At 72.6% G+C, this 115,343-nt stretch carries 73 protein-coding genes and 1 pseudogene (1 of these 74 running past the window's edge); 54 read left to right on the forward strand and 20 right to left on the reverse strand.

The annotated features are described in order from the left end of the window. Positions 1 to 127 precede the first annotated feature (127 nt). Positions 128 to 1,291, reverse strand: coding sequence for a peptidoglycan DD-metalloendopeptidase family protein (locus ACFYON_RS05680; RefSeq protein WP_354868301.1), 1,164 nt, complete (start codon positions 1,289 to 1,291; stop codon positions 128 to 130). Between the two features lie 180 nt (positions 1,292 to 1,471). On the opposite strand from ACFYON_RS05680, the gene ACFYON_RS05685 reads away from it, so the two are divergent. The 8 genes from ACFYON_RS05685 (at position 1,472) to ACFYON_RS05720 (ending at position 16,371) form a co-directional block, all read left to right on the forward strand. Next, positions 1,472 to 1,948, forward strand: a complete 477-nt coding sequence (locus ACFYON_RS05685) for a TspO/MBR family protein (protein WP_354868304.1) — start codon at positions 1,472 to 1,474, stop codon at positions 1,946 to 1,948. Positions 1,949 to 2,334: 386 nt separating this feature from the next. Next, entirely contained in the window at positions 2,335 to 5,208 is a 2,874-nt protein-coding gene (locus ACFYON_RS05690; protein WP_354868307.1) for an AAA family ATPase, read from the forward strand. 151 nt (positions 5,209 to 5,359) lie between these two features. After that, entirely contained in the window at positions 5,360 to 6,379 is a 1,020-nt protein-coding gene (locus tag ACFYON_RS05695; RefSeq protein ID WP_354868309.1) for a hypothetical protein, read from the forward strand. Positions 6,380 to 6,516: 137 nt separating this feature from the next. Next, a complete protein-coding gene (locus ACFYON_RS05700; protein ID WP_354868312.1) occupies positions 6,517 to 8,793 on the forward strand; it encodes a TOMM precursor leader peptide-binding protein in 2,277 nt (758 codons plus the stop codon). A gap of 80 nt (positions 8,794 to 8,873) precedes the next feature. Beyond that, positions 8,874 to 10,328 (forward strand): SagB family peptide dehydrogenase, encoded by a 1,455-nt coding sequence (locus ACFYON_RS05705; RefSeq protein WP_354868315.1) that lies wholly within the window; start codon positions 8,874 to 8,876, stop codon positions 10,326 to 10,328. Continuing rightward, on the forward strand, positions 10,325 to 11,134 hold the full coding sequence (locus ACFYON_RS05710; protein WP_354868317.1) for an HlyD family efflux transporter periplasmic adaptor subunit: 810 nt from the start codon (positions 10,325 to 10,327) through the stop codon (positions 11,132 to 11,134). Before ACFYON_RS05705 ends, ACFYON_RS05710 begins: the two co-directional genes overlap by 4 nt. Then, positions 11,131 to 13,314 carry an NHLP family bacteriocin export ABC transporter peptidase/permease/ATPase subunit gene (locus tag ACFYON_RS05715; protein ID WP_354868319.1) on the forward strand — a complete coding sequence of 728 codons (2,184 nt, stop codon included), beginning with the start codon at positions 11,131 to 11,133 and terminating at the stop codon, positions 13,312 to 13,314. Before ACFYON_RS05710 ends, ACFYON_RS05715 begins: the two co-directional genes overlap by 4 nt. Before the next feature lie 24 nt (positions 13,315 to 13,338). Continuing rightward, the gene (locus tag ACFYON_RS05720; protein ID WP_387320612.1) at positions 13,339 to 16,371 is read left to right on the forward strand and encodes an ATP-binding cassette domain-containing protein; all 3,033 of its coding nucleotides are present in this window, start codon (positions 13,339 to 13,341) and stop codon (positions 16,369 to 16,371) included. An 8-nt stretch (positions 16,372 to 16,379) separates the two neighbouring features. Here ACFYON_RS05720 and ACFYON_RS05725 read toward each other — a convergent pair whose 3' ends face one another. Then, positions 16,380 to 17,156 carry a MerR family transcriptional regulator gene (locus ACFYON_RS05725; RefSeq protein WP_354868324.1) on the reverse strand — a complete coding sequence of 259 codons (777 nt, stop codon included), beginning with the start codon at positions 17,154 to 17,156 and terminating at the stop codon, positions 16,380 to 16,382. A gap of 336 nt (positions 17,157 to 17,492) precedes the next feature. Here ACFYON_RS05725 and ACFYON_RS05730 point away from each other — a divergent pair, with 336 nt between their 5' ends. The 7 genes from ACFYON_RS05730 to ACFYON_RS05760 all read left to right on the forward strand — a co-directional run bounded on the left by ACFYON_RS05730 (position 17,493) and on the right by ACFYON_RS05760 (position 24,573). Further along, the gene (locus ACFYON_RS05730; protein WP_354868327.1) at positions 17,493 to 17,855 is read left to right on the forward strand and encodes a hypothetical protein; all 363 of its coding nucleotides are present in this window, start codon (positions 17,493 to 17,495) and stop codon (positions 17,853 to 17,855) included. Positions 17,856 to 17,999: 144 nt separating this feature from the next. Next, positions 18,000 to 18,374, forward strand: a complete 375-nt coding sequence (locus tag ACFYON_RS05735; RefSeq protein ID WP_354868330.1) for a hypothetical protein — start codon at positions 18,000 to 18,002, stop codon at positions 18,372 to 18,374. A gap of 30 nt (positions 18,375 to 18,404) precedes the next feature. Continuing rightward, the gene (locus tag ACFYON_RS05740; protein ID WP_355047260.1) at positions 18,405 to 19,571 is read left to right on the forward strand and encodes a YcaO-like family protein; all 1,167 of its coding nucleotides are present in this window, start codon (positions 18,405 to 18,407) and stop codon (positions 19,569 to 19,571) included. Continuing rightward, a complete protein-coding gene (locus ACFYON_RS05745; protein WP_355047259.1) occupies positions 19,564 to 20,961 on the forward strand; it encodes a TfuA-like protein in 1,398 nt (465 codons plus the stop codon). Before ACFYON_RS05740 ends, ACFYON_RS05745 begins: the two co-directional genes overlap by 8 nt. 10 nt (positions 20,962 to 20,971) lie before the next feature. Beyond that, a complete protein-coding gene (locus ACFYON_RS05750) occupies positions 20,972 to 23,098 on the forward strand; it encodes a radical SAM protein (RefSeq protein WP_355047258.1) in 2,127 nt (708 codons plus the stop codon). Between the two features lie 72 nt (positions 23,099 to 23,170). After that, the gene (locus tag ACFYON_RS05755) at positions 23,171 to 24,238 is read left to right on the forward strand and encodes a DUF2855 family protein (RefSeq protein ID WP_355047257.1); all 1,068 of its coding nucleotides are present in this window, start codon (positions 23,171 to 23,173) and stop codon (positions 24,236 to 24,238) included. Between the two features lie 161 nt (positions 24,239 to 24,399). Continuing rightward, positions 24,400 to 24,573 carry a hypothetical protein gene (locus tag ACFYON_RS05760; protein ID WP_354868342.1) on the forward strand — a complete coding sequence of 58 codons (174 nt, stop codon included), beginning with the start codon at positions 24,400 to 24,402 and terminating at the stop codon, positions 24,571 to 24,573. A gap of 29 nt (positions 24,574 to 24,602) precedes the next feature. On the opposite strand, the gene ACFYON_RS05765 is transcribed toward ACFYON_RS05760, so the two are convergent. Then, entirely contained in the window at positions 24,603 to 25,895 is a 1,293-nt protein-coding gene (locus ACFYON_RS05765) for a GAF domain-containing protein (protein WP_387188805.1), read from the reverse strand. A gap of 252 nt (positions 25,896 to 26,147) precedes the next feature. On the opposite strand from ACFYON_RS05765, the gene ACFYON_RS05770 reads away from it, so the two are divergent. From ACFYON_RS05770 to ACFYON_RS05835, 14 genes are all read left to right on the forward strand, one after another. Then, entirely contained in the window at positions 26,148 to 27,539 is a 1,392-nt protein-coding gene (locus ACFYON_RS05770; protein ID WP_355047255.1) for a glycoside hydrolase family 6 protein, read from the forward strand. 197 nt (positions 27,540 to 27,736) lie between these two features. Then, positions 27,737 to 31,348 (forward strand): beta-ketoacyl synthase N-terminal-like domain-containing protein, encoded by a 3,612-nt coding sequence (locus ACFYON_RS05775; protein ID WP_355047254.1) that lies wholly within the window; start codon positions 27,737 to 27,739, stop codon positions 31,346 to 31,348. A gap of 21 nt (positions 31,349 to 31,369) precedes the next feature. Next, positions 31,370 to 34,759, forward strand: coding sequence for an amino acid adenylation domain-containing protein (locus ACFYON_RS05780; RefSeq protein ID WP_357707182.1), 3,390 nt, complete (start codon positions 31,370 to 31,372; stop codon positions 34,757 to 34,759). A 371-nt stretch (positions 34,760 to 35,130) separates the two neighbouring features. Next, positions 35,131 to 35,985, forward strand: a complete 855-nt coding sequence (locus ACFYON_RS05785; RefSeq protein ID WP_387187638.1) for a hypothetical protein — start codon at positions 35,131 to 35,133, stop codon at positions 35,983 to 35,985. A 195-nt stretch (positions 35,986 to 36,180) separates the two neighbouring features. Continuing rightward, positions 36,181 to 37,059: a hypothetical protein gene (locus ACFYON_RS05790; RefSeq protein ID WP_354868354.1), complete on the forward strand. Its 879-nt coding sequence runs from the start codon at positions 36,181 to 36,183 to the stop codon at positions 37,057 to 37,059. A 2-nt stretch (positions 37,060 to 37,061) separates the two neighbouring features. Continuing rightward, entirely contained in the window at positions 37,062 to 37,943 is an 882-nt protein-coding gene (locus tag ACFYON_RS05795) for a diiron oxygenase (RefSeq protein WP_354868357.1), read from the forward strand. Next, positions 37,940 to 38,182, forward strand: coding sequence for a hypothetical protein (locus tag ACFYON_RS05800; protein WP_354868360.1), 243 nt, complete (start codon positions 37,940 to 37,942; stop codon positions 38,180 to 38,182). The genes ACFYON_RS05795 and ACFYON_RS05800 overlap by 4 nt, the downstream gene beginning before the upstream one ends. Beyond that, positions 38,182 to 39,009, forward strand: a complete 828-nt coding sequence (locus tag ACFYON_RS05805) for a hypothetical protein (RefSeq protein WP_354868362.1) — start codon at positions 38,182 to 38,184, stop codon at positions 39,007 to 39,009. Before ACFYON_RS05800 ends, ACFYON_RS05805 begins: the two co-directional genes overlap by 1 nt. Further along, entirely contained in the window at positions 39,009 to 39,992 is a 984-nt protein-coding gene (locus ACFYON_RS05810; RefSeq protein WP_354868364.1) for a nitronate monooxygenase, read from the forward strand. Before ACFYON_RS05805 ends, ACFYON_RS05810 begins: the two co-directional genes overlap by 1 nt. A gap of 4 nt (positions 39,993 to 39,996) precedes the next feature. Next, positions 39,997 to 40,863, forward strand: coding sequence for an alpha/beta fold hydrolase (locus tag ACFYON_RS05815; RefSeq protein WP_387188804.1), 867 nt, complete (start codon positions 39,997 to 39,999; stop codon positions 40,861 to 40,863). After that, positions 40,856 to 41,110 (forward strand): hypothetical protein, encoded by a 255-nt coding sequence (locus ACFYON_RS05820; protein ID WP_354868368.1) that lies wholly within the window; start codon positions 40,856 to 40,858, stop codon positions 41,108 to 41,110. Before ACFYON_RS05815 ends, ACFYON_RS05820 begins: the two co-directional genes overlap by 8 nt. A 69-nt stretch (positions 41,111 to 41,179) precedes the next feature. Then, the gene (locus tag ACFYON_RS05825) at positions 41,180 to 41,701 is read left to right on the forward strand and encodes a 4'-phosphopantetheinyl transferase superfamily protein (RefSeq protein ID WP_354868370.1); all 522 of its coding nucleotides are present in this window, start codon (positions 41,180 to 41,182) and stop codon (positions 41,699 to 41,701) included. Positions 41,702 to 41,814: 113 nt separating this feature from the next. Continuing rightward, complete coding sequence (locus ACFYON_RS05830) at positions 41,815 to 48,078, forward strand: SDR family NAD(P)-dependent oxidoreductase (protein ID WP_387188803.1); 6,264 nt, start codon at positions 41,815 to 41,817, stop codon at positions 48,076 to 48,078. An 8-nt stretch (positions 48,079 to 48,086) separates the two neighbouring features. Beyond that, positions 48,087 to 49,196: an SDR family oxidoreductase gene (locus ACFYON_RS05835; protein ID WP_354868376.1), complete on the forward strand. Its 1,110-nt coding sequence runs from the start codon at positions 48,087 to 48,089 to the stop codon at positions 49,194 to 49,196. 70 nt (positions 49,197 to 49,266) lie between these two features. Here ACFYON_RS05835 and ACFYON_RS05840 read toward each other — a convergent pair whose 3' ends face one another. Continuing rightward, positions 49,267 to 51,972 carry an amino acid adenylation domain-containing protein gene (locus tag ACFYON_RS05840; RefSeq protein WP_354868378.1) on the reverse strand — a complete coding sequence of 902 codons (2,706 nt, stop codon included), beginning with the start codon at positions 51,970 to 51,972 and terminating at the stop codon, positions 49,267 to 49,269. Beyond that, positions 51,962 to 52,291 (reverse strand): phosphopantetheine-binding protein, encoded by a 330-nt coding sequence (locus ACFYON_RS05845; protein WP_354868380.1) that lies wholly within the window; start codon positions 52,289 to 52,291, stop codon positions 51,962 to 51,964. The genes ACFYON_RS05840 and ACFYON_RS05845 overlap by 11 nt, the downstream gene beginning before the upstream one ends. A 166-nt stretch (positions 52,292 to 52,457) precedes the next feature. Between ACFYON_RS05845 and ACFYON_RS05850 the strand changes: the two genes are divergently transcribed. From ACFYON_RS05850 to ACFYON_RS05870, 5 genes are all read left to right on the forward strand, one after another. Then, positions 52,458 to 53,465: an alpha/beta hydrolase gene (locus ACFYON_RS05850; protein WP_354868383.1), complete on the forward strand. Its 1,008-nt coding sequence runs from the start codon at positions 52,458 to 52,460 to the stop codon at positions 53,463 to 53,465. 6 nt (positions 53,466 to 53,471) lie between these two features. Next, on the forward strand, positions 53,472 to 54,233 hold the full coding sequence (locus tag ACFYON_RS05855; RefSeq protein ID WP_354868386.1) for a methyltransferase domain-containing protein: 762 nt from the start codon (positions 53,472 to 53,474) through the stop codon (positions 54,231 to 54,233). Beyond that, positions 54,230 to 55,390, forward strand: a complete 1,161-nt coding sequence (locus ACFYON_RS05860; protein WP_354868388.1) for a sensor histidine kinase — start codon at positions 54,230 to 54,232, stop codon at positions 55,388 to 55,390. Before ACFYON_RS05855 ends, ACFYON_RS05860 begins: the two co-directional genes overlap by 4 nt. A gap of 19 nt (positions 55,391 to 55,409) precedes the next feature. Continuing rightward, the gene (locus tag ACFYON_RS05865) at positions 55,410 to 56,129 is read left to right on the forward strand and encodes a response regulator transcription factor (RefSeq protein ID WP_354868390.1); all 720 of its coding nucleotides are present in this window, start codon (positions 55,410 to 55,412) and stop codon (positions 56,127 to 56,129) included. Positions 56,130 to 56,273: 144 nt separating this feature from the next. Continuing rightward, on the forward strand, positions 56,274 to 58,463 hold the full coding sequence (locus ACFYON_RS05870; RefSeq protein WP_354868393.1) for an MMPL family transporter: 2,190 nt from the start codon (positions 56,274 to 56,276) through the stop codon (positions 58,461 to 58,463). A gap of 79 nt (positions 58,464 to 58,542) precedes the next feature. Here the strand turns inward: ACFYON_RS05870 and ACFYON_RS05875 are convergent, their stop codons facing one another. Next, positions 58,543 to 60,648: an acyl-CoA dehydrogenase gene (locus ACFYON_RS05875; RefSeq protein ID WP_355095139.1), complete on the reverse strand. Its 2,106-nt coding sequence runs from the start codon at positions 60,646 to 60,648 to the stop codon at positions 58,543 to 58,545. 190 nt (positions 60,649 to 60,838) lie between these two features. Here ACFYON_RS05875 and ACFYON_RS05880 point away from each other — a divergent pair, with 190 nt between their 5' ends. From ACFYON_RS05880 to ACFYON_RS05900, 5 genes are all read left to right on the forward strand, one after another. Continuing rightward, on the forward strand, positions 60,839 to 61,615 hold the full coding sequence (locus tag ACFYON_RS05880) for an alpha/beta fold hydrolase (protein WP_354868398.1): 777 nt from the start codon (positions 60,839 to 60,841) through the stop codon (positions 61,613 to 61,615). A 230-nt stretch (positions 61,616 to 61,845) separates the two neighbouring features. Beyond that, positions 61,846 to 62,925, forward strand: coding sequence for an acyl-CoA dehydrogenase family protein (locus ACFYON_RS05885; protein WP_387187630.1), 1,080 nt, complete (start codon positions 61,846 to 61,848; stop codon positions 62,923 to 62,925). Beyond that, positions 62,922 to 64,403: an amino acid adenylation domain-containing protein gene (locus ACFYON_RS05890; RefSeq protein ID WP_357707202.1), complete on the forward strand. Its 1,482-nt coding sequence runs from the start codon at positions 62,922 to 62,924 to the stop codon at positions 64,401 to 64,403. Before ACFYON_RS05885 ends, ACFYON_RS05890 begins: the two co-directional genes overlap by 4 nt. Before the next feature lie 42 nt (positions 64,404 to 64,445). Then, the gene (locus ACFYON_RS05895) at positions 64,446 to 64,724 is read left to right on the forward strand and encodes a hypothetical protein (protein ID WP_354868405.1); all 279 of its coding nucleotides are present in this window, start codon (positions 64,446 to 64,448) and stop codon (positions 64,722 to 64,724) included. Then, a complete protein-coding gene (locus ACFYON_RS05900) occupies positions 64,721 to 66,070 on the forward strand; it encodes an NAD(P)/FAD-dependent oxidoreductase (RefSeq protein ID WP_354868407.1) in 1,350 nt (449 codons plus the stop codon). The genes ACFYON_RS05895 and ACFYON_RS05900 overlap by 4 nt, the downstream gene beginning before the upstream one ends. A gap of 22 nt (positions 66,071 to 66,092) precedes the next feature. Here the strand turns inward: ACFYON_RS05900 and ACFYON_RS05905 are convergent, their stop codons facing one another. Then, positions 66,093 to 66,767 (reverse strand): 4'-phosphopantetheinyl transferase superfamily protein, encoded by a 675-nt coding sequence (locus tag ACFYON_RS05905; RefSeq protein ID WP_357707205.1) that lies wholly within the window; start codon positions 66,765 to 66,767, stop codon positions 66,093 to 66,095. Positions 66,768 to 66,842: 75 nt separating this feature from the next. On the opposite strand from ACFYON_RS05905, the gene ACFYON_RS05910 reads away from it, so the two are divergent. Both ACFYON_RS05910 and ACFYON_RS05915 read left to right on the forward strand, forming a co-directional pair. Continuing rightward, a complete protein-coding gene (locus ACFYON_RS05910; protein ID WP_387188798.1) occupies positions 66,843 to 81,692 on the forward strand; it encodes an SDR family NAD(P)-dependent oxidoreductase in 14,850 nt (4,949 codons plus the stop codon). 29 nt (positions 81,693 to 81,721) lie between these two features. Beyond that, positions 81,722 to 88,255, forward strand: a complete 6,534-nt coding sequence (locus tag ACFYON_RS05915) for an SDR family NAD(P)-dependent oxidoreductase (protein WP_387320658.1) — start codon at positions 81,722 to 81,724, stop codon at positions 88,253 to 88,255. Positions 88,256 to 88,361: 106 nt separating this feature from the next. Here ACFYON_RS05915 and ACFYON_RS05920 read toward each other — a convergent pair whose 3' ends face one another. After that, complete coding sequence (locus ACFYON_RS05920; protein ID WP_354874914.1) at positions 88,362 to 88,583, reverse strand: DUF5988 family protein; 222 nt, start codon at positions 88,581 to 88,583, stop codon at positions 88,362 to 88,364. 272 nt (positions 88,584 to 88,855) lie between these two features. Between ACFYON_RS05920 and ACFYON_RS05925 the strand changes: the two genes are divergently transcribed. Together ACFYON_RS05925 and ACFYON_RS05930 are read left to right on the forward strand one after the other, a co-directional pair. Next, positions 88,856 to 89,890: an ATP-binding cassette domain-containing protein gene (locus ACFYON_RS05925; RefSeq protein ID WP_387187623.1), complete on the forward strand. Its 1,035-nt coding sequence runs from the start codon at positions 88,856 to 88,858 to the stop codon at positions 89,888 to 89,890. A 58-nt stretch (positions 89,891 to 89,948) separates the two neighbouring features. Further along, positions 89,949 to 90,785 carry an ABC transporter permease gene (locus ACFYON_RS05930; RefSeq protein ID WP_354874910.1) on the forward strand — a complete coding sequence of 279 codons (837 nt, stop codon included), beginning with the start codon at positions 89,949 to 89,951 and terminating at the stop codon, positions 90,783 to 90,785. Between the two features lie 32 nt (positions 90,786 to 90,817). On the opposite strand, the gene ACFYON_RS05935 is transcribed toward ACFYON_RS05930, so the two are convergent. The 4 genes from ACFYON_RS05935 to ACFYON_RS05950 all read right to left on the reverse strand — a co-directional run bounded on the left by ACFYON_RS05935 (position 90,818) and on the right by ACFYON_RS05950 (position 97,601). Next, positions 90,818 to 93,559 (reverse strand): AAA family ATPase, encoded by a 2,742-nt coding sequence (locus ACFYON_RS05935; RefSeq protein ID WP_354874908.1) that lies wholly within the window; start codon positions 93,557 to 93,559, stop codon positions 90,818 to 90,820. A gap of 79 nt (positions 93,560 to 93,638) precedes the next feature. Further along, positions 93,639 to 94,916: a cation:proton antiporter gene (locus ACFYON_RS05940; protein ID WP_354874906.1), complete on the reverse strand. Its 1,278-nt coding sequence runs from the start codon at positions 94,914 to 94,916 to the stop codon at positions 93,639 to 93,641. Between the two features lie 42 nt (positions 94,917 to 94,958). Then, positions 94,959 to 95,549 (reverse strand): response regulator transcription factor, encoded by a 591-nt coding sequence (locus ACFYON_RS05945; RefSeq protein WP_354874904.1) that lies wholly within the window; start codon positions 95,547 to 95,549, stop codon positions 94,959 to 94,961. Positions 95,550 to 96,914: 1,365 nt separating this feature from the next. Then, positions 96,915 to 97,601 carry a TetR/AcrR family transcriptional regulator C-terminal domain-containing protein gene (locus tag ACFYON_RS05950; protein ID WP_354874902.1) on the reverse strand — a complete coding sequence of 229 codons (687 nt, stop codon included), beginning with the start codon at positions 97,599 to 97,601 and terminating at the stop codon, positions 96,915 to 96,917. A gap of 208 nt (positions 97,602 to 97,809) precedes the next feature. Here ACFYON_RS05950 and ACFYON_RS05955 point away from each other — a divergent pair, with 208 nt between their 5' ends. Both ACFYON_RS05955 and ACFYON_RS05960 read left to right on the forward strand, forming a co-directional pair. Beyond that, positions 97,810 to 99,279 carry an MFS transporter gene (locus tag ACFYON_RS05955; protein WP_355014787.1) on the forward strand — a complete coding sequence of 490 codons (1,470 nt, stop codon included), beginning with the start codon at positions 97,810 to 97,812 and terminating at the stop codon, positions 99,277 to 99,279. A gap of 307 nt (positions 99,280 to 99,586) precedes the next feature. Next, positions 99,587 to 100,528, forward strand: a complete 942-nt coding sequence (locus ACFYON_RS05960) for a cation diffusion facilitator family transporter (RefSeq protein WP_354874898.1) — start codon at positions 99,587 to 99,589, stop codon at positions 100,526 to 100,528. A 202-nt stretch (positions 100,529 to 100,730) separates the two neighbouring features. Here ACFYON_RS05960 and ACFYON_RS05965 read toward each other — a convergent pair. Both ACFYON_RS05965 and ACFYON_RS05970 read right to left on the reverse strand, forming a co-directional pair. After that, positions 100,731 to 100,982 (reverse strand): annotated as a pseudogene (locus ACFYON_RS05965) (hypothetical protein); the annotation flags it as partial. Positions 100,983 to 101,020: 38 nt separating this feature from the next. Beyond that, complete coding sequence (locus tag ACFYON_RS05970) at positions 101,021 to 102,658, reverse strand: ABC-F family ATP-binding cassette domain-containing protein (protein ID WP_355014788.1); 1,638 nt, start codon at positions 102,656 to 102,658, stop codon at positions 101,021 to 101,023. 85 nt (positions 102,659 to 102,743) lie between these two features. Between ACFYON_RS05970 and ACFYON_RS05975 the strand changes: the two genes are divergently transcribed. The 3 genes from ACFYON_RS05975 to ACFYON_RS05985 all read left to right on the forward strand — a co-directional run bounded on the left by ACFYON_RS05975 (position 102,744) and on the right by ACFYON_RS05985 (position 104,299). After that, entirely contained in the window at positions 102,744 to 103,514 is a 771-nt protein-coding gene (locus ACFYON_RS05975) for an ROK family protein (RefSeq protein WP_354874824.1), read from the forward strand. Between the two features lie 88 nt (positions 103,515 to 103,602). Further along, positions 103,603 to 103,965: a tetratricopeptide repeat protein gene (locus ACFYON_RS05980; RefSeq protein ID WP_354874826.1), complete on the forward strand. Its 363-nt coding sequence runs from the start codon at positions 103,603 to 103,605 to the stop codon at positions 103,963 to 103,965. Between the two features lie 79 nt (positions 103,966 to 104,044). Continuing rightward, positions 104,045 to 104,299: a Smr/MutS family protein gene (locus tag ACFYON_RS05985; protein ID WP_013288724.1), complete on the forward strand. Its 255-nt coding sequence runs from the start codon at positions 104,045 to 104,047 to the stop codon at positions 104,297 to 104,299. A gap of 133 nt (positions 104,300 to 104,432) precedes the next feature. On the opposite strand, the gene ACFYON_RS05990 is transcribed toward ACFYON_RS05985, so the two are convergent. From ACFYON_RS05990 to ACFYON_RS06015, 6 genes are all read right to left on the reverse strand, one after another. Continuing rightward, positions 104,433 to 105,002: a YciI family protein gene (locus tag ACFYON_RS05990; RefSeq protein ID WP_355014789.1), complete on the reverse strand. Its 570-nt coding sequence runs from the start codon at positions 105,000 to 105,002 to the stop codon at positions 104,433 to 104,435. A gap of 95 nt (positions 105,003 to 105,097) precedes the next feature. After that, entirely contained in the window at positions 105,098 to 105,808 is a 711-nt protein-coding gene (locus tag ACFYON_RS05995; RefSeq protein ID WP_354874835.1) for a hypothetical protein, read from the reverse strand. Positions 105,809 to 105,936: 128 nt separating this feature from the next. After that, positions 105,937 to 106,332 (reverse strand): CrcB family protein, encoded by a 396-nt coding sequence (locus tag ACFYON_RS06000; RefSeq protein WP_354874837.1) that lies wholly within the window; start codon positions 106,330 to 106,332, stop codon positions 105,937 to 105,939. Beyond that, entirely contained in the window at positions 106,332 to 106,529 is a 198-nt protein-coding gene (locus ACFYON_RS06005; RefSeq protein WP_354874863.1) for a CrcB family protein, read from the reverse strand. Before ACFYON_RS06005 ends, ACFYON_RS06000 begins: the two co-directional genes overlap by 1 nt. After that, entirely contained in the window at positions 106,514 to 106,729 is a 216-nt protein-coding gene (locus ACFYON_RS06010) for a CrcB family protein (protein WP_354874839.1), read from the reverse strand. Before ACFYON_RS06010 ends, ACFYON_RS06005 begins: the two co-directional genes overlap by 16 nt. Before the next feature lie 119 nt (positions 106,730 to 106,848). Further along, on the reverse strand, positions 106,849 to 109,227 hold the full coding sequence (locus tag ACFYON_RS06015) for a M28 family peptidase (protein WP_354874841.1): 2,379 nt from the start codon (positions 109,225 to 109,227) through the stop codon (positions 106,849 to 106,851). Positions 109,228 to 109,494: 267 nt separating this feature from the next. Here ACFYON_RS06015 and ACFYON_RS06020 point away from each other — a divergent pair, with 267 nt between their 5' ends. The 6 genes from ACFYON_RS06020 to ACFYON_RS06045 all read left to right on the forward strand — a co-directional run. Then, positions 109,495 to 110,733 carry a fused response regulator/phosphatase gene (locus ACFYON_RS06020; protein ID WP_354874843.1) on the forward strand — a complete coding sequence of 413 codons (1,239 nt, stop codon included), beginning with the start codon at positions 109,495 to 109,497 and terminating at the stop codon, positions 110,731 to 110,733. A 58-nt stretch (positions 110,734 to 110,791) separates the two neighbouring features. Beyond that, positions 110,792 to 112,537: an ATP-binding protein gene (locus ACFYON_RS06025; protein ID WP_355047200.1), complete on the forward strand. Its 1,746-nt coding sequence runs from the start codon at positions 110,792 to 110,794 to the stop codon at positions 112,535 to 112,537. Next, complete coding sequence (locus ACFYON_RS06030) at positions 112,534 to 112,986, forward strand: response regulator (RefSeq protein WP_354874845.1); 453 nt, start codon at positions 112,534 to 112,536, stop codon at positions 112,984 to 112,986. The genes ACFYON_RS06025 and ACFYON_RS06030 overlap by 4 nt, the downstream gene beginning before the upstream one ends. Further along, the gene (locus ACFYON_RS06035) at positions 112,979 to 113,788 is read left to right on the forward strand and encodes an inositol monophosphatase family protein (protein ID WP_354874847.1); all 810 of its coding nucleotides are present in this window, start codon (positions 112,979 to 112,981) and stop codon (positions 113,786 to 113,788) included. Before ACFYON_RS06030 ends, ACFYON_RS06035 begins: the two co-directional genes overlap by 8 nt. A 184-nt stretch (positions 113,789 to 113,972) precedes the next feature. Further along, positions 113,973 to 115,010, forward strand: coding sequence for a hypothetical protein (locus ACFYON_RS06040; RefSeq protein WP_354874849.1), 1,038 nt, complete (start codon positions 113,973 to 113,975; stop codon positions 115,008 to 115,010). A gap of 35 nt (positions 115,011 to 115,045) precedes the next feature. Further along, positions 115,046 to 115,343, forward strand: the start of a protein-coding gene (locus tag ACFYON_RS06045; protein WP_354874851.1) for a fused MFS/spermidine synthase. Its footprint extends 1,259 nt past the window's final position; the window shows 298 of its 1,557 coding nt (coding positions 1-298); it begins with the start codon at positions 115,046 to 115,048; its stop codon lies off the right edge, out of view.

Here is a 115,343-nt window from a genome sequence, read left to right on the forward strand (position 1 = left end):
CGCCCCCGCCCCCGCCCCCCCCGCGCCCCCCCCGGGGGGGGGCGGCCCCCCCCCCCCGCCCCGCCGCCCCCCCCCCCCCCCCCCCCCCCCCCCCCCCCCCCCCCCCCCCCCCGACGTGGGGCCGGGGTCAGCACCAGCCGTTTATCGGCCCGTTGACTCCGGTGGACAGGTAGGCGTCGGACACCCAGCTACCGTCGCTGAGCCGGTCCCACAGGGCCGTGGTGCCGTACCGGCCGGTGTGCGAGGTGCCGTTGGCGGAGCAGGAGACGGTGACTGTGGCCCCGTCCGCGATCGAGCCGACGGCGCCGTACCCCGTTCCGGGACCGGACCGCCGGGTCAGGGTGCCGCCGCCGTTGGCGTCGACGACTCCCTGGTTGAAGCCGAGCGCGCCGTAGTTGTAGACGCCGCCGCCCCCGCCGGCGAAGGCGGACCCGTGCCGGGCGCCGCCCTGGTACGCCGCCGCGCCGGCGACGAAGTCCCACTTGCCGACGCCGTGCCCGGCGATCGGGACGTAGGCCGAGTTCTGCCGCAGCCCGAAGTGCACGTGCCGACCGCTGGCGGAGCCGCCGCAGGTGACGTCGGTGCCGGTGTTACCCAGGTATGCGCCCTGGCCCACGGCGGCGCCGTTGACGGAGATGCTGTTCCACAGGTGGTAGTAGTCGGTCGAGTAGCCCCGGTCGTGGATGACCCGGATCCACCCGGTGCACATCGTGTACGCGGTACCGGCCCGGGCGGCGCGGACGACCTGGTCGCCACCGGCGAGGTCGACCGAACTCCACGGCGCGGCGGCGCCGCCCCAGCCGTGCGGCCCGGAGGTGAGCGTCCACGTCTGCCCGACCGCGAACGGCAGCGCCATCCCGGTCCGGAAGTCGCCCCCGGCGTACATCGGGGTGACGGGCGTGCGGAACACCGCCTTCTCGTCCTGGCTCACCAGCGGCGACGCGGCGGCCAGGTCGCCGAACGACGCCTCGCCGTCGAACGCGACGGTCCAGCCCTTCGCATCGGCCCGGGCGAGGAAGACCGACCCGGTGGGGTGTGCGTCCGCGGTCCGGTCCGCGAGCAGCACCGCGGTGCCGAACGCCCACCGGCCGTTCGCGCGGGTGACGGTGACCCGGGTCCGCTCCGCACCCGCCGCTCGGGCGGTGGCGGTGTCGGCCTGGCCGAGAAGCTTCGCGGTCACCGCGTCGGCGACGGGCGCCGGTGCCGGGCGGGGCGCGGCCGAGGCCGGCGTCGGCGCCACGGTCCAGGCGCCGATCGCCGCCAGAGTTAAGGAGAGCACGAGCCGTCGCATGGAGCCTCCTATCGACAAGCATCACTGAAAGGCGAGGTTATCGAAGGGTGTGAAAATTGTCTACGAGTCGCGCGTGCTCCGCTGAAAGATCTGTGCGCCGGGGGGCGTCCGGAAGTGGATCTTCCGACGAAGGTGGCGGGCCTGCGGGTTGATTCGCGGCTGGCCGGGTAGCTGAGCGGTATGCGAGTGCCGACCCTGGTCAAGACCGCGGCGGCGGTGACCGCGACCGCAGCCGCGGGTGCCACCGTCACCTCGTCCGCCACCTCCTCACGCTGGTACCGCGGCCTGCGCAAGCCCGCGTGGCAGCCGCCGCCCACCGCGTTCCCCCTCGTCTGGACCCCGTTGTACGGGCTGATCGCGGTCGCCGGCGCCCGGACGCTGGACCGCTCCGAAGGCCCCGAGCGGGCCTCCTTCGCCCGTGGCTACGCGCTCAACCTGGCGCTCAACGCCGGCTGGTCGGCCCTGTTCTTCGGTGCCCGGAAGCCGGCCGCCGCGCTGGCCGGGATCGCCGCGCTCAACCTGTCCAACCTGGCGCTGCTGCGCCGCGCGGCGCGCGCCGACGGGCCCTCCGGCGCCGCCCTGGCCCCGTACGTGGCGTGGACCCTCTTCGCCACCGCGCTCAACGGCACCATCGTGCGCCTCAATCGCGGCAGGTGAGGCCGGCGTTCCCGCCGGCGGAGCATCCGTTTCCGCTGACTGCGCTCCGCCCGTTTCCGCGGGGCGGGGCGGCCATCCGCGCATTTTCCATTTCGTCTCCCAGGTGCACCCCGGCTCGCCTGGCTGAAATTGGCGGAAGTCGGCGATATCGGGTTCGGGCCGGTTGGTATGGCCGCGCATAATCGTGGCGATATCGGTATCGTTCCGCCCTTGTGGTGACCAGTCCCTTCTGCGGGCTGTGGTGCGGTGTCGTAAAGAATCGGCGTTCCCGCACTTCGGTGAAATAAGGGCCGACCGCATCGGGGCCATGTGACATCGGGCGCCGCTCCGCCGCTATAGTTCGGACCATCCCCTATGAGTGTGCCGGAAAGCGTCTGATCTGCGTGATGACACCTGGGCTGGGAAATGCGTCATCGGGCCCGTGCTTCGCCGGGCGGGAATCGCAGTTGGCGCGTATCGGAAAAGCCCGGGACGCGGCGTTCGGCCAGGGCCGGCAGATGGTGTGTGAAGTGGTCGGCGAGCCGGGTGTCGGCAAGACCCGCCTGGTCCACGAGGCCCTGCGACGATCCGCCCCCGCCGTCGTGTGGGCCGTCGGGACGTGCGCACCGGATGAGCGGGGAGTTCCCTTCCACGTGTTCCGGCACGCCCTCACGAAGGGCCAGCCACCCCGGCGCGGGCTGCGGGCCGGGCGGCCCGCGGAGACCTGGGCGGAGTCCGCCGCGGCGCCACCGGCCCCGGAGCGGGCTTCGGACGTCCGGCGGTTCCGGACCTACCAGGCGGCCCGCCGGCTGATCGGCCTGGCGGCCCGGGACGGACTCGTGCTGGTCCTCGACGACCTGCACTGGGCGGACGCCTCCTCCGCCGGCCTGATCGCCCACCTCCTGCGGTATCCGGTGCCGGCGCCGCTGCTGCTCGTGCTCGTCTACCGCCCGAGGCAGATGGCGACCCCGATGCCGTTCGGCCCGCCGGAATCCGACGAGAACGCCGATCCGGAGCCGACATCCCACGACCGGATCGAACTCTTGCCGCTCAGTCTCGCCGAGGTCGCGCTCCTGCACCCCCACGCCGATCCGGCGGAGCTGCGCGCCCGGTACGACCTGACCGGCGGCAACCCCGCTTACCTGGCGGCGCTTCCGGGCGGACCCGCTCCGGCCGGCGCCGACCCGATCCGTGACGCGCAGGGCGCCCGGCTGCCCGACGCGGCGGTGGCCGCCCTGCGCCGCGAGTGGACCGACCTGCCGCCCGTCGAGCTGGCCTGCCTGCGGGCCGGGGCGATCGTCGACGCGCCCTTCGCCCCGGAGCTGCTGGCCGAGGTCGCGCAGGTGCCGACGGCACAGGCGGTCGAGGCCGGGTGGCGGCTGGCCCGGCTCGACCTGATCCGCCGCGTACCCGGCACCGGGCGGTTCGCGCTCCGGCACCCGGTGCTGCGGATGGCGGTCGCCCAGGACACCGACCCGGCGTGGCGGATGGAGGCCTGCGCGCGGGCGCTCACCGCGCTCGTCGATCTCGGCGCACCCCCCGTGGACCAGGCGCGTTACGCGGAACACCTGCTCGCCCTGCCGAACGGCCGCTGGGCCGAACGCTGCGCCGACGTGCTCTCCCGGGCCGCCCAGGAGATCCGGCGTGAGGCGCCCGACCTGGCCGTCCACTGGCTGCGGCAGGCGCTGCGGGCGCTGCGGCCGACGGCCGGCTCGGCCCAGCGCCGCCGCGACGTGTCACTCGCGCTGGCCCAGATCACCGGTGAGGCGGGCAACCTGGCCGAGAGCCGGGCCCTGCTCCAGGAGATCGTGCCGCTGTTCCCCGCCGACGAGGAGGGACGACGGGCCCGGGCGGTGGCGCTGTGGGCGCGGATGGAACGCCTGCTCGGCAACTACGCGGAGGCGGTGGCGATCAGCCGGCGCGAGCTGGCCGCCCTGCCGGCCGGCACCGGACCCACCGGCGGCTACCGGCTCGCCACCGAGATCGGTGCCGCCGGCATCCTGGCCGGCCGTCCCGTGACCGCGCTGCCCGACGCGCTCGCCGGGGACCCGGGCGGCGAGGGTGTCGACCGGGCCGGCCTCCTGGCCGTACGCAGCCTGGCCGCCGTGCACGACGGCGCGCTCGACGAGGCGCGTGGGCTGCTCGACGCCGGAAGCCGCATCGTCGACTCGCTACCCGACCGGGACCTGCGGGACCACCCCGACTGCCTCACCGCGCTCGGCCTGACCGAGTCGTACCTCGAACGGCCGGCCGACGCGGTGCGGCACCTCGACCGTGGGCTGACGCTCGTCCGCGCCTCGCACCGCGACGACGGTCTGTGCCAGCTCCTGCTCGCGCGCAGCCAGGTGGCCTACCATGCGGGCCTGCTGGGCACGGCCATCGGACTGGCCACCGAGGCGGGCATCGTCGCCCGGCGCATCGGCAGCCACCACCTGCTGAGCTTCGCCCTGGCGTCCGAGGCGGAGGCGACGGCCTGGCGTGGTGGTCCCCGGGACGACGACCGGGCGGTGGCGCTGGCCCGCAGCGCCGTCGGAATCGCCACCGACCCGGCCACCTGGTGCGGCCGTGCCGCGGCGACCGCGCTGGCGACGGCCGCGTTGCTGGCCGGTGACCCGGCGACCTGCGCCGAACTGGTGCGCTCGGCCGGCGGCGACAGCCGGCTGAGCCGCCTCCAGCCCGCCCTCCGGCCGATGTGGCACGAACTGCTCTGCTCCGCCGCGCTCGCCGCGGGCGAGGTGGCCGACGCCGAACGGCAGGCGCGGCTGGCGATGGCCGAGGCGGAGCAGGTGGGCCTGCCCGGGCAGCGGGGCTTCGCCGAGTCGGCATACGGCGAGGTGCTGCTCGCCCGCGGTGAGATCGCGGCGGCGCAGCTCCACCTGGAGACCGCTGCCGACCTGTTCCGTTCCGGCGGCATGGCCCTCCGCCGCAGCCTGGCGCTGGCCTCCCTGGCCCGGGCGGCCGAAGCCGCGGAACAGCCCGGCCCGGCAGCGCGGGCCCGCCGCCGCGCGCTGGAACTGGCCGGATGGTGCGGAACGGAACGGGTCGGCCTGCGACTGGCCCGGCCGGTCGGCCCGCGCGCGACCGCCGCCCTCACCGACCGGGAATGGCACATCGCGCGGCTGACGGCGACCGGAGTCACCAGCCGGCTGATCGGCCGGCAGCTCAACATCAGCCCGCGCACCGTGGAGGCGCACCTGACCCGGATCTACCGCAAGGCCGGCGTCACCTCCCGGTCAGGGCTGGTCGCCTGGGTCGCCCGGCTCGATGACACCGATCGGTGACCGCTGCCCGGACCGGATGACGTCGTTCCGTGCAACGCCCGCGGGCCGGGCAGCACGAGGCCGCGCCGCCACCGGCCGGGGCCGACCCCCGCTCACATACTCGACTGCATCGGGCGCGATTCCCGTGGACCGGTTGTGGATGGAGGACGAGATGCTGGGCAGAAGATCCGTCAGGGGCCCGCGTGTCCTCGCCGTGCCGGCGATGCCGTTCGCCGCCGCCACCGTGGCGCTGCTCGTACTGTCCGGCTGTGGTGGTGAGCCGGTGGACGCGGCGACCCCGGCCCCCGACGGCCCGGCCGCCTTCGGCCGGGACCGGGCCGCGCTGGTGCTCACCGCCTTCGACCAGGCCGACTCGGCCGCCTCGGTGGCCGGCGACGTCGAGACGCTGCGGACCCAGGAGGTCTCGCCCTCGCTCGACCTCAGCATCGCCGCGGTCCGCCGCGCCGCCTACAACCAGCAGACGCAACCGTCGTTCCAGCACATCAACCCGGCGTTCGCGGTGCCGCCCGGCGACCCGTCCTGCTTCCTCGTCACCGCCACCCTCAAGCTGGCCGGCTCGGAACTGGCGCCCACCGACGTCAGCCAGTTCGTGCTCGGCGCGGACGGCCAGTGGAAGCTCAGCCACAACGTCCAGGTCAGCCAGTCCTCGCTGGTGGCCGCCCGGAGCATCGACGGGCGGGCGGCGACGGCGGGCGGCACCGCCCTGGACGAGACCAGCCGGCGGGCTCTCGCCGCCGAGGTCTTCGCGCGCAGCATCGGGTCGACCACCGGCAACCGGTCCCTGGTCGCGTCGAGCCCGCTGCTCGACGGTCAGTTCGCCGGCGGCTGGGAGGTCTACGGGCAGCAACTCGCCGGCGCCGGCGCGGGGGTCCGGCGGACCCTGGACCGGGCCCAGTGGTCGGACTGTGCGGTCACCACGCCGGCCGGCACGCTGACCTTCCTGACGATCCACGCCGCCGACACGCTGCGCCCGGCGCCCGGCGGTCCGCCCACCGTCCAGATGGTGCCGCAGAGTCCGGACCTGATCGCCACCGGCCACCGCACGGCGGTGCGCGGGAAGTCGATCCGGGTCACCCGGGTGGAGACCTTCCTGCTGCTCGTACCGGCGCAGGCCACCGGCACCTCGGTGCTGGGACTCAACGACACCGCGCTGACCGTCACCGCCGGCTGACCGGGCGCCGTCGCGCCGACTGCTGAAACCGGTGGCATCACTCGGGATCGGCACCTCCGAACGCGACGATGGCAGCAACCGTGATCGCCGGCGGGGCCGGCGGGACCACGGTCCGGCCACCAGGCTCGGGAGGAACCATGTGGCGTCCGCGCTTCCGATCGGACTACCTGCCGGTGCGGCTGCCCGACGGCCCGCTCGTGGTGCTGGGGGAGACCCGTAGCCTACTGGTCGACGATCCGGTCGCCGCGGACCTGGCCGACCAGCTCGACGGCGTCGCGCCGCTGGCCGACGTGGTGGCCCGGCTCGCCACCCGGCACCCGGTCGCCGCCGTCGCCGCCGCCCTCGCCCGGCTGCGCGACCACGGCCTGCTGACGTCCGGCCCGGCGCTCACCTCGCCGGCCGAGGCCGCCGGCTGGGACGCCCGGGGTGTCCCGCCCGAGGCGGGGCGGCGGTGGATGGCCGGCGGCCGGGTCACCGTCGTGGACCTCGGGGCACCCCGGGTGGCCGAGACGGCCGACGCGCTGCGTGCCCTCGGGCTCGCCGTGACAGCGGTCGGGCCGGAGTCGGTCGACCCCGGCGCTGACGACGCCCAGGTGCTGGTGCTGCCGTCGTCGATGCTCGACCCCCGCCTCGCGCCGATCAACGACCGTCATCTGGCCGCCGGTCGTGCGTGGACCCTGGCCCGGCCACACGGCAACGTGATCTTCCTCGGCCCGAACCTGGTGCCGGGCCGTACCGGATGCTGGGCCTGCCTGCGGCAACGCTGGCAGGAGAACGAGCAGGTGAACGCCTTCCTCGGCGCCCAGGACCCGGCCGGCCCGCTGCCGCAACCAGGACGGGCGGTCCTGCCCGGACTCGCCACCACGGCCGCCGGCCTGCTCGCCGCCGAACTCGCCGTGCTCGCCGTGCTCGGAACGTCGCCCCGCCTCACCGGCCGGATGGTCGCCCTGGACACCCGGGACCTCAGCACGGAGAGCCACCGGCTGGTACGCCAACCGCAGTGCCCCGCGTGCGGCGACCCGGACCTCGTCCGCAAGGCCGAGCCGCGGATCGACCTGCCGCCGAGCGGCGCCCAGCCCAGCCGGTCCGGGGAGTCCCGCACCCGGGACGCCGCCGAGACGTACGCGGCACTCGCCCACCACGTCAGCCGGTACCTGGGCATGGTGAGCCGGCTGACCCCGCTGGAGGCGACCGACAACGGCGTCACCCACACCTACTCCGCCGGGCACAACTTCGCCCAGCCCAGCCGGCTCGACGGCCTGCGCCGCAACCTGCGCGGGCAGAGCGGCGGCAAGGGCCGGACCGACCTCCAGGCCCGGATGAGCGCGATCGGGGAGGCGGTCGAGCGCTACTGCGGTGTGTGGCGCGGCGACCGTCCGGTGCACCGGGCGGCCTACCGGCAGCTCGGTCCGGACCGCGCGGTGCACCTGCGGGAACTGCTGCTGTTCTCGCAACGGCAGTACGCCGACCGGGACCGGCTCAACCGCTACCTGGGCCACCTGCACCGGGTTCCCCGCCCGTTGCCCGACGACGTGCAGCTGGACTGGACCACCGGCTGGTCGCTGACCCGGCGGCAGCCGCGCGAGCTGCCCGCCGCGTACTGCTGGTACGGCCATCCGGAGCTGACCGGGCTGGGCGTGTGCTCGGCCGACTCGAACGGCTGCGCGGCCGGCGGCAACCTGTCCGAGGCGATCGTGCAGGGCTTCTGCGAACTCGTGGAGCGGGACAGTGTGGCCCTGTGGTGGTACCACAGGTCCCGGATGCCCGGGGTGGACGTCGCCTCGTTCGCCGACCCGTGGGCAGTGGCCTGCGCCGACCACCACGCCGCCGTCCTGAACCGCGAGCTGTGGGCCCTCGACCTCACCGCCGACCTCGGCATACCGGTGTTCGCCGCGGTGTCCCGGCGGGTCGACGGCGGGCCGGAGGACGTCCTGGTGGGCTTCGGCGCGCACCTGGACGCGCGGGTCGCACTGACCCGCGCGCTCACCGAGGTGAACCAGTTCCTGCCCGCCGTCGGCGGACCCGGCTCCGGGCCCAACCGGTACGGCGTCGGCGACCCGGACACCACGCGCTGGTTCGGCACCGTACGGGTCGCCGACCAGCCCTGGCTGTCCCCGGATCCGGCCCGGCCGCCACGCACCCTCGCCGACCACCCGGCGCTGACCACCGGCGACGTGGGCGACGACGTGCGCCGATGCGTACGCCGCGCGGAGCGGGCCGGCCTGGAGGTGATCGTCGTCGACCAGTCCCGCCCGGACGTCGAACTGGCGGTGGTGAAGGTCGTGGTGCCCGGCATGCGGCACTTCTGGCGCCGGCTCGGCCCGGGGCGACTGTGGGACGTGCCGGACCGCCTGGGCCGGAACCCGCTGGCCGCCGACGAGACGTCGGCCAATCCGCTGAACGTGTTCTTCTGACCGGCGCTCCCGGCCCGCCGGGAACGTGGAAGGGATGTGGGGATGGCCACCGTGGCGGATCAGACCGGCCGGCGGACGTCGTGACCGGCGCCGCCGCCGGACCTCCGGTGCAGGAGTCGTACCGGCTGCGCCGGGACGCCGAGCTGCGGCTCGGTGAGGACGGCTCGCTGGTGCTGCGGCAGACCCGCTTCCGGCTCACCCTGGAGCGACCGGGCATGGGCCGGCGAGCGCTGCTGCTGCGGCTCGCCGCCGACTGGGTCGGCGACGTCGAGGTGGGGCGGCTGATCAGCGGCCTGGAGGGGGAGAGCCGGGTGCTGCCGGCGCAGCTGCTGCTGCGCCGGCTGCTCGCCCACTGCTGGCTGGAGCGCCGCGTCCAGGTCGACGACCGGCCGCTGCTCGACCTCGTACCCACCGGCCTGGGCCGGGGCAGCCTGCCGGAGAGCCGGCCGCACACCCCGGGGGTCCGCTACCGGCTCTCCCGCTTCGCGACCCTCCAGCACGAACGGGGAACGCTCGTGGCCGCGTCGTCGCTGAGCACACTCACCGTCGGCTGCGCCGACGCCGCCCTCGGCGCGGTGCTGGCCGCCGCCGTGCCGGGCCTCGGACCCGACACGGTGGCCCGCACGATCGGCGTGTCACCGGAGGCCGCCGGCCGGGTGCTCGACGAGCTGGCCACCGCCCGGATCCTGGTCACCGACGCCGAGTACGACGCGGAGCACGACGACGCGCCACTGGCGTACTGGTCACCGGAGGAGCTGCGCCTGCACCACCGCTCCCGGGCGGGCCGGCACGCGCTGCCGGTGGGCGGCACGTACCGGATGCGGGAGCGCTTCGCGCCGCAGCCGCTGCGCCGCCCGTACGACGGGGACCGGGCGGTCGAGCTGCCGCTGCCCGACCTGGCGACGATCACCAAGGCGGATCCCCCGTTCAGCCAGGTCGTCGCGGACCGGCGCACCGTACGCGAGCACGACGACACGGCGCCGCTGCCGCTGGACCGGCTGGCGGAGTTCCTGTACCGGACGCAGCACACCACCGTCGCCGGTGAGGCCGGCGGGCAGGAGGTGGGCCACCGGCCCTACCCGGGCGGCGGCGGGATCTACGAGCTGGAGATCTATCCGCTGGTCGCGCGCTGCGCCGGGCTCGACCCCGGGCTCTACCACTACGACGCCGTCGGGCACCGGCTGGAGCCGGTCGCCGGCTGGGGCGGGGCCGCCGACCGGCTGCTGGCGTACGCCCGGGCGGCCGGCGCCATGCCCCGGCCGCCGCAGACGGTCCTGGTGGTCACCGCGCGGGTGCAGCGGCTGATGTGGAAGTACGAAGGGATGAGCTACGCCATGATTCTCAAGGACGCTGGTGTGCTGACCCAGCAGATGTACCTCGTCGCCACGGCGATGGGACTGGCGCCGTGCGCTCTCGGCGCCGGGGACTCCCAGGCCTTCGCCGAGCTGTCCGGACTCGATCCACTCGTCGAACCGAGCGTGGCCGACTTCCTGCTCGGCTCCCGCCACCCCGCCGAGGCGGGAGGCCGGCGGTGAAGTTCCGGCGGCAGGCGCTGCGCCAGTTGGAGGCGCCCGAGCAGCTCGACCGGGCGGTCCGGCTGACCACCGTGCCGAACTGGCTGGCCACCGCCGCTCTGCTCATCGTCGTGGTCGCCGCCGGGATCTGGTCGGTGCGTACCGTGGTGCCCCGGACCGTCGAGGCGGCCGGGGTGCTGATCCACTCCAACGGGATATCCGCGCTCGACGCGCTGGACAGCGGTCAGGTCACCAAGGTGTGGGCGGCGCCGCACCAGCGGGTCACGAAGGGCACGCCGCTCTACAGCCTGCGCTCGATGGACGGCAAGGTACGGGTGGAGAACGCGCCGGGTGACGCGTACGTGGTGGCCTGGCTGGTGTCCGAGGGCGAGATCGTCACCCCCGGCACGCACCTGGCCGACCTGGAGCGGCTGGACACCGCCGGGGACGCGTTGCAGGCGGTCGTCTACGCCCCCGCCGTCGCCGCGCCACTGCTGCAACCGGGTGTGCCCGTCGAGGTGGCCGCCGCGGCGGCGCCGCGCAACGTGTTCGGCACCCTGGCCGGTCGGGTGACCACCATCGGCGCCTTCCCGGAGACCGAGGCATCGCTGCGCGCCTTCCTGGGCACCGGGCCGGACGTCCGGCGACTGCTCGCCCGGGGCAGCGTGGTCCGGGTGACAGTCACCCTGGAACCCGACCCGGCCGCGCCGGGTGGCCTGCGCTGGACCAAGTCCCCGCCACCGTTCCAGCTCAACTCGGCCAGCGAGGTCACCGCCTGGTTCACAGTGGACCGGGAACACCCGATCGACTGGTTGCTGGGCCGATGACCGCGCCGACGACAGACGCCACCGCGACGCCGGAGATTCCCCGGATCCGCCGTCGACGGGTCCGTACGCCCACCCTGATCCAGATGGAGGCGGTGGAGTGCGGCGCCGCCGCGCTCGGGATCCTGCTCGCCCACCACGGCCGGCACGTACCCCTGGAGGAGTTGCGCCGGGTGTGCGGGGTGAGCCGGGACGGCTCCACGGCGGCCACCGTGCTGCGGGGCGCCCGCAAGTACGGGATGGTGGCCAAGGGCTTCCAGATGGACCTGGCCGGCCTGGCCACCGTCGCGCTGCCGGCGGTGCTGTTCTGGCGGTTCGAGCACTTCGTGGTGCTGGAAGGGCTCGGCCGCAAGGTCCACATAAACGATCCGGCCACCGGGCCGCGCGCGGTGAGCTGGGAGGAGTTCGACGGCGCCTTCACCGGCGTCGCGCTCACCATGGAGCCGGGTCCGGAGTTCCGGCCGGGCGGCACCCGCTACCGGCTGCTGCGGGCGCTGGCCGAGCGGTGGCGCGGCCCGGGCTCGGCGATCGCGCAGATGCTGCTGCTCGGCCTGCTGATCGCCGTGGTCGGGTTGACCATCCCGGTGATGGCCAAGGTCTTCGTCGACCGGGTGCTGTTGCAGGAGGACCGGGCCGCGTTCGCCGGCCTGGTGGCGGCGGTGGCGGTGGCCACGGTGCTGACCTTCCTGGGCAGCCTGCTCCAGCAGCGCCTGACCGTACGCGCGGAGACGGCGCTCGCCTTGAGCAGCGCCGCCCGGTTCTTCCGGCACCTGCTGCGGCTGCCGCCGGCCTTCTTCGACCAGCGGCAGGCCGCCGACCTCGGCCAGCGGGTCCGGGGCAACGACGTGGTGGCCGAGGTGCTCACCCGCCGGGCGGCCACCACTGTGGTGGACACCGGCCTGGTGCTGGCGTACGGGGCGCTGCTCTGCCAGTACGACCTGCTGCTCGGACTGTGTGCGGCAGTCCTCGCCGGGCTGAACGTCAGCGTGTTGCGTTACGTCGCCTCGACCCGGTCGACGGCCGTCGCGGGGCTCCAGGCGGACCGCAGCAAGATGGTGACCACCGTCTACACCACGCTCCAGATGATCGAGACGGTGAAGGCCGGCGGCGAGGAGGAACGCGCCGTGGCCCGGTTCGCGGCGCGGCACGCCACGGTCGCCTCCCGTCAGCAGCGGCTGGGAGTGCCGACCGCGGTGCTCTCCGTCCTGCCCGCGTTCCTCGCCTCGGGGACCACAGCCGTGCTGCTGGGGCTGGGCAGCCGCCAGGTCGTGGCGGAGGCGATGAGCGTCGGCGTGCTGGTCGGCATGCAGAGCCTGGCCGCCGCGATGAACCGGCCGCTGGGCAACCTGACCGCGCTGGGCTCGCGGATCCAGGACATGAGCGCCGACCTCAACCGGCTGCGTGACGTGGAGCGGTACCCGCTGCCGCCGGCCGAGGACCGGCCCGCGCGGCGGTTGACCCCGCTGGAGGGGCACCTGCGCATCGAGGAGGTCACCTTCGGCTACAACCCGCTCGGCCGTCCCCTGCTGGAGAACTTCAGCCTGGACCTGCCGCCGGGCGCCCGGGTGGCGCTCGTCGGGCGGTCCGGCAGCGGCAAGTCGACGGTGGGCCGGCTGGTCGCCGGGCTCTACCGGCCGTGGACCGGGCGGGTCACGGTGGACGGGCTGGAACGGCCGGGGACCGACGACGGACTGTGGGCGGCCACGGTGGCCATGGTGGACCAGGACCAGCGACTGTTCGAGGGGACGGTCCGGGACAACGTCACCATGTGGGACCTCACCGTCGAGGACGAGGACGTCGTCACCGCGCTGACCGACGCCTGCCTCTACGACGAGGTGGCGGCCCGCCCGGGCGGCCTGGCCGGTCCGGTCCGGGAGAACGCCCGCAACTTCTCCGGCGGGCAGCGGCAGCGGCTCGAGATCGCCCGCGCGCTCGTCCGCAATCCCCGGGTCCTCGTGCTCGACGAGGCCACCAGCGCGCTGGACGCCGAGACCGAACGCCGGATCGACCTGCACCTGCGCCGCCGGGGGGCGACCTGCCTGATCGTGGCGCACCGACTGTCCACGGTCCGCGACTGCGACCTGATCGTCGTGCTGGACGGCGGTCGGGAGGTGGAACGCGGCACCCACGAGCAACTGGTTGCCCGCGACGGCGCGTACGCGCGCCTGGTCCGGGACCACTGACCGCCACGACACGAGGAGACGCTGATGAGCGGCGCGGTGGAAGGTCCCGCGGCGGGTGGCCTGATCGGCTTCTGTGCCGAGGGCGTACGCGAGGTCTGCCGCCTCGACGACCCGGTGGCGGGCTGGCTGGTGACCGGCGGCGAGGCCGACTTGTTCGCGGTACGCCGGACCGGGGTGAACCCGTCCCGCCGGCACCACATCGCCCGGCTGCCCGCGGGCGGCCTGGTGCCGGCCTCCACAGCGATCGGCGTGTGGCAGTTGATCCTGGTGCCGCTGCCCGGCACGGAACTGCGCGCGCTGTCCCGGCAGCACCTGTCCCTGCTGGAGCGGCAGGTCCGGCCCGGCCTTCCGGCGGACGAGGAGGTCTCGCCGCGGGCGCGCGGCGCCGCGACGGAGTTGGTCGCGGCGGTGGACCTGGTGCTCGTCGCCGTCGCCGACGCGCTGCGCCGGGGGCAGGCGCCCCGGGAGGCGTCCACCCTGAGCGGCCACGAGATCGTGTCGCTGGCGCAGGGGAGCACCCTCGTCTCCACCGGCGGCGCCTGGTGGCTGCGCAGCGCCGGCGGGCAGTTGCGCCGCAACGACGGTGGACCGGCGGAGGTGTCGGGGGAGCGCGAGCTGTTGCTGATCGCCGAGCGGGACTGGGTGGTGGCCGAGTCGCCGTGCGCGGTGGAGAGCCACGGCAGCTGGGACCTGCTGGTCACCGGCCAGCTCCGGTCGGCGGTCGACCAGCACGTGGTGCGGCTGCTGCGGCTGGTGGAGACCCGGATCGAGGAGGCCGACGCGGCGCTGCTGAACGGCGTGGAGCGGCGCCGGCAGATCGACGCCGAGATGCTCGCCGCGGCGGCCCGCCGGTCACTCGGGGTGATCGGCGCGGGTGGCGCGCTCGCGGTCCCGGACCCGGAGGCCGGCTTCGACAGGTACGGGCGGGCGGCCTCGGTGCTCCGGGTGGTCACCGAGGGGATGGGCAGCCCGGTAAACGAGCCGACGGACCGCAGCCGCGCGCCGCTTGACGACCGGGCGGCGGTGCGGGCGGTGTCCCGGGTGTCCAGCCTCTTCCTGCGCGAGGTGCGCCTTCCGCAGCGGTGGTGGCGGCGGGACCTGGGGCCGCTGGTGGGGTGGCGGACCGGCGACGACCCGTCGGCCGCCGTCGCGGTGCCGTTGGTGTTCCGCCGGGGGCGCTACCACCACGTCGATCCGGACACCCGGGCGTACGGGCGGGTCGACGCGGCGGTGGCCGCGGCGTTCGCCGCCGAGGCGACCCAGGTGCAGGCGCCGCTGCCGCCGGTCGCCCGGATGCGTCACCTGCTGCGGGCCGGGCTCGTGGGCGCGGCCCGCGACGTGCGCGGGCTGCTGGTGGCCGCCGCCTGCGTGGCGCTGCTGGGCCTGGGCGTGCCGCTGGCCACCGGTGAGGTGCTCGGTCAGTTGGCCCGGCAGGGCGAGGTGGACGGCCTGTTCGGGTTCCTCGCGCTGATGCTCAGCGCCGCGGTGGTCGCGGGACTGGTCGGTGTGACGCAGAACCTGCGGTTGCTGCGGCTGGACGGCCGGTTGCAGTCCGGCGCGCACCTGGCGATCTGGGACCGGCTCATGCGGCTGCCCGCCCGGTTCTTCACCGGGCGCAGCAGCGGTGAGATCGCCAACTCGATGCTGGGGATCTCGTTCGTCGGCGAGGCGCTGAGCGCGTTGCTGCCGCAGCTCGTCTCCGCGGCCGCGACCGTCGTGGTGACCCTCTGCATGCTCCTGGTGGTGGAGCCCGTGCTCGGGTTGTGGGGCGCGGGGATCGTCGTCGTCACCATGCTGACCTTCGGCGCCTTCGCCGTCCTGATCGCCCGTCGGCAGCACGCCGCGCTGCCGGCCGAGCACCGGGCGGCGGCGATGACGAACCAGTTGCTCGGAGGCATCGTCAAGATCAAGGTCGCCGCCGCCGAAGCCCGGGCCCACGCCCGCTGGTCGGAGGTGGCGGCGACCGCCCGGGCAGGGCTGCAACGGGTGCGGCAGAGCCAGGCGGGTCTGGTCGCCTTCGCCACCGCGCTCCCGGTCGCCGGTCAGCTCGTCCTGTTCGCCGTGCTGATGGGCCCGCTCTCCGGCCGGGTCTCGCCGACCGACTTCTTCGTCCTCAACGTCGGCTTCGCGATGCTGCTCGGCGCGCTGCTCGTGCTGGTGTCCGCCGGGGTCGAGGTGATCGCGGCGGTGCCCCGGCTGGGCGGCCTGCGGGACATCCTGCGCGCCGACCCCGAGGCCCGGCCGGACCGGGTGGACCCCGGCGAGTTGCGCGGCGAGGTCGCTCTGCACCGGGTCACCTTCGCGTACCAGCCGGACGAGCCGCCGGTGCTCGTCGACATCGACCTGCACGTCCGCCCGGGTGAGTTCGTCGCCGTCGTCGGGCCGAGCGGCTGCGGGAAGTCGACACTGCTGCGGCTGCTTCTCGGCTTCGAACGCCAGCAGCAGGGCGCGGTGCTCTACGACGGCCAGGACCTCTCCGAACTCGACGTCCACGCGGTACGCCGGCAGTGCGGGGTGGTCCTGCAGGACGGCCAGCTCTTCGCCGGCTCGGTACGGGACAACATCTGCGGCGCCGGCAGCTTCCCGCTGGACCAGGTCTGGGAGGCGGCGCGGCTGGCGGGGCTCGCCGACGACCTGGAGGCGTTGCCGATGGGGATGAGCACGATGGTGCCGTTCGGCGGCGGGACGCTCTCCGTCGGGCAGCGCCAGCGGGTGCTGATCGCCCGCGCGCTGGCGCCCCGGCCCCGGATCCTCTTCTTCGACGAGGCGACGAGCGCGCTGGACAACCGGACCCAGGAGATGGTCACCAGGAGCACTGCGGCCCTGGCCGCGACCCGGGTGGTCATCGCCCACCGGCTGTCCACGGTCCGCGCGGCGGACACCATCGTGGTGCTCGAAGCGGGGCGGATCGTTCAGCGGGGCACCTACGACGAGTTGATGGACCAGCCGACCGGGCTGTTCCACCGGCTTGCGCGCCGGCAGCTGGTGGACCAGCCGGAACGCTCCGACGCCGTGGTGGAGAGCCGGCAGCCCGACGGTCAGCCCGCGGCGGGCTGACCGCCCGGTCAGCCGTTGTCGATGACCGCGCCGTCCTCCAGGCACACGTCCGTGTCGAGGTGGTTCTCCAGCAGCTCCGCGACGTGCGCCTCGGCCTGGTTCTCCACCGCGAGCCGGAACGCCTCGGTGAGCACGCCGACCACCCCCTGGGTCAACAGCAGGGTCTCCCGGTCGAGGTCGGCCCAGGACGACCGGCTGCCGCGCGCCAGCTCCGGCGCGAGCGCCAGCAGCCTCGCGGTCACGGCGGCGACCAGCTCGCCGGCGACCGGCCGGAGGCTGTCCAGCACCTCGCTCAGGGTCTGCAACGCCGGCACCGTGCCGACCCGTACCCGATGCAGGTCCAGGGCCGCGCGTAGCGGGCGCGGCCGGGTGGTCCGGACCGTGCCGTCGGCGGCCCGGCCGATCACGCCGTGCCGGGTCAGCGAATGGGCCAGCGCGGGACGCTCGGCGGCCAGGCGTTGCAGCATCGCGGTCAACCCGTCGGGCACCTCGTCACCGGCCCGGACCCCGAGCATGGCCTCGATGGAGACCAGGTTGAAGCCCTGCCGTTGCAGGGTGAGGATCGCGTCCAGCCGACGGACGTGGGAGTCGTCGTAGAGCGCGGCCCGGCCGTGCCGCACCGGTGGGGGCAGCAGCCGCCGGGCCTGGTGGGCGCGGATGTTGCGCGGCGACATGCCGACCTTGCGGGCGAGTTCCTCCACGCTGTACCCGACCGGGCCGCCGGGCGTCGTCGTCACCTCGTCGATGGTCACGGTGGCCTCCGGCAGCGCTCGGTGACGGAACACGGCACCCCGCCGGACCGCTGTCACGGGGGCGGGCCGGCGATCGCAGCCTAGGTGCGTACGCCGCGCGGGTGACAGGCGAGGAATCACTACTTGTTCACACCGATGACAATCATTAGAATCGCCAATCCGTGGCACGCCGATGATTCCCAATTACCCGGCTTTCGCCGCTGCGCGACCCTGTCGCGGCCGCATTCGATGAAATTCCCACTCGCCCGGCCGGATGGAACGGCCCGCGGGCCCACGATGAATCGGAAACCGGTGGCCCGGGCCCTCCCCGCGCTGCCCGCGGCCGTCCCGTGTCACCGCGGACGGCCGACCGTGGAAGGGAGCAGGGGTGTGACAAACGTCGATCGGGCGGTCTTCGTGGCCGCGTACAGCCGGCTGGTCGCCGACGTCTGGGCCGAGCCGGCCAGGGAGCAGGCACTGAACTCCGACCCGCGGGCGTTCCTCGCCGGCTACGGCCTCCATCTGCCCGAACAGGTGCAGGTCCGGGTGGTCCGCGACGTCGCCGACGCCGATCCGGACATCGAGGTCCAGGTCGAGTCGTGGGAGCTGGCGGAGGCCACCGGCGCCTTCGTGCTCTTCGTGCCGTCGTTGCTGCCGGTGGCCGAGGCGGAGCTGGCCGAGGACGAGCTGGACAGCGTGGTCGCCGGCCTGGACTCCAGTTGCGCCTGCTGCTGTCCGTGCTGCTGCACCTGACACCGATGTCTGCCGCCCGCCGGTCGGCACGGCAGATTCTGATGGCACTCAGAGGAAATGCTTGATTGCCTGACCTCCATCTTCCTAGCGTTCTCGCCACAGCAATTAACCGCCGGGCCCGCAGCCCCAGGAAAGGACCCAAAGATGAGCAACGACGACCAGGAATTCGGCGCCAGATTCGTGACCAAGTACTCGGAACTGGTCACCGCGGTGTGGCGCAGCGACGAGGAGCTCCAGCGACTCCTCGCCGACCCGACCGGCTACGCGACGGCGGCCGGTCTGCCGGTCGCCCCCGGCGCCACGGTCGAGGTGGACCGCGCCCAGCCCGCCACGCTCTACACCAAGGAGCAGATCGTCGCCGACTGGGCCGGCACGCCGGGCCGGCACGTGCTGCACGTGCCCGAGGTGCCGCTGGTCGACCTCAACGAGCTGACCGAGGCCGAGCTGGAGACGGTGGCCGGCGGCGTGGCCGCGGCGGCCGACAACAACGTCAACATCATCGCCGTCCTCATCGTCTGAGTTCCTCCCCCCACCCCGCCGGGAGCCTCGATGACTGACACGACCGAGACCATCGCCTTCCGATCCGGCACCTACCGGACGGCCACCGTGGAGCAGACCTGGGCACGGGTCGGCGGCATGCTCGACCGGTTCCGGCTCACCCGGGTCGCCGACATCACCCGGCTCGACGAGATCGGCCTGCCGGTGCACGTCGCCTACCGGCCGGTCGGCGCCACCATGGCGGTGAGCGTCGGCACCGGCGCCACGGCGATGCAGTCCCGGGTCAGCGCGGTGATGGAGAGCATCGAGTCCTGGCATGCCGAGAACCTCCGGCCGGGGACCGCCGTCCGGTCCCCGGCCGAGGCGCTGGACCTGCCGTACGACGTGCGGTGGCTGCACCTGGCGGAGCGCTCACCGCTGACCTCCGCCGTCGAACTCGACTGGGTCGAAGGTCGTGGACTGGTTACCGGTACGCCCTGCCTGGTGCCCCGCGCCACCATCGAACTCGACTTCACCGTCCGGCGCGGGTGGGACCGCGCCCTGTTCACCGCCAGCAGCAACGGGCTGGCCACCGGCAACACGCTCGCCGAGGCCAGCCTGCACGCCCTGCTGGAGGTCGTCGAGCGCGACTGCATCGCCCCGTACTGCACCTCGCCGCTGACCGAGCGCACCTACACCGACCCGGGCACCGCCACCAACGCCATGACCCGCACCGTGCACGAGGCGCTGCTCCGGGCCGGCTGCTGGGTGGAGGTCTGCGACATCACCAACGAGGTCGGCGTGCCCTGCTACGCCGCCTCGATCTGGTCCCCCGACCTGCCGGTCACCTTCGGCGGCTTCGGCTGCCACGTGGACCCGGAGATCGCGGTCGGCCGGGCCATGGCGGAGGCGGCGCAGTCCCGGCTGGTCATGATCTCCGGGGCCCGTGACGACATCGACGCCACGGCGTACCACGACGTCGGCGCGCCGCCGGTGCCGCCGCCCACTGTCGACCGGCCAGCCGGGCCGGTCCGCCGAGACCCCCCGCCCGCCGGGGACGTGACCCAGGTGCTGCGTGAGCTGGCGGTGCGGGTGCAGCGGATCACCGGAGTCGAGCCGTTCCGCGTCGACCTGACGCACGACGACATCGGCATCCCTGTGAGCAAGGTGTTCGCCCCCGGCCTGCGCATGTTCGACGAGCGGGCCCTCAGCACCCGACCGGGAGCACCCCGTGACTGACGTCGTCTTCATCGGACCGAGCCTGCCGGCCGACGAGGTGGGCCGGCTGCTGCCCGACGCGGTGGTGCTGCCACCAGTCGCGCACGGCGACCTGCTCCGCCTGGACGTCGGCCCCGGCGACCGGGTCCTCGTGATCGACGGGTTCTTCCTGCAGCGCCCGCCGGTCCGCCACCGGGAGATCCTGGACCTGCTCGATCGTGGGGTGACGGTGGCCGGCGCGGCCAGCATGGGCGCGCTGCGCGCCGCCGAGCTGTGGCCGTTCGGCATGCGTGGCGTGGGGGAGGTGTTCCGCCTCTACCGCGACGGTGTGGTGACCGGCGACGACGAGGTGGCGGTGGTGCACGGGCCCGCCGAGGAGGGCCACCGCACGTTGAGCGAGCCGCTGGTGAACGTCCGGATCGAGTTGCGCCGCGCGGTCGCCGCCGGTGTGCTCAGCCGGGCCGAGGCCGAGCTGCTGCTGGACATCGGCCGGGAACTGCCCTTCCGGCGGCGGTCGTACCGCGCGCTGGAGCGCACCGCGCCGCCCGGGGCCGCGGGCGCGGTGGACCGGTTTCTGACCTGGCGCCGGTGCGATCCCGGAGACGCCAAGGGCGCCGACGCGCGGCTGCTGCTGTCGATGGCGGCGCAGAACGCGCCGGAGCTGTGCCCCGCGCACGCGGACGACCAGCCGATCGACAACCTGCACACCCGCTTCCTCGACAGTTGGCGCTCCCGGTTCGCCGGGGCGCCGGTCGGTGGCCACTGGGTCAGCGACCGGGATGCCGCGGCCGTGCTGATGCTGCTGCACCCCGAGGCACCGGCCTGGCACCGGCGGGGGGTGCTGGCCGGGCTGGCCGAACTCGACATCACCGACCCGGCGGTCGAGGAGCGCGCCCACCGGGCGGCCCACGACCGCGGCCTGACCGGCGTGCCGCCGGGCGGCTGGGAATGGCTCACCGACCGGGACCGGGGCATCGACGACCGGGAGGCGGTGCTGCGGGTGCTGGTGCGGGCGTTCGGCACCACGCCGTACCGCAGCCTGGCGCTCTGGATGGTCGCGGCGCCGCTGCGTACCCCCGCGATGCTCGCCGCGGCGCGGCAGGTCGCGGCGACCGCGGCGTCGCTGAACGAGACGCTCGTCCCGCGTACGACGGGACACCGCCGCCCGGGTGGCCGGCTCCACTTCCGCACCGAGGTCGTCGACGGGTGCTTCGCGCGGTTGTGGGGCTGCGACGCCGACGGGCTGGAGGCGGCGGCGTGGGACCGGGGCTTCGACAGCCTGGCGGCGTTCCGGTACGCCGCCGAACCGCTCGTGGCGTACGTCAAGGCGTTCGGCGCCCCGCGACTGCCGGCGGTGGCGCAGCGCACGCAGGAGGACAGCCCGGCCGGTTCAGCGGCCCGGATCGGTTGAGGAGGCGTCGATGACCGCATCGGTGAAGGCGGCACTTGTCTACCCCCCGCTGACCGACCCCACGTCGGGGTACCACTCCCTGAACTACCTCGACTCGTACGCGCGGGCGCAGGGGCACCGGCCGGCGGAGATCATCGACGCCAACATCGAGGCGTTCCACCACTCGTACACCCCGGCCGCGTACGAGTGGCTGCGGCGGGAGCTGTCCCGGCGCTCGACCGACGACCTCAGCGGCCCGGACGCGCTGATGGCCCGGGCGAACCACCTCGGCCTGCCCGACCCGGACCCGGAGCGGCTGCGCCGGTCCATCGGCGTGTTGCAGGACCCGAACCTGTTCTACGACTACCGGCACTACCAGGAAGCGGTCGAGGGCGTGATCGCCTGGATGGACGCGCTCGGCGCGGTCGGTTTCCCCGGGCAGTTCCGGGCCGGATTCCGGCTCCAGCCACCACCGATGATCTCGATCGGCTCGGTGGCCGCGTTGACCGACGAGGCGCTGCTCGGCCGGCTCAACCGGCCCTTCCAGCCGTACTACGAGGACGTGCTCATCCCGCGGCTGGCCGCCGGCGACCACCAGGTGATCGGGATCAGCGTCACCTACCAGTGGCAGTTGCCGTTCGCGCTCTGGATCGCCCGGCTCGTCCGCCGGGCCTGCCCGGACGTCTTCCTCGTCGCCGGTGGCACGGAGATCTCCGACGTCTGGAAGTGCGCCGCCCGGCCCGAGTACGTCTTCCAGGTGCTCGCCGACTTCGACGCGATAGTGGTCGGGGAGGGGGAGAGCGCGTACACCGAGATCCTGGACGCGGTCGCCGCCGGCACGCTGCCGGCCGGGCACCCCAACGTCCGCCTGCACCCCAGGTACGGCCGCCAGCGTCACCTGCCCCTGCGCTACGAGCGCCTGGCCCAGGTGCCGGTGCCGGACTTCTCCGGCCTGCCCTGGGACCTCTATCTCAGCCCGGAGCGGTTCGTCTACTACTCGCCGACGCGGGGCTGCTACTGGAACAAGTGCACGTTCTGCGACTACGGCCTGAACACCGACGGCCCGACCAGCCCGTGGCGGCAGGACACGGTGGCGACGATGATCGCGGACGTCACCGAACTGTCGAAGTTCGCCAAGTTCATCTACTTCTCGGTGGACGTGCTCGCACCCGCGACCATCCTGCGCTTCGCCGAGCAGGTCGTCGAGCGAGGGCTCGACTTCCGCTGGGGCGCCGAGATCCGGCTGGAGAAGTACTGGTCGGACGAGCGTTGCGAGCTGCTACGGCGCAGCGGCTGCGTGGCCGTGTCGGTCGGCTTCGAGTCCGGCAACCAGCGCATCCTCGACCTGATCGACAAGGGCACCAAGCCGGAACAGGTGCGGCGCACCATGACCGCGATGACGAAGGCCAACATCGGCGTGCAGATGATGGGCTTCACCGGGTTTCCCACCGAGACCCGGGAGGAGGCGCTGGACAGCATCACGTTCCTGCGCGACAACCCCGACCTGTGGACCCTCGGCGGGCTCGGCGACTTCATGCTGACCCCGGGCGCGATCGTCGCCAAGGAGCCGGAGCGGTTCGGCATCACGAACGTGCGGCCGGTGGAGGGCTCGGACATCGTCCGGATGCTCCGGTACGACGAACCGGTGACCGAGGCGGCGCAGGCCGAGGTGGCCCGGGCCAAGGCCGACCTGAACCCGGGCCACTTCCACCGGCCCTGGCTGGGCAGCACCGACACCCCGCACACGTTCTTCTACCACGACCGGTACGGCACGGCGGTGCGCGGCGTGCTCGCCCACGACCGGGTCCGGCACGACACCGACGACGAGACCGAGTTCCTCGCCAACGGCGTCTTCGTGGATCGCGACGACGAGCAGGTGTGGGACGCGTACCGGCGGATCCGCTCCGACGAGCAGGAGGGCGCCCCCGGCGAGCTGCCGGCGGACCGGCACCTGTTCCGCCGCACCGACGGCCAGGTGTTCGCGCTCAACCGCAGCAGCCGGCTGTTCCTGGATCTGTTCAGCGCGCCGCTGACCCTCGCCGACGCGCAGCGCCGGCTCTGGATCGTCGAACCGGCGGTCGCCGACCGGGTCTGGCGCACCTTCATCGGGCAACGGCTGATCCGCCGGCACCAGCTTCCGGCCGAAACGGCGCGGTGACGCGCGACGGAGTGGGATTTTGCACTCCCAGTGCATCTTGTCTCCCGGGTCGCGCCTGCCTAGCGTCAGACCATGCCTGACTCGTGGACGTTCGCTGTGGCCCGGGACGACCTCGCCGACACCACGCTCGTGGACGGCCCGGTGCCCGACCTGTCCGACGGGGAGGCGCTGCTGCGCGTCGAGCGCGTCGGCCTGACCGCCAACAACGTGACGTACGCGGTGCTCGGCGAGGCGATGCGCTACTGGGAGTTCTTCCCGCCCGCGCCCCGATCGCTCGGCGAGCGGTGGGGCCTCCCGCCACTGTGGGGCTTCGCCGAGGTCGAGACGTCCACGGTGGCCGGGGTCGAACCGGGGCAGCGGGTGTACGGCTATCTTCCGCCCGCCCGCCACCTGGTGGTGCGACCGGACCGGGTGGACGCGAGCGGGTTCCGCGACGCCAGCGCGCACCGGGCCGACCTGCCCTCGCCGTACAACGCGTACCGGTCGACGGACGGCGACCCCGCGTACCGGGCGGATCAGGAGGACCTGCTGATCCTGTTCCGGCCGCTGTTCTTCACCTCGTTCATGCTCGCCGACCAGATCCTCGACGAGGACGCCTACGGGGCGCGGTCACTGGTGCTGTCGTCGGCGTCGAGCAAGACGGCGTACGCCGCCGCGTTCGAACTGCACGGGCGCGGCCCGCGCCTGATCGGGCTCACCTCGCCCGGCAACCTCGCCTTCACCCGTGCGCTGGGCTGTTACGACGAGGTCGTCTCGTACGACGACATCGGCACGCTGGACGCCGTACCTACCGTCTACCTCGACCTGTCCGGCTCACCCGCGACCCGCGCCGTCCTGCGCGCGCACCTCGGCGATCTGCTCGTCCGGGACATCGCCGTCGGACTCACCCAGCAGACGCCGAACGCCGGCGCCGCCGGAGAGGTCTTCTTCGCGCCGGTACGCATCCGCAAGCGCAGCCGGGACTGGGGTCGCACCGGCCTCGACGCCCGGTTCGCCGACGCCTGGCAGCGGTTCTCCCAGGTGGTGAGCGGATGGCTCGACGTGCGGGTCGGCGCCGGTCCGGAGGCGCTGCGGGAGGCGTGGCTGGACGTCCTCGCGGGCCGTACGCCGCCCCGGGTGGGCCACGTCGTGCAGTTCTGACAACGTCGCCGATTCGGGCCGCGACGCGACGGCCCGGCTGATGCGCGCTAGGCTGACGACGCAGGGTACCGATCACTGATCGCCACCCCTTGTTTCTCCCACGGTTTCCCAGCCGCGATGACTGAGTCGAGCGCTGCCGTGCAGATTCCTTGGAGCACCACGTGCCCGACAACACGTTCGCCCTGAACCCTTTCCGTGTGGAAGGGATCGGGGTCACCGGCGACGAGCGCGGTCCGATCGCGGACATCAGCGCCGAATCCATGACCCGCCTGCGGAGCCCGTTCACCACGACGCGCCCCGGCCGCGAGTCGACCGGCGCGCCCGTCGGGCGCTAGGCCCTCATCCGTCCGCGATCGGCAGGCGCTCAGCGGTTGACGTAGGCGGCCAGGCCGCCGAGTTCCTCGTTGGCGATGAAGGCCGACCGGACGTTGATGATGGCCTCCTCGACGTGGACCGGGCAGCCCCACGCGGAGTCGCCCCACGAGTCCGCGACCTTGATCTCGGCGGGTGCCGTGCAGCCGTCGCTGCCGCCGAGCTGACACCGCTCGGGGCGGGGGGTGGCGGCCTGCGCGGCGGCGGCGGCGCGCAGGCGGGCGGTGAGCTCCGCGGCGGCGGCGGCGCGTTGCTCCGCCTCGGCCCGCAGTTCCCGTTCCGCCCGGACCACCCGGGCCAGCTCGTCGTGGGCGGCTCGCGCGCGGGCGTCCGCGGCGGCCTTCGCCTCCTCGATGTGGTGGCGTTCGACGGCCAGGGCGGCGGTGCCGGCGAAGACCCGGGCGAGGGCCAGGTCGGCGTCCTGCGGGACGCGCGGGGTGCGGTGGTACATGGCGAACGTGCCGAGCAGGCTGCCGTCACGGCCCAGGATCGGGGTGGACCAGCAGGCGGCGAGTCCCGCCCGCCCGGCCAGATCGCGGAAGTCGACCCAGAACGGGTCGGTGGCGATGTCGGTGACGATCACCGGTTCCCGCCGGTGCGCGGCGGTGCCGCACGAGCCGACGCCCTCACCGGTGGCGATGCCGTCGATGGCCTCGTTGTAGAAGTCGGGCAGGCTGGGCGCGGCGCCGTGGCGCAGGTGCCGGCCGTCGGCGTCGGCGAGCAGGACGGAGACGAGCATCTCCTGCGGCGCGAGGTTCTCGATGCGACGGGCCATCCCGTCCAGCACCTCGCTCAGGGGCGCCTGACGGGCGATCTGCTCCAGCATGGCGCGGTGCTCGGCCATCAGTCGTTGCGCCTGCTTGACCTGAGTGGTCTCCACCCCGATGACCCGGATCCCGGTCACCGTGCCGGCGGAATCGCGGCGTGCCTCGTAGGTGAAGTCGAAGAACGTCTCCCGGGCCCGCGACCCGGCGCCCAGCATGATCCGGGCGTCGTGGCCGGTGTAGGACTCGCCGGTGCGGTAGACCTCGTCGAGCAGGGCGATGAAGCCCTGACCGTCCAGCTCCGGCATCAACTCGGCGAGCGTGACCCCGGTTCGCGCGCGTTCCTCGCCGATGGCGGCGAAGAACGCCGGGTTCGCCGCCTCCACCACGTGCGTCGGCCCCGCGAGGGCCGCGAAGACGGCGATGGACTGCCCGAACAGCGTCCGTAGATCCTCGTCCGCGGGTCGCGCGACGACCGGCGAACCCACAGTGGTCGGACGCTGGCCTGGTAGCGCCGTCATTCCTGGTCTCCCTCTAGGCCGGCATCGTCGGTCGGCCGACGGGCCCGCGCCGGTGACCGACGACAGATTACGGGCAGGGCCGCGAGGCCACCGTCCGGCATGCCGGTGGGCACACGCCGGCCCGGCGGCCGCGGTCACATCTTCCGGCAGTGGCTGCCGTTCACATCTTGGCATCGATGCCCGCCTCCGTTACCGTCGTGGGAACGCTCCCATGAACTTAGATACGTCTATGTGATCAGGAGGAAACACGACGTGGCTATCCTCTCGTCCCACCGCAGATCAGCGGCCATCAGCGTGGCCGCGGTCGCGGGGCTCGCCGCGGCCGGCGTCGGTCTCGCCGTCGGCGGCGCATCCGCCGGCACCGTGTCCGGATCGCTCTATCGCGACCCGAGTTCGGCGGTCGTCCGTTGGGTCGCCGCCAACCCCGGGGACTCTCGCGCAGCCGTCATCCGCGACAAGATCGCAAGCCAGCCGCAGGCCCGCTGGTTCGCCAACTTCAACCCGTCGACCATCCAGTCCGAGGTCTCCGGTTTCGTCGGCGCCGCCAACGCGGCCCAGCAGATCCCGGTGCTGTCGGTGTACGAGATCACCAACCGGGACTGCGGCGGGGCCAGCGCCGGTGGGGCGCCGGACCTCAACCAGTACCAGACCTGGGTGTCCAACTTCGCCAGAGGACTCGGCAACCAGACCGTCATGATCATCCTGGAGACCGACTCGCTCGCGCTCCAGACCTGCCTGAGCGCCAGCGAGCTCAGCGCCCGCAACCAGGCGCTCACCACGGCGACCCAGACCATCAAGTCGGCCAACCCCAACGCCAAGGTGTACCTCGACGGCGGCCACTCGACCTGGAACAGCGCGAACGACACGGCCAACCGGCTGCGAGCGGCCGGCGTGCAGTACGCCGACGGCTTCTTCACGAACGTGTCGAACTTCAACCCCACCTCCAGCGAGGCGAACTTCGGCCGGGCGGTCATCTCCGCGCTCAACGGCATGGGCATCTCCGGCAAGCGGCAGGTCATCGACACCAGCCGCAACGGGGGAGCCGCCGGTGACTGGTGCGCGGACGACAACACCGACCGGCGTATCGGGCAGTACCCGACCACGAACACCGGCGACGGCAACATCGACGCGTACCTCTGGGTGAAGCCGCCGGGTGAGGCGGACGGCTGCCGCTACACGGCCGGTTCGTTCCAGCCGGACCTGGCCTTCAGCCTTGCGAACGGCGCGCCCAACCCGCCGCCCACCACGGCGCCGCCGACGACCAACCCGCCGACCACCGCGCCGCCCACCACGGCGCCGCCGACGACCGCGCCGCCCACCACGGCGCCGCCGACCACCCCGCCGCCGACCGGTAACGGCTGCTCCGCGTCGGTAGCGATCAACCAGTGGAGCGGCGGATTCACCGCGAGCGTGAACGTCACCGCTGGCTCGACGGGCATCAACGGCTGGACCGTGACCGTCGCGTTGCCCGGCGGCGCCGCGATCACCGGCACCTGGAACGCCCAGGCCAGCGGCACCAGCGGCACCGTCCGGTTCACGAACGTGGGCTACAACGGGCAGGTCGGCGCCGGGCAGTCGACCAACTTCGGCTTCCAGGGCACCGGCACCGGCCAGGGCGCGACCGCCACCTGCGCCGCCGCCTGACCACACCTGACGGAAGGGCCCGGCGCGGAGGATTCTCCGCGCCGGGCCCTTGGCGTGTCACCCGTCGACGTAGGGGTGGTTGTGGGGTGTCTACCGGGGTTACCGCGCCAGTAGGGTTCGTCAGGAATCGAGTTCCAACAATGAGTTCCCTGTTTCGCCGCTAATTGCCGGAAACATCGGAGGGGGGCCCGCGGTCGGTGGCTGATGAGGAGAAGCTCCGTCAGTATCTGAAGAAGGCCACCGGCGAGCTGCAGGTCACCACGCGGAGACTGCACGAGGCCGAACTAAAGGATTCCGAGCCCATTGCGATCGTCGGCATGGGCTGTCGATTTCCCCCCGATCTGCGCTCACCGGAGGACCTGTGGCGGTTTCTCGTGGACGAGCGCGATGCCGTCGCGCCCTTTCCCGCGGATCGCGGCTGGGACGCGTCGAGCCCTCTCGCCGAGGCGATGCCGCCACCGCGTGGCGGGTTCGTCACCGGCGTCGACCGCTTCGACGCCGGGTTCTTCGGCATCGGCGAGACCGAGGCGCTGGCGATGGATCCGCAGCAGCGGCTGCTGCTGGAGACCGCGTGGGACGCGGTCGAGCACGCCGGTATGGACCCGGCCGCCCTGCGGGGGACACCGGCGGGCGTCTACGCGGGTGTGTCCTACTGCCACTACGGCGCGGGACCGCAGGCGGAGCTTCCGCCGGGTGTCGGCGACCAGCTGATCATCGGCGGCACGCCGAGCACGACGTCCGGGCGGGTCTCCTACGTCATGGGCCTGCGCGGGCCGGCGATCAGCGTCGACACGGCCTGTTCCTCGTCGCTGGTCGCGATCCACCTGGCCTGTCAGGCGCTGCGGCGGGGCGACTGCGATCTCGCCCTGGCCGGCGGCGTCACGGTGATGGCCACGCCCGGCGTCATCATCGAGTTCGGTCGCCGCGGCGCCCTGGCCGCGGACGGCAGGTGCAAGCCCTTCGCCGCGGCGGCGGACGGCATGGGGTTCGGCGAGGGCGCCGGGCTGCTGGTGCTGGAACGTCTCTCCGTGGCCCTGCGCAAGGGCCGATCGGTGCTCGCGCTGATCCGTGGATCGGCGGTCAACCAGGACGGCGCCACGAACGGACTGACCTCGCCGAGCCGTTCGGCGCAGGAGGCGGTCATCCGGCAGGCGCTGGCGGAGGCCCGGCTCGACCCCGACCAGGTGGACGCCGTCGAGGGGCACGGAACCGGTACGGCGCTCGGCGACTCGATCGAGGCCGAGGCGCTCATCGCGACCTACGGCAAGGGCAGAACGAGCGGCCGCCCTCTGCGACTGGGCTCGCTCAAGTCGAACATCGGGCACACCCAGACCGCGTCCGGGGTCGCCGGGGTGATCAAGATGGTCATGTCGATGCGTGCGGGACGGCACGCGCGGACCCTCCACGTCGACCGGCCCTCGGACTACGTCGACTGGTCCGGCGGGACGGTCGTGCTGACCACCGGCTCGGGCCCGTGGCCGTCCGACGGCCGCCCCCGGCGGGCCGGTGTGTCGTCCTTCGGCATCAGTGGCACCAACGCGCACGTGGTCGTCGAGGAGCCACCGGAGGCCGACGCGGACGACTCCGCCCCGGCGCCGGACGCCGCCTGCGTGCCCTGGGTCCTCTCCGCGAAGAGCGAACCGGCGCTGCGCGCCATGGCGGCACGGTTGCGTGACCTCGGCACCGGGACACCCGCCGCGGCCGCCCGGATCGGCATCGCGCTGGCCCGCACACGGGCCGGGTACCGGTACCGCGCGGTGAGCGTCGGCACCGGCCTCGACGAGCATCTCGCCGCCCTCGCGGCACTGGCGAGCGGTGCGGACGCTCCCGGCCTCACCACCGGCAGCGCCACCACCGCGAAGCCCACCCTGGTGTTCACCGGCGGGGAGCCGGCCGACGACGACTCGGTGGCCGGGCTGGCGCGACGCTTCCCGGCCTTCGCCGAGGCGTACGACGACGTCCGGGCCCGGCTCGACGCCCACCTCGGCCGGCCGCTCCGGGCGTACCGCCAGGCCGCCGTCTTCGCCCACCAGGCAGCGCTGTGGCACCTGGTCGACTCGTGCGGCGTCGCACCGGGCCTCGTCGCCGGTTCGGGAGTCGGCGAGATCACCGCGGCACACGTCGCGGGCGTCCTGTCGCTCGCGGACGCCGTGGCACTCGTCGCCGCCGTCTCCCGTGCCTCCGACGCCGCCGACCCCGCTGGCCGGGAGGCGCTCCGGGCGACCACCGCGCGGATCGGCTACGCGGAACCGCGTGTCGCGCTCACCCTGACCGGCGACGCCCGCGATCCGGACCACTGGGCCACGGGTGCCTTCGGCCGGGCCGGGGCCGGGGAGGTCCTGTCCCGCGTACGGTCCCCGGGTCCGGCCTGCCTGGAACTCGGCCCGGAAGCCGTCACGACGGCGGCGGACGTGCTCACCCGCCTCGCGGACGCCTACGCGGCCGGAGCAGCGGTGTCCTGGGAGGCGACCTTCACCGGAACGGGCGCCCGCCCGGTACGCCTGCCCGGCTACCCGTTCCAGCGCGAGCGGTACTGGCTCGCCGCGTCGGGCAGCCGGGTCGGCGCGGGCGAGATCGTCCGCGCGGCCGTGCACCCGCTCCTCGGTGGACCGATCGACCTCGCCGACTCGACCGGACGGCGATACGCCGCGACGCTCACGGCGGGGCAGCCGTGGTACGCCGCGGCGTACCGGTTGCGGGGCACGCCCGTCCTGCCGCCCGCCGCCGTCGCGGAGTGGGCGCTTGCGGCCGCCCGTCACGGCGCACACAGCGGCGACGTGTGGACGATCGAGGACGTCACCCTCGCCGAACCGGTCCCGGTCCCGGCGGCCGTGCAGACGAGCGTGGAGACCGGTGGCGACGCCCTCCGGATCAAGGGCTACAGCGCGGGCCCCGGGGACGCGGAGCGCGGCTGGGCACTGCGGTTCACCGCCTCGGCCACGCGGCGGACCCCGCCGGCACCGCCCACGACGGACCTCGACCGACTGCGCGCCGGGATGACGGAACACGATCCGGCGGACCTGTTCGCCCGGCTCGCCGCCGCCGGCGTCGACTCCGGCCCGGCTTTCCGGCAGGTGGTACGCCGCTGGTGGCGGACCGACGCCGAAGCCTTGGCACTCGTCGAGACCGATGTGGCAGGCGCCGACGACGGCCGGCACCTCGTCCACCCGGTGATCCTCGAGAGCTGTTTCCTGACCGCCCTGACGCTCGTCACCGAGCCCAGCCCGCGGGTGCCCTCGCGCCTGTCCCGTCTCACCCGGCACCGCGAGCTGCCCCAGCGGGTGTGGTGTCACGTCCGCCGGACCGCGGACGGCCGGCTCGACCTGGAACTCCGGTCCGACGCGGGTGAACCGCTGGTCTCGGTCGCCGGGCTGGCGCATGCCGCAGTGGAACTGCCCGACCGGCGCGGTGTCCCGGCGGCACCGGAGGCCGCCGAGCCGTGGGACGCCGCGCGGTTGTCACTGCTCGCCGTCGAGGAGCCGCAGGCGGCGCGGGAGGCGCTCACGGAACTGCTGTTCTCGCGGGTGACCGGCATGGTCGACGGGCGCGTCGAGGACCGGGAGGACCTGCGGGTGCGGTTCCCCCGCGTCCGGCTCGGCGATCTCGGCCTCGACTCGCTGCGGGCTATGCGGCTGCGGGAGCAGTTCCGCGCGGAACTCGGTGTGGACGTCCCGCCACAGCGTCTCCTCGGCGACGGCACGGTGGCGGACATCGTCGACCTGGTCTGCCGGTCGCTCGCGGCGCGTCGCCTGATGGCCGCCGAGGAGGAGCCGCAGGACGCCGGACTGATCGAGGAACTCATCTTGTAACCCGCCAGGAAGGCAGGCACGATGCCCACGGATCTGTTCGCCGAGTTGTACCGGCGCGGGGTCAGATTGCGGCTCACCGACGGTCGGCTCCACGTGACGGCCCCGCCCGGCGCCCTGACCTCCGAACTGCGCGAGGAGATGAGCCGGCACCGGGACGAGCTCATCGAGGTGATCAAGCGCGCGGAGGGGGCCGGCGACCAGGCGGGCATCGTCCCGCAGCCCGCGCACAGGCACGAGCCGTTCCCGCTGACCGACATCCAGCAGGCGTACTGGGTGGGTCGGACCCCGGCGGTGGAACTCGGCGGGAACGCGGCACACGGCTACCTCGAGTACGCCGTGGAGGATCTGGACATCCCGCGGCTGAACCGCAGTCTCGACAAGCTCGTCCGCCGTCACGACATGCTGCGCGCGATCGTCGAGCCCGGCGGGCTCCAGCGCGTCCTGCCCGAGGTCCCGCCGTACGACGTCCAGGTGGCCGACCTGTCGGCACTGGACGACGTGGCCCGCGAGGCCGAGCTGCTGCGGATCCGGGGTGAACTGGCCGACCAGATCCTGCCGGCCGACCGGTGGCCGCTGTTCGAGGTCCGGGCGACCCGGCTGGACGACCGGCGGTGGCGGCTGCACCTGAGCCTCGACATGCTGATCATGGATGGCTTCAGCATCGGGCTCTTCCAGCGCGACTGGTTCCGCTTCTACAGCCGTCCGGAGGCCGAGCCCGAGCCGATCGAGGTCAGCTTCCGCGACTACGTGCTGGCCGAGCAGCGGCGCCAGCAGCAGGGCGACGAACGGTTCGAAGCCGACAAGCGCTACTGGCTGGACCGCCTCGACCAGTTGCCGCCCGCTCCGGACCTGCCGACGGCGGTCCAGCCCGGGCAACTGCCCGCCCGGGCGCGGTTCGCCCGGCACAGCGCCCGCCTGTCCCGGGAGGGGTGGTCCGCGGTCAAGGAGACCGCCCGGCGCCGCGGCCTGACCGCCTCGGCAGTGCTCATCGCGGTCTACGCCGACGTGCTGCGCCGCTGGTCGAAGCGGCCGGAGCTGACCCTCAACCTGACGTTGTTCAACCGCCCGCCGCTGCACCCGCGGATCGGTGAGGTGATCGGCGACTTCACCTCGGTGGTCCTGCTCGAATCGCGGCCCGACGCGGAGGACTCGTTCACCGCGCGCGCGAAACGGCTGCACCACCAGCTCCTGGACGACCTGGCACACGCCACGTACTCCGGTGTCCGTGTCCTGCGCGAGCGTGCCCGGCGCTTCGGGGGCCGGCCCGGAGCGGGGATGCCGGTCGTCTTCACCAGCATGATCGGCTTCGACGCCGAGTCGAACCTCACCGAGTCGGCCCGGCTGTTCGGCGAGGTCGTCCACGGCGCCAGCCAGACGCCGCAGGTCTGGCTGGACTACCAGGTGCTCGAGGACCGGGGCGAGCTGCTGGTCAACTGGGACTTCGTCGACGACCTGTTCCCGGCCGGCATGATGGCGGAGATGTTCCGCGCCCACCACGCGTGCCTGGAGCGCCTGGGGGAGAGCGAAGCCGCCTGGGACGAGCGGGAGCTCGTCGGGCTGCCGGACACGCAGGCCGAAGAGCGGGTGCGGGTCAACGCCACGGAGGCGCCGATCCCGGACCGGACGATCTGCGGTCTGGTCGAGGACCGGGCCGGGCGGACCCCGGACGCGACAGCGGTCGTCGCCGCGGACGGTGAGCACACCTACCGCGAGCTGATGGACGACGCCTACCGGCTGGCCCACGTCCTGCAGGCGATGGACGCGTCGCCGGACGCGCTCATCGGTGTCGTCACCGACAAGGGCTACGAGCAGGTGGTGGCCGTCCTCGGCGTCACCCGGTCCGGTGCGGCGTACCTGCCGATCGAGCCGCGCTGGCCGGCCGCCCGGCGAGAGCAGTTGATCGAGCAGGGCCGCGTCAGGGTGGTGGTCACCACGTCGCGGCTGCGCGACGAGCTGACCTGGCCCGAGGGCGTCACGCTGGTCACCCTCGCCGATCCCGAGGTGGCGTCCGCGCCCGCCACCGCACCGTCGGCGGGACCGGCCCCGGAGGACCTGGCCTACGTGATCTTCACTTCCGGGTCGACCGGCACCCCGAAGGGCGTCATGATCGACCATCGGGCCGCGGCCAACACGATCCAGGACCTCAACGATCGTTACCGGATCACCCCCGAGGACCGGACGCTGGCCCTGTCCGCACTCAGCTTCGACCTGTCCGTGTTCGACGTGTTCGGATTCCTGGCGGCCGGCGGTGCCGTCGTCATGCCCGAGCCGGGCAGGCAGCAGGACCCCCGGCACTGGACCGAGCTGGTGCACCGGCACGGGGTGACGGTCTGGAACAGCGTTCCGGCGCTGATGCAGGTGTGGATCGACGCACACGATCCGGCCGCGCCCCCGCCCGGACGCAACCTGCGGCTGGTCATGATGAGCGGGGACTGGATCCCCGTCGCCCTGCCGGACCGGATCCGCGCGTTCTACCCCGCGGCCCGGCTGATGAGCCTGGGCGGCGCCACCGAGGGGTCCATCTGGTCGATTCACTACCCGATCGGCGTGGTGCCTCCCGAGTGGTCCCGGATCCCCTACGGCACGCCGCTGGCCAACCAGACCATGCACGTGTACGACCAGTGGCTGGAACCGAGCCCGGTGTGGGCGACGGGTGAGATCTACATCGGTGGGAAGGGGGTGGCCCGCGGCTACTGGGCCGACGCGGTACGGACGCAGGAGCGGTTCGTCACGCATCCCCGGACCGGGGCGCGGCTCTACCGGACGGGCGACCTCGGCCGCTATCTGCCGGGCGGCGACATCGAGTTCCTGGGGCGCGAGGATTCCCAGGTCAAGTTGAACGGGTACCGCGTGGAACTCGGCGAGATCGCGGCCCTGCTCCGGCGCCGGCCGGGCGTCCGCGAGGCGCTGGTCGCGGTGGACACCAACCCCAGGACGGGCCGCCACCAGCTGGTCGCCTACGTGGTGCCGGCGGAGGGCGAGGCGGTCGCGGGGCGCATCCACCCCGACGCCGCCGGGCTGCGGGCGGAGCTGGAACGCGTCCTGCCGGAGTACATGGTTCCCCGGCACTACCTGCTCATTCCGAAGGTGCCGCTCAGCGGCAACGGGAAGGTCGACGCGACGCTCCTGCCGACCCCGAGGGAGCAGCAGTCGCCCGTCCGTCCGTCCGGCCCCCAGGACGAGCTGGAGCGGACGCTGCTGGGGATCTGGCGGGAGGTCCTGGAGCGGGACGACTTCGGCACGGAGGACAACTTCTTCGAGCTCGGCGGCGATTCCCTGCACGCGATCGGCGTCCTGGAACGGATCGGCCGCGAACTCGGCACGACCGAGAAGCAGGAGGACGGCATGCGGCGGCTCTTCGACAATCCCACCGTCGCGGGGCTGGCCGCCGCGATTCGGGCCGGAGAATGACCCGGCTTCGCGGGCGCGATCCTCTTGTCTCTGGGGTATGACAGGGGTTGATTAATGTGATGAGTCAAAAAGGCGACGCCCGGTCATGTGCCACGCACTTCCGATAGTGCATTCCTCATGTTCCAAAGCGCTTTCCCGATCGGTACCGTGGTCCGGTAGAGCGCAGGTCTATTCGCCTGTGTCATTCGCTGAGAAGGGGCGATTAGCCGATGGCCGAGCGGGGCAGCGGGCTGAGCATCAAGGCGGCGGCGACCTGGTTTCCGCCGGACCGGGAAGGGCCACCCGGAAAAGATTTCAGTGCGGAAGACCTGGAGCGTGTCGGCGTCAAGGAACTGAGCGTAGCCACTCACCAGTCGGCGCCGGAAATGGCCGTGTCCGCCGCACGCGACGCGCTCGCGCAGAGCGGCGTCGAGCCGGGCGGTATCGGATACGTCGCCCACACCCACCTGTACCACCAGGGATTCGACATCTGGTCGCCGGCGCACTACATCGCGCACCAGACCGGTGCCGTCTCCGGCCTGCCGATGACCGTCCAGCAGACCTGCAACGGCGGCGCCCTCGCGCTGCACCTGGCGGCCCTGTGGCTGCGCGCCACGCCGGAGGCGACGGCGGCTCTGGTCACCGCCGCCGACCGGTTCACCGGCCCCGGGTTCGACAGGTGGGGCACCGACGACGAGGCCGTCTACGGTGACTCCGGCGCCGCGGTCGTCCTCGGTCGGCGCGGAGACGGCAACGACCTGCTCGACCTGCTGGCCCTGGAGATGGCGGCGGACCCGTCGTTCGAGACGCAGCTGCGGGGGGACGACGAGTTCGGCGCCGCGCCGCTGTCGCACGGCGCACCGATCAGCCTGGTCCGCCCCAACAACGTCTTCCGGGCATCCAGTCAGGCCGCGCAACTGGGCAAGAGCGGTGTCGAGAAGCTCTACGCGGCAGTGCAGACGAGCCTGACGAAGGCCGCCGTGGCGCCGGACGCCATCCGCTGCGTCGCGATCCCGCGGCTCACCCGGCACATGCGCGAGAACGTCTTCAAGCCCGGCATCGGTCTGCTGCTCAACCGGCAGCCCGAGTACATCGAGAGCGAGACCGGTTGCCTCGGTCCCGCGGAATACCTGGCGAACCTGTCGGACATGGCCTCGGTGCTCGATCCGGGCGATGTCGGCATGCTCATTCAGGGCGGCGGCGGGTTCACCTTCTCCTGCACGATCGTCCGTCGGCCGGCCGACTGAAACTGTGCGGTCCGCCGTCAGGAGCCGAGCGGCTAACAGTCCGCTCGGATCCCCATGAAGGTCATCGTGTCGCTGCGTGTTTGGGGAGTTGGGCCCGTGTCGGACCAGGTAACGGTGGATGCGCCCTGGGAAAAGGTGGCGGAAAGCATCGAGTTCATTCCGTCTGACTATTCCGTCAGGGACAGACCGGAATCCGTGGCGCAGGAGATGCTCCGCTGTGGGCCGGCGGAGATCGACCGGCTCGTCTCCGCCGGGCTGCCGTTCGAGGAGCGGTCCGGTGTCCGCCATTTCGATCAGAACGACCTCTACAACCTCGGCATGTACTCGAACACGTCGAAGACGCAGCCGGAACTCGCGTTCCGGATGCTCTTCCGGTTCGCCGGACGGCCGGTGGACGACCTGCTGCGGACGAAGACCTGGGACTTCCAGCTCCGGCTGGAGTGCGCCGACTGCGGCGGCCACGCCCCGTGGCGCGTCGAGGCGCCGGACATCGCCCGGTTCGGTGGCGGGGTCGCCGACGTGACCGCGCCGGAGCCGAGCGCGGAGGCGGCGCAGTACTCGGCCTCGGTGACCACGACCGGAGCGCGTACCCCGATCGTCTCTCCGGCCCTGCGCGAGCTGACCCGGGAGTACCTGGCCGCCGGCTACCGCTGGCAGATGCTGCCCGTGCCCATGCAGGCGGACTACGCGCTGGTGCACGAACTGGGCGCGACCAGTTGCATCGCGGCCAGCCTGATGCTGGCCGAGCGCTTCCGGGCGGCCGGCTACCGGGCCGAGGCGAGGCGCGGGTGGTTCTGCGGCGTGCTGGGCGGCGCGCTGGACCTGCCGCACGCCTCCGTCGAGGTCGAGGACGACGACGGGCGGATCAAAGCCATCGACATCGCGAAGGCCCAGCTCGCCGCGAGGCTCTCCGCGAACACCGGTGAGTTCCAGGAGCTGTGCCTGGGGTCGATCTACAACAAGGTGATCCCGTCCACCGCCTCCGGCGACGCGGCTCTGGCCCACCACGAGTGTGGCTCGCGGGGGCCCGTGCACGTCCGCGCGGATATCCGATCGGTGCAGAGGAGAGATTGAACATGGCCGTACGCGAGATGGAACCGGTGGTGCTGGACCTGGCCCGGCTGGAGCAGATGGCCGAATCCGGCTACTACAACCCGTACACGATGTTCGACTGGCCCGACTCCATCGAGACCGACAAGCCGTGGATGAGCGAGAACCTGACCACGCTGGCCGGCACGGAGATGTGGGACGAGCTGAGCCGCGAGCAGCAGCTCGCCCTGACCAGGTACGAGACCGTCAACTTCTTCAGTCTCAACATCCACGGCATCCGTGAGCTGATGAGCGAGGTCGTGATGCGGATCCACGACCGGAACTACGCCGCTGTCTCGGAGTTCATGCACCATTTCATCGGCGAGGAGAACGAGCACATGTGGTTCTTCGCGCAGTTCTGCCTGCGCTACGGCGGCAAGCTCTACCCGCCCCAGCCGTCGCTGAAGGCGGACTCGGTCAACCACCTGTCCCCGGTGGCCCGCGAGCTGGTCGTCTTCGCCCGCATCCTGATCTTCGAGGAGATCGTCGACTACTACAACGCGCGTATGGCGAACGACCAGTCGTTGCCGGCCATCGCCCGGGAGATCAACCGCCTGCACCATCAGGACGAGAGCCGCCACGTCGCGTTCGGACGGCTGCTGTTCAGCAATCTGCTCGGCCAGGTGGCGGCGCGCGACCCGGAGGAACTGCCGGTCATCGCCGAATACCTCGAGAGCTACCTGCAGTACAGCATCGGCACCCTCTACGACCCGACCGCCTACCGCGACGCCGGCATCCCGGACGCGCTGGCGCTGCGGCGGCGGGCGCTGAAGCACCCCGTCCGGATCGCGGCGCACGACCAGATCCTCAAGCGGACCAGGAGCTTCCTGTCCAAGGCCGGCGCAGGTAGGGAACTGATCGCGCGATGACCGAACCCATGCTCGCCGTTCAGGAGTTCATCCTCGAACGCAATCCCAAGCTCGATCGGTTGAGCGGCGACCTCGACCTGATCGACAGTCGGGCCATCAACTCGTTGGCCTTCGTCGAGTTCATCTTCCTGCTGGAGGAACTGACCGGCCAGCCGGTCGATCCCGAGGACATCGACCTCGACGACTTCCGCACCCTCAAGGCGATCGAAGCGCGATTCTTCAACCACAAGGCGGCGTGATGACCACGGCAACCGACAAGGGCCTGAGCATCCTGGACGGTCCCCAACTCCGGCTGCTGCGGGCGGTGGACGGGGTGTTCCAGCGCTTCGCCGAAGGCTGGCAGGCCCCGGAGTTCCGATTCCCGTTCCTGATCCAGTGCCGGGACCTGGACAACTTCGACTACTTCGACAACTTCCCGCACCTCGGGCTGGCCGCTACCCGGCTGGATCCGCAGCGTCTCGGCAAGCTGCTGACCGAGGCGCCGCGGCCGCTGGAGAGTGTCCCGCCGGAGATCATGGAACCGACCGCGTTCGCGCTGCCCTCGGCCGCCTGCTACGCCATCTACCTCGACCTGGCCGGCACGGCGCTGCCCGACGCGGGGCTGTTGCGGACCACGCTCGCGACGTGCTTCCGCAACGAGGACCACTACGACGGCCTGCAGCGGCTGCTGGGCTTCTCCATGCGGGAGATCGTCTTCATCGGGCCCGAGGACGGGGCCAAGCACCACCTCGGGCGTGCCAAGGAGACAGTGCTGGCGCTGTGTGCCGCCCTCGGCCTGGACGTCCGGGTGGAGGTCGCGACGGATCCGTTCTTCGACAAGAACGGCAGCAAGGCCAAGATGCAGCGGCTGTTCCCGGTCAAGGAGGAGTTCGTCGTCCAAGGCCTGGCGATCGGCTCGGTCAACTACCACCGCAACTTCTTCGGCGAGCGGTGTTCCATCCAGGTGGCCGGGAGCCCGGCGCACACCAGTTGCCTCGCGTTCGGCCTGGAGCGGTGGGTGCACGTCCTGAGCCGGCACTTCGGCGACGCCACCGCCGCCCTGTCGGCGGTGGAGAGCGTGGCCTGATGCCCGCCACGGTGGCGCAGCTGCTGGGAGTCCGTGTCAGCCTGCTCCAGTCGGGGATGGGTGGCGTGGCGGGCCCCGAGCTGGCCTGTGCCGTGTCGGAGGCGGGCGCGGCCGGCTGCCTCGGCGGTTACAAGCTCGTCGGCGGGGCGCTGTCGGCCGCACTGAAGCGGCTGGTGGCGGGCACCGAGCACCCGGTCGGCGTGAACCTGATCCAGGAGGTCGTCGGGCCGGACGAACTCGCCCGGCAGGTGGCGCAGGTGCTCGACGAGACGCCGCAACGGGTGTACCTCTCGCTGTTCGGCATGGCCGACGACGCCGTGCTCCGGCGGATCACCGCCGTCGGGCGCGCGCTGGTCGTCCAGGTCGGGACCGTACGGGACGGTGTGCGCGCGGCCGAACGGGGCGCGATCGTGGTTGCCCAGGGCATCGAGGCCGGCGGGCATCTGCTCGGCACGTCGACCCGGGACGAGCTGGTCGCCGAGCTGCGGGCCGAGTTGCCGGACGCGTGTCTGGTCGCGGCGGGCGGCATCGGCTCGGCGACCGACGCGGCCCGGGCGGTGGCCGCGGGAGCCGACGGTGTGTTGCTCGGCACCGCCTTCGTGGTGGCGCGCGAGTCGCTGGCCCACCCGTACTTCAAGGCCGCGGTCTGCGCCTCCGAGGGGGCCGACACCGTGATCAGCGACGTCTACGAGATCGGCTGGCCGGGCCGGCGGCACCGGGTCCTGTCGACGGAGGTCACGCGCAATCCCGACCAGCCCAAGAACTTCATCGGCCGTACGACGGTCGAGGGGAAGCCGTACGTGGTGCCGCGATTCAGCGCCGCGGTGCCGACGGTCGCGACCACCGGCCGCATCGAGGAGATGGCGATGTACTGCGGCCTGTCCTGCGACACCGTCTCCGCCGAACTGTCCGCGGCCGACATCGTCGCCGAATTCGCCCACGTCCTGCCGGGCGCCGTACTCCCACAAACAGGGAAAGGATGAACCAATGCCTGGGTACGAGAATCTCTCCCGGCTCGATCTCACCTACCGTGAGGACACGCCGCGGATCGCCACTCGCGAGGGAGTCGAGCTCTATTGCGAGTCCCGCGGCGAGGGCACCCCGATCACCCTGCTCAACGCCTTCTTCCTGACCAGCCCGTCGTGGCGGGTGTTCACGGAGGAGCTGGAGAAGGACTACCGGCTGATCAGCTACGACCTGTGCAACCACGGCGCGTCCTCGCACGTCGGCGCGGAGCCCACCTGGGACGAGCACGTGGTCGATCTGATCGCGCTCCTCGACGCGCTGGAGATCGAGTCGACCTACCTGATCGGGGTGTCGTCCTCCACCCTCCTGGCGCGCGACGCCGCGCTCAGGCACCCGGACCGCATCAAGGGCGTCGTGCTCGCGGCGCCCGTCTTCGGCCCGCGCGGGATGCGCCGGCAGCGGCAGGTCCAGCGGGCCTGGCTGCGGACGCTGCAGACGCACGGCGTCCCGGCGCTCTACGAGCACCTGTATCCGGAGGTCTTCAGCGCCGAGATGAACGAGTTCCTGGGTGCGCCGGGCTTCCTGGGCTTCCGGGAGGCGTTCTCCGCCCTGTCCACGGTCGAGGACCTGGTGAACGGCCTGACCCGGGCCATGAACGACGAACACAAGCCCGAGATGCTGGCCGGTCTCCAGGCGCCGACGCTCGTGGTCATCGGCGACGACGACTTCCTGCTGAGCCCCACCGGCGCCCGGGAGCTGGCCGAGCAGCTGCCGGACGGTCGCCACGAGATCATGCCGAAGGCCGGTCACATCCCGTACGTGGACGACGCCGAGACGTTCCAGGACATCGTGCGCCGGTTCGTCGAAGAAGTGGAATCGCGTGGCTGACCAGGCGACCCAGGTGCGGCTTCGCATACGGGAGCTGCTGGTCGGCCTGTTCACCGACGCGGCGTTCCTCAGCGGCCTGCCCGACTCGGGGTCACTCCGGCAGGCGGGGGTGTCGTCGAACGCGCTTGTCAGTCTGCTCGTGGCGATGGAGGACGCCTTCGGCTTCCAGTGGGACGACGACGTCCGGCCGGAGGCGCTGCGTTCGATCGACTCGCTCGCGGACCACGTGTTGGCAGTGCACGCCTGAGGGTGTCCGACGGTGATCGATCCGCCCCTTCCCGGGCTCCCGGCCGAGATGCGTATCGAGTGGTGCCGGGTGCGGGCGCCGTACGACCCGGTGGAGCAGTCGGCGGCCGGTCGTCGGGCGGCGTCGGCGGCACTGGCCGCGGCCGGCGCCGCCGACGCCGCCGTGCCGCGCCACGCCGACGGTCGGCCGCGCTTCCCGCCCGGCTTCGCCGGTTCGATCTCGCACACCGACCGGCTGGCGGTCGCCGTCGTGCTCCCCGGCTCCGCCGCCGTGGGCGTGGACGTCGAGGAAGCCGCCATCAGCCCACGGGTCGCGCGATTCGTCTTTCGCGAGTCGGAGCGGCGGGCGCTGCTCGCGCCGGGATCGGAACTCACCCCGCAGGGGTTGTTCGCCGCCAAGGAGGCCGCGTTCAAGGCGATGTACGGGCCGGACACCGAAGACCTTTTGTTCTGGCACATCCGGCTCAGCCGTAGCGGCGATATGACGATCGCGTCCTGTCGCGATACGACTGCCCGGATCTGGATTCATTCCGAAAATTGTCTGTCGCTCGCCGTGGCAGTTGTCGTCGGATCGCCGACAGGTGCCACTTGAAGTGTTATTGCTCATAGCCGTATGTGAATTGCTCACCTGTGTGAATGCTGCTTGCCTTGCTACGGTCTTTCGGGGATCGCCCGAGCTCGATCAGTTCCTTGAGAGGAGTCGTCGTGTCGGATCCTAGGGACATCGCGGTCATCGGCATCGGATGCCGATTTCCGGGTGGAGTCGACTCCCCGGACGCGCTGTGGAAACTGATCGAGAGCGCCGGCGACGCGATCACGGAGATTCCGCCGGACCGGTGGGACGTGGAGCAGTTCTACGACCCCGAGAAGGGCGTGCCCGGCCGGTCGGTGTCCCGGTGGGGCGGGTTCCTCACCGACGTCGCCGGCTTCGACGCGAAGTTCTTCAAGCTCGGTGAGCGGGAAGCGCTCTCGGTCGACCCGCAGCACCGCCTGCTCCTCGAAACCGCCTGGGAGGCGGTCGAGCACGCCGGGATGCCGCCGTCGACGCTCGCGGGCACGCGTACCGGAGTGTTCGTCGGGCTGGCGCACATCGACTACGCGCTCGCCTGTCACGGCCCCGAGGCGCAGGACATGGTCCATCCCTACGGATTCACCGGCCCGGCGCTGAGCATGGCGTCCGGCCGGATCTCGTTCGCCCTGGGACTGACGGGCCCGGCGCTGAGCATCGACACCGCCTGTTCCTCGGGTCTGATGTCGGTCAGCCTGGCCGTGCAGAGCATCCGCAGCGGCGAGAGCGACATGGCGCTGGCGGGTGGCTGCATGCTCATGCTCGTCCCGGAGGCTGCCGTCTCCGCGTCCGGCCTGGGGATGCTGTCGCCCACCGGCCGTTGCCGGCCCTTCGACCAGGCGGCGGACGGATTCGTCCGCTCCGAGGGCTGCGGCATGGTGCTGCTCAAGCGCGCCTCGGACGCGCTGGCGGACGGCGACCGCATCCTGGCGGTGATCAAGGGGATCGCGTCGAATCAGGACGGTCGGACCGAGACGATCACCATGCCGTCGGTGTCCGCGCAGAGCGCCGTGCACCAGGCCGCGCTCGCCGACGCGGGCGTCGAGCCGGAGACGGTCGGCCTGGTCCAGGCACACGGCACGGGGACCCCGGTCGGCGATCCCATCGAGTTCCGGGCGCTGGCCGAGGTGTACGGCCGCGGCGCCGACGGCTGCGCCGTGAGTTCGGTGAAGTCGAACATCGGCCACACCGAGTCGGCGGCGGGCACCGCCGCGCTGATCACCACGGTCCTGGCGCTGCAGCACGGTGTCGTGCCGGGGACGCTGCACCTGAACGAGCTGAACAGCGAGATCAGCGAGCTGCCCACCCGGCTGTTCGTACCCGGGGAGACCCAGGCCTGGCCGAACGAGCAGCGACCCCGCCGGGCGGCCGTCTCCTCCTTCGGCATGTCCGGCACGAACGTGCACGCGGTCGTCGAGGAGGCCCCGGCGGTCGCCGGGACGCCCCCGCCGGCGGCCGAGGCGCTCCCGGAACGCACGCGCGGGCGGATGCTGTTCCCGCTCTCCGCCACGTCGGTGGGAGAACTCGCGCCGACCGCGGCCCGCATCGCCGACTGGCTCGACGCCCATGCGGACGTCGAGCTTCCCGACCTCGGATACACCCTCGCCCGCCGTCGCGAACACCGCGCCATCCGTACGGCGGTGATCGCCGCGGGCCGGGCCGAGCTGGTCACCGCGCTCCGCGGCATCGGTGACCGGGTGGTGGAACTGCCCCCGGATCCGGTGGTCGGCGACGACACGCGCGGGCCGGTCTGGCTCTTCTCCGGCCAGGGATCCCAGTGGGCCGGCATGGGTTCCTCGCTGCTCGCTACCGAGCCCGCCTTCGCCGACCTGGTCGCCCAGGTCGAGCCCCTCATCCAGCGCGAGTCGGGTTTCTCGGTGACGGAGGCGATGACCCGGCCGGAGACGGTGACCGGCATCGACCGGGTGCAGCCGACCCTGTTCGCGATGCAGGTGGGACTCGCCGCGGCCTGGCAGGCGGCAGGTGTCCGGCCGGGCGCCGTCATCGGGCACTCCCTCGGTGAGGTGGCGGCCGCCGTGGTCGCCGGAGCGCTCTCGCTGGAGGACGGCGTCAAGGTCATCTGCCGCCGTTCCCGGCTGTGCGCGAAGCTCGCGGGCGCCGGCGCGATGGCCTCCATCGAGTTGCCCGAGGCGCAGATCGAGCAGGAGCTGGCGCACCTGGACGACGTCGTCGTGTCGGTGGTCGCCTCACCGCGTTCGACAGTGATCGGCGGGGCGACCGCCCGGGTACGCGAGCTGGTCGCGGAATGGGAACGGCGGGGCATCTCGGCCCGAGAGGTAGCCGTTGACGTCGCCTCGCACTCCCCGCAGGTCGACCCCATCCTGAGCGAGCTGGCCGACGTGCTCACCGACCTGACGCCCGGCTGCGGCACGGTGCCGTTCTACGGGACGGCCCTGGACGACCCGCGGGCCCAGCCGTCGTTCGACGCCGACTACTGGGTGGCCAACCTGCGCCGCCCCGTGCGCTTCAGCACCGCTGTGACGGCCGCCCTCGACGACGGTCACCGCGTCTTCCTGGAACTGTCCCCGCACCCGTTGCTCACCCGGCCGGTGGAGCAGTGCGCCCAGGCGGCGAGCCTGCCCGCCGCCGCCATCGCCAGCATGCGCCGCTCCCAGGAGACCCCGTACGGCCTGCTGAACAGTCTCATCGAGGTGCACGCCGCCGGTGGCGCGGTGGACTTCGGCACCATGTACCCGGACGGCATGCTGGTGGAGGCGCCGCTGCCGACCTGGACGCGGCAGCACCTGATGGTCCGGCCGGACCATGCGCGGTCCACCCACACCGCCACGATCCACCCGCTGCTGGGTGTGCACGTCCGGCTCGACGAGGACGAGGAGCGCCACGTCTGGCAGTCCGACGTCGGCACGGCCGTGCTGCCCTGGCTGGCCGACCACCGGGTACGGGACGTGGCCGCCTACCCCGGCGCGGCGTACTGCGAGGCCGCCCTGACCGCCGCCGCCACGGTCTACGGACCGGGGGCCGAGGTGCACGGCTTGAAGTTCGAACGCATGCTGCTGCTGAGCGGGCGTACGGACCTGACCACCTCCGCGCGGGTGGAGATCCCGGGGCAGGCGATCTTCGAGGCGGTCGCCGACGAGGACGGCGAGCGGCCCCGGCTCGCCTCGGCCACCCTGGTACCCGCTCCGGCGGGCCAGGCCGAGCCCGTCCCCCTGGACATCGACGTGCTCCTCGACGAACACGCCGAACCGCTGCCGGGCGATCGGCTACGCGACACCCTGGCCGAGCGCGGCATCCAGTACGGACCGGCCTTCCAGGGGGCGAAGCTCGCCCGTCCGGGCGCGAGTGCGAGCGGCGACCAGACCGTGCTGGCCGAGGTCACGCTCCCGTCGCAGCTACGCAGCAACCAGGACGGCTTCTCCGTCCACCCCGCCCTGCTGGACGCCTGCTTCCAGTGCGTCGCCGCGCTGCCCGCCGTCACGGGTGCGGGTGAGGGCGGCCTGCTCCTCCCGCTCGAGGTACGGCGGCTCCAGCTCCTGTCCGCCACCGGCGGCACCAGGTACTGCTACGTGCGGCTCCACTCCAGCGACGGCAACCGGGTGATCGCCGACCTCCAGCTCGTCGACCAGTACGGCGCGGTCCTCCTGATCGTCGAGGGCCTCGTCATGGGCACCCGGGACAGCGACGGGGACGACGCCGACCAGGTGCTGAACGAGCGTCTGCTCACCATCGGCTGGCAGGAGCGGGAGCTGCCGGAGCCGGCCGAACCCCTCGCCGCCGGCCCGTGGCTGCTGCTCGCGTCCCCCGGGGCGGCGCCGGCGCCGGACGAGCTGGCGGAGGCGCTGCGTCACCAGGGCGGCCGGTGCGAGATCCGGCCGTGGGCCGCGCCGGACACGAAGGCCGCCCTGGCCGAGTCGTGGCACGGTGTCGTCCTGCTGTGCCCGCAGCCCACCGGCCCGGCCGGCGTGGAAGCCGTCGCGCGCGGCCGTGACCTGGTCGAGGCGGTCGTCGAGGTCGCCCAGGAACTCGCCGCCGCCGACGGGACCCCACCCCGGTTGTACGCGGTCACGCAGGGCGCGCAGCGGGTCGTGCCCGGCGACTCGGTGAACCTGGAGCACGCCGGGGTCCGCGGACTGCTCCGCGTGATCGGCGCCGAGTTCCCCGAGTTGCGGCCCACCCAGATCGACGTCGGCACCGGCCCGGGTGAGGGCCCGGCGGCGAAGGACGTGGCCGCGCAGCTCGCCGCCGACGCGGCCGAGGACGAGACCGCGTGGCGTGCGGGAAGCTGGTACACGGCCCGGCTCCAGCACACCCGGCTCGCCGCCGACGAACGCCACTCGGCCGTCGCCGGCGAATTGGACAACGGCGTGCGGATGGTGATCCGCCAGCCCGGCGACCTGGACACGCTGGAGCTGACCGTGGTGCCGCGCCGCGCGCCCGACGCCGGTCAGATCGAGATCGAGATCGGCGCCGCGAGCATCAACTTCCACGACGTCCTGTTCGCCCACGGCGAGTACAACGCCTTCGAGGGGGTGACCCCGGCGCTCGGCGTCGACTGCGCGGGCATCGTCGTCCGGGTCGGCGACGCGGTGACCGAGTTCCAGGTCGGCGACCGGGTGATGACCGGCGCCGCCACCGAGGGAGCCTGGGGCAGCCACGCGACGATCGACGCGGCGCTGGCGGCTCGGCTGCCGGACGCGCTGAGCGTCGAGCAGGGCGCCGCCGTCCCCGCGGTGTTCGCCACCGTCTGGTACGGACTCATGGACCTGTCCCGGCTGCGCGCGGGCGAGCGGGTGCTGATCCATTCGGCGACCGGCGGGACCGGGCAGGCCGCGATCGCCATAGCCCGGTACGTCGGGGCGGAAATCTACGCCACGGCCGGCAACGAGGCACGCCGGGAGTGGCTCCGCGCGCAGGGGATCGAGCACGTCTACGACTCCCGCAGCCTCGAATTCGCCGACCGCATCCGGGAGGACACCGGTGGGGCCGGCGTGGACGTGGTGCTGAACTCGCTGACCGGCGCCGCCCAGCGCGCCAGCCTCGACCTGCTGTCCTTCGGCGGCCGCTTCGTCGAGATCGGCAAGCGCGACATCTACCGGGACGGCAAGCTGAGCCTGGCGCCCTTCCGCCGCAACCTGGCGTTCTACAGCGTCGACCTCGAACTGATGGCCGTGGCCGACCCGGGCCGGCTGGGCCGCCTGCTGCGTGAGGTGTCCGAACGGCTCGCCGCGGGTGAGCTGGCGCCACCGACTACGACGACGTTCCCGCTGGCCGAGGCGGCGACCGCGATCCGCCGGATGGCCTCGGCCCAGCACCTGGGAAAGCTCGTCCTCACCACCACGGTGGCGCCCGGCACGCGGGCCGCGCTGACGCCGGAACGGGTCCCGGTGTTCCGCGCCGACGGCGCGTACATCATCACCGGAGGTCTTGGCGGTCTCGGCCTCCGATTGGCCCGCCACCTCAGCGAGGCCGGCTGCGGCCGGATCGTGCTGAACTCCCGGTCCGCTCCGAACGAGGAGGCGGCCCGGCAGATCCGGCAGCTGCGCGACGCGGGTACCGACGTGCAGGTCGAACAGGGGAGCATCGCCGACCCGGAGACCGCGCGGCGGCTGGCCGCGGCGGCCCGGGCCGGCGGGCTGCCACTGCGCGGGGTCCTGCACGCCGCGGCGGTGGTGGACGACGCGACGATTCCGAGCATCACGCACGATCTGATCGAGCGCGACTGGACGCCCAAGGCCGACGGCGCCTGGCATCTGCACGAGGCGACCGCCGACGACGACCTCGACTGGTTCTGCTGCTTCTCCTCGGCCGCCGCGCTGCTCGGTTCGCCCGGCCAGGGCGCCTACGCCGCGGCGAACAGCTGGCTGGACGGGTTCACCGCCTGGCGGCAGGAGAAAGGGCTGCCGGTGACCACCATCGCGTGGGGGGCCTGGGGTGAGATCGGACGTGGTGCGGTTCTCGCGGAGGCCGGCGACACCGCCATGATCGCTCCGGACGAGGGCGTCCACGCGTTCGACGTCCTGCTGCGGCACACCCGGCCCTACACCGGTTACCTTCCGCTGAACCGGGCGCCGTGGCTGACCGCGCTCGCCGCGCGCAGCCCCTTCGCCGCGGCCTTCCGGGACGACCGCGGCGAGCGGTCCCAGAGCTCGCAGCTGCGCCAGGAGTTCGAGGCGCTGCCCGCGGAGGACCGCCTCGCCTGGCTGCGCCGGTTCGTGGCGGGCGAGGCCGCCGCGATCGTCCGCGGCACCGTCGACCCCAGCCGGCCCTTCAACGACTACGGCCTGGACTCGCTCGGCAACCTGGAGCTGCGTACCAGGATCGAGACCAACCTCGGCATTCGCGTCGCACCCAAGGCGGTCGCCGAGAACAACTCCGCCCAGGCACTGGCCCAGTACCTGGCGCACTTCATGGGCAACTGAGGACTGGCATGACCGCGATCCTTCTCTCCGGCGCGACCGGATCACTCGGCGGCCACCTGGCCGCGGCCCTGCTCGAACAGACCCACCCGGTGATCTACTGCCTGGTGCGGGCCGGTAGTCCCGCAGCCGCCGACCGGCGGCTGCGGGAGCGCATGGCCGAGGTCGGCGTGGACGACCCGGCCCGGCTCGTAGCCGTGCCCGCCAACCTGGAGGCGCAGCGGCTCGGTCTGACGCCACGAGCCTGGGACGACCTGGTCGGCCGGGTCGCCCAGATCTTCCACTGCGCCGCCTCGGTGCACCTCACCGCGGCGTACCAGCAACTCGCGCAGGCCAACGTCGGCGGCACCCGGGAACTGGTCGCCATGGCCACTGCCGTGGCCGAACGCTCGGGCCGTCCGGTCGGCTTCCACTATGTCTCCACGCTGGCGGTCTTCCTCGACGCGATCCGGGCCGGGATCGAGGTGGTCGACGAGAACACGCGACCGTCCATGGAGACGGCCGGTGAGCTCGGCTACCCACGCTCCAAGGTGGCCGCGGAACGCGTGGTGGCCCGCGCGGCCGGGAGGGGCGTGGTCGCCACCGTCTACCGCCCCGGGCTGGTCACCGGGCACTCGTCGACCGGCGCCACCTCCAGTTCGGACCTGCTCATGCCGGTGCTGCGGGCGGTGGTCGCGGTCGGACACACCCCCGACCGGGCCGAATCGGTGCCCGGCGAGGCGGTCGACCTCGTCGCCCGGCACATCACGCACCTCTCCGTCGATCAGCCGGGTGGGCAGGCGTACCACATGGTCAGGCCGGAACTCGTCTCGATCATGAGCGGCTTCGAGGCGCTGCGCCGGGCCCGCTACCGGTTGGGCGAGGTGTCGGCCGAGAAATGGTGGGAGCTGGCGGCGCAGCACCGCGACCACCCGGAGGTGGCGCCTCTGCTGCACATGGGTCCGATCGGCCGACGCATGCTGGGGCTCGAACCGGACTACCCGCCGCCGCCGGTCCGCAGCGACCACACGTACGACCTCATCAGGCGCTCGTCCCCGGCGCCGGCCGCGCTCGACGACGCCTTCTTCGACCGGCTGGTCGCCAACGGGCTCAGCCGGTTCGCTCCCTTGCCGCGGGTCTAGCCGGCCGGCCGGCACAGCTCGGAATGAGGCCGGCCGGCACCGCTGGGGATGACGGCCGGCCGGCGGCGCGTCACGCCTGGCGGACGGCCTTCCTCCTGGCGAACGCGTTCGCCGGCCGCGCCCCGGCGGCGAGTGCCCGCCGGTCGATCTTCCCGTTCGCCGTGACCGGCATCCGGTCGACGACCGCCCAGAGGGACGGCACCATGAAGGACGGAAACCGTTCGGCCAGGCGTCCGCGCAGGTCGACCGGGGTGACGTCCGTTCCGGGGGTCAGCCGGACGGCGGCCAGCAGCCGTTTGTCGGCGGTGGTGCCGTCGGCGACCGTGACGACGGCGTCCTCGACCTCCGGGTAGCCGTTCAGGGCGTCAGCGATGGCGGTCAGCTCGATGCGGTAGCCGCGGATCTTCACCTGGTGGTCGGCCCGGCCGAGGAACCGGATGCTGCCGGCGTGGTCGATCCGGACGAGATCGCCCGTGCGGTAGATCCGCTCCGGAACGTCGGGTGAGAAGCGGCCGAAGCAGCGGTCGGTCTCCTCCGGGTCGTTGACGTAGCCCACCGCGAGCCCGTCGCCTCCCGTGTACAACTCGCCGACGGCGCCCGGTGCCAGGAGCCGTGCCCGGCGGTCCAGGACGTACACTCGGGTCCCGGGGACCGGGGTGCCGATCGGGAGCGGGCCGTCGACGTCCCGCGGCGACCGCACCGGGTGGTACGTCGTGAAGGTCGTGTTCTCGGTCGGGCCGTAGCCGTTGGTGAAGGTCAGGCCGGGATGGTCGGCGAGAGCGCGGGCGACGTGCTCGTGCGGAACCACGTCGCCGCCGCTGAGCAGGTGCCGCAGGGTGCCGAGCGAGGCGGGTGCGATCTCCTGGACGAGGCGGAACAGCCCGGCCGTCAGCCAGGCCACCGTCACCCGCCGTTCCGCGATGAACTCGCCCAGTTCGCCAGGTGACACCAGACCCGGCGGACACACCTCCAGGGTCGCCCCGGACAGCAGCGAGCCCCAGAGTTCGAGCGTCGAGGCGTCGAACGCCAGCGGCGAGAGGCGGAGCACCCGCTCTTCCGGGCCGAGCATGAGGTAGTCGGCGTCGTGGACCAGCCGGATGACCCCACGGTGCGGGACCACGACGCCCTTCGGCTCGCCGGTCGATCCCGAGGTGAAGGCGATGTAGGCGACCCGATCGGGGTCCGGCGTCACGGGCGGCGCCGGCGGCGCGGCCGGAGCCCGGTCCGGTCGCCACGGACCGACCACCGGCACGGCGTGCGGGGCGACCGCGTCGACGTCGTCCTCCCCGACGATGGCGGCGGCAGGCGCCGCCTTGGCCACGATCCGGGCGGTGTGCGCGGCCGGCTGCGTCAGGTCGACGCCGATGTACGCCGCGCCGGCCCAGAGCGTGCCCAGGACGGCCACCGCCTCCGCCACGGAGCGCTGAACGCCGACCAGCACGGCGTCGCCCTCCCGGACGCCGGCCGCGCGGAGGAGCCGCGCCTGCTCGGCGGCGGCGGCGGCCAGTTCGGCGTACGTCAGCGCCGAGTCCTCGTCCCGCACGGCCACCGCGTCCGGCCGGTCGGCCGCCCGCGCGCGGAAGAGCGCGTCGAGGGAGGTGGCCGGGAAGGAGCGGTCGGTCGCGTTGATCCTCTCCAGGATCTTCCGGCCGGCCGGGGAGATGCAGCGGACGTCGGCCAGCGTCATCGCGTCGTCGCCCGTCGCCTCGACCAGCTCGTCGACGGCGGCGACGAAGCCGAGGGCGAACCCGTGCGCCTCGCCGTCGCTCCATCGGCCGGCCGCGTACTCCAACAGGCCGGTGTGGCCGGGCCCGTCCTGGCCGAATCGCACGCCGATGTCGAATCGCGGTACGCCGCCCGTCAGCTCCTCGACCCGGACCCGGCCGGCGCCAGTCGCGCTCTCGCCGGGTTCGTCAGGTGCGCTCAGGAACGCGCGGACCGGTGCCGCGGGGGACTCGGCGGCGCCCAGCCGGTGCGCGAGCCGCGGCAGCGACACGCCGTCGGCGTTCGTGCTCCAGGCGAGCGACTCGTGGACCGCGCGGACGAACTCCGCCGGTGAGCGGTCGTCGGTGATCTCGATGCGGACCGGAAGGAGATCGCCGACGCGGGAGGGCACGCCCACGAGCAGTGTGTCGGCGCCGGTCGTCCGGCCGAGCGTCAGCCCGAACGCGGCGAGCAGGAAGGCGGGAGCACCCACCGCCAGGGCACCGGCCCGGTCACGTACCGCCTCCGTGGTGGCGGCCGGCAGGTGGAGCGGGAGACGGCCGACCGACGGGTCGCCGGTGCGTGGCCGGTCAGCCGGGATCTCGAGGTCGGTGGGCACCCCGGCCAGCCGCTCCGCCCACGACTCGGTGCGGCTCGCTCCGTCCGGGTTGCGGTCGTCGCCGTCGGTCGCCCGCCCCGGCGCCGGACCGTTCGTGCACAGGTCGTCCGCGCGCGCCAGCAAGGCGTCCAGCAGCCGGCCGGCACCGTGCGTGTCGATGAGGCGCGGCGGTGCCACGACCGCCACCGCACGCAGCGCGCTCCCGTCGGTGAGGAGCAGCAGGCGCATCGACACCGCCGGGTCGAACCGGGGTCGTCCGAGTTCGCGTGCCGCCCGGCGGGCGTGGTCCTCGAAGCCGTCCGCCGGACCGTCGTGTTCGAGGTGGACGACCTCGGGGGTGTGGTGCGCGAGGACGTCCGCCGCGGCGTCGGCCACATGTTTCGCCGCCGGGGCGTCGCCGTCGACGAAGCCGATGATTACCGAGTTGCGTTCCGCGGGATTCTCAGGAGTCATCAGTGGAGTTCTCCGGCTGCGCCTGCCTCAGTCGGATCAGCAGATCGGCCTGCCCGCTGACGGTGTCGGCCTTCAGGACCTCGATCGTCTTGAGTTTCTGCCCGCTGGCCTTGGAGAGGCGGTCCACCAGTACGAACAGCAGATGTGAATCGCCGCCCGAGTCGAAAAAGCCGATGTCGTCGTCGGGTTCGAAATCGAGAACGTCCCGCCACACCGAGCGAACGAGCTCCAGGACGTCGGTCGAGCCGCTGAAGTCCAGGTCAGCGGAGTGCGAGCGGGGTGAACTCTCCATGGTCTGCACCTTTTTCGATTCATCCACCGGCTGGTCATGGTATCGGCCGCGGCGTCGGCGGCGATATATGAAAAACTCATCATCGGGCGCGTATTTTGCACGACGCGCATGGATACCCTTCCTTCCGTCATGATCCAGAATTAGACTGGAACCGTGCGCGCCTGCCGATACGCGTGTACGTAGGAGAGTGGCGATGCCGCTGGACCGGATGCTCAAGTACCTGATCGCGTGGCAGAGCGCCGACGGATCTCCCATTCCGGACCGCGAACTCACTCTCCAGCAGGCCCGTGCGCGTTATCGCGAGAGCGCGATGGGCCAGCGCCACGGCGCGGCCACGCCCGCCCCGGCGGTGGCCTCGGCCGACCGCCTCGTGGACGGGGCCGACGGCTCGTCGGTCGCGGTGCGGATCTTCACGCCCGAGTCGGCCGGCGATCGGGTGGTGACCTACCTGCACGGCGGGGGATGGGTGCTGGGCGACCTGGACAGCCACGACTGGGTCTGCCGCGACCTGGCGGCGTCGCTCGGCGCGGTAGTCGTCTCGGTCGACTACCGGCGGGCGCCAGAGTTCCCCCACCCCGCACCGCTGCGCGACGCGGTCGCCGCGGCCCGCTGGGTCGCGGCGTCCTTCCCCGGCCGGCGGCACCTGATCGCCGGCGACAGCGCCGGCGGCAGCCTGGCCCTGGGTGTCGCCCTCGTCGCGCGCGACCTGCGTCCCGCCGCCCTCCTGCTGATCTACCCGGCGCTGGACCCGAGCCTGGCCATCGCCTCGGCCAGCCCTTGCGCCGAGGGCTACCTCCTGAGCGTGCGCGATCTGGCCTGGAGCTACGACCAGTACCTCCCCGATCCGCACCGACGCGCCGATCCCGCTGTCGATCTGCTCAAGGCCGACTTCCGCGGTCTCCCGCCGACGATCGTCGCCACCGCCGAGTACGACCCGCTCCGGGACGAGGGCGTGGAACTGGTGGCGCGGATGCGCGCCGCCGGGGTCCGCGCGCGCCACGTGCCGGGGGAGGGCCTGGTGCACGGCTACTTCCTGATGCAGGGCATGGTGCCGTCGGCCGCCGACGGCGCGCGGCGGGTGATCCAGGAGACGGACCAGCTGCTGGAGGCCGTCGCGCCGGGGCCGGACGACCGCCCGGCGCCCGACCGCGCGCCGGCGCCGGACGCGCCGGCGCACGACATGCTCCGAACGCCTCGGTGACCGGCGATGGCGGCCACGAACAGCGGAAGGCTCACCGGCCGCCCTCGTCGGCGGCCCCGGTACGGCGTGGACGCGCCGGGGTACGCGGTGGCGAACGCCGTCGTCGGGATGGCGGGGTGCCTGGCCGCGGTCCGGTGGCGGCGCGGCCGGGCGGCGACGGCGCTCGCGGGCGCGGTCCTGCTGTCCTCCACCGCGGTCTACCTCCACACCACGCTCCGCGGCAAGCTGCGCGTCTGGGAACGGGAACTCGACCGGATCGCCCTGAAGGGGGACGAGCGGCTGCTCGACCTGGGGTGCGGTCGCGGGGCGGTGCTGATCGCGGCGGCCCGCCGGCTGCCGTCGGGCCGCGCCACCGGCGCGGACCTCTGGATCGGCAAGGACCAGAGCGGCAACAAGCCCGAGGCCACGCTGGCAAACGCCGCCGCGGCCGGAGTCGCGGACCGGGTGGAGGTGCGTACGGCAGACCTGAGCGCGCTCCCGTTCCCGGACTCCTCTTTCGACGTCGTGACCAGCGCACTTGCCATCCACAACATCCCCTCACGGCGGGGACGGCAGCGCGCGGTGAGTGAGGCGGTGCGGGTGCTGCGCCCGGGCGGGCACCTGCTCGTCGCCGACTTCTGGTGGTCGGCCGCGGCGTGCGCCGCGCAGATCGGGCAGGGCACGTTGCGCCCGCTCGGGCCCGCTTACTGGTACGGCGGCCCGTGGCTCGGCGTCACGCTGCTGCACGTCGTCAAGCAGGACCGTCCGAAGGAGGCGAGGCCGTGGTGACCGCAGCCACGATCAGCTGGAGTTGGCTGATGGCCCGGCAGCAGCAACTGCTGCTGCTCTCGTCGCTCATGTCGATGGTGCTGTTCACGGTGGTGACGATCCCCGCTGACATCCGCCACGCGCTCGGCTCCGAGCAACCGCTGAACTGGCTGGTCACCATCACGGTCTTCACCGCGCTGGCGGTCCTCCGGCGGTTTCCCATCGGTATCGCGGCGATCGCCGCCGTCGGGACCGTGCTGCTGGTGGCCGAGGGAATGGTCTATCCGCCGACCCTGCTGGCCCTGTTCTGCGCGCTGTACTGGGTCGCGGTGGACGGCCCCGCGGTCCGGGCCCTCGCGGTCGGGGTCACCGTCAAGGCGACGCTGCTGACCGCCTCGCTCATCGCCAATCCGGGCATCTCCGGTGTCGTCATGGTGCTCTGGGCGGCCCTGGCGATCACCACCGGCAGTGCGGCCCGTAGCCACCGCGCCTACGTCGCCGAGGCCGAGGACCGGGTGCGGCGGGCCGACCAGGCCCGTGAGGAGGAGGCGAACCGACGGGTCGCCGAGGAGCGGCTGCGCATCGCCCGGGAGCTGCACGACGCCGTCGGCCACCACGTCGCGCTGATCAACGTGCAGGCGGGCGCGCTCGTCTGCCTCCTGGACGACCAGGACAGATCCCAGGCCATGGAGTCGGTCCGGCACATCCAGCAGGCCAGCCAGGAGGCCCTGGAGGAGCTGCGGCTGACCGTCGGGCTGCTGCGCGAGGCCGGTGCGCCCGAGCCGACCGAGCCGGTGGCCGGCCTCGACCGGCTCGGGGAGCTGATCGGCTCGTTCGCGAGCGCCGGCCTGCGGGTCACCCGGGAGGTGACCGGCCGGCCCAGGCCCGTACCGGAGGCCGTCGGGGTGACCGCGTACCGGGTCATCCAGGAATCACTGACGAACACCCGCAAGCATGCCGACTGTGACACGGCGGTGGTGCGGCTCGTCTACACGAACGGGGCGCTCCGGCTGGCCGTGGAGGACGAGGGCGGACCGGTCACCCCCTGCGACCAGTACCCACCGGGCGGGCACGGGATCGTGGGGATGCGGGAACGGGTGGCCGCCGTCGGCGGGCAGCTGGCTGCGGGCCCTCGGCCCGGGGGCGGCTACCGCGTCTTCGCCGAGCTTCCGCTCTGATCGGCGACACGGAGGACCGATGACCACTACCGTCTCAGCGACCACGCACCCCGCCACCGCGGCGCCCACACGCGTGGTCCTCGCCGACGACCAGGACCTCATCCGCGCCGGCCTGCGGCTGGTGATCGATCGCGCGCCGGGCCTGACGGTGGTGGGCGAGGCGGCCACCGGCGCCGACGCGGTCCGGACCGCCCGTGAGACGCGGGCCGACGTCGTCCTCATGGACATCCGGATGCCGGGTCTCGACGGTCTGGCGGCCACCCGCCGGATGGCCGCCGACGACAGCCTGGCCGGCGTGCGGGTGCTGATCCTGACCACGTTCGAGGTCGACGAGTACGTCTTCGAGGCGTTGCGGTCCGGGGCCAGCGGCTTCCTCGGCAAGGGCGCTCGGCCGGAGGTGCTCATCGAGGCGATCCGTACCGTGGCCCGCGGGGACGCGCTGCTCTCACCGTCCGCCACCCGAAGCCTGATAGCCAGATACCTCACGCTGCACGACAGCGAGCCGGTCCGCCCTTCGTCGCTGCTTGCCACGCTCACGGAGCGTGAGCGGCAGGTGGCGGCCATGGTCGCCGAGGGGATGTCCAACGCCGACATCGCCGATCAGCTCACGCTCAGCCCGCTCACCGTCAAGACCCACGTCAACCACGCCATGAGCAAACTCGGTGCTCGTGACCGTGCACAGCTCGTCGTCCTGGCCTACCAGACCGGTCTGGCCATTGCGCCGCGTCTCCAACCCTGAGCACGTCTACTGCGATCGCAGTAGACGAGGCCGTGATCCGCACCGAATGGCGCGGTAGCGGCCGCGTAGTCACTGCGGCTGGCCGGTGACTGAACCAGCTCGGAACCTCGACGATGGGTAACGGAACCAATCGGATGGAGGATCATGCAAGCCATTGCGCGCTGGTGCTATCGGCACCGCTTCGCCGTCATCGTCGCCTGGGTGGCTCTGCTCATCGGCCTTGGCGCGATGTCGCAGGCGGTGGCGACCACGTACGACAACTCTCTGATCCTGCCGGGCACCGGCTCGGGTGAGGCCCAGACGCTGCTGCAGAAGTCCGCACCGGCCCAGGCTGGCGACTCCGACCAGATCGTCTGGCAGGTGGATCAGGGCAAGGTCACCGACCCGGCCGTCCAGCAGCGGATCTCGGCGATGCTGTCCGAGGTGTCGCGGGTGCCCGAGGTGACGTCCGTGGTCAGCCCCTACCAGCCGGGTAACGAGCTCCAGATCAGTGCGGACGGCCGCACCGCGTTCGCCACAGTGACCTTCGCCAAGGCGGCGGACGACCTGGAGGGCGACAACGTCAAGCAGGTGATCACCACGGCGACCGACGCGGCCCAGCCGGGCCTCGCGGTCGAACTCGGTGGCAAGGCCATCTCCAGTGCCGAGCAGAAGCCGGAGTCGGTCGCGTCGCTGATCGGACTGATCGCGGCGGCCGTCATCCTTCTCATCGCCTTCGGTTCCCTGCTCTCCGCGGCGCTGCCGATCGTCACCGCGATCGCGGGTGTGGGCAGTGCCATGATGCTTATGGCCCCGCTGAGCCACATGATGTCCGTGAACGCCATCGCGCCGATCCTCGGCACGTTGATCGGTCTCGGCGTCGGCATCGACTACGCGCTCTTCATCCTGACGCGTCATCGCCAGGCTCTGATGTCCGGGCTGGACCCGGAGGAGGCCGCCGTGCAGGCGCTCAACACCTCCGGCCGGGCGGTGTTGTTCGCCGGTGGCACCGTCTGCATCGCCCTGCTCGGTCTCCTCACCATCGGCGTCGACTTCGTCACCGGGCTGGCCGTCCCGTCGGCGATCACCGTGGTGTGCACGGTGATCGCCGCGATCACGTTGATGCCCGCGCTGTTCGGGATACTCGGCATGCGCGTGCTGAGCCGCAAGCAGCGCCGCACGCTGGTCGCCGGCGAGTCGCTCACCACCGCCCCGAGCAGCACCGGCCTCTGGGCGCGCTGGTCGCATTTCATTCCGCGGTACCCCGCCCTGCTCGCCGCCCTCGGGGTCGCGGTCATGCTCGTGGTGTCCGCGCCAGTGCTGGATCTGCGGCTGGGCTTCGCCGATGCGTCGAACGACGACCCGTCGACCCATACCTACAAGTCCTATCAACTGCTCGCCGAGGGCTTCGGACCCGGCTTCAACGGTCCGCTGTTCCTGGTCGCCGAGACCCGGTCACCCGCTGATCGGGAGGCACTGTCCCAACTCGGCACCGCGCTCGCCGCCGTGCCCGGGGTGGCGGCGGTCCAGGGCCCGCCTCCGCAGACCGCGGCGGACTCCGGTCCGGCGATCCAGATGATGCAGGTGATCCCCACGACGGCGCCCCAGTCCGAGGACACCGCCAACCTGATCACCGACCTGCGTGACACAGTCATCCCGCGCTACACGCAGGGCAACACGCTCGAAGTCCACGTGGGCGGGTTCACCGCCACCTTCGTCGACTTCGCGGAGATGACGAGCTCCAAACTGCCCTGGCTGCTCCTCACCATCGTGGGTCTCAGCTTCCTGCTCCTCGTGCTGGCGTTCCGCAGTCTGCTCATCCCCGCGGTCACGGCGGTCCTGAACCTGCTGGCGTCGGCGGCGGCCTTCGGAATCCTCACGGCGTTCTTCCAGTGGGGTTGGGGAACCCGGCTGTTCGGCCTCGGCGAGCCCAGCCCCATCCAGGGCTACCTGCCGGAACTGGTGTTGGCGGTGCTGTTCGGGCTCTCCATGGACTATCAGGTGTTCCTGGTCAGCCGGATGGCGGAGGAGTGGGCGCGTACCCGGGACAACACCCAGGCGGTGATGGCGGGCCTGACCCAGACGGCACGGGTGATCACCACGGCGGCGCTGATCATGATCGCGGTGTTCGTCGCCTTCATGTTCCTGGGTGATCGCGCCATCTCCCAGTTCGGCATCGGCTTGGCTGCCGCGGTGGCGCTTGACGCCTTCATCCTGCGGACAGTCCTCGTGCCGGCAGTCATGTACATGTGCGGTCGAGCCAACTGGTGGCTGCCCAGTTGGGTGGACCGGCGACTGCCGCACCTGGCCATCGAGCCGTCCGACGAGGCGCGGTCCGCCCCCGCCCTCATCTGACCCTCGTGGCTGTGAGCCACGGTGGGCCCCCGGAGTTCCGGGAGCCCACCGTGGTGCCGTGTCACCGGCGGGCAGGCGGTCAGCTCAGGCCGAGGCCACGGGCGATCAGGCCACGCTGTACGTCGTTGGTGCCGCCGCCGAGGAAGGCGAGGATGGCCACGCGCAGGCCCTGTTCGAAGATCCCCGTGCCGGGGGCGTCGGGCCCGCACAGGGTCGCCGCGGGTCCGAGGATGTCCACGGCGTCCCGGCTGACCTGCTCCATCGTCTCGGCGGCCAGCACGCCGGCCATCGCCGAGGTGAGGCGCGCGGTGTGTGCGGTGCCGGCCCCGGCCTTCGCGGCCGCCCCGGTGAGCAGGAGGTTGACCGCCTGCACCTGAACGGCGATGCCGCTGAGCCGGGCGCGCCTTTCCGAGCCGGCCGGGCCGGCGACGCGGTCCGGATCCGCCCGGACGGCCGCCAGCAGCTCGTCGAGATGGCGGCGGGACAGTCCGGCGAGTTCGCCGGCCAGCAACAGCCGTTCCTCGGTGAGCGTGTCGGTGATGACCTGCCAGCCGCGGTTGACCGGCCCGACGCGCGCGCCGTCACCCACCCGGACACCGTCGAAGCGCACCGTGCTGCAGATCTGCCCGGACAGCGCCTGCTGCGGTTCCGTCCGGATTCCGGGGGTCGCCATCGGGACGATGAACATGCTGATGCCGGCCAGCGGGAGCGCCGCATCGGGGTCGGTGCGGACGGCGAGCCAGATGTACTCCGCCGTGTGGGCGTTCGTGATCCAGGCCTTCGTTCCGGTTATCACCCAGTCGTCGCCGTCCCGGGTCGCGGTCGTCGTCAGCGACGCGAGGTCGGAGCCCGCTTCGGGCTCGCTGTAACCCAGGCAGAAGGTCAGTCGACCGTCCCGTATCCGTGGCAGGTAGGTCGCCTTCTGCTCGGCCGACCCGTACTTGACCAGGGGAGCGCCGACCACTGACACGGCCGCCAACGCGTTGGCCACCGGCAGTTGGTGGTAGGCGATCTCCTCCTGCAGAGCGAGCTGTTCGGCGATAGTGGCGCCGGCGCCGCCCTGCTCGACCGGCCAGGTGACGCCGAGCCAGTTGCGGATCGAGATCGCGGTCACCAGGGCTGGATCGTCGCCCTTGGCGAACGACCTCTCCCGGGAACGCCGCTCGATGCTCAACGCCCGGACCTGGGCACGCAGGTGGGCGGCCGGGGTGCCGGCGTCGACGGCGGGCAGGCTGCCGGCGGTCCCGATCAGGATGTCGGCGACGGTGCCGTGGGGCGGTGGATACGCCGGCAGCAACGCGATGTCGGCATGGACCCGCCGGAACAGCCAGGGCGCCTCGTGCCCCTCGAAGTAGCCGCCCGCGCCGAGAGTCTGCTGCGCTCCCACCTGGATACGCGAGGCGACGGCGGCGGCGTGGGACACGGCGAGTTCGGTGGCGAGGAGCCGGTCCGGGGCCTCGTCGTCATGTCTGCGGACGGCGTCGGCGACGAGCATCTCGCCGGCCACGAGGTCGATCTCGCGGGCCGCCGTCCGTTGCTGGACCGCACCGAAGCCGCCGATCGTCTGACCGAACTGCCGGCGGACCTTCGCGTGGGCGATGGACCGCTCGTGGGTGCGGCGTGCCGCCGCCGTCGCCCGTGCCGCCAAGCCCAGCCGGAGCAGCGACAGCGCCCACGCGGCGCGCTCTGCGCCGACGTCGACCACGGCCTCCACCGGCCCCAGGTGGAGCCGGTCCCACGCGGGCGCCGCCAGGCCGGCCTGCGGGACGGTGAACTCCACCGGCCGTACCGGCGCCGGTCCACCCGCCGCAGGCAGGAGCAGGACGTGCGAGGCGGCACTCCCCGCCTCCGCGAACGGCACCGTCTCGGTCGCTGCGTCGGCCGGCACCACCAGGAGGCGGATGTCGCCCGCGGCGATGCCGGCCCGCAGTTCCGGGGCCCGGGTCAGGAGGCCGGCGGCGACGAAACCGTCCATCACGGGCAGCGGGCAGGCGGCCGCGCCCACGGCACGAACGAGCGCCACGGCCTCGGCGAGGTGGCGCGGCCCGAACCATCCCCGCGCCGCGGCCAGTCTCCACAGCCGGGTCAGTGCGGCACGGTCCGCCTGATCGGGGAAATGCCATTGGCGATCCAGCAGTTCGACGGCTTCCGCCGTCAATTCGGTGATTTCGACCGTGCTGACCATTCGGCCTTCCCCGCCCGCAGTATTAGTCGCCACACCGTGTGTGTCTCGGAAGCGTAGTAGTGCCATCGATTCCGGGCAATCAGGGGTTCCGATGTAGGGGCTCGATAGGGGTCTGCGGTGCGGGCTTGACGGATATGGTCGGATCGGCCGGCGAAACGGCCTTCCGGGCACCGTTCAGGGGGTCGCACTGGTGGAGAACACCGAGGATGACAGGTGGGTCCGTGTCTACCACCCGGCGCCCGACGCCGTACGCCTGTTCTGTTTCCCCCACGCGGGCGGCACCGCCAGTTACTTCTATTCCTGGTCGAAGGCGCTGGCGGGCAGCGTCGAGGTGCACAGCGTGCAGTACCCGGGCCGGCAGGACCGCAGGGGCGAGCCCCGCGTCCGTAGCATCCCGGAGCTGGCCGACCGGATCCATGCCGCGATCCAGCCGCGGCTGACGGAGCCGTTCGCGTTCTTCGGCCACAGCATGGGGGCGATCCTCGCCTTCGAGGTGGCCTGCCGGATCGCCCGGGACGGGCAGGCGGAACCGGCGCACCTGTTCGTCTCCGGCCGGCGGGGACCCTCGCGGGTCCGGCACGAGGAGTGGCACCGGGCGACCACTGCCGCGTTCACCGCGGAACTGCGTTCGCTGGGCGGCACCGACCCGCGTGTCTTCGCGGAGCCGGATCTGCTCGACCTCGTCCTGCCGACGATCCGCGACGACTACCGGGCGATCGAGACGTACCGGTTCCAGCCGACGCCGCCGCTGGCCTGCGGCATCACGGCGTTGGTCGGTGACAGCGACCCGAAGGCCGGCATCGACGACACCTCGGCCTGGTCGCAGCACACTCTCGGCCGGTTCGACCTCCGGGTCTTCCCGGGTGGTCACTTCTATCTCGACGAATGCCGGTCGGGGGTGCTGAACGTGATCTCGTCGGTGCTCGGCGGGGTGCCGCAGGACGCGGCCCGTGTCTCCGGTTGGTGACACCCCTGTTCGGGGTCTCCGCATAGGGGTGCGTTAAGGGTTGGGGCCGGCGCGGCGTGAATCTACGTTTGCTGACAGGTCGCAACGAAATGTGGCGGTGCCGTCCTCTCCGAATACGACCGTCGAGGTGGGACTGAAATGGCAATGGCCGAATACGCACCGAGGCGCTGCTGATGGACTTCGAGCCGTCACCGATTCAGCGGAAACGCTGCAACGGGATAGCGGAAGCTGTGGCCGAGCGGTTCACCGCACATGAGACGCGCACCGATCCGAAGTCGTTGCGGGTGGCCTGGAAGGACGCGGCGGGCATCGGCCTGGCCGGGCTGTGCCTGCCCGAGGAGCACGGCGGCGGCGGCCTGGGCGCACTGGACACCGCGCTGAGCCTCGAGGCGTTCGGCCGATCCTGCCCCGACATGGGCCTGGTCTTCGGCATCGCGGCCCACCTGCTGTCCTGCGCCGTACCCATTCAGGAGTTCGGGACGGACGAGGCCGGGCGGCTTCTCGCGGGCATGGCCTCGGGCGACCTCATCGCAGGTAACGCCATGACCGAGGACGAGGCGGGCTCGGACGTGGGCCGGCTCCGGACGACGGCCGTGCGTTCCGGCGAAGGGTACCGGCTCGACGGGGAGAAGTCCTTCGTCAGCAACGCCCCGGTCGCGGACGTCTTCGTGACCTATGCGGTCACCGACCCGTCCGCCGGGTTCCTGGGCATCTCGGCCTTCGCCGTGCCGCGGGACCTCGACGGCGTCGTCGTCGGTCCTCCGCTGCCGAAGATGGGGCTGCACGGCTGCCTGGCCGCACGGGTGCGGTTCGACGGCTGCGTGGTGCCGGCGCAGTACCTGCTCGGAGCCGAGGGCCGCGGCGGGGCGATCTTCCAGCATTCGATGGCGTGGGAACGGGGCTGCCTCTTCGCCGCGTACCTGGGGCTGATGGACCGGCAGTTGGCCGAGTGCGTGGCCCGCACGACCGGCCGGCGCCAGTTCGGGCGCAGGCTCGCGGGCTTCCAGGCCGTCGCGCACCGGATCGCCCGGATGCGGCAACGGCTGGAGAGCGCACGCCTGCTGCTGTACCGCGCTTGCTGGCTGCTCGACCAGGGCCGCTCGGACGTCACCGCGATCGCGATGGCGAAGGTCGCCGTGTCGGAGGCGGCGGTCGCGAACAGCCTCGACGCCATGCAGTTGTTCGGCTCGAGCGGCTACCTCGCCGGTACCGGGATCGAGGAGCAGCTCCGCGACTGCCTGCCGACCACCGTCTTCTCCGGCACGACGGAGATCCAGCTCGAACTGATCGCGAGGGAGACCGGCCTGTGACCCTCCATCAGCTCGTCATCGACGCCGCCGCGCGCCGTCCCGACGCGCCGGCCGTGAGCGGGCCGTCCGGTTCCCTGACGTACGGCGAGTTGGGCGCCGTGGCCGACAGCATCGCGGCCCGGCTCCAGTGCCGAGGTGTCCGGCGCGGTGACCGGGTGGTGTTGTGGGCGGGCAAGAGCCCCGAGGCGGTCGCGGCGATGCAGGCGGCCCTCCGGCTCGGCGCGGTCTACGTCCCGGTCGACGGCAGCAGCCCGGCGTCGCGCGTGGCGACCATCGCCCGGGACTGCGCGGCCCGCGTCGTCGTGACGCCACGGTCGTGGATCGAACGGATCGCGGACGAGCTGGGCGGGGAGGTCGGCTACACGGAACTCGACGGCCCGTACGAGCCGTCGCCGCCCGTCGACACCGCCACCGCCGAGGACGACCTGGCGTACATCCTCTACACGTCGGGGTCCACCGGCACGCCCAAGGGCGTGTGCCTGACCCACCGTAACGCGGAGGCGTTCGTCGACTGGGCGGCCGACGTACTCACCCCCACGCCGGACGACCGGTTCGCCAACCACGCCCCGTTCACCTTCGACCTGTCCGTGCTCGACCTCTACCTGGCGTTCCGGGCCGGCGCGTCGGTGCGCCTGATACCCGCTGAGCTGTCCTTCGCGCCGGCCCAGCTCGTCGAGTTCCTGCACCGCGAGCGGATCACCGTCTGGTACTCCGTGCCGTCCGCGCTGGCGGTGATGATGCGTCACGGTGGGCTCCTCGACCGCCCGGCGCCCGACACGCTGCACACGGTGTTGTTCGCGGGCGAGCCGTTCCCCATCACGCAGCTGCGGGACCTGGCCACCTGGACGAGTGCGCGGCTGATGAACCTCTACGGTCCGACGGAGACCAACGTGTGCACGTTCCACGAGGTCACCAAGGCGGATTTGGACCGCGACCGGCCGGTGCCGATCGGGAAGCCGGCCAGCGGGGACCAGGTCTGGGCGCTGCGCGAGGACGGGGCCGTCGCCGGTGTGGGCGAGGAGGGCGAACTCGTCGTGGAGGGCCCCACGGTGCTGGCCGGCTACTGGGGGCATCCGCCGCAGACCGGCCCCTACCGCACCGGCGACCTGGTCCGGGTCCTTCCCGACGGCGCCTTCGACTATCTCGGGCGCCGCGACCAGATGGTGAAGATCCGCGGGCACCGGGTCGAACTCGGCGAGGTCGAGGCGCTGCTCGGGAAGCACCCCGAGGTCGCGGACTCGGCCGCCGTGGCCGTGGGCGAAGGAGTCGACACCCGCCTGGTGGTGTTCGTGGCCCCACGCGCCGGCTGCGATCCGGGGCTCCTCGCCCTTCGCCGGTACCTCTCCCAGCATCTGCCGCGGTACCTCATCGCGGACGAGGTGCGGGTCATGTCTCCGCTGCCCAGGAACGGCAACGGCAAGGTCGACCGACTGCTCCTCAAGGAGCTCGCCGCCCGGACGGGCGGGGGCGTCTCGTGACCCGGATCCACCCTTTCCCTCCGACAACGAAAAGGGGCGACCATGACCGCCGATGAGGTCACACCGCGAATCATGACCTTCATCAGAGAGAGCTTTCTCGACGGTGACCCGAAGGGCGAGCTCACCGAGTCGACCCCGCTGCTCGAGTGGGAGGTGCTCAATTCGATGAACAGCGCCCTGCTGCTCAACTTCCTGCGAGAGCAGTTGCGGGTGGATGTGCCGCTCGCGGCGATCAACGCGGCCAACTTCCGCGATGTCGCCTCCATCAGCAAGCTCGTCTCCGGCCTGAGGGTCGTCGCAACGGAAGGCGTGACGCGATGAGTGTCGACTACGACGTGGTGATCGTCGGTGGCGGGCCGGCCGGCTCCTCCGCCGCCGCGTACCTGGCCATGGCCGGGGTGTCGGTCGCCCTGTTCGAGGGGGAGAACTTCCCCCGGCCGCACGTGGGTGAGTCGCTGGTGCCGGCCACGACACGCGTGCTGCTGGAGACCGGCGCGATGGACAAGATCGAGAAGGCGGGCTTCCCGCGCAAGTACGGCGCGGCCTGGACCTCGGCCCACTCGCGCAACGTCACAGCCGAGCAGGCCGACCTGCTCACGCACGAACTCGGCGTGGCCGACATCCTGTTCAGCGAGCGTGACCAGCCGGGCGTCGACCGGGACTACACGTTCCACGTCGACCGCAGCAAGTTCGACCTGATCCTGCTCAAGCACGCCGAAAGTCTCGGCGCGAAGGTGTTCCAGGGGATCCGGGCGCTGCGCGTGGACTTCGGCGACCCGGACAAGGTCACCCTGACCTGCCGACTGGGCAGCGCCGAGGTGGACATCACCGCCAAGATGATCATCGATGCCTCCGGCCGGCAGACCATGCTGGGCCGGCAGTTGAGGCTCAAGGAGGCGGACCCGGTCTTCAACCAGTACGCCATCCACGCCTGGTTCGAGGGTCTCGACCGCGCCTCGGTCGCCACCAACCCCGAGAAGGTCGACTACATCTACGTGCACTTCCTGCCGGACAGCGCCAGCTGGGTGTGGCAGATCCCCATCACCGACACCGTCACCAGCGTCGGGGTGGTCACCCAGAAGCACCAGTTCGTCAAGGCGAACATGGACCGCGAGGAGTTCTTCTGGCACTTCCTCGAGAGCCGGCCGGACCTGCACGCGGCGCTCAAGAAGACCGAGCAGGTGACGGCGTTCAAGGTCGAGGGCGACTACAGCTACGCCATGCGCCAGATCTGCGGCGACCGGTGGGTGCTGCTCGGTGACGCGGCGCGCTTCGTCGACCCGATCTTCTCCAGCGGGGTGAGCGTCGCGTTGAACAGCGCGCGGCTCGCCTGCCGGGACATCGTCGAGGCCGTCAAGGCGGACGACTTCTCGCAGGCCCGGTTCGCCACGTACGAGAAGACCATCCGCAGCGGCGTACGGAACTGGTACGAGTTCATCACCGTCTACTACCGGCTGAACATCCTGTTCACCACGTTCGTGCAGGATCCGCGCTACCGGCTCGACGTGCTGCGGCTGCTGCAGGGCGACCTCTACGACGAGGAGGAGCCGGAGGTGCTGCGGGTCATGCGTGAGACGGTCGCCGCCGTCGAGGCGGACCCGTCCCACCTGTGGCACTCGCACCTGGGGAACCTGCGCTCCTCGGCCCTGGCGTCGTCCTTCCGATGACCCGCGGTGGCCCTTCCGGAGGTCAGGCCTCGTCGGCGGGCAACGCCAGCGTCCGGGACGACACCCGGACGCGTGGCGCCCGGACGGCGACCGAGGCGATCACGTCGTCCGCCACGGTGAGGTCGGCCAGCGACCAGGCGGACGCCGGGCCGCACTCGTCCGGAAGGGACACCACGACACCGTCGACAGTGGTGACGATGGCGCGCAGATCGGTGGCGAGCCCGGTGCCGAGGGCCTTCGCCACGGCCTCCTTCCGGGTCCAGAACCGGAGCACCCGCGCGTCGCGGAGGGCTTCCGGCGCCTCGTCCACCGACCGCTGCTCGACGTCGGACAGGGCCGTGCGGGCCAGCCCGGCACGGTCGGCGAGCGGCCGCAGTCGCTCGACGTCGACACCGACCGGGACGTCCCACGACAGGGCGGCCGCCACCACGGCCTCGGCGTGGCTCAGGCTCACCTGGAGCCCGCCGGGTTCGACGACGAGCGGCCGCCCTCGGGCGTCGTGTGCCCAGACCTGCCGGTCCGGCGCACATGCCGCGTACGCCGCGACGAGCCGCCGGCCGATCCGGTGCGCGTCGGCCCGCGCCCGGCGATATCGCCGGGCGCGCTCGTCCAGGCGGAGCAGGGTGCTCGGCGACCGTGTGCCGAGCGCTACCCAGACGACGGCGCAGCCAGGCCCCGCGCGACGCGGGTCGTTCATCGGTCCCTCCTTCCCGTGCCGTCGTGAAACCGGTGCGGGACAGCGGAAAGTCAGTGTAGGGAAGGGTCTTCTGTGATGGCTGAACGGTCGTCGAGAACCGCGCACGATTCGCCGATCGCCGTCGTCGGTGTGGGCTGCCGATTTCCCGGTGGCGTCCGCGACCTGTCCTCGTTCGGGGCGGTGCTCCGGTCCGCCACCCCTGTCTTCCAGGACGTGCCGGCGACCCGCTGGAACCCGGCCGACGCCGGCGCGGACACGGCCGGCCGCGTCGGCGCCTTCCTCGACGACATCGACCGGTTCGACGCCTCCTATTTCGGGATCTCCGCGCGCGAGGCCGGCGCGATGGACCCGCAGCAGAGGCTGATGCTCGAGGTGGCCTGGGAGGCCATGGCCGACTCCGGGCGGCCCGCGCAGGCGTGGGCGGGCACCCGCACCGGGGCGTACTTCGGGGTGTTCACCCACGACTACGCGACGCTGCACACCAAGACGCTCGGAGTCAGGGGCATCGGGCCGCACTACGGCAGCGGAACCGAACTCAGTTTCGTGGCGGGCCGCCTGGCGTACACCTTCGACTTGCGCGGGCCCATGGCCTCGGTGACCACCGCCTGCTCCTCCTCCATGCTCGCCGTGCACCTCGCCGCGCAGAGCCTGCGGTCCGGGGAGAGCGACGTCGCCCTCGCCGGTGGCGTCAGCCTCATGATCACGCCCGAGCTGAGCGTCTTCATGGGCCGCATCGGTGCGATCTCGCCGACCGGGCGGTGCCGGCCGTTCGCGGCGGACGCCGACGGCATCCTGCGTGGCGACGGGTGCGGTGTCGTCGTTCTCAAGCGCCTGTCCGACGCCCTCGTCGACGGGGACCGGATCTACGCGGTCATCCGGGGGTCCGCCGCCAATCACGACGGCCGCAGCCTCGGCATCACCGCCCCGAACGGTCTCGCCCAGACCGAGCTGCTCCGCTCGGCGCTCGACACCGCGGCGATCGGCCCGTCGGACGTCGACTACGTGGAGGCCCACGGCACCGGAACCCCGCTCGGCGACCAGGTCGAGCTCATGGCGCTGGACCAGGTGTACGGCAGCGGACGCGGTCCGCACCTCCCACCGCTCTACGTGGGCTCGAACAAGGCGGTGTTCGGGCACACCGACAGCGCCGCCGGCATCGCCGGTCTCCTCAAGGGCCTGTGGGTCGTCAACGCGCGGGAGGTGCCCGCCCAGCCCGATCCCGGCCGGCTCACCTCGGCGGTCGCCTGGGACTCCGGCACGCTGGCGGTGCCCACCGGCGCGGTCGACCTCACCGCGCTGGGCCGTCCGGTCCGCGTCGGGGTCAGCTCCTCGGGGCTCAGCGGCACCAACCTTCACCTGATCATGGAGGGTGTCGAGTCTGCCGACGTCCCGCACGAGGACGACCGGCCGGTGGGTCCGCATGTGCTGCTGGCCTCCTCCTTCCACGAGCACCACCTGGCCGGCCAGGTCGCCGCGATGCGGGAACGGGTGGTCGACGCCTCGGGCGGACTGGGCGACCTCGTCGCCTCCGCCGCCACGCGGCGCACACACGAGCGGCACCGGTTCGCCGCCGTCGCGGCGGGACCTGACGAACTGGTGGCGGCCCTCGGTGAGTTCGAGGAGGTGCCGGACGGCACCTACGTCGGCGACGTCGATCCCGATGCCGCCCCCGACCCGGTGTTCGTGTACTCCGGCCAGGGCGCGCAGTGGGCGGGCATGGCGGTCGACCTGTACGAAGTCTCGCCCACGGTGCGCGCGGTGCTCGACGAGTGCGACGCGTTGATCCGGCGCGACGCGTCGTGGTCGCTCATCGACGAACTACGCGCCGACGCCGGGCTCGACCGGCTTGCCCGCACCGACGTCGCCCAGCCCGCCCTCATGGCCGTGCAGACGGCGGTGACGAGCTGGCTGGCCGACTGCGGCGTACGGCCCGAGGCGGTGGTCGGACACAGCGTCGGCGAGATCGCCGCGGCGCACGCCGCGGGCGTGCTCTCCCGTGCCGACGCGGTGCGGCTGGCCGTCCGGCGTGGGCTGATCCTCCAGGAGACGGCCGGCCGGGGCGCCATGCTCGCCGTTCGCTCGGACCCGGAGACGGTCCTCCAGCCGCTGGCCGACACCGGGCTGCCGGTGGTGGTCGCCACGGTCAACGGACCGGCGGCGGTCGTGCTGAGCGGACCCGGCGACGCCATCGCCGCCGCGGCCGCGCTGCTCGAGGAGCGCGGTCTGCGGTGCAAGCGGCTCTCCGGCGACTACGCCTTCCACAGCCCGGTGGTGGCCGAGTGCGGTCCCCGGCTGCGGGCCGCGCTGGCCGGCCTGACCACCGCCGAACCCACGGTGCGGCTGATCTCCAGCGTGCTGCCGGACGAGCCGGACGTCCGCTTCGACGCCGGATACTGGGCGCGGAACCTCACCGACCCGGTGCTGCTGTGGCCCGCTGTCGACCGGCTGCTCGCCCAGGGCGACCGGGCCCTGGTCGAGATCGGCCCGCACCCGACGCTGACCCGCCCGTTGGCGGACGCCGTCCGGCACCGGCAGCGCCGGGGGCCGGTGGTGGCCACCCTGCGACGTGGTGAGCCCGGGCTGCTGGCGCTGTACAAGACGGTCGCGCGGCTGCACGTCGACGGCGTCGACGTGGACTGGGCGAGCATCACCGGGACGCCGGGCCGGTACCGGACCCTGCCGGTGCCCTCCTGGGGCGGTGACCGGCACTGGCTGCCCGGGATCGAGGTCGGCGAGCAGGGGCGCGGCCCGGCGGAGGCGCCCGCCGCCCGGGTACGCCCGAGCCCGCTCGACGATCCGGCGGGGGAGGCCGTCGCCACCCGCAGGCGGCCGGTGGACCGAGGGCCGCTGGGGCGGGTCGAGAAGCACGTCGCGGCGGTCCTCGGCCTCTCCGACGGCCAGCCGCTGGCGCGGCGTCGCGGCCTGTTCGACCAGGGGCTGGACTCGCTCACCGCGCTTGAGCTGCGGGACCGGCTGGCGGCCGAGTTCGGCCTCGAACTGCCCACGACGCTCATCTTCGAGAAGCCGACGATCGAGGCGCTCGCCGCGTTCCTGGCGCAGGCCGCACCGGACGCCGACGGCCGGGAGCAGGTGACCCTGCCGGACGGCCGGTCCGGCCGGGCCGTCGGCAGCGAGCCGGCGGACGACGCCGTGGCGGTGATCGGGCTGGCCTGCCGGCTGCCCGGCGCGAACTCCCCGGAGCAGTACTGGACGCTGCTGACCGAGGGCCGCAACGCGGTCCGCGACATGCCGGCCGCCCGGCGGGCGGACCCGGCCTGGGCCGAGGCCGCCCCCGACGTTCCGCTGCGGGGCGGATTCCTCGACGCGGTGGAGGGGTTCGACGCGGAGTTCTTCCGCGTCTCCCCGCGTGAGGCCAGGTCGCTCGATCCCCAGCAGCGCCTGCTCCTGGAGGTCGCCTGGGAGGCGATCGAGGACGCCGGGCAGCCCGTCGCCGCGCTGGAGGGGCGGGCCGTCGGCGTCTACTGCGGCCTGAACACGGCGGACTACCAGCAGTTGCTGACCCGGGACATGGCCGACGTGGACCACTTCTTCGGGACCGGTACGACCTTCGCCGGGGCGGTGGGCCGGCTGTCGTACTTCCTCGCCTTGAGCGGCCCCAGCATCGCCGTCGACACCGCGTGCTCGTCGTCGCTCACCGCCGTCCACCTGGCGTGTCAAGGGCTGCGGCAGGGGGACTGCGAGATCGCCGTCGTGGGCGGGGCCAACGTGATCGTCGCCCCGACGGTGTCGGTCTCCATGTCGGGCGCCGGCGCCCTGGCCCCGGACGGGCAGTGCAAGACCTTCGACGACGCGGCCGACGGTTACGGCCGGGGCGAGGGCGCGGTGGCCCTCGTCCTCAAGCCGCTCGCCGCCGCGAAGCGCGACGGTGACCGCGTCTACGCGACGATCCGCGGCACCGCTGTCAACCAGGACGGCGCCACCGGCGGCATGACCGTGCCCAACGCCTCCGCGCAGGTCGCCGTGATCAGGCGGGCGGTCGAGGCGGCGGGGTGGGCGCCGCACGAGGTCGACTACGTCGAGGCCCACGGCACCGGCACCCCCCTCGGCGACCCGATCGAGGTGCGCGCCCTGGCCGAGGCGCTGGGCCCCGGGCGGACGGCGGACGAATCACTGCTGATCGGCGCCGTCAAGGCCCGCATCGGGCACCTGGAGGCGGCGGCCGGCGTCGCCGGGCTGCTCAAGGTGATCCTCGCGCTGCACCACGGTGAGCTTCCGCCGCATCCGTTGAACCGGCCGTCGACGCACATCGACTGGGAGCGGATCCCGGTCTCGGTGGTGACCGAGCGGCGGCGCTGGCCGCAGCGGGACCACCCGCGCCGGGCGGGCGTCAGCGCGTTCGGGTTCAGCGGCAGCAACGCCCACGTGGTCGTCGAACAGCCACCGGAACTCCCGGAGCCGGCGGCGGCCGCGCCCCGCTGGGCGCCCTACGTGCTGATGGTCACCGCGGCGGCGGAACCGGCCCTTCGCCGGGCCGCCGGACGCCTCGCCGCCCGGCTGCGGCACGCGCCCGCCGATCTGGACGACGTCGTCTTCACCGCCGCGTACCGCCGTACGTGGCTGGGCAACCGGCTCGCCGTCGTCGGCCGGGACGCCGCGGCCGTCACGGCGGCCCTGGAGGCGGCGGCGCGGGGCGACCACACGCCGGCCGTACGGACCGGGCAGGTACCCGACGGCACGGTGCGCACCGTGGCGTTCTGGTACCGCGCCGAACCACCGGCCGCCGCCCTCCGCGACCTGCTGGCCGAGATACCGGAGTACGCCGACACGGCGCGCTCGTGCGCCGAGCGCCTCACCGTCCTGACCGGCGCGACGGTCGACCCGTTCGGCGAGCCGCCGTCCGATCTCCCGGCTGCCTACCTGCTGTGCCACCACGTCGCGGCGGCACGGCTGTGGGCCTCCGTCGGGCTGGCACCGGAGGTGGTGATCGGCGAGGGGCCGGGCCACGTGGGCGCCGCCTGGGCGGCTCGCCGCCTGGACCTCGACGACGCGCTGCGCGTGGCCGCCGGGCAGGCGTCCGGTGTCGTGCTGCGGCCCGGCCACGTACCGGAGTCTTCGGCGGACGGCGCCGCGCCCGCCGAGACGGCCGAGGACCTGGCCGCTCGCGCATCCGGTCGGGCCGACGCCGAAGCCTCGCGGAGCCTCGGCGACGACCTCACGGCCGCGGGCGTGGACGTTCTCCTCGACATCCTGCCGCGGGACCTGCCCGAGGAACTGGCCGGCCGGTTCGGGGTGGAGACCGACGCCGCCGACCTGCCCGAGCGGTTCACCGGCACCGCCGCCGAACTCTTCGTGAGCGGCGCCGCCGCCGCGCCGGCCGGGTTCTCGCGCCGGCCGGTCAGCCTGCCCGCCTATCCGTGGCAGCACACCCGGCACTGGTATCGCGAGGCCCCGGAGCCGGCCGGCGACCAGCCGGCGGTGCCGTTGACGCTGTCGGCCGCCAGCGTCACGGGACTGCGGGCCCGTGCCGTCGCGCTGCGCGACCTCGCGAGGCGCGTCCCGGAACCCGGCCTCCCGGACGTCGCGTCCGCCCTCGCCGCCGTGCCGGGCCCGGCCGGACACCGCGCCGTCGTGCTGGCCGGCGACACCGGGGGCGCCGACGAGGGACTGACCGCCCTCGTGGAGGGCCGGACGGCGGCGAACCTGATCCAGGGCACGGTCGGGGACGACCCGAGGACCGCGCTGGTGTTCCCGGGGCAGGGCGCACAGTGGCAGGGCATGGCCGCCGAGCTGATGGCGGCCGAGCCCGTCTTCGCCGAGCGGATGCGCGCGTGCGGGGAGGCGCTGGCCGAGTTCACCGACTGGTCGCTCAGCGCGGTGATCGGCGGCGAACCGGGTGCCGCGCCGCTGGACCGGGTCGACGTCGTCCAGCCGACGCTGTTCGCCGTGATGGTCTCGCTGGCCGACCTCTGGCGCTCCCACGGGGTCGCGCCGGCCGCCGTGGTGGGCCACTCGCAGGGCGAGATCGCCGCCGCGTACGTCGCCGGTGCGCTGTCGCTGCGCGACGCGGCCCGGGTGGTGGCGTTGCGCAGCGCGGAACTGTCCCAGCTGTCCGGCCAGGGCGGCATGGCCTCGATCGCGGTCGGCGTGGACGTGGCCGTCGGCCTGCTGGACCGCTTCGCCGACCGACTGTCGATCGCCGCGATCAACGGCCCCGCCAGCGTGGTGGTGGCGGGTGACCTCGACGCGCTGGACGAGCTGGCGGCCGTCTGCGAGCGCGCCGGCCACCGGTTCCGGCGGGTCGACGTCGACTACGCCTCGCACTCGCCGCACGTGGAGCAGATCCGCGACCGGCTCGGACACGTCCTCGCCGGGATCAGGCCGCGCGCCGGGCAGGTGCCGTTCTACTCCTCGGCCACCGGCGGGTTGCTGGACGGCGGCGAACTCGGTCCGGACTACTGGTACTTCAACCTCCGCCGGCGGGTGCGGTTCGACGAGGCGGTCCGCGCCCTGCTCCAGGACGGTCACGACCTGCTCATCGAGTCGAGCCCGCACCCGGTGCTCGTCCCGGCGGTCGAGGAGACGATCGAGGAGACGGGCCGCCGTGCGCGGGCCCTGGGCACGCTGCGCAGGAACGACGGCGGCACCGGACGTCTGCTCGTCTCCCTCGCCGAGGCCTACGTACACGGTGCCGACGTCACCTGGCCGTCGGTCCTCGCCGGGCACGAGCCGGAGCCGACCGTCCTGCCGGATCTGGCCGGCCACGAACTCGACGCCTGGCGCTATCGCATCGACTGGCGCCCCGCCACCGAGCCCGCGGCGCCGTCGCTGGGGGGAACCTGGCTGGTCCTGGCCCCCCACACCGGCCCCGGCCGCGACCACGCCCGGGTCGTCGAGGCAGCCGTCTCCGCGCGGGGCGCGGAGGTACGCCGGCTGACGCTGGACCCCGCCGTCGACGGCCGGGACCGGGCCGCCGAGCTGTTGCGGAGTGAGGGCGTCGCGGACGCGGCCGGTGTGCTGTCGCTGCTGGCGATGGACGAACGCCCGCACCGGGATCTCCCCGACGTGCCCGCTGGCACCTCCGTCACCCTGGCGCTCGTGCAGGCGCTCGGCGACGTGGGCGCCGACATTCCGCTGTGGCTGCTCACCAGCGGCGCGGTCCAGGTGGACGGGGACGACCCGGTGTCGCCCGTACAGGCCCAGGTGTGGGGCATGGGGCGGGTGGCGGGTCTGGAGTCTCCGCAACGCTGGGGTGGGCTGATCGACCTGCCCGCCGAGCCCGGTGCGGACGCGCTCCGGTGGCTGGGCACGGTGATCGGCGGCGGCCTGGGCGCGGAGGACCAGGTGGCGTTGCGGGACGGTGGCGCGTACCTGCGGCGCCTGGTGCACGACCCCGTGGCCGACCTGCCCGTGGACCGGCCCTGGCGACCGCACGACAGCGTGCTGATCACGGGCGGCACCGGCCGGCTGGGCCGGCGCCTGGCCCGCTGGTTCGCGGCCTGCGGCGCGCCGCACATCATCCTCGTCGGCCGGCGGGGCCGGTACGCGCCGGGCGCCGCCGACCTCGAGGCGGAGCTGGTGCGCTCCGGCGCGTCGGTGACGCTGACGGCCTGCGACGTGACCGACCGCGAGGCGATGGCCGCCGTGTTGCGGTCGGCCCGGTCCGCGGGACGGCCGGTGCGCACCGTCGTCCACACGGCCGTCGTCCCCGAACGCGACCCGCTGTCCGAGACGACGCCGGCCCAGTTGGCCACCGCGCTGCACGCCAAGGTGACCGGGGCGCAGGTGCTGGACGAGTTGCTGGGTGAGGACTGCGCGGACACGGTGGAGTCCTTCGTCCTCTACTCGTCCGTCGCGGGTGTCTGGGGCGCGGCCGACCACGGCGTCTTCGCCGCCGCCGACGCCCACCTGGAGGCGCTCGCCGTGCGGCGCCGGGCCAGGGGCCTGGCGGCTACCTGCGTGGCCTGGGGTGTCTGGAACCCGTTCGGCGAGCCGGACGACGACCCGGCGATGCTCGAACTGCTCGCGAGCCAGTCGGAGCGGCAGGGCCTGCCGCTGCTCGACCCGGAGCAGGCGCTGCGGGCCCTGCGTCAGGTCCTCGACCGCGACGACACCTCAGTGGTGGTCGCCGACGCGGAGTGGGACCGGTTCGCCGCCCTGTTCACGGCGGCCCGCCCGCGGCCGTTGCTCGACGAGTTGCCGGAGGTGCGGGCCGCCGCCGGTGCCGACGGGCAGGGCGTGGACTCGGGCAGCGCCCTCGGCCGGCTGCTGGCCGGCGTGGCCGAGTCGGAACGCGCCTGGGTGGTGCTCGACCTCGTCCGGACCGAGGCGGCGGCTGTCCTCGGGTACGCGCGCGCCGCCGACGTCGACCCCGACCGTGCCTTCACCGACATGGGCTCCGACTCCGTCACCGCCGTCGAGTTCCGCACCAGGCTGAACGCGGCCACCGGGATGCGCCTGTCCGCGTCCGTCGCGTTCGACTATCCCAACGCCGCGGCCGTCGCCGACCATCTGCTCGAACTGGCCCTCGGTGAACTCACCGCGCCGGCCGCCGAGCCGGTGGAGACGCCGGCTGACGAGGGCGAGCCGGTGGCGATCGTGGGGATGGCGTGTCGTTATCCGGGGGGTGTGGTGTCTCCGGAGGGGTTGTGGCGGTTGTTGGTGGAGGGCCGGGACGCGGTGGGCGGTCTTCCGGAGGATCGTGGGTGGGATCTGGGGTCGTTGTTTCATCCGGATCCGGATCGTTCGGGGACGTCGTATGTGCGTGCGGGTGGGTTTCTGGGTTCGGTGGGGGATTTCGATGCGGGGTTCTTCGGGATCTCTCCGCGTGAGGCGTTGGCGATGGATCCGCGTCAGCGTCTGTTGTTGGAGACGTGTTGGGAGTTGTTCGAGAACGCCGGTGTCGACCCGGGAAGCCTGAAGGGCAGCCGCACGGCGGTGTTCGTCGGCGCCAACCCCACTGACTACGTGACGGCGTCGGCGCAGGTGCCGGAGTGGGCCGAGGGCTACGCCGCGACGGGGAGCACCGGCAGCGTGATGTCCGGGCGGCTGGCGTACGTCTTCGGCCTGGAGGGCGCGGCGATGACGATCGACGCCGCGTGCTCGTCGTCGTTGGTGGCGCTGCACCTGGCCGGCCAGGCGCTGCGCTCGGGTGAGTGCACGATGGCGGTGGCCGGCGGCGCGGCGGTGATGGCCAGCCCGAAGGAGCTGATCGAGTTCAGCCGGCTGGGCGCACTGGCCCCCGACGGGCGGTGCAAGGCGTTCGCCGCCGGCGCCGACGGGATGAGCCTGGCCGAGGGCGTCGCGCTGTTCCTGGTGGAGCGGCTCAGCGAGGCCAAGCGCAACGGCCACCAGGTGCTGGCGGTGATCCGCAGCTCCGCGGTCAACCAGGACGGCGCCTCGAACGGGCTGACCGCGCCGAACGGTCCCTCTCAACGGCGGGTGATCCAGTCGGCACTGGCGCGGGCCGGCCTGACGGCGTCGGACGTCGACGTGATCGAGGCGCACGGGACAGGCACCTCGCTGGGCGACCCGATCGAGGCGCAGGCGCTGCTGGAGACCTATGGGCAGGGGCGTACCGCCGACCGGCCGGCGCTGCTGGGGTCGGTGAAGTCGAACATCGGCCACACCCAGGCGGCCGCCGGTGCGGCGGGTGTGATGAAGATGGTCCTGGCGATGCGGCACGGGTTGGTGCCGGCCACCCTGCACGTGGACGAGCCGAGTGAGCACGTGGACTGGTCGTCGGGTGCGGTGCGGCTGGTGACCGAGGCGGTGCCGTGGCCGGAGACGGGCCGCCCCCGTCGGGCCGGTGTGTCCGCCTTCGGCATGAGCGGTACGAACACCCACATCATTCTCGAACAGGCGCCGGCCGACGATCCGGATCCGGTGGTGGACGCGACACCCGCTCCCATCACCACCGACGCGGCTGCGGCGTTCGCCACTGACGCGGCCGCGGTGCCGTTGCCGGTGTCGGCGTCCTCCCCGGCCTCGCTGCGCCGGCAGGCCACGAGACTGCGCCGGCTGCTGGAGGGCGACCCGGGTCTGCGTCCGCGCGACGTCGGCTGGAGTCTCGCCACCACCCGGGCGATGCTGCCGTACCGGGCGGTGGTGCTCGGCTCGGACCGGGACGACCACCTCGACCTGCTGACCCGGCTCGCCGTCGACGAGCCGGGGCCGGGGCTGGTCCAGGGCACGGCGCAGCGCAAGCCGCGTATCGTCTTCGTCTTCCCCGGGCAGGGTGGTCAGTGGCCCGGCATGGCAGCGGAACTGCTCGACTCCTCCCCGGAGTTCGCCGAGTACATCGGCGAGTGCGAGCTGGCCCTCGCGCCACACACCGACTGGTCGCTGACCGAGGTGCTCCGCCAGGTGGACGGCGCACCCACCCTGGACCGGGTCGACGTGGTGCAGCCCGCCCTGTTCGCGGTGATGGTGTCGCTGGCCCGCCTGTGGCAGCACCACGGCGTGCACCCGGCAGCCGTGGTCGGCCACTCCCAGGGCGAGATCGCCGCCGCGTACGTCGCGGGCGTGCTGTCGCTCGACGACGCCGCCAGGGTGGTGGCGGTACGGTCGGCGGCGCTGTCCCGGTTGACCGGCGCCGCCGGGATGGCGTCGGTGCAGGCCGACGAGGACCAGGTCACGGCACTGCTCGAACCGTGGCACGGACGGGTGACCGTCGCGACGGTGAACAGCCCCGCGCAGGTCGTCGTGGCGGGCGACATCGACGCCTTGGACGGCCTGACCGCCGAGTGTGAACGGCGCGGGCTCAGGATCCGGCGGATCGAGGTCAGCTACGCGTCCCATTCGCCGCAGGTCGAGCCGATGCGCGACGAGCTGCTGGCCGAACTGGCCGGAATGACGCATCAGCGCGCCCGCGTGCCGTTCTACTCGGCGGTGACCGGGGAGCCGCTGGACACCAGCACGCTGGACGCCGAGTACTGGTACCGGAACCTGCGGGAACCCGTGCGGTTCGCGCGCGCCGTCCGGAAGCTGCTCGACAACGGCTTCACCATGTTCGTCGAGGCGAGCCCGCACGCGGTGCTGACCGGCGCGGTGCTGGACACCGCCGCGTCGGTCGACGGTACGGCCGAGCCGGTGACGGTGGGCTCGCTGCGGCGTCAGGAGGGCGGCCCGACCCGCTTCGCCACCTCGCTGGCCGAGGCCTGGGTGAACGGCGCGGACCTGGACTGGGCCGCGCTGATCCCCGGAGGTGCGCGGGTGGCGTTGCCGAACTACGCCTTCGACCGGCAGCGTTACTGGCGGGATCAGCAGCCGACCGCCGTGGACCCGGCGGCCCTGGGGGTGACGGCCCCGGACCATCCGCTGCTCGGCGCCGCCGTGGAACTCGCCGACAGCTCCGGCCTGGTCTTCACCGGGCGGCTGTCGGTCCGTACCCGGCCCTGGCTGGCCGACCACGGGGTGAACGGGGTGTGCCTGCTGCCCGCGGCCGGGTTCGCCGAACTGGCCCTGCGGGCCGGCCGGGAGGCGCACCGTCCCCGGATCGAGGAACTGACGCTGGAGACGCCGCTGATCCTGACGGGTGAGGACGCGGTGAGCATCCAGCTGGTGGTGGGAGCGCCCGACGACGCGGGACACCGGCCACTCGCCGTCTACACGCGACCCGAGGCCGGCGACGGTGAGCCGGCCGGCTGGACACGTCACGCGTCGGTGGTCCTGGCCGCCGCCGGGCCGCCCGTCGCGGACCGGATGGTCACCTGGCCCCCGCCCGGCGCGGAGCCGGTGCCGACGGACCCGGAGTCCTTCTACGCGGCGGCGGAGGCGGAGGGCGGCTACGGCTACGGGCCGGCGTTCCGCGGGCTGCGGCGGGCGTGGCGGCACGGCGACGACGTGTACGCGGAGGTGTCGCTGCCCGCCGGGGTCCGCGACGAGGCGGACCGGTACGGCGTGCACCCGGCCCTGCTCGACGCGGCGCTGCAGGCGATGCTGTTCAGTCCGGCCGGCGGACCGGGCGGCGTTGACCGCGGGACGGTCCGGCTGCCGTTCAGCCTGACCGGCGTGTCGCTGTTCGCGCCCGGCGCGCGGGACCTACGGGTACGCGTCTCGCCGATCGCCCCCGACACGGTCCGGATCACCGCTGCCGACGAGACGGGCGTTCCCGTCCTGGCGATCGAGCGGCTGGTCTCCCGGCCGGTGCCGGCCGGTCAGCTCACCCCGGCTGCGGACCCGGCCGACCGGTCCCTGTTCGCCGTGAACTGGGCCGAGCTTCCCGATCCCGGACGGCCGGTCGCGCAGCGTTGGGCACTGCTCGGCCCGGATCCCCTCGGCCTGGCGGTAGGGCTGCTCGCGTCCGGTATCACCACCGATCGCCATCCCGATCTGGCCGCCCTGCTCGCTGGGGTGGCCGGCGGCGCGGAGTGTCCCCGTACCGTGGTGCTGCCCGCCGCTGCGCCGGCGGGCGCCCGGTTGCCCGAGGCGGCCTTCGACCTGGCCGGCGCGGTGCTCACCGATGTGCAGGCATGGCTGGCCGACCGGCGGACGGCGGACGCCCGCCTGGTCGTGGTGACCCGGTCGGCGGTCCCGGCCGGTGTGGCCGGGGAGGTGCCCGACCTCGCCGCGGCGCCGGTGTGGGGTCTGCTCCGCTCGGCGCAGACCGAGAATCCGGATCGGATCGTGCTGGCCGACGTGGACGGGCCGGACGGCGTGCCCGCGCTCGCGGCGGCGCTGGCCGGCGACGAGCAACAGATCGCGGTACGGCGTGGCGCGGTGCTGATTCCCCAGATGGAGCCCCTGCCCTCGGCCCGGCACGGGCTGACCGCGCCGCCCGGCGGCCGGTGGCGGCTCGTACCGGATCGGTCCGGGGTGCTCGACGCCATGTCCCTCCAGCCGTGCCCCGACACCGCGACGCCGCCGGCGTCCGGTCAGGTGCGGGTGCGGCTGCGGGCGGCCGGTGTCAGCTTCCGCGACGTCATGGTGTCGCTCGGGATGTCCCCCGGCGGCGGTGACTTCATCGGCGGCGAGGGCGCCGGCGTCGTCCAGGCCGTCGGTCCCGACGTCGCGGGGCTCAAGCCCGGCGACCGGGTGACGGGGATGATTCCCCGGGCCTTCGCCACCGAGGCGGTGACCGACCACCGTTGGCTCGTCCCGATCCCGGACGACTGGTCCTACGAGGAGGCGGCCTCGATCCCCTCCGTGTTCCTGACCGCCTACTTCGCCCTGGTCGAGACGGTCGGGCTGGGCGCCGGCCAGCGGGTCCTCGTGCACGCGGCGACCGGCGGCGTCGGTATGGCGGCCGTCCAGATCGCCCGCAACCTGGGTGCCGAGGTGTTCGCCACGGCCAGCCCGGCAAAGCACGACGTCCTCCGGCGGCTGGGCCTGGACGACGACCACATCGGCTCGTCACGCGACGCGAGTTTCGCCGACCGGATGCGCGAGGCCACCGGCGACGCCGGAGTCGACGTCGTCCTCAACTCGCTCACCGGCGAGCTCGTCGACGCGTCGCTTCGCCTGGTGGCCAAGGGCGGGTACTTCGTCGAGCTGGGCAAGACCGACGTGCGTGACCCGGAGCGGGTCGCCGACACGTACCCGGGGGTCGTCTACCGGCAGTTGGACCTGGTGCGGGACGCGAGCCCGGAGCTGATGCGGTCGATGCTCGACGACGTCGTCGGGCTGCTGCGCGACGGAACCCTGACGCCGCTGCCCACCCGGAGCTGGGACGTCCGCGACGCGCCGGAGGCGTTCCGCTTCATGGCGCAGGCCCGGCACGTCGGAAAGCTGGTCCTCACCATCCCGCCCGTTCCCGACCCCGAGGGCACGGTCCTGATCACCGGCGGCACCGGGACGCTGGGCGGGCTGGTGGCCGGGCACCTGGCCGGCACCTGGGGAATGCGCAGCCTCGTCCTGGCCAGCCGTCAGGGCGCCGCCGCGGCGGGCGCCGAGCAGTTGATCAGCGAGCTCACCGCGTCGGGCGTGGACGTACGGGTCGCCGCCTGCGACGTCGCCGACCGCGACGCGGTGGCACGACTGCTGGCCGACATCCCGGAGGATCGTCCGCTCACGGCCGTGGTGCATCTCGCGGGCGTGCTGGACGACGTGGTGTTCACCTCCCTGACCGGGCAGCGGCTGGAGGCGGTCCTGCGACCGAAGATCGCTGCCGCCGCGTACCTCGACGAACTGACCCGGGACCTCGACCTCGGGATGTTCGTCATGTTCTCGTCGGCCGCCGGAGTGACAGGCAATCCCGGGCAGGCCAACTACGCCGCCGCGAACGTGTTCCTCGATTCGCTGGCGGCGGCCCGGCGGGCCCGCGGCCAGGCCGGCACCTCGATGGCCTGGGGCCTGTGGGCACCGGACAGCGGGATGACCGGCACGCTCGACGAGCGTGGCCGGGAGCGCCTGGCCCGGGCCGGTGCGCAGGCCATGCCCGTGCCCGTGGCCCTCGCGTTGCTCGACGAGGGCGTCGAGTCGGGGCAGCCGCTGGTCGTGGCCGCGCGGCTCGACCGCGGCGCGCTTCGCGTCCAGGCCGACGAGGGGTCACTGCCCGCGGTGATGCGCCGGCTCGTGCCACGCGGCCGGCCGGCGCACGCCGCGACCGAGACCGGGACCTCCGCCGGGCTCGCCGACCAGCTCGCGGGGATGGGGCCGAGCGAGCGGGCCCAGGCGCTCCTGAACGTGGTCAGGAAGCACGCCGCCGCGGTCCTGGGCCACGCCTCGCTGACCGCGCTGGACGCCGATCGTGGCTTCCTCGACGTGGGCTTCGACTCGCTGACGGCCGTCGAACTGCGTAACCGGCTCGCCGCGGCCAGCGGGCTCCGGCTGCCCGCGACGCTCATCTTCGACTGCCCGACACCCGCCGAACTCGGACGCTGGCTGCACGAGCAGCTCTTCCCGGCGGACGAGACGGAGCAGACGACTGACCCTGCCGCCGACCGAGCCGATGCCGACGACGTCGACGCGGTGGACGACATGGACCTGGACGAACTGATCCGCGCCGTGCACAGCACCCGGGAGTGAGGGCTCAGATGAGTGCATCGATCGAACAGGTGACCGGCGCGCTGCGGGAATCGGTCAAGGAGATCCGCCGGCTCCGCCTGCGCAACGACGAGTTGGAGGCGAAGCTCGGCGAGCCGGTGGCGATCGTGGGGATGGCGTGTCGTTATCCGGGGGGTGTGGTGTCTCCGGAGGGGTTGTGGCGGTTGTTGGTGGAGGGCCGGGACGCGGTGGGCGGCTTTCCGGAGGATCGTGGGTGGGATCTGGGGTCGTTGTTTCATCCGGATCCGGATCGTTCGGGGACGTCGTATGTGCGTGCGGGTGGGTTTCTGGGTTCGGTGGGGGATTTCGATGCGGGGTTCTTCGGGATCTCTCCGCGTGAGGCGTTGGCGATGGATCCGCGTCAGCGTCTGTTGTTGGAGACGTGTTGGGAGTTGTTCGAGAACGCCGGTGTCGACCCGGCGGGCCTGAAGGGCAGCCGCACCGGTGTCTTCGTCGGCGCCGGCCCGTCGGACTATCCGCAGGGCGTCGAGGGTTACGTCGTCACCGGCACCACGCCGAGCGTGGTGTCGGGGCGGCTGGCGTACGTCTTCGGGCTGGAGGGCCCGGCCGTGACCGTCGACACGGCATGTTCCTCGTCGCTGGTGGCGCTGCACCTGGCCGGCCAGGCGGTGCGCTCGGGTGAGTGCACGATGGCGGTGGCCGGCGGCGTGTCGGTGATGTCGAGCCCGAAGGTCTTCGTCGAGTTCAGCCGGATGCGTGCGCTGGCGCCCGACGGGCGCTCCAAGGCGTTCGGGTCGGGGGCGGACGGGTTCGGGTTCGCCGAGGGCGTGGGCCTGCTCCTCGTCGAGACCCTGTCGGACGCCCGGCGCAACGGACACCCGGTGCTCGCCGTCATCCGGGGCTCGGCCACGAACCAGGACGGCGCGTCGAGCGGGCTGACCGCGCCGAACGGCCCCTCGCAGCGGCGGGTGATCCGGGCGGCCCTGAAGCGGGCCGGCCTGACGGCGTCGGACGTGGACGTGGTGGACGCGCACGGCACCGGCACGTCGCTGGGCGACCCGATCGAGGCGCAGGCGCTGCTGGCGACCTACGGCCAGGGTCGCGGCGAGGCGGGCCGACCGTTGCTGCTGGGTTCGGTGAAGTCGAACATCGGCCACACCCAGGCGGCCGCCGGCGCTGCGAGCGTGATGAAGATGGTCCTGGCGATGCGGCACGGGCTCGTGCCGGCCACCCTGCACGCGGACGAGCCGAGCGAGCACGTGGACTGGTCGTCGGGCGCGGTGCGGCTGGCCACCGAGGCGGTGCCGTGGCCCGAGGCCGGGCGGCCGCGGCGGGCCGGCGTGTCCTCCTTCGGCATCAGCGGCACGAACGCGCACCTGATCCTCGAACAGGCGCCGGAGCCGGAGCAGCCGCCGACCGGGCCCCGGGCCGGCGACGAGACGTTCGGCGCCACGACTGTGTCCTGGGTGCTGTCCGGGCGAGGCGCGGACGGCCTCCGCGGGCAGGCCGCGCGGCTGGCGCAGTTCGTGGCGGACCGGCCGGACCTGGAGGCCCGGGCCGTCGCCGACGCGCTGGTCCGACGCTCGGCACTGTCGCACCGGGCGGTGGTGCTCGGCGCCACCCGCGGCGACCTGGTAGCCGGGCTGCACGCGCTGGTCGCGGAGCAGCCCGCGCCGGGGCTGGTCCAGGGCACGGCACGGGTGCGGACGGGTGAGGCGGTGCTGGTCTTCCCGGGGCAGGGATCCCAGTGGGCGGGGATGGCGCTCGGTCTGCTCGCGGCACCGGTGTTCCGCGACCGGCTCGCCGAATGCGACAGGGCGCTGGCGCCGTTCACCGGCTGGTCGGTGCACGACGTGCTCCGTGCCGCACCCGGTGCCCCGGATCTGGACCGGGTGGACGTCGTCCAGCCGACGCTCTTCGCGGTCATGGTGTCGCTGGCCGCCCTGTGGCAGCACGTGGGCATCGTGCCCGCCGCGGTCGTCGGGCACTCGCAGGGTGAGATCGCGGCCGCCTGCGTGTCGGGTGGACTGTCGCTGCGGGACGCCGCGCGGGTGGTGGCGCTGCGCAGCCGCGCCCTGGGCGCGCTGTCCGGGCGCGGGGCGATGGCGTCGCTGGCGCTGGGGCCCGAGGAGGCCGAGGCCCGGCTGCGCCGGTGGGAGGGTCGGCTGGCCGTCGCCGTCGTGAACGGCCCCGGATCGGTGGTGGTGTCGGGCGACACCGACGCGGTGGCCGAACTGGTGGCGGAACATGAGAACTCCGAGGTGCGGGCACGCCGCCTTCCGGTCGACTACGCGTCGCACTCGCCGCACGTCGAGCGGATCCGCGACGACCTGCTGGCGCAGTTGAAGGACGTCACCGCCGGCCCGTCCCGGATCCCGTTCTATTCGACAGTGACCGGCGGCCAACTGGACACCGCCGAACTCGACGCCGACTACTGGTACCGCAACCTCCGGCAGCCGGTACGCCTCGACACGGCCACGCGGAGTCTGCTCGACCGCGGGTACGGGCTGTTCGTCGAGGTGAGCCCACATCCGGTGCTGACCGTCGGACTGGAGGAGACGATCGCTGCCGCGGACGCCTCGGCGGTCGTCGTCGGAACGCTGCACCGGGATCGTGGCGACGGGGACGACTTCGTCGCCTCGGTCGCCCAGGCTTACGTCACCGGCGTGCCGGTCGCCTGGGAGAAGGTGCTCGGCCCGCCCGGCGACGCCGGCGTCCGCCTTCCGTCGTACGCCTTCCAGCGGCGGCGCTACTGGCAGGACCCGGTGGTGCCGTCCCGGGACGTCCTCGGTCGGGTCGGGCTGCGGGCGAGCGAGCATCCGATGCTCGGTGCCGCGGTGGACGTCGCGGGCGACGGTGCCGTGGTGCTGTCCGGCCGCGTCTCGTTGCAGGCCCACCGGTGGCTCGCCGACCACCGGGTCGAGGGCCAGGCGCTGCTTCCCGGCACGGCGTTCGTGGAGTTCGCGCTGCGGGCGGCGGCGGAGACCGGCTGCCCTGGGATCGAGGAGCTGACCCTGGAGGCTCCGCTGGTGATTCCGCCGGAGGGCGCCGTCCAGGTGCAGGTGGTGGCCGGCGCGCCGGACCAGACGGGCAAGCGCCCGGTGACCGTGTACTCCCGGGCGGAGGAGGGCTCCCTCGACGGCGAGTGGACCCCCCACGCGGCCGGCGAGCTGGCCGGTTCGCCCGACACCGAGGACTTCGGCGACCTGGCGCACTGGCCGCCGGTCGGCGGGGAGGCGGTGCCCTCGGATCGGATCTACGCGGAGTTCGCGGAGCGCGGGTACGGCTTCGGGCCGGCCTTCCGAGGGATACGCCGGGCCTGGCGGCGCGGCGACGACATCTTCGCCGAGGTCGGCCTGCCGGCCCAGCAGCGCGGGGAGGACGCGTCGTTCGGCATTCACCCCGCCCTGCTGGACGCGGCCGCGCAGGCGGCGGGCCTGCTCGTCGCGGAGGCGGGCGCGGAGAGCGCGGAGATCCTGCTGCCGTTCGTGTTCAGCAAGGTGGCCCTGCTGACGACCGGCGTGACGGACCTGCGGGTCAGGGTACGGCGGATCGGCCCCGACCGGGTGGCGTTGACGGCCGCCGACCTCGACGGGCGTCCCGCCGTGTCGGTGGGCACCGTCGTCGTGCGACCGGCGTCGAGCGGGCATCCGCGTGCCGCTGCGGGGGCGCTGCGGGACTCGCTGTTCCGGCTCGCCTGGGCGCCGGTGACCCGGCCCGGGACCGAGCCGGCAGCGCTGCGATGGGCGATGCTCGGTCCGGACGGGACGGCCCTCGCCGATCGGCTCGGCGACCGCGGGGCGATCGTCGACGGGTACCCCGACCTGGCCGGGCTCCGTTCGGCGGTCGCGGACGGCAGGACCGCGCCGGACCTGGTGGTGTGGACCGTCCCCGAGCCCGTCGGGGCCCCTGATCCCGCCGCCCACGTCCGGGCGGTCACCGTGGCCGCGCTGGCGGTGCTGCAGGAGTGGCTGGCGGACGACCTGGGTGTCGAGCGCCTGATCGTCAGGACCCGGGGTGCCGTCTCGACTCCGACCGGGCGGGCCGACGTGAACCCGGCCTCGGCCGCCGTCTGGGGGCTGGTGCGTACGGCGCAGACGGAGCATCCCGGCAGGTTCCTGCTGGTCGACGACGGCACCGGCCGGGACGACGCCGGCTCCGGTGAGATCTGGGCGGCGTTGGCGGCCTGCGACGAACCTCAGCTCGCGGTGCGCGCCGGTGAGCTGCTGGCGCCGCGGCTGGCCCACGTCGAGGGGGGTGACGGTCTGCTGCCGCCGGCCGGGGCGGGCGCGTGGCGCCTGGCGCTCACCGACGCCCGGACCCTGGAGGGCCTGACGCTGGCGGAACACCAGCCACCGGCCGGTCCGCTCGGCCCGCTGGAGGTACGGGTGGCCGTGCGCGCGGCCGGCCTCAACTTCCGTGACGTCGTCACCGCCCTCGGCATGGTGCCCGGTGAGACCGACCTGGGCAGCGAGGGCGCCGGGATCGTCACCGCCGTCGGAAGCGACGTGCCGGACCTGGTGGCCGGCGACCGGGTCCTGGGCTTCTGGACCGACGCGTTCAGCCCGGTCGCGGTGACCGACCACCGGCTCCTCGCCAGGATGCCCGAGGGATGGTCGTTCGAGCAGGCCGCGTCGGTGCCGGTGGCCTTCCTCACCGCGTACTACGGGCTGTTCGACCTGGCCGGCCTGCGCGCCGGGCAGTCCGTGCTGGTGCACGCCGGCGCCGGCGGGGTCGGTTCGGCGGCGATCCAGCTGGCCCGGCACCGCGGGGCCGACGTGTTCGCGACCGCGGGCGAACCCAAGTGGCCGGTGCTGAGGTCGGCCGGTCTGGACGGCGCGCACATCGCGTCGAGCCGGAACCTGGACTTCGAACGGCAGTTCGCCGAGGTGACGGCCGGGCAGGGCGTCGACGTGGTGCTGAACTCGCTGGCCGGTGACTTCGTGGACGCGTCGCTGCGGCTGCTGCGGCCGGGCGGGCACTTCGTCGAGATGGGGAAGACCGACATCCGCGAACGCGCGGAGGTCGCCGCCACGCACCCGGGGCGCGACTACCGGGCGTTCGACCTGCGCGAGGCGGGACCGGACCGGATCAAGGAGATGCTGGCCGAGATCCTCGACCTGTTCCGCGCCGGTGCGCTCGAGTTGCCGCCGCTGACCACCTGGGACGTACGCGACGCGGTGGCCGCGTTCCGCTTCATGAGCCAGGCGCGACACGTCGGCAAGATCGTGCTGACCGTTCCGCGGCGTCCGGATCCCGAGGGGACGGTGCTCGTCACCGGCGGCACCGGGACACTCGGCGGCCTGGTGGCGCGTCACCTCGCGAAGCAGGGCGCGAAGCATTTCCTGCTGCTCAGCCGGCGCGGCCCCGACGCGCCCGGCGCCGAGGCGCTCGGCGCGGAGCTGGCCGAGTCGGGCGCCCGGGCGACGATCGTGGCCTGCGACGTGGCGGACCGGGCGGACCTGGCCCGGGCGCTTGCCTCGGTGCCGGCGGAGCATCCGCTGACCGCCGTGGTGCACGCCGCGGGAGCCCTCGACGACGGCGTCCTGCCCTCGCTCACCCCGCACGCCATCGAGACGGTCATGCGGCCCAAGGTCGACGCCGCCCTGCACCTGCACGAACTCACGGCGGACGCCGACCTCACCGAGTTCGTGCTCTTCTCCTCGGGCGCGGGGCTGACCGGTGCGCCGGGGCAGGGGAACTACGCCGCCGCGAACGTCTTCCTCGACGCGTTCGCCAGTCGACGCCGGGCCGCCGGCCTGCCGGCGACCTCCATCGCGTGGGGCCTCTGGGCGGAGACCAGCGAGTTGACAGCCGACATCACCGGCTCGCATCGCGCGCGCATCTCCGGCTATCTCGTTCCGCTGACGACCGAACAAGGGCTGGCCCTCTTCGACGCCGCGCGTAGTTCCGCCGAGCCCGTACTACTGGCATCCGCCGTTCGCGCCGACCGGCTGCGGTCCCTGGCCCGCGACGGCTCGCTACCGTCGCTGTGGCGAGGGCTGGTGAACACGCCGCTCCAGCCGAGGCTGACGTCGGCGGACCCCGCCGCCGGCCTGGCCCGGCAGCTGGCCTCGCTGAACGACAGCGAGCAGCAGGAGTTCCTGCTCCATCTGGTCCGGTCGCACGCCGCCGCGGCGCTGGGCGGAGGTGACCCGGAGGCGCTGGACCCGACCAGCCCGTTCCGCGACTTCGGTTTCGACTCGCTCACGGCCGTGGACCTGCGCAACAGGCTCGGCAACGCGACCGGTTGCCGGTTCCCGGCGACGCTGGTCTTCGATCATCCCAGCCCGGCCGAACTCGCCGACCACCTACGACTGACGCTCACCGCCGAGGCGGCACCCCGTCCGGAACCGGTGCTCGACGAGATCGAGCGTCTGGAGAAGGCGCTCCTACGCAGCGGCCCGGCGGAGGACCAGCGGGACGCGATCAACCGGCGACTCCAGGCACTGCTGGACCGGTGGCACGAGGCGTACCCCGGGAATCAGCCGGGGCGCGAGACGGCGCAGGTGGTCCTCGAATCCGCCACCGATGACGAGCTGTTCGCGATCATCGACGGCCGGCGGCCCGAGGGCGGTGACTGAGGGGAGGTGACGGCGCGGCGGTGCCGGTGACCACGAACGCCGACGGTCGTGGTCACCGTGAGAAGGCCGGCGGGTGGGCCGGTGCTTCGCTGCGGAGGCGGTCCGGTCACTCGGCCACGTAGGTGCTGCCGGTCCAGGTGAACACGGAAAGGTCGCCCAATCGGTGCTGGATGACCTCGGGCGTGCGCCGGAAGTGCTCGTACCGGTTGCCGTTGAGCACTTTGACGATCTGCTCGGAGTCGGCAGTGGAACGTATCTGGGCGGTTTCCGGAAAGTTCGCCGTCGGGCACCCGAGGAGAATTGTGTTCGGCCTGCTCTCGATGGTCATGTGAATTCCTTCCGGGCGGGGCGGCCGGGGAACCGGACGCGGCACTCGGCCGGCCGGAACGCGCCGAACCTGCGGGCATCGGAGAAGGTTCGTGTTCATGATGAGGCAGCCGGTTCGGTAGGGGTAACCCCTATTCTCACCATCCGACCGGGACGTACTCCCCGCCGCCTTCGCCGCCGCCCGACTCCTGCTCGCAGCGGAAATGTCATCGCCGACGGCCGATCAGGCCCGGCGGGCGGATCTCGGCTGGACAGTTTCCTCGCACGGCTCGAATGGATAGGGTTGGAGGCATGTCCCGGAATGGCGCAGATGAAAGTCTTTCGGTGGTCGAGACACGCGGCCTGACCAAGGTCTATGGGGAAAAGCGGGCGCTGGACGGAATCGACCTCACGATCGGCCGTGGCCAGGTATTCGGGCTCCTCGGCCCCAACGGGGCCGGCAAGACCACCATCATCCGCATCCTGACGACACTGGCCCGGCCGGACGGTGGCACCGCCCGCGTCCTCGGTCACGACGTCACGACGCAGGCGGACGCCATCCGGGCCCGGGTCGCGGTGACCGGCCAGTTCGCCTCCCTGGACGAAGACCTGACCGGGTACGAGAACCTGCAGATCCTCGGCCGGCTCCACGGACTGTCCCGGTCGGCCAGTCGACAGCGCGCCGACGAGCTGCTCGCCGCGTTCGACCTGACCGGCTCGGCCGGCCGTCCGGTGGGCGTCTACTCGGGCGGGATGCGTCGTCGGCTCGACATCGGGGCGAGCCTGATCGTGACTCCGGACCTGCTGTTCCTCGACGAGCCGACCACCGGCCTGGACCCACACAGCCGGAACCAGGTGTGGGATCTGGTCCGGCGGATCGCCGCGGTGGGCACCACGGTCCTGCTCACCACGCAATACCTGGAAGAGGCCGACCAGCTCGCCGGGCAACTGGCGGTCATCGACCACGGCCGGATCGTGGCCGAGGGCACGAGCGCCCAACTGAAGTCGCGGGTCGGCTCCGGCACTCTGCGGCTGCGGCTCGTCGACGGCGAGCAGCGCCCGCAGGCGCAACGGATCCTCGCCGACACCGTCGCCGGGACGGTCCGGCTCGACGCCGACCCCCTGGCCCTGTCCGTCGTGCTGACCGGCACGGCCGCCGCGACGGAGGTCGGCCGCCTGGTCGGGCAGGCCATGACCCGACTCGCGGACGCCGGGGTGGGCGTCGCCGATCTGTCCCTCGGCCAGCCCAGTCTGGAAGAGACGTTCCTGGCCCTGACGGGCCACGCGGCCGACCCGTCCACCTCCGAGCTTCAGGACGCGGCACCGTGAGTGTCAGTGTTCCCCGCCGCAACCCAGGTGCAGGATCGAGCGAAGTCGAGGTAGCCCAGTGAACGCCGCCGCCCCCGTCGCGCCGGACGCCGACCGGATCGACCGCCTGCTGGCCGCCGGACGGCAACGCCGCCGTGCCGGTGCCCTCGCCGCGTCCGCCACCTTCGGCAGGCGGGCGATACTCAAGGTCAAGCACGATCCCAAGCAGGTCGTGGACTCGGCCGCCATCCCGATCCTGTTCACCGTGCTGTTCACCTACCTGTTCGGCGGTGCGATCAGCGGCACCACCGGCGACTACCTCATGCAACTCCTGCCCGGCGTGCTCAGCATGAGCATCGCGATCGTCACCATGTACGGCGGCGCCCGCCTCGCCCAGGATCTGCGCAGCGGGTCCTTCGACCGGTTCCGCGCCCTGTCGATCTGGCGCGGGGCCTTCGTGCTCGGGGGCCTCTTTTCCGACGCCCTCCGCTATCTGTTCGCCTCTGCCATCGTGCTGGTCCTCGGCCTGGTCATGGGCTACCGCCCCGACGGCGGCGCGATCGGCGTCATCGCCGCGGTGGCTCTGGTGGTCGCCTTCGGGCTCTCGCTGTCGCTCGTGTGGGCCGCTGTGGCATTGCTCCTCCGGGACCCGGCCGTCGTGATCAGCATCGCCAACGCCGTGCTGATCCCGCTCTCCTTCGCCAGCAACATCTTCGTGCAGCCGGCCACGATGCCCGGCTGGCTCCAGGCCTTCGTCGACGTCAATCCGCTCAGCCATGTCGCGACAGCGGCCCGGGCGCTGATGAACGACACCGGCGATGCCGGCGGCGCGGTCACCTGGTCCCTGGTCCTGACCGCCGTGATCGCCCTCGTGTTCGCGCCGATCACCCTCCGTCTGTACGGCAGGCAGGACTGAGCACGAGCAACCGGGCCGACGGTACGACAGTGTCAGACGCGTTCGGACAGGAACGAGGAGAGCTGGGTACGGCGGCGGATGCCGAGTTTGCGGTACGTGCGGGTGAGATGCTGTTCGACGGTGCTGACCGTGATGAAGAGCTTCCGCGCGATCTGGTGGTTGGTGGAGCCGCGGGCGGCCAGTTCCGCCACCCGCAGCTCGGCGGAGCTGAGCTGGTGGACGGGATGGGTGCCGTCCCCGATGATCTCCGTCCCCGCGTCGTCGGCCGTCGCCTGCCGGTCCGGAAGGAGCACGGCACCACACCGGTCGGCCAGCGCCCTCGCCCGCTCGGCGTCGCGGCGGGCGTGGGTGACGTCGCCCAGTGACTCGTGGGCGTGGTGCAGGTCGGCGATCGTGTAGGCAAGGTTCAGCGAGTCGCCGCAGCGGTCCAGGTTGTTCGCCGCCCTCAGCAGCAGCGCCGGACGCTCGTCGGGCCGGACCGTCTCGGCGAGCGCGCGGTAGACCTGGCCGCTGACGCGGAGCTCGCCCGGGGGAAGCAGCGTCATCTGTTCGGTGAGCAGTTCCCTCGCCTGCGCTACGAGGCCCTTGTGCAGGTACGCACGAGCGGCGTGGACGCGCCAGGGCACCACGGCCGGGCAGTCCGCCTTCCAGAGCTTCATCAGGTGCCCGGCCGCGAGGAAGTCGCGCACGGCGGCGTCGTGACGGCCGTGCGCGAGGTGCAGATGACCGCGCGCGTTGAGGTACAGCACCCCGCCGAGGGTCGAGAAGGCGGCACCGGGGACGGGGGAGTCCAGATGCCGTTCGGCCGCGTCGAGATCCCCTCTCGCGGTGGCGATGAGGATGAGAAGCGAGAGCGGTACGACGATCGCCGCTCCCCAGCTCTCGCGCGGCATGAGGGCGAGGGCGTTGAGGACCTGCCGCTCGGCGCCGCGCAGGTCGCCGTGCCGATAGTGGATCTCCGCCCGGGTAGCGACGAACAGGGCGTTCCACACGAGCCCGTACATCTGCCCGGTGGAGGCGAGGAGGGCGTCGCACCACACCGACGCCTTGTCGAGCTTGCCGGCATAGACGAGCACCAGGAGCGCGGCGAGTGAGGACGGCGGGCTCGCCGCGCCGGTCAGCGCCTCCCGGAGGACGAACTCCGCGGCCGCGACCGTCCCCTGGTCGCCGGTGCCGTCCAGGACGGCCCGGAGCGCGGCAGCGGCTCGATGGTCGGCGGGGCCCAGTCCGCCGCTCGCCACGGGCACCGCCTCGACCTCCGGTGCGGTCGCGATGCCCGGAAAAGCGAGCGGGAGCCAGAGGCGCAGCCGGTCGGCGTACCCGGCTTCGGGCTGCGCGGAGCAATCGGGGCCGAAGCTGGACATCACCCGCGCCGCCTGATCAACCTGGCCGTTCCAGAGCAGACTTCGGGTGACGGAGACGGCCTGCCGGACGGAGAGTTCACCCTCCGCGGCCGCCGTGACCAGGTCGGGCAGGTATCTTCTGGCAGCCGCCGGGTCGTACCGCCACATGAGGTCGGTGAGCCTCGCCGCGGTGTCGATCCGCGCCCGCCGGCCCACGGATTCCCGGTGCGCCCGCTCCAGGAAGCTGATCGCGGCCTTGTGGTCTCCGCTGGCGAGCGCCTGATCCGCGGCTTCACAGAGCACGTGTTTCGCCCAGGGCGCCGCCTCGTCACTGCGTACGAGATGACCTGCGGTCACCAGGGCGGGAGCGGCCTCCTGGTGCAGCAGGCGGGCGGCGTGCGACTGCATGGCGTGGCGTGCCTGACGCGGGATGCTGCGCAGCACTGCCTCGCGCACGCCCGGCAGGCCGAGCAGGTCTGGTCGCAGCAGTCCGCCGACGGCGGGTGAGGCGGCCACCCGGGCGACGTACTCGGCATTGATCCCGCAGAGGCGCGCGACGACGGCGGCGGACCGGAACTCCCCGAGCAGGGCCGTCGCCTGCGCGATCTCGAGCACCACCGGTTCGGCCCGGTAGAGGCAGCTGAGCACGGCACGTGCGAAGGCCGGGCCGGGCGCGGGACGCAGGTGCTCGTCCGGCTCCCAGATCCGGTTGCCGTAGTCCTCGGCGAGGGCGTGCACCAGCAACGGCCGACCGCCGCTCAGCCGTGCGCACTCGGGCGCCGCCCGTCGCGCCGTCGCCAGATCGAAGTACCCCTCCAGGACGGTACCGACTCCCGTCTCCGACAGCGGCTGGACGTCGATCGGGATGTGGTGGGACATCCTGAGGATCTCCGCCTGGATGAGGCGTTGGACGGCGCTGCGACCCATGTCCGGGCAGTAGGTCAGGACGATCGAGGCCGGCGTGTTGTCCATCCGGCGGATGAGCCCGACCAGGTACCGCAGGGACTCGACGTCCATCAGGTGCGCGTCGTCGATGCACACGATCAGCGGCGACGAGTCGACGAGTCGCTCGAAGGCGGCGTGCAGCAGGTCGAGGACCGGCAGGGAGAGATCGTGGCGAGGTCCCGTCTCGTCGCGGCTCTCGGTCAACGCGCGGAGGTCACGGCTCACGTCGCCGACGAGGAGCCGGCACCTCCGAAGAAGCTGGTCGATGACCCCCAGCGGCTGGTCGCGTTCCAGGCTCGTCGCCGTGACGGCGAGGACGGTGGCGCCCGCGTCGGCGGTGTCGCGGGTGAAGGAGTCCAGCAGTGCCGTCTTTCCGCTCGCGAGCGAGCCGGCGATGGTGATCACCCGACTCTGGCCCGTGCAGCACTCGCTGTACGCGCGGGCCAGCGTTTTCTCTTCGTCATCCCGTTCGACAAGCTTGTCCATCACATCTCGTCATTCCGCTGTGCACCGATTGGGGCGAATGAGTAGACAATGGAGTTCCGTGCCGGCTTCCGTCGCGGGATCAGCCCGACGGCCTGGATGCCGCTGCCGAGAACGCGAGTGCCGGTGCCTGCGTCTCGCCGTGCCTGCGGTTGACCGCCGTGATGAGGGGTCCGGTCATCAGGGTCGTGACCAGCGCCATGACGACGAGGACCGAGAAGAGGCGTCCGTCGATGATGCCCGCGCTCAGTCCCACGTTGAGCGCGACGAGTTCGGTCAGGCCCCTGGTGTTCACCAGCGCCCCGATCAGGCCCGACTCCCGGGTGCCGAGACCGCCGAGTCGCGCCATGGCGTAACCGGCGAAGACCTTTCCGCCGATCGCGCAGACGAGGATCACGGCGAGCAGGAGCAGGTAGGGGCCGTTCAGCGCGCCGAGGTCGGTGGTCAGTCCGGTGACCACGAAGAACAGGGGCAGCAGGAGACCTCCGGTCCGCTCCATCGCGTTCAGCACGTCCGCGTCCGGCGCACCTCCCGGTCTCGGCATGGAGAGCCCCGCGACGAAGGCCCCGAAGATGGGGTGCAGGCCGAGAGAGGCGGTGGCCCAGGCCGCCGCGGCGGCGAGTACCAGCGCGACCGGAACGTGTCGTGCGACGACAGTGCCGGGGCGCTCGACCCACCACTTCAGCGCCGGCCGGACCAAGAGGATCATCACCCCGAGGAACCCCGCCAGGAGCAGGAACGTCGTGATCCAGGGCCGGCCCGTGGCCGCGTCGGTGCCGATGACGGCGGCGGCGAGGATGAGCCATGCGCCCACGTCCATCAGTCCGGCAGCCGCCGTGGCGATGTCGCCCACGGGTGTGCCGGCGATTCCGCGCTCCCTCATGATCGCGGCCAGTACCGGTAGGGCCGTGATCGACATGGCGATGCCGAAGAACAGCACGAAGGACCGGCCCTCCGAGTGCTGATCGGCGAAGAGACTCACGTGCTGCACCCCGACGGCGATCCCCGAACCGAGGGCGGCCGGGAGGAGGATCGCGCCGGCCGAGATCAGCAGGATCGGCCGGCGATTGCGTCGCACCGACCTCAGGTCGATCTCGTAGCCGACACCGAACATGAAGATCATGACGGCGACCTGGGCGATGACGGAGATGAAGGGTATGGAACTCTTCGTGAATATCTGATGCGTCGGATCGCCCGGCAATTGGCCCAGCAGGCTCGGCCCGAGGAGGATTCCCGCCGTTATCTGACCGATCACCGTGGGCTGCCCGAGGCGGCGCGCGAGGGCGCCGAGCAGGCTCGACGCCGCGAGAACGAGTGCGATACCGCCGATGACGTCAGCCGTCACCGATTCCATGTTCATCGTCAGAACTCCACTGCTCGATGTGATCGGCCAAATGGGCGTTCAGAACCAATGTGCGTCTCTTGCCATACGCAGCGCGTCGATGCGGTTTCGTGCGCCGAGTTTCGTCACGAGGGCGCAGAGGTAGTTGCGCACCGTTCCTTCCGACAGGTGAAGTCGCCCCGCGATCTCCCCGGTCGTGTCCCCGTAGGAGAGGCGTTCCAGCACCGACAGTTCGCGTGAGGTCAGCGGGCAACCGGAGTTCGCCAGGGCGGCGACCGTCAGATCGGCGTCGAACACGCGTTCGCCCCGGTGCACCCGCTGTAGCGCCTCGAAGAATCGACTGGGCGGTACGGTCCGGTGCAACATTCCGTCCACCACGCCGGAGAAAGCCCGTCGGACGATAGGCCTGGTGAAGCTCTCGGCCAGGACCACGGTCCGGCACTCCGGAATACCTGAGATCTTTTCGGCAAGGGCGATCACCGCGTGATCCGCACCGTCGAAGCAGATGATGACGATGTCCGGCCGATGCACCTCGGCGAACTCCAGAGTGTCGACGTCGCCGCCGACGGTCCCGGCGATCTCGATGTCGTGTTTCTCGATCAGTGCGGCGAGCGCACTCCGAGACAAGAGTATGTCGTCGGATATCAACACTCTCATTTCCTTACCCCTTCGAATTGCGCAGTTGACTCCAGGCGGGTGAGGGCGGTCTGGCCGAAATTCGCGCCGATGGTGCGGTCGAAGGCGGGCTCAACCGGCGCGAGGAGGCGTGTGGATCCGGAGCGGCGTGTCAGGGTGACCTGCAGTAGGCCGGGCGACGGTGGTGAACAGCCGGGAAAGTCCACTGCGACAGCAAATCGACAACCGTCTTGGTGCGGCTATTGCCGTAGCCCGGTTTCGGCTGGTTTCCGGCGGATCCCGACCCCACCATGGGCAGACGACCCGCGCGCAGACGCCATTCGCGTTCGAGGCGCCGTTGTCGTCGGGCTGCGAGGCAATCCCGCCTACCGAATTCTCTGTACCGCTGCATCACGACCACCCTCCGCCGAGATTCCGCCTCATCGAGGAGGCTGACACCTCGGCCGCCGCCCGGTCGGCTCGTGTCGACTCTGATTGCTGCCCTTGTCGGCAGGCCGATGGCCCAGAAAAACATTGCGATCCGGGTAGTCGCCACCTGATCGCCCGGCCGGATCTCCGCTATTGGTCCCGGTCGGTAAGTTCCGCTCGGGAAAATCTGGCGGCAACCCGGTTGAGGCGCGCGCCGGCATACCTGCCGGCGCACCCGGCGTCTCCCGTCGGCGGGAGCTGTCCCGCGTCGGCTGAATGGTGTCGTCGCAGCGGCTGGCGCACGCGGAAACGGCCGCTGGGAAGCCCGCGGTGGCTGCGCCACGGGATTCCTGTCGGGCGGCTAAGCGTGCCGCGGGCCCGAGCCGGATGCGACGAGAATGTCCTCAGCGTCGAGGCGGGGCGCCGAAGGAATGGCTGCTCCCGCGCGCGCCCCTCATCCGGTACGGCGTACGCCGCCCGAAATTGCTCGACCCGTCCTCACCGACCTGCATATTTCCCCCGTTCGACTGACCGTAGCTTCGACTTCCGTCAATGGAAATAGATCAAATAGGACTTCCATGGCTGGCTACGAGCCGAAGATAACCACATAGGTCAGGGGGGTCAAGGCCGTTCCAGAATGAATATGTAAACTGTAGCTAATAGTGCTTGGTAATGCTATGTCACCGATTGTACGTTTGAGGGCTGCACTGAGTGCTGGGCAGCGCTGTGAGCTGGGGTTATGGCTCATCGGGCACGCCTCGGACGGCGGGCTCGCCCGGGCCGGGGCCTACCGCTCGTCAACCATTTCGTGTCGCAGATCTGTCGGATGAAGGGCGGCGGTGGATCGCCGCACAACCCTTTTCGGGTGGTCGTCGACGCGGTCACCCGCCGGACCCGGATCATGGATCGCGACCGCCGGCGTGACCGGATCCGGTCACGCCGGCACGGGCCCGTCAGCAGGGCGAACGCGGCTCAGGCGACGCCGGCCCGGCCCGGGTCGGTCTCCGCGGCAAGCGACGGCGCGGGTTGTTCCTGCTGCGGCCGGACCGAGGGCAGTCGGCAGAGCCCCGCGATGAAGACGGTCAGCCCGAATTCGAAGCGTTCCGCCGGGGCCGCCGCGGTCAGCGCCGTGAGAGCCGCCGCGTACTGCGGCGACACCTCGACGCCGAGCCGTTCGGTGCGGGACCGCCAGCCGTCGTTCGGCTGCTGCCGCAGCTGCGCCTGCTCCTCGATGGTGTGGCCGAGAACGTAGTAGAAGAGGGCGAAGGTGGCGGATCCGGCCTCGGTGGGCGGGAGTCCGGCCCGGCACAGCACCTGAACGGCCAGGTCCGAGCCGACAACGGTGTTCACGCCGGGCGCGAATGTGCCGGCCACCACCCGGGCGCCGTCGCGGCGGCTGATCAGGGCCTTACGCAGCCGGTTGCCCAGGATCCGGATCTGCTCGGTCCAGGGGACGTCGGGCAGTGGCGCGCCGACACCCTCGATGATCCGGTCGGCCATGGCGTCGAGCATGGCTTCCTTGTTGGGGAAGTGCCGGTAGAGGGCTCCGCCCTGCACGTTGAGTGCCGCGCCCAGCCTGCGCATCGTGAGCTGGTCCAGACCCTCGGCGTCGAGCAGGCGTAGTGCCTCGTCGACGACGTCCGCCTTGCGCAGTGGCATGGATTCTCCTCCTCGGGCGACGAGTCACCGGCGGTGACCTGCGGGTCATGGCCGCCGACCGGGGTGCCCGGACGGGCGGTGCCACGTGTGCCCGCCGGGATCCGTCCCCGGGATCTGCCGTCGGCATGTGCGTCCGCCCTTGATTGAGCCCCCGTCGGACGGTAGCGTGAACAGCGTTCACTCACAGTCGGGCTATCGAGGAGACTCCATGTCTGAGACGCGGGTCGCGTCGACGCACCCGGCTGCCCAACCGAATCCGCGGTTGGGCATCGTCGTGGCCGTCGCCTGCCTCGCCCTCTTCATGGCAGTTCTCGATTCCACCATCGTAACCATGGCCCTGCCGAACATGAAGATCGGTTTGGGGCTGTCGGACGGCCAACAGCAGTGGGTCGTCAGCGGCTACCTGGTCACCCTCGGTGGCCTGCTGCTCCTGGCGGCCAGGGCCGGTGACCTCTTCGGGCACAAGCGGGTCTTCCTCTTCGGGGTGGTCGTCTTCACCGCCGCGAGTCTCGTGGGCGGCCTGGCGACAAACGCGACGGTGCTGATCGCGGCCCGGATCGTCCAGGGTGCCGGCGCCGCCGCGCTGACCCCGACCAGCTTGAGCCTCATCACCGCGAGTCATCCCGAGGGCCCTCTGCGCGCGCGTGCCCTGGCGCTGTGGAGCATGATGGGAGGCGTCGCCGGCCTGGTCGGCGTCGTCCTCGGTGGGGTGCTCACCGCCGAGCTGAGCTGGCGCTGGGTGCTGTTCGTCAACATCCTGCCCGGCATCGTGCTCCTGGTCGCCGGGCAGCGTTACCTTCTGCCCACGGTCAGGGCCGCGCACGTCCGGCTCGATCTGGTCGGCGCTCTGTGCGTCACCGTCGGCGTCGGAGCTCTCACCAATGGTTTCTCCGAGGCGTCGACCGCCGGATGGGGCTCACCGAAGGTGGTGATCCCGCTGGCCGTGGCTGCCGTCCTCATCGCCGCGTTCCTGGTGGCCGAGGTCAAGGCGCCGCAACCGCTCATCCCGCTCGCCCTGGTCCGACCGCGGAACCTGCGGATCGCGAACCTGCTCATGCTGTTCGTCGGCGTGACGCTGACAGCGCTGATGTACTTCCTCTCGCTGTACTGCCAGCAGGTTCTCGGCTACAGCGCGCTACGGACCGGCATGGCGTTGTTGCCCGTCACCGTCGTCTTCGTCATCGGCGGCCTCACCTCTCGCCACCTCGTCCCCAAGTTCGGCTCCCGGCCGGTCCTCGTGGCCGGTGGCCTCATCGCCACCGTGGGCATCCTCTGGCTCGCCACCGTGCCCACCCACTCCGCCTACGTGACCCACATCCTCCTGCCCAATCTGGTCGGCGGCTTCGGTGTCAGTGTCATGCTGCTCGCCATCACGATCAGTGGCACCACCGGCGTGGACGCGGAGAACGCCGGTGCCGCCTCCGGGCTGCTCAACACGTCCCGGCAGATCGGCGGCGCAGTCGGTCTCGCGGTACTGGTGAACATCGCGTCCAGTGTGACCTCTCGGGCGAGTCACGACAATGGTCAGCTCGACGCACTCGTCCAGGGCTACCGCATTACTTTCCTCGTGAACGCGGGTCTCATGTTCCTCGCCGTGCTCGTCGCCCTGGCGTTGTCTCCTGCGGTGCCCCGCGCCGAGGAGACGCACGAAGCGCTCGACGAGCCGGTAGGAGCGTAGGCGCCTCACTGCCCGGGCGGCGTGCCCTCGTTGGAACGGTGACCGACCGGTACGGGCAGCACCCGGTGCACGTGCACCCGCTACCGGTGCAGGAGCACATCCTCGAGGCCTTCGGCCGGCTCGGCTTCGACTTCACGTGCGCCGGTGTGGTCGGTGGCGCCGCCCTCGGCACCGCCTGCCAGTCGTCGACTGCTCCAGCCCGCTCGTCGGGCCGACTTCTCGACCGGCACCCCTGTCGGCGGGTCGGCCGGACCGCTGGCACACTGACCCCCCAAAAACCGTGACGTACGACGAGGGGGAACAGCCGATGGCTGCGGAAGGCAGCACCAAGGCAGTGGTGACGGCGCTGGCCGCGAACCTGGGCATCGCGGTGAGCAAGTTCGTCGCCGCGGGCATCACCGGGTCCGCGTCCATGCTCGCCGAGGGCGTGCACTCGGTCGCGGACTCCACGAACCAGGCCCTTCTGCTGGTGGGCGGGAAGCGCGCCCGCCGCGCCCCGACCGCGCTGCACCCCTTCGGGTATGCCCGTGAGCGCTACGTCTACTCGTTCATCGTTGCGATCATCCTGTTCACCCTCGGCGGTCTGTACGCCCTCTACGAGGGCTACCACAAGATCAGCGACCCGCACGAGCTGTCCTCGCCGCTCGTCGCCGTCGCCGTCCTGCTGATCGCGCTCGCCCTGGAGGGCTTCGCCCTGCGGACCGCGGTGAAGGAGGCGAACAAGGTACGCGGCAAGCGGACCTGGGTCTCCTTCGTCCGCCACGCCCGCGCCCCGGAACTGCCGGTGATCCTGCTGGAGGACGCCGGCGCCCTGCTCGGCCTGCTGTTCGCCCTGTCCGGCGTGGGCTTGAGCGTGCTCACCGGGAACGCGATCTTCGACGGCATCGGCACCCTGTGCATCGGCGTCCTGCTGGTCGTCATCGCCGTCGTCCTCGCCGTCGAGACCAAGAGCCTGCTCATCGGCGAGGCCGCCGTGCCCGAGGAGGTGAGCACGATCCACGCCGAGCTGGTCTCCACCCCGGGCGTCGACCGGGTCATCCACCTGCGCACCCTGCACCTGGGGCCGGAGGAACTCCTGGTCGCCGCGAAGATCGCGATCAGCACCTCCGACCGGGGATCCGACGTCGCCGCCACCATCGACGACGCCGAGGCGCGGATCCGCCGGGCGCTGCCCACCGCCACGGCGATCTACCTCGAACCCGACATCGACCGGCAGCCCGCACCCGCCGCCACCACGTCCGGCACCTGACGACGACCCAGGTGCCCCCGACGCCAGGACTCGCGGCTGCCCGCTCGATCATGGAGTTTCGGCCCGGACCAAGCTCGCAAAAAGGGGCAGGCGAAGGGCCGCAACTGCAAGATCGCGCGGGCGGGGCGGGGCGGGGTTAGGGGGAGAGGGTGCGGCGGACCGTGCGGGAGCCTCGCATGCGCTGGCGGGGCTGGGCGGGAGCAGTCTTCGGGCGCTTGAGGTGGTAGCGGTGCAGCTCGTTGTTGCCGGGAAGCGACGGGTCCTCGCTCATCGCGACCAGTTCCCAGCCCTGGTCACCGGCCCGGTTCAGGTGGGCCAGCGCGGTGTCGCCGTAGGGCGTCACGTCGATCATGGAGCCGTCCGGGCCGTACCAGATGAAGACGACTTCGAACCCGAGGTCGGTCGTGGCGGGTTGACGACGGCGGACCAGCAGCGCGTACTCCCACTTGAGCATGCGCTCATTGTGGACCGGCGCGCGCCGGTCGGCACGGATCAGTGCTCGGCGACCCGTCCGTCCGCCACGCGTAGCCGCCGGTTCACGCTCACCGCGTCGAGCATCCGCCGGTCGTGGGTCACCAGCAGCAGCGTGCCCGGGTAGCTCGCCAGCGCCGACTCCAGTTGCTCGATAGCGGTCAGGTCGAGGTGGTTGGTCGGCTCGTCGAGCACCAGCAGGTTGACCCCGCGGCCCTGGAGCAGAGCCAGCGCGGCCCGGGTCCGCTCGCCGGGGGACAGCGTCGCCGCCGGTCGCAGCACGTGGTCGGCGCGCAGCCCGAACTTGGCCAGCAGCGTCCGCACGTCCGCCGGGGCCAGATCGGGTACGGCGGCACCGAACGCGTCGAGCAGCGGCTGGTCGCCGAGGAACAGTCCCCGGGCCTGGTCGACCTCGCCGACCACCACACCCGGGCCGAGCGCGGCGTGTCCCTCGTCCAGTGGCAGCCGGCCGAGCAGCGCGGCGAGCAGGGTGCTCTTGCCGGAGCCGTTCGCCCCGGTGATCGCGACCCGGTCGGCCCAGTCGATCTGCAGGTCCACCGGTCCGAGCGTGAAGCCGCCACGGCGTACCACCGCTTGCCGGAGCGAGGCCACGACGGCGCCGGCGCGGGGCGCGGCGGCGATCTCCATCCGCAGCTCCCACTCCTTGCGCGGCTCCTCGACCACATCCAGCCGCTCGATCAGCCGGGCGGTCTGCTTGGCCTTGGCGGCCTGCTTCTCGGTCGACTCGGCGCGGAACTTGCGGCCGACCTTGTCGTTGTCGGTGGCCTTGCGCCGGGCGTTCTTGACGCCCTTCTCCATCCACGCCCGCTGGGTGCGGGCGCGCGCCTCCAGGCCGGCCTTCGTGTCGGCGTACTCCTCGAACTCCTCGCGGGCGTGCCGGCGCGCCACCTCCCGCTCCTCCAGGTAGGCCGCGTAGCCACCGCCGTAGTGCTTGACCTGCCGCTGGTGCAGGTCCAGCTCGACGATCCGGTTGACGGTGCGGGTGAGGAACTCCCGGTCGTGGCTGACCAGCACGGTCCCGGCGCGCAGGCCGGTGACGAAGCGTTCCAGCCGGTCCAGCCCGGCCAGGTCGAGGTCGTTCGTGGGCTCGTCGAGCAGGAAGACGTCGTACCGGCTGAGCAGCAGCGACGCGAGCCCGGCGCGGGCCGCCTGCCCGCCGGACAGGCCGGTCATCGGATGGTCCAGGTCGACGTCGAGACCCAGCTCGGCGGCGACCTGCGCGGCCCGCTCGTCCAGATCCGCGCCGCCGAGGTCGAGCCAGCGTTCCAAGGCGTTCGCGTACGTGTCGTCGGCGCCCGCCGCCCCGGCGGTGAGCGCCTCGGTCGCGGCGTCCAGCGCGGCCTGCGCGGCACTCACCCCGGTCCGCCGGGCCAGGAAGTCGCGGACCGTCTCGCCGGGCCGGCGCTCCGGCTCCTGCGGCAGGTAGCCGACCGTCGCCGTGGGCGGGCTCAGCGCCACCGAGCCCTGCTCGCGAGGGGCAAGACCCGCGAGGGTACGCAGCAGCGTGGACTTGCCGGCGCCGTTCACACCGACCAGGCCGATCACGTCGCCCGGCGCGACGACCAGGTCGAGGTCTTCGAAGAGGATGCGGTCACCGTGGCCGGCGGTGAGGTCCTTGGCGATCAACGTGGCGCTCATCAGGGAACCGAGCCTACCGGCGGGCGCATCCGGATTACGGTGACCCGCGCCCGCGGCGGCACCGATCTGAGGGAGACTCACAGCCGTGGTGACCACACTGGCGATCGACTGTGGTGGCGGCGGGATCAAGGCCTCCGTGCTGGATGCCGCCGGGACCATGCGCTCCCGGCCGCTTCGCGTGCCCACGCCGTACCCCCTGCCGCCCGGCCTGTTCGTCAAGACGCTGCTGGATCTCGGCGCCCGGCTGCCCACGGCGGACCGGCTCACCGTCGGCATGCCCGGCATGATCCGGCACGGCGTCGTGGTGGCGACGCCGCACTACGTGACCCGCTCCGGGCCGCGCAGCCGCGTCGACCCGGACCTGGTGGCCGAGTGGTCCGGGTACGACGCGCGCACCGCGCTGGCCGAGGCGTTCGGGGTGCCGGCGCTGGTGCTCAACGACGCCGAGGTGCACGGCGCGGGTGTGGTCGCCGGGACCGGTTGCGAGCTGGTGCTGACGCTCGGCACCGGGCTGGGCAGCGCGCTGTTCGACGGCGGGGTGCTGGCGCCGCACCTGGAGTTGTCGCACGCGCCGGTGCGGTGGAACACCACCTACGACACGTACGTGGGGGAGCCGGAACGGCGGCGCCTGGGCGACGCGTTCTGGTCGCGGCGGATCCGGCAGGTGGTGGACGGCCTGCGGCCGGTGTTCCGCTGGGACCGGCTGTACCTCGGCGGCGGCAACTCCCGGTTGATCCGGCCCGAGCAGGTGGCCCGGATGGGGGACGATGTGGTGATCGTCCCGAACACTGCCGGAATCGTGGGCGGTGTCCGGGCCTGGGACCTGATCGGCGGCCGGTACGACCCGACCACCTGATCTTTCACCCCGCAGGAACACTCGCGGTTCCGCCGGTGTTGTGCCAGCGTCGGACCAAGGGCTGGCGCGATACGAGGAGGTGGGTCGAGTGGATCTTCTGGCGGATTACCGGCGGGCGACCATGTTCTTCGAAGCGGGTGACCCGACCGGGGCGGCCCGGCTGCTCGAACCGATCATCGAGGCGGAGCCGGACAACTCCTCGGTCCGGCAGCTGCTGGCCCGCGCGTACTTCCAGTCGGCCCAGCTGAACCGGGCCGAGGAGCAGCTGCGCGAGCTGGTCGACCGCGACCCGAGCGACCACTACGCGCACCACGTGCTCGGCCGCACGCTGGAGCGGATGAACCGGCCGGTGGACGCGCTGCGGCACCTGCGCATCGCGGCCGCGATGTACTCGACGAACACCGACTACGCCACCGCTCTGCGCCGGGTGGAGGGCAAGGTCGGTCGTTGACGGGCCATGCCGGTCGTTGACGGACCGCGAGGAAGGGCAGCCCAGGCGGGCTGCCCTTCCGCGTACCTAGGATGGGACCGTGAAGCTCAAGCTCGACCTCCACGACATCTACAACAAGGGCCACGACATCGATCGTGCGCTGCGCGGGATCATGGACGAGGCGGTGGCGAAGAAGGCCACGCTCGTGGAGATCATCCCGGGCAAGGGGTCGGGCGCGCTGAAGAAGAAGGTGCTGCGCTTCCTCGACCAGAAGGACGTGAAGCAGCTCTACCACCGGGTCGAGAAGGACTCGAAGAACTTCGGCCGCCTGTTCGTGCACTTCCGCTGGAAGTAGAGCCTCTGCAAGCCAGGTCAGCCGGCCGTACCGTGCAGGTGGGCGACCAGCCGACGGTATCGGTGCCGCACCACGGCGGCAGAGATCGCGTCGAACACCCCCGCGACCCTACAACCGGGGTGCACCCGTTCCGCTACGCCGAGGCGGCGGCATCCGGGTCCGGGCGGCCGCCGAACACCCATTGGCGCACCTCGACCTCGGCGTACCGGTCGGCGGCCAGCACCGAGCGCGCCTCGTCCGGCCCGGTCGCCCGCACCAGCGCCGCCGTGCCGAGCCACGTCACGCCGTCGTCGGACAGCAGCGGTCCGTACGCGATCAGCCCGTCCTGTCGCTGCGGAAGCACCGGGCCTGTGCTCTGCGCTGGACCGAGGCCGAGCACCAGGTACCGGTTGCCGCCCGAGCGGCCGCCGGGAAAATCCCACATGGTGCGGCCCAGCATGTTGCGCCACCGGCGCAGCATCACGTCCCGGTACGCGCCGGCCTGGTAGTTGGGCTCGTCGAAGGCGAACGCCCGGGCGGCGGCGGGGTCGGGCAGGCTCAGGATGTGCACGCTGCCGGTCGGCGAGCCGTCGTCGGCGAGGGTCGGGCCGCGCGCGATCATCTGCTCCGCGAACCGGTCCATGTAGGACCAGTGTTCCTCGACCAGCTCCTGGCGCAGAGTTGCCGAGCCGAGCCGATCGCGGTGGTAGCAGAAGAAGTCCACGATCCCAGTCTCTCGGATGGCGGCCAGCCGTCGTTGTATCCCACGGCGCCGATGCTAGGCAGCACGGACGACGGTTTCAGACCCGCTCACCTCGGTCAGGCCGGCGTGAGCACCGTTATGGGGGAGCCGAAGGTGGTTGTTCCGGGACCGTGCCCGATGCCGACCAGGACCCGGTTGTCGAGCGGAGCGGCCAGGCGCACCACCACCTCGCGCTCTTCGGCGTAGGCCAGTCGAATGCCGTTCCCGTCGCGGGCGATCTCCACCGGCTCGACGAGCACCGCCGTGTCCGTTTCGTACACCAAGGCGTCGGGGTAGTCGGCATATTGCGTGGGCGTTCCGATGAACCGGAACGTCAGAGTGCGCCCATCGGTCGCGAGCACGGCCTCCTCGTGATGAGTGGCCCGTACGCCGGGTGGCCGCCACGTCATCCGACGCTCGAAGTCGGGCTCCAGAGCGATGAACGGCCATCGCCGGTCGTCGGGGTACATCATCCACGCCGGGAGTTCGCGGACGCCTCGGTCGGTGGCGAACGGCCCGGTCGCCCGGATGATGTTCGCCAACGGTCTCTGTGCCCCGCTCTGCACGTCACGGCAGTAGTCGACGGCTGCCGGCGCGATCTCCGGCGGCAACTCGGACTCCGGAACGCCGGGGGTGTCGAACAACGCCCGCCACCGGGTGTCCGCCATCAGCCGGTCGAGCGCCCTGACGCCCATCGCTGTCAGCACGATCGGGCGCGGCTCGCGGTGAACAGGAAAAGCCTCCCACATCGCCAGCGCCTGCCGGACTCGCTCCACATCGGTCGGCACACCGGCAGCCTAGCTGCCTCTTGTGGGTACCTGGCGACGCGATCATCACGCCGGCCACCACCATCGGAGCTCATCCACGGCAACCCGGCGAGCCTTGACCAGGAGCACCAGCTGGTGCTCGACATGGTTCAGATCTGCTCGCCGAGCCAGAGGCCGAGCGCGGCCAGCACCAGGCTCGCCCCCAGGCTCCCGAGCACGTTGAACGCCTCGACGGCGGCGCTCTTGCGCAGCAGCCCCAGCGTGTGCCACTCCTCGGTGGAGAACGTGGTGTACGCCGCGATGAAGCCGGTCCCGACGATCGTGGCGAAGTCCCGCGCTCCGGCGCCGACGTGCTTCGCGGCGAAGCCGGTGACGACGCCGAGCGCGAACGCGCCCGAGACGTTGATGAGGAAGGTGCTGGCCGGGAACGCCTTGCCGGACCCGGAGACCCGTGCCGCCCACCAGGGCTTGACCACCGCGTCGACCCCGGCACGGGCCAGCGCGCCGAGCCCGCCGGCCAGGAACACCCCGATACCTACCCACATCACGCACGCCCGGCCGGGTGACGGCCCGTCGCGAGTTCGGCGAGGCGGGCGCCGAGCGCGGCGGCGGCGACACCGCCGATGATGCTCGCGACCAGGTAGATGATGGCCGGCCCGGTACGCCCGGTGCCGATCAACTGGTCGGACTCGACGATGAAGTGCGACCAGGTGGTGAAGCCACCGATCAGCCCGGTGGACAGGAACGGCTTGCCCCACGGCCCTTGAGCAGGTGCGCGGCGACGAGTGTCGTCACGGCGGCGAGGGCGAACGCCCCGACCATGTTGATCCCGAAGGTGACCCAGGGGAAGTGCGGCGGCGTGGGCTCGGCGAAGCTCTGCCACAGCACGTACCGCAGGGTGGCGCCGATCCCACCCCCGAGGATGATGGCGAGCGTCTTCACACGTCCCAATGTCCGGCAGCGGCGGCTGCCGCCGACGGTGTCGGGCCGTTCTCACCCGGACGGCTGACCACCCGGACGGCTGACCGCCCGCGCGTGGGCGGTCAGCCGTCCGGGGCGGGTCAGAGCGGGTACGTGCGCGCCACCGCCAGCATCTCCGAACTGTGCGAGCCGACCACGCCCACGCGCGCCGGCCGGGGCCGGAAACCGGGCACCGCTGACAGCCCGTCGCTGGCGTCCATGGCGCGTACCGACACGGCCCCGGTGCCGGGCACGAGCGTCAGCGTCACCTCGACACCCTCCGGCGGCGGGGCGTGGAACACGATGCCGAACCCCCACTTCCCGCCGCCCGGCTCGACCGGCACGTCCCGCCCGGCCACCGAGGCGGACCGCACGGTGGCGGTGGTGGTGTCGACGTGCAGCGTGAGCAGGCGTACCTGCCGCTGCGGCGTCACCCGCACGCGCAGCACGCGCTGGTCACCAGAACTGCTGTCGTCGAGCAGGTCCAGCTTCGGGGCGGGCAGGGGCGCGGCGTCGGCCGGTCCGGCGCGCATCTCGCCGTTGCCCAGGCCCGGGAAGTCGTCGGCGACCGAGATCGTGCGGTCGACATAGCCGTCGGTCCAGGGCTGCGGCTTCTCCTCCCGGCTGAGCCACGCCGCCTTCCCGGTACCCGCGTCCAGCGCGTACATCAGGTGGGTCGGCACGGGGTGCGCGGCGTCGAAGCGGTCCACCGCCAGGCCGACCCCGGCGAGCACCACCGCCGCCAGCGCGGCGGCCCCGGCGGGCAGCGCGCCCAGCCGGCGTGCGCGCAGCGCGAGCAGGCCGCGCTGGCCGCCGGCCCGGGGGTGCAGCAGGTCCACCACCGGGAGTACGGCGAGGCCGAGCAGCACCGCGACGAGCGCGGCTACCGCGCCCATGCCCATGCCGAGCGCCGGGAACAGCAGCACCACCGGCGGCAGCAGGACCACCACCGCCACCGCGGCGGCGAGCGTCACCGCCACCACCGGCCACGGGCCGTCACGCCGGGTGGCGAGCGCCGCGAACCCGGCGAGCGCGCCGGCCAGCGCCGGCACTGTCGTCAGGTACGCCCCGCCGGGCACCGCCACGGCGAGCAGCACACCGAAGACTGCCAGCCAGGCCAGCCCGCCGAACGCCAGCGCGGCCGGGCCGACCCGGCGGCGCAGCAGCGCGTACCAGCAGAACAGCACCGCGGCGGAGAGCGCCACCACGGCGAGCCGGTACGCCACCGGGCGGTACGGGTCGAGCAGTTCGGCGTACCCGGGGCGGATCGTGGTGATCGCGGCCCAGAGCAGCCACGCGCCGAGCGGTGCCACGACAACCGGCACCAGGGCCAGGCCGAAGCCGGCAGCGAGCGTGCCGGCGGTGGCCCGGCCCCGGCGGCGCAGGAACCAGCCGAGCGCGCCGACGGCGAGCAGCGCGACCACGGCGAGCGGCACTGTCAGCCAGCCGGAGTAGCGGACCAGCCCGCCGAGCACCGGGAAGTAGGTGTCGTCGTGGCCGGCGCGCAGGTCGCCCAGGTCGGTACGGCCGAACTCGCGGGCCAGGCCGAGCGCGTTGTCGCCGTGCATCTGGAGGCTGCCCCGGTCCACCCGGGCGGGCACGTCGAGCGGGGTGTGATAGATCGCCCCGCCGTCGATGTACGCGGAGTTCAGGCCGACGAACCTGCGGTCCAGGAACGCGGTGAAGTCGGTGTCGTTCGGCAGCGCCCGGTAGATCTCCACCGCGAACGACGTGCCCACCGGGTGCGGCGCGGCCTTGCCGAAGACCTCCACCAGCTTCGCGTTGTTCCGGGACGTCTCGAACATGATCACCGGGCCGGTGGAGCCGCGCGCCTCCAGGTTGAGCACCACCCCGCCGTCGCGGGCGAGCGGGTGGTAGGCGGCGAATCCGGCGGCCCCGCACAGGCACGCCTCCTCCGCGTCGGTGAGCACGAAGACGATGTCGTTGCGGGGGCGCGGGCCGGTGGTCAGCGCCCGGGCCACCTCCAGGATCGCGGCGGTGCCGGCGGCGTCGTCGTTGCCGCCCGGCCCGGTCTGCACCGAGTCGTAGTGCGCGACCAGGAAGACCTTCCCGGTCGGATCGGTGCCGGCCAGCCGGGCCACCACATTGCGGACCCGGGCCAGCGTCGCCCCGCCCGCCGCGCCGGACAGCTGCCCGGCCTCGGGTGCCACCGCGTCCTGCACCTCGGTCTCCAGACCCAGCCCGCGCAGCGTCGCCACCAGGTGTTCGCGTACCCGGTCGTTGGCGGCGCTGCCCGCCGCGTGCGGCTCGGCGGCGATCACCTCGACGTTCCGGTACGCCCGGGCCGCGCTGAACTCGTTCGCGGGCGCGTCCGCCGGACGCGGTGCCGGGGTGGAGAGGCCGACCAGAACGCCCGCCCCGACGGCGAGCAGTGCGAAAAGGGCGGCCACGGCGGCGATCGGCCGGCGGCGGGGCCTGGTGAACGCGCGGTCGGCGGGGCGGGTGGGGGGTGCGCCCACGGGGACTCCTCGGGGTGGATCTACGGGGGTGGGGATCATCCTGCACCCCCGAGGGCTGCGGCGGCAGTCCTCGGTCGGTGCGCTGCCGGTGCGACAACTGTTGCCGCGTAACATCGTGGGTCGACCGTGCCGCTGTGGGAGTGGACCGGTCACACGCTCCGCCGCGCCGGTGCCGGTCGCGTTGTGTGCGACTGTTGTCTGAGTCAGGATCAGCAGGGCATTCGGAAGGAGCCCGACATCACCAGCGAACTCCCGCGACTCGCGGCGGTGACCCGACCGCTCCGGGGAGCCGGCGCGTCGGGTGCCGCCTACGTGCCGTCGGCCGGGGCGGGGCTGCACGGCGGCGTGCCGCCGGGCGAGCGGCTGCGGGTGCTGCTGGTCGAGGACGACGAAGGCGACGCCTTCCTGGTCGGCGAGCTGCTCGCCGAGACCAACTCGATGATCGACCTGCTGGTCGCGACGAGTCTCAGCGAGGCACGGCAACGCGTGATGGGCGTGGACTGCGTCCTGCTCGACCTGGGTCTGCCGGACGCGCAGGGCCTGGACGGGTTGCGCCGGGTGCTGGAGATGGCGAGCGGCGCCGCGGTCTGCGTGCTGACCGGCCGGTCCGACGAGCACCTGGGCATCGTCGCGGTCGCCGAGGGCGCGCAGGACTACCTGGTCAAGGGCCAGGTCGACGGTGTCCTGCTGACCCGGGCCCTGCGGTACGCGGTGGAGCGCAAGCGGGCCGACGAGAACGCCCGACGGCTGCGCGAGGTGGAGCTGCGCCAGGCCGAGTCCGCCCGCCTGGAGCGGGGCCTGCTGCCGCAGCCGCTGATGACCACCGACGAGGTGTCGGTGCACACGTTCTACCGGCCCGGCCGGCACGCCGCGCTGATCGGCGGCGACTTCTACGACGTGGTGCAGACCCAGCCGGACCGCATCGACCTGATCGTCGGCGACGTGTGCGGGCACGGCGTGGACGAGGCCGCGCTCGGCGTCGAACTGCGCGTGGCCTGGCGGGCCCTGGTGCTGGCCGGGGTGCCCGACGACGAGGTGCTGCCCGCGCTGGAGCAGGTGCTGATGAGTGAGCGCCGCCTCCAGGAGATCTTCGCGACGGTGGCCACCACCCGGCTCGACCTGGCGTCGGCGCGGGCCACCGTACGCCTCGCCGGTCACCCGCCGCCGCTGCTGCTCAGCGGCGGCAAGGTCGCGCCGGTGCCGGCCAAGGGCGGGTTGCTGCTGGGCGTACGCCCGCGCCGCCCGATCGCCTTCGACCTGGAGTTCGACACCGACGACTGGTCCCTGCTGATGTATACGGACGGCCTGATCGAGGGCCGGGTGGACGGCGGGGACGAACGCCTCGACGTGCCGGGTCTGACCGGGCTGCTCGCCGACCCGGCGAACCGGGCGGTGCCGCTGGCCGAGCTGCCCGCCTGGCTGGTCGGGCGGGCCGAGCAGATAAACGGCGGCCCGCTCGCCGACGACGTGGCGATGCTGCTGGTCACGCGGGGCAGCGGCCGGTGAGCGCTGAGCCGGCCCCGCTGGCGCGAGTGAAGATGATGCGGTGAACGGGGAGGAACCTGTGAAGGCGTACCAGCAGGGGTGGACCCTGCGGCGGCGGGTGGTCGCGCTCCTCGGCGTGGTGGTGGTGCTGCTGCTCGGGCTTGCCGCCGCGGAGGCGGCGGTCGCCGCGAAGAACCGCGAGAACATCGACGCGGTGCTGCTCAAGACCGGCCCGCTGCGCGTCGAGGCGCAGGAGCTGATGAGCGTGCTGCTCGACCAGGAGACCTCGGTGCGCGGGTACGCGGTGAACGGTGACCGCACCGACCTGGAGCCCTACCAGCAGGGCGTGCAGCGGGAGCAGAGCCTGGCCGCGTCGATCCGGGATCTGTCCGCCGACTATCCGGAAGTACGCCGGTCGCTGGAGGTGGTGGAGCGGGAGACCGCCCAGTGGCGGGCCCAGGTGGCCGAGCCGGTGATCACCACGGTCGAGCGGGACGGCCCGGAGGCCGGCCAGGCGCTGATCACGGACCAGACCCGCCAGCAGTTCGACGGCATCCGGTCCGCGGTGAACACCCTCCAGGACGAGATCCTCACCGTCCGGGAGGAGACGGCCGACCGGGTCAACTCGACGAGCAACGCGCTTGTCGTGCTGCTGATCATCGCCGCGTTGGTGGTGACGACGGCCGGCGTGGTCATGCTGCTCTCGCTGGACCGGATCCTGATCCGCCCGCTGGCCGCCCTCGTCAGCCAGGTACGCGAGGTGGCCGACGGCGACTACCGGCACCACATCGAGGGCTCCGGACCGCCGGAGTTCCGCCGGCTGGCCGAGGACATCGACCAGATGCGCATGAAGATCGCCCGCGAGCTGGACGAGGTACGCGAGGCGCGGGAGCGCATCGAGTGGGTGAACAGCCAGTTGCAGAAGCAGGCGGAGGAGCTGACCCGGTCCAACCGTGACCTGGAGCAGTTCGCGTACGTCGCCTCGCACGACCTCCAGGAGCCGCTGCGTAAGGTGGCCAGCTTCTGCCAGCTCCTCCAGCGGCGCTACGCCGGCCAGCTCGACGAGCGGGCCGACCAGTACATCGCGTTCGCGGTGGACGGCGCGCAGCGCATGCAGCGGCTGATCAACGACCTGCTGGCGTTCTCCCGGATCGGCCGGTTGACCACCGGTTTCACCGAGGTCGACCTGAACAAGGTGATGGGCGACGTGGCGGGGCAGACCGAGGCGGCGTTGCAGTACGCCGACGCGGAGCTGACCTGGGGCGAGATGCCGACCATCCGCGGCGAGGAGCCGCTGCTGACCAACCTGCTGGTCAACCTGGTCAGCAACTCGGTGAAGTTCCGCCGGCCCGACGTGCCGCCGAAGGTGCACGTGTCGGCCCGGCTGGTGGACGGCGAGTGGGAGATCAGTTGCCGGGACAACGGCATCGGGATCGAACCGGAGTTCGCCGACAAGATCTTCGTGATCTTCCAGCGGCTCCACTCGAAGGACGCGTACCCGGGCACCGGCATCGGACTGGCCATCGTGAAGAAGATCGTGGAGTATCACGGCGGCCGGGTCTGGGTGGACACCGACGCCGACGAGGGCACGACCATCCGGTTCACGCTGCCCGCGCTGGAGGCCGACATCGAGGCCGCCCGGGCGGCGGAGGCCGCGCCGGACGCGGAGGACGCCGCGGAGCCGGCCGAGGCGCCGGCCGCCGAGGGTGCCGACGACGACCCGGCGGGCGTCGAGCGGCAGCCGGACGGCGAGGCACGCGAAGAGCCGCCCGCGGAGGCGGACCGACACGGTACAAACGGTGGCATGAAGGAGACGGTGGGATGACCGCGCCCGCGGACGGCAAGAGCCCGATCGAGGTCCTGCTCGTCGAGGACGACCCCGGTGACGTGCTGATGACCCAGGAGGCGTTCGAGGAGCACAAGCTCCGCAACCGCCTCACCGTCGTCTCCGACGGCGCCGAGGCGCTGGCCTACCTGCGCCAGGAGGGCCAGTACGCGGACGCGGTGACGCCCGACCTGATCCTGCTCGACCTGAACCTGCCCCGGCGCGACGGCCGGGAGGTGCTCAAGGAGATCAAGAAGGACGAGCAGCTCCGGCGCATCCCGGTGGTGGTGCTCACCACCTCGCAGGCCGACGAGGACATCCTGCGCAGCTACCAGTTGCACGCCAACGCCTACGTGACCAAGCCGGTGGACTTCGAGCGCTTCATCTCGGTGGTCCGCCAGATCGACGAGTTCTTCGTCAGCGTGGTCAAGCTGCCTCCGCGTGGCTGACCCGCTGCTGGACGACGTCGGCGCGCTGCTGAAGGAGGCGGCGGCCAAGGTCGTCGTGCCGTTGTTCCGCCGGCTCGACGCGTCCGACATCTCCGAGAAGGCACCGGGCGAGGTGGTCACCGTCGCCGACCGCGAGGCCGAGGCGCTGATCTCCGAAGGGCTGCGGCGGCTGCGCCCCGGCTCGGTGGTGGTGGGCGAGGAAGCCGTCGCGGAGGACCCGGACCTGCTGCGGCACCTGGGTAGCAGCGGCGACGTGTGGCTCGTCGACCCGGTCGACGGCACCTCCAACTTCGCCGCCGGCCGCCGCCCGTTCGCGCTGATGGCGGCGCTGCTCACCGACGGCGTACCGGTGGCGTCCTGGGTGTACGACCCGCTGGACGGCACGATGGCGGCGGCCCGGCTCGGCGCGGGCACCCGGCTGGACGGGGCGTCGCTGTGGACGCCGCACGAGGAACCCGAGGTGCGCGCGCTGCGGGGCACCGCGGCGACGAAGTTCCTGCCTCCGGACTTCCGCCGCCAGGTGGAGGAGGGCGGGCGCCGGATCGGCGAGCTGCTGCCCGGCCAGCACTGCGCCGGCCGGGAATACCTGGACATCCTCACCGGCGCGCAGCAGTTCGTGCTGTTCTGGCGCACCCTGCCGTGGGACCACACGCCCGGCGCCCTGCTGGTGCGCGAGGCCGGTGGCGTGGCCCGCCGGTTCGACGGCACCGACTACCATCCGGCCGACGAGGGCCGGGGACTTCTCGTGGCGGCCAGCCCGGAGATCTGGGACGAGGTAAGCGCCGCCCTGCTGGGCGGTTGAGCGGCGCTGCGCGACGAGCCCGGCACGCTGCGTCGACGTCGGACGCCGTACGCCGTCGCCGGCCTGGCGTCCCGGGCGCGGTCCGGTATCGTGACCGGCGGTCTCCGCCAGCAGGCCGCCGTCCGGCGCCGGCGGAGACGCCGCTCGGTGTGCGGGGGCCGGCGGTCGACGGAAGGACCATCACGTGCCCAGGACCAGCCCTACCGGCCGACGTGTCCGGCGGTCGCTGCTCGCCGTGCTCGCCGCGGTGGCCGTGCTTCTCGGCTCCGGCGTGGCCGCCGGACCGGCCGCCGCCGTACCCAGCCCGAACGCCCCGAACGAGGGCGGCAGCAAGCAGCTGCGGGCGGCGTTGGAGGCGGCGGCGAAGGGTCACATCGAGGCCCAGAACAAGCTGGAGAACTCCAAGCGCCGGCAGAAGGCGCTCGCCGCGCAGCTCGCCGACGTCGAGTCGCGTCTCGTCGGGCTCAGCGCGCAGGCCGGTGAGGTGGCCGCGCAGTCGTACCGGATGGGCCGGCTGACCGCGACGTCGATGCTGCTCGCCAGCTCCGACCCGAACGACTTCCTCAAGCGCGCGGCCGAGCTGGACGTGATGGCCCAGCGGGACAGCAAGCGGCTGCGCGAGCTGGCCGACGCGAAGGCGCAGGCGGCCGAGGCGAAGCTCGCCATCGACGCCGAGGTGCGGGAGCAGGCCAAGCAGGTGGCGGTGCAGGCCCGCAAGAAGAAGGACGCCGAGGTGGCGCTGGCGAAGGTCAGTTCCGGCAGCGGCTCCGGGTTCAACGGCACCACCTCCTCGGCGAAGCCCGCGCCGCGCAGCTCGGACGGCTCGTGGCCGTCGGAGTCCTGCTCGGTGGACGACCCGACGCCGGCGTCCGGCTGCATCACCCCGCGCACGCTGCACATGCTCCAGCAGGCCAAGGCGGCCGGTTACAAGCGCTACGCCTCGTGTCACCGCAGCGGTGGCGGCGGCGAGCACCCCAAGGGCCGGGCCTGCGACTTCTCCGCCGCCAGCGGCGGGTTCGAGGACAAGACCGCCACCGGCGGCGACAAGGCGTACGGCGACAGTCTCGCCGCCTGGGCGAAGAACAACGCCAACCGGCTCGGCATCATGTACGTGATCTGGTATCGGCAGATCTGGATGCCGAACACCGGCTGGCGGGCGTACAGCGGCGGCGGCAGCCCGGCCGCGGACCACACGAACCACGTTCACATCTCGATGTACTGACCAGCCTGCCGCGACCGCTGCGTAGCATCGCCACGGTGAGCAGCACATCGTCCGACGTCGTCGCGCAACCGGCGGCCGGCGCCCCGGTTCCGCCCCGGGCCCTGCCCAACGGGCTCGCCGCGTTCCTCGTCTTCCTCTCCAGCGGCGCGGTGCTGGTGCTGGAGACCGTCTCGTTGCGCCTGGTCGGCCCGTACGTCGGGGTGACCCTCCAGGTGACCAGCTCGGTGATCGGCATGGCGCTCGCCGCCATCGCGTACGGGGCGTGGTTCGGCGGGTGGCTCGCCGACCGGCGTGACCCGCGCACGCTGCTCGCCCCGGCGCTGGTGCTGGCCG

The organism is Micromonospora sp. NPDC005686 (assembly GCF_042871665.1).
Taxonomy (GTDB): Bacteria; Actinomycetota; Actinomycetes; order Mycobacteriales; family Micromonosporaceae; genus Micromonospora.

Excerpts from the sequence above, each read along its gene's own strand:
- ACFYON_RS05680 (WP_354868301.1), bottom strand. The coding sequence starts at position 1,291 with ATGCGACGGCTCGTGCTCTCCTTAACTCTGGCGGCGATCGGCGCCTGG.
- ACFYON_RS05685 (WP_354868304.1), top strand. The coding sequence starts at position 1,472 with ATGCGAGTGCCGACCCTGGTCAAGACCGCGGCGGCGGTGACCGCGACC.
- ACFYON_RS05690 (WP_354868307.1), top strand. The coding sequence starts at position 2,335 with ATGACACCTGGGCTGGGAAATGCGTCATCGGGCCCGTGCTTCGCCGGG.
- ACFYON_RS05695 (WP_354868309.1), top strand. The coding sequence starts at position 5,360 with ATGCTGGGCAGAAGATCCGTCAGGGGCCCGCGTGTCCTCGCCGTGCCG.
- ACFYON_RS05700 (WP_354868312.1), top strand. The coding sequence starts at position 6,517 with ATGTGGCGTCCGCGCTTCCGATCGGACTACCTGCCGGTGCGGCTGCCC.
- ACFYON_RS05715 (WP_354868319.1), top strand. The coding sequence starts at position 11,131 with ATGACCGCGCCGACGACAGACGCCACCGCGACGCCGGAGATTCCCCGG.
- ACFYON_RS05720 (WP_387320612.1), top strand. The coding sequence starts at position 13,339 with ATGAGCGGCGCGGTGGAAGGTCCCGCGGCGGGTGGCCTGATCGGCTTC.
- ACFYON_RS05735 (WP_354868330.1), top strand. The coding sequence starts at position 18,000 with ATGAGCAACGACGACCAGGAATTCGGCGCCAGATTCGTGACCAAGTAC.
- ACFYON_RS05740 (WP_355047260.1), top strand. The coding sequence starts at position 18,405 with ATGACTGACACGACCGAGACCATCGCCTTCCGATCCGGCACCTACCGG.
- ACFYON_RS05750 (WP_355047258.1), top strand. The coding sequence starts at position 20,972 with ATGACCGCATCGGTGAAGGCGGCACTTGTCTACCCCCCGCTGACCGAC.
- ACFYON_RS05755 (WP_355047257.1), top strand. The coding sequence starts at position 23,171 with ATGCCTGACTCGTGGACGTTCGCTGTGGCCCGGGACGACCTCGCCGAC.
- ACFYON_RS05765 (WP_387188805.1), bottom strand. The coding sequence starts at position 25,895 with ATGACGGCGCTACCAGGCCAGCGTCCGACCACTGTGGGTTCGCCGGTC.
- ACFYON_RS05780 (WP_357707182.1), top strand. The coding sequence starts at position 31,370 with ATGCCCACGGATCTGTTCGCCGAGTTGTACCGGCGCGGGGTCAGATTG.
- ACFYON_RS05795 (WP_354868357.1), top strand. The coding sequence starts at position 37,062 with ATGGCCGTACGCGAGATGGAACCGGTGGTGCTGGACCTGGCCCGGCTG.
- ACFYON_RS05800 (WP_354868360.1), top strand. The coding sequence starts at position 37,940 with ATGACCGAACCCATGCTCGCCGTTCAGGAGTTCATCCTCGAACGCAAT.
- ACFYON_RS05805 (WP_354868362.1), top strand. The coding sequence starts at position 38,182 with ATGACCACGGCAACCGACAAGGGCCTGAGCATCCTGGACGGTCCCCAA.
- ACFYON_RS05810 (WP_354868364.1), top strand. The coding sequence starts at position 39,009 with ATGCCCGCCACGGTGGCGCAGCTGCTGGGAGTCCGTGTCAGCCTGCTC.
- ACFYON_RS05815 (WP_387188804.1), top strand. The coding sequence starts at position 39,997 with ATGCCTGGGTACGAGAATCTCTCCCGGCTCGATCTCACCTACCGTGAG.
- ACFYON_RS05835 (WP_354868376.1), top strand. The coding sequence starts at position 48,087 with ATGACCGCGATCCTTCTCTCCGGCGCGACCGGATCACTCGGCGGCCAC.
- ACFYON_RS05840 (WP_354868378.1), bottom strand. The coding sequence starts at position 51,972 with ATGACTCCTGAGAATCCCGCGGAACGCAACTCGGTAATCATCGGCTTC.
- ACFYON_RS05850 (WP_354868383.1), top strand. The coding sequence starts at position 52,458 with ATGCCGCTGGACCGGATGCTCAAGTACCTGATCGCGTGGCAGAGCGCC.
- ACFYON_RS05855 (WP_354868386.1), top strand. The coding sequence starts at position 53,472 with ATGGCGGCCACGAACAGCGGAAGGCTCACCGGCCGCCCTCGTCGGCGG.
- ACFYON_RS05865 (WP_354868390.1), top strand. The coding sequence starts at position 55,410 with ATGACCACTACCGTCTCAGCGACCACGCACCCCGCCACCGCGGCGCCC.
- ACFYON_RS05870 (WP_354868393.1), top strand. The coding sequence starts at position 56,274 with ATGCAAGCCATTGCGCGCTGGTGCTATCGGCACCGCTTCGCCGTCATC.
- ACFYON_RS05875 (WP_355095139.1), bottom strand. The coding sequence starts at position 60,648 with ATGGTCAGCACGGTCGAAATCACCGAATTGACGGCGGAAGCCGTCGAA.
- ACFYON_RS05895 (WP_354868405.1), top strand. The coding sequence starts at position 64,446 with ATGACCGCCGATGAGGTCACACCGCGAATCATGACCTTCATCAGAGAG.
- ACFYON_RS05900 (WP_354868407.1), top strand. The coding sequence starts at position 64,721 with ATGAGTGTCGACTACGACGTGGTGATCGTCGGTGGCGGGCCGGCCGGC.
- ACFYON_RS05905 (WP_357707205.1), bottom strand. The coding sequence starts at position 66,767 with ATGAACGACCCGCGTCGCGCGGGGCCTGGCTGCGCCGTCGTCTGGGTA.
- ACFYON_RS05910 (WP_387188798.1), top strand. The coding sequence starts at position 66,843 with ATGGCTGAACGGTCGTCGAGAACCGCGCACGATTCGCCGATCGCCGTC.
- ACFYON_RS05920 (WP_354874914.1), bottom strand. The coding sequence starts at position 88,583 with ATGACCATCGAGAGCAGGCCGAACACAATTCTCCTCGGGTGCCCGACG.
- ACFYON_RS05925 (WP_387187623.1), top strand. The coding sequence starts at position 88,856 with ATGGATAGGGTTGGAGGCATGTCCCGGAATGGCGCAGATGAAAGTCTT.
- ACFYON_RS05935 (WP_354874908.1), bottom strand. The coding sequence starts at position 93,559 with ATGGACAAGCTTGTCGAACGGGATGACGAAGAGAAAACGCTGGCCCGC.
- ACFYON_RS05940 (WP_354874906.1), bottom strand. The coding sequence starts at position 94,916 with ATGAACATGGAATCGGTGACGGCTGACGTCATCGGCGGTATCGCACTC.
- ACFYON_RS05950 (WP_354874902.1), bottom strand. The coding sequence starts at position 97,601 with ATGCCACTGCGCAAGGCGGACGTCGTCGACGAGGCACTACGCCTGCTC.
- ACFYON_RS05955 (WP_355014787.1), top strand. The coding sequence starts at position 97,810 with ATGTCTGAGACGCGGGTCGCGTCGACGCACCCGGCTGCCCAACCGAAT.
- ACFYON_RS05960 (WP_354874898.1), top strand. The coding sequence starts at position 99,587 with ATGGCTGCGGAAGGCAGCACCAAGGCAGTGGTGACGGCGCTGGCCGCG.
- ACFYON_RS05970 (WP_355014788.1), bottom strand. The coding sequence starts at position 102,658 with ATGAGCGCCACGTTGATCGCCAAGGACCTCACCGCCGGCCACGGTGAC.
- ACFYON_RS06000 (WP_354874837.1), bottom strand. The coding sequence starts at position 106,332 with ATGTGGGTAGGTATCGGGGTGTTCCTGGCCGGCGGGCTCGGCGCGCTG.
- ACFYON_RS06030 (WP_354874845.1), top strand. The coding sequence starts at position 112,534 with ATGACCGCGCCCGCGGACGGCAAGAGCCCGATCGAGGTCCTGCTCGTC.